Below are 114,502 nucleotides of genomic sequence, written 5' to 3' on the forward strand. Positions count from 1 at the left end.
GTATGAAGAATAGACACCAGATTTCTTGGCTATCCCACCGGACACAGCTTGTGCGTTACCGATCTGAGCTACATAAGTAATTCCGTCAGGCTTAAACTCTTTCGCAGCAGCAAGGAGAGTGGACGATATAAACTTTATTACCTCGTCAGAATCCGTCTGAGTGTGCTTGTCGAGATAGAATGTCCAAACAGTATCGACATTATCTCGTTTGCTCCAGTTCTTGGTGTCGAGATACTTGTAGAAGTCATTGCGTGATTCTTCAGCATTTGCAAAATCAAGGGACAACATCACATGTAGCATCTGGCAATTCCTTTTGTGCTGATCTGCGGGATGCAGCTTCAGACCCCGAATATCATGTCACTATGCCTTCATCCGCGACAACCGACGAAGGTCGTAGGAAAATTCGACAGCCGCCACTGGCTGGATTATGGCTGGATGTATCAGGACGTTCACCTAAAGGCGTAATCAGGCTCATAGCTCCGCTATGGAATGTAACGTTTTAACCGGGCGTCCATGGGCGGAAAGCCACGTAGAATAAGGCTTGTAGCGTGGTTGCAACTGGTGGGTGCCCTACTCAAAGAGTATAGCAGTGGCCTTGTTACCTTCTTCGTCACGAAGAAAAGCCCCCACCATCGCTGGCAGGGGCTTGATCATCATCACCATGGAACAGGGTCATAGCTGGCTTCGGGTTGCACGTTGAACAAGACAGGAACGATGTTGGCTTGTTGGCCGTCCAGCGTTTCAGCAAACGAAACTGCGAACGCAGGTGACTCGATTCTGGCGAGTAGCACAGGGAACCGAATCGGCTTGTACGCTGGAATGCGTTCCGGCGGTGCAGGCTGCACGAAAGGCTCGCCCGTGACTGGGCAGATACCCTCGTACATGATCACCGTTGTGTGACGTTGTACATAGTCGTCGATTACATGTTGTACATCGTCCAGCGCTTTACCGTGCAACAGGTCGAATAGCGCTTGTTCGAGCGCTTGGCTCTCCGGCTTGTCAACGCTGTAGCGAAGGTGGCGAATGTCTTCGAGTGCTTGTAACAGTTCTGGACGGTACTGTGCGTGGCGTTCCAATTCCATCACCAGAATAGAGACACGTGAATACCGTACCGTCTTCGGTGACCATCCTTTAGCTTCCTTGCCCTTGAGTTCCGATTGCAGCGTGCTTAGAGCTACGGTGGTCTTCGCTGCTAGGTCTTTCAAGTGACGGGCATGCACTGGGTCTGCTTGGTTCAGAAACTCACGGAGCCAGCGTAGAAGCTCGTTACGGCGTGTAGGCTTGATCTTGCCCAGCTTTACCACTTCGTCAATCAGGGGCTTGCCAAGGTAGTCAATCAGGCGTTCCAGCACATCGCTATCGCGTTCGTTCTCATGCACGGCATTACGAGGGTGACAGTCTGCACGTGCAATTCGGCGTCCGCCGCCGTAGTAGCTGGTGCCATGGGCCTTGTTTGGCTTCTGGGGACTGAGCACCAGATTATCGGCGTAGTACATACCGATGTGGGTTTGACCCTCTACCGGGGCGATGTGAGAAAGCTCGAACAGGCGAGCCGTTCCGTATTGGTTGCACTTGGAGGCCATAGCTTGAAGCTGGATCACATCGAGTAGTGATTGTGCGGTGTGGCCCTTGAGCACTTCCAGAGTTCTGGCACGTTTACACTCCTGTACAAGGCGATAGAACGGTGCTGAGCGGCGAGCCCTTTCGATGCGGTCAACCTTGGGACGTTTGCCGTTGGCAGTTTTACGAGAGCATTGCACAGAACAATACTTCTTGGTGGCAGTAGGCGTTGTGAACACTTTGGAGCATTTGGTACATCTGCGACTGTGGCGCTTCTTGGCTGGCTTCTTAGCCTTGGTTGTAACTGGTGTTGCTTGTTTCATTGATTGCTCCAATCAGGATAGCGGGAATGGGGTAGATAGTCATGAATGCCTGACGGCATGAATTGCTACAGAATGGGCGAATACGCTTTGAGGCGTAAACGTGACCACACTTCTTGCATGTGCAAACTTTCATGCTGCGAACCTCTCGAAGGGAATAGCGGGATTACCGCCATGGTGTGCTACGACCCAACGGCGAAGACCGTTAATGCTGAGCACTTCTTTGACGACAAAGCGTTTACGTGTTGAGCCGATGAGAGTCATGGCGGCAGACATCGCCGCCCCTTGTGATGTGAATTCGTATGGCGTAGCCATGGTGGTATCTCCTGTATGAGTAAGGTGATGTTGTATGCCGGGCATACGTTTGTAACGCGTAAATGGTTTGAAAGCCTTATGTAGCAAGGGTTACAGCGTAATGGCACCATTATCAAAGATAATAGCAGTGGTGTTGCCAGCTTCCTTTAAAGTGGCTCTAACCCATACATGCCGAGAATCATTTCCTGTGTCTGGGCTTCGGTGTATCCGTACAAGACGCCGACATGGATTTCCCTTTGGGCAATTGGGATGGCATGTGCGACATCATCACCATATCTGGCGGCGAGATAATCGGCACATGCCTGTTCGAGTTCAGGTTGTAGGGCGATTTGATCGTATGCCACGCCGTGGGCACTGTTTCCGATGAATATCAATTCGTTCCACCGAACGAGTGTTTCACAAAGGGCGATGTATACTGCTGCAGCAGCTTTTCCGCTTCAATCTTGAACTTGAGCGTACTGACGCCCTCGAATACCACTTCGCCGCTTTCAAACAACTTACGCTGTTTACCCTTGGCCATGAACGCAAACACGTAAGCTGTTACAGCGGGTGTGCCAGATACCAGGACGGTGACAAAGTTGTCGCACCGAAACCACGCCAGCTTGTAAACAGCTCTATCGCCCATCCTTTTGATGTCTGCACGAAAAGCACTGAAGATACGCTGAGGATTTAGATTGTCGGCGGATACGGTGAAGATGGCGTGACGTTGAAACTCTTTACTTGTTACATCGGCAATACGAGTTGCCAATTGAATCGGGATTACCGTTTGTGTCATTTGGTCTCTTTTGCCATGTTAACTTGAAGTTGTCGAGTGAGGATATCTATAACGATCTGTGGATAGCCTTGAGACTTCATTACAGCGATTCTCTGTGCGAGGGTTAGCGTAGATGCCTGTTTGTTTATCTCGACGCTCACAGGCGCCTGTAGGGGCGCTTGTGCTGGCTCGATTAATAGAAGGCTGTCGGGCTGATATTTCAGCAGCAATGCACGTGTCAGGGCGTCGATCATTTGACCCCCAGCGCATCGCGCACTTCCTGCGTAATACGATCACGGCGAGCTTGCTCGGCGTCGGCTTGTTGTTTCTGCTCAAGACGAATCTCGCGCTCTACTTGCGAATCGATTTCTCGCTGGATGATGGCAGCGTTATAACTGTTAATCTCCACACGGTATGCTTGTTCTACTTGCCGGAACACTTCAATCAGGTCTTTCTGAATTTCAGCTTCTGGGCGAAGCATGAAAAACTCAAACGCAAGAGGCCCAACAGCGGCGATTTCAAGCGATTCGTGCAGTGTATATCCTTGAGATTGCTTTTCTACGAAGGTGGGCAAGACGGCGTAGATGCTATTGCAAAGGATGGGTTCAATCGCTCCTTTCACCACCAGTGCCCCAGTGTTGTACCTACTGATTTCTTGAGCCGAAGCGGCACTGACGCCGTTGATACGTGTTCTGAAGGAAAGCTCTTCTGCTTTCTGGCGGGCGGTTAGCTCTTTCTTGTCGAACTCTTTAAGTACGGTCATTTTTTTCTCCGTTTGATGTTGGGCTGTTAGATTGGTAGTGATACCAAAGCTGCTGAAGTATTTCGTCGATAGCTTTATCCTTGGCATTGCCGACGACGGGAATGATAACTTGTGGCGTAATACCGTCCCATTCTGTCGGGCGGACCATGTCCAATTTTTGGAGCATATCTTGTATTTGTTGCTCGATATTCATTGCTGTTCCTCTGGTTGCGTTAGTTTTTTGATGCGTTGGCGGTAAAGGATTGTGTAGCACTTCAACCCACATGTGGGAGTTGAGGTTGTTCGTTGTGTAGCGACAGACTTGCCGCATACGGCACAAGGTCTGTATTTAATGATGGTTCGTTTCGCAGGCAAGGGATTACCTCCTTCTGAGTAGGTATTTGAATGACTGGGTATTGCAAGATTAAGGATGAAGCACAAAAAAGAACAGGCAGATGCCTGTTCAAAGAGTGTGGAGAGGAACGCCAACACTTCAGGAAATTTTTAGTCTCTTGGCCGATGATAAGGCGGCTTGCGACGGAGACTGACGCCGCGACAGGAGTACCAATCCTATCTACAGTAACGACCAACTCAACTGCTGGTGAGCGAACGCGTCTTGGAACGCTGGTCATCAACTGCCGCACACAATTACTCGAAGGATAGCGCGGGTGGTGCGGAAGTTAAATTTTGGGAAGCTGGGGTGTTGCGAGGGAGGCGAAAATTTTGCGTTTTGTTTCTATATCTTTGTACAAATTATCTCACGGAAAGTGCATTTTGTCAATATGTCAAGCACAATTTCGACATAAATAACAAGCTATTTATTTTTTGTCTGCTCACACTAAACCCAGCCCTGTTACATATCCGGGTATCATCGCCGAAAACGACGAAAGTTGTCAGTCCAGCAACTTCGACAGGGTGATCAATCGAACGTGAAGTGCAGTTTCTGAATGGCTTCCAACTTCTGCTTAGGGCTGGCCCCTTCGTCGTAAACGTCGAATGTAACCAACCCCGTTTCGTGTCCGACGATGTTTGCGACAGTTGGGCCTGGCACGCCTGCACGTAGTAGTAGCGTGACAACCATAGACCGTACGCTATGGAACACGTGCTGTCTGCCGAATCCTTGTGCGGTCTTCAGCCGCCCAAACGCTTTACTCAAAGAGTCGGAACGAATCCCGTACTTGTTGCCCGCTGAACTTGGAAGCAGGTATCCATCTGTACTGTCTGCAATCAAACGATCTACGGTAGTCGTCAGGGCAGGGTGGATGGGCATCTCCCGAATGCCTGCGGCGGTTTTGCTGTCGTCGATCTTGAAGCTCAGGAAACCTTCAACTTTTACCACCGATTCCTTCCGAAGCTGAGCAAGTTCCTCGATGCGACAACCGGTGTGGGCGCCCAGTTTGATCAAGTCACATAGCGTTTGATTTCCAGCAGCCGATGCTACTGCAAACAGGCTTTCGATTTGCTCAGCCGTGAACGCTTTACGTGCTGACTCGACCTTGGCCTTACCTCGGACCTTGGGTAGAAACTGACCTCGGAACGGATTGTCTTTCCCGGCGAAGTCCTCCCTCCATCGGCTGTCATGCTTCATAGCCCACACCCAGAAGGTTGAGCCCGCCAACAGGTATTGAGCCTTGGTCTTGCTCGACAGTGACAGCGACTCAAGCCATGCCGCCACAAGGTCAGCATCCAGCGGCTTGCCCTGATCACCAAGGTACTTTGAGAGATTTTTCAGCTTGCTTTCTTGCTGGTCGATTGTCTTGGCCGCAATGCCTGACTTCTCTCGGGACACCCGGAACGCTGAAAGACGAGAGGGTGTTATCGGCGATACCGGTTTGTAAGCCGACGGGGTGCGCAGGATGTCGCGGGCTTCGATGACCTCAGACGGTGACAGTCCGTGGCTGCGCTCCGCCAGTTGTAACACGGCATCCTCCATAATCGCCGCTTCCTGCTTAACTCGCTCCACTGGCAACGCTGGGTCCATGGCAAAAGCAGTACGTAGGCGGTCGGTGAACCCAATCGCTCCCTGTTTCTCCACCATTCGCAACATGCCCAGCAATAAATCCTGCTCTCGACCGGGCCTTACTGCGTCACCTGCAATCTCTCTGAATATACCTGTGTTTGGATGCGAAGGATGCTTGACTGCCTTGAGCAGACTCTCGTCGAGCATTTGCTCCAGCCGCATTCCTCCTTCTGCAAGAGCAGGTCGCCATAGGTCACGGCCTGCTGCTTTCGCATCTTTCGCTTCCTGAACCTGCTGCTTCCATAGTGCGAGGATCGGCAGGCGTCTATCCATGGCTTCGGACTTGTTGCTTGTGCCCGTTGTTTTAACCAACTTGGTCAAGCCGCCGAATGCACTTCGCACCTCGACGGGAACCGTCATGCGAACATACCAAGTGCTTTCATTCGGTTTCTGGAATAGGTGGGTGGTCATCAATTTTTTCCTGTGGTTTGCCCACTCACTTTGCCCACTATTGGGTGTGAAAGGCAATAGCCACGGGGGATAAAGGGCGCGAGGGCGCTGATATGAGAGTCCCTATCTCTCCGCCATTATTTATCCAAAAAGCCCCGCAATGCGGGGCTTTTTGGTTTCCGGGATTTGATGATCCTCAGCCCAGCCCCTCACTTCTATCCTGAAAGGCTACTTTTACCGTGAGACCAGCCGAGCCACCGCTCGAACGCTGTGCCTCACCAGTAGCGTGATTGGAAGGGCGTGTGCGCACCCGGTTGTTTCAGTGCACCACGCGTCGGTTGTCGCTCACCGAGGCGGGGGAAACCTTCTACCGTACCTGCACGACGGTCGTTTCAGATCTGCAGGAAGTCGAGATTGCGCTGACTTCAACCCAGACCGAGCCACAGGGCAAGGCGCGTATTGATTGGCCAGCGGCATCTGAATAGCGGCAGGCTGGTGGCGGTGCTACTGGATCTTGCTACCGAAGGCCTGCCGATGAGTTTTGTCTGGCTGCGAAGTCGCGAGGCGCTGCCAAAAGTCAGCGCGTTAAGTGCCTGCCTGGGAGCCAACCTCACGCCTGCCGGGCATGTTGGGAGGTGATGGAAAACTCGGGGAGAATGTGCTCCTGAAGTTCATCGATTACCTCCAGAGAGGGACGCCGCGTCGGCTTGAGGTTCAATGCGACATGATTGATCCCGGCTTCGCGTTGCCGGGAGAAGAAGTCCTTCAGCGCCTTTCGACCACCCCGTAGCATCCGCCCCGTTTGTAGCGGCGCGTCAGGATTGGCGTCGAGGTCGAACATCGCGCCGTAGCCGAAAGGGATGAATCCCCTGGAAGCGGTTGCCTCACGCCAATGCGGTACAGCCTCCGGCATGCGCAGCGCATCGCCATGCCAGATCCAGGCATCGACATTGGCCGCAAGCCACTCCAGGCTCTGTCCAGCACGACCGATGGCGATGACAGGGACCGGTTGAGCAGCGGGTTTGGGTACCAGATCGATGTCGCCCCGCAACTGGCCGAAATGCTGTGTCTTCAGCCGCGGAAACGACTCTGAAAGCAGCGTTTTGATCAGCGTTACCGCTTCCCGATAGCGTTCAGCCCGGCTGGCAAAGTCGACTCCGAAAGCCGGATATTCTGTTGCCCGGTCACCCGAAGCCATGCCCGCGAGAAAGCGGCCTCCGAGGAGTTGGTCCGCCGTCGCAATCTGCTTGGCGGTGATAACCGGCTCCCGCAACGGGCTGACGATGCCTGCGGTGCCGATGGCGATTCTGCTCGTAAGCGCTGCCAGCCAGCCCGCGTACACCATCGGATCAAGGACCTGGCCGGTATCACCAAATGACGGATCGTAAAACGGCACATCGCGCAGCCACAGCGCCGCAGCATCGCTCTGATCAAGGCGCTGCACGATCTCGGCCTGGTCCTCCAGGCTGGGAAAAGGGCTGTCAGGATAGCCTCGCGCGGGCGAGATGAACCCGATGGTCAACTGATCACGCTGGAATGTACCGCTGAACGCCGTATGGTTCTCCAGGCCGAGCGATTGATTGTTCTGAGTCATCGTTTTACTCCGTTTCGGAAATCGATCATTTGATTCTATAGATGACCTTCAGGCTGATCTCAGACCTTTTGGATCAGTCATGGTGAAAAAAATCACGAATAGTCGGTCTGCAGCACTTAATTGAACCACTGGCATCCCGTGCAGGGTAGAAACACTGTCACCATCCACCTGCGAAATCGCCTGGTCTCACTCGTCCCATTCGGCTATTCGCAAACTAATCCTGCCTCCCGGTTTCGCTTTCGCCCTTTCTGATCTATACCTTGGGTTCAACGTTTTGTGAGGCGAGGAGCTTTCAGATGTCAGACGTAGATCAGGTACAAAAGTCGCAACCTTCTCCCAGCCAGAGCCACGATGACGTGATTGCCCAGTTCAAATGGCAGGGCAAGCAGATCGACTGGTTGCTGCAATGGCTGGTCAAGTTTGTTGCCAACACCAAGGTTGAGATGGGCGTGACGCTGTCGGTGGGTGGAAATCTGGTTTCCGGGCATCTGATTTCTCACGATGCGTATTTCGAGCAGTTGGCCGACGATATCTCGGCACCGTTCAGCTCGTTCGCCAACGGCACTGACGCGACCATGAAAGAGATGATCCTGTCCTTCAAGCCCGGTGAGTCATCTGAAGACACCCCGGCCTTCCATTTCATTCACTTGAAGGACTGCCGCACCTATTCCACTGACGGCAACCCGATTTGTGATGCCGGTGTGCTGTGGCGGGGCCGAATCTCGGCCGTCGATGGGTTCACCATCGGGCTTATCGCCGAAAAGCCTGACGCAGCCTGACCCCATGGAGCCTCGACGTCCGTCGGGGCTTTTTCAACCCGAGACCATGATGGCTTCCAGCGTGCAGAATGCACTGGTTGATCACGGAATGCTGCACCTGCAGTAGCGTCACTTAGCCACTCTTTGCGCGACAAAATGTCGCAAGCCGCTGTCAGGCGAGTAATATGTTCGCCCTGACCTTATCTGCCGAATGGTTTTCGGCATGGCCTGATAGAGAGCTGGCGACAAGAAAAAACAACAAGAACTGAGCCAGGCTGCCCGCCCCGGTCGACGTAAAGAATTAATGAGTAGACGAAAAAGGCGATTAGAGAAAATGACCAAAACTTCGCGACCTTTGTACATTTCCTACGCAGGACCTTCACTGCTGGAAATGCCCCTGCTGAACAAAGGCAGTGCCTTTACCCCGCAAGAGCGGGTCGAATTCAATCTGATCGGGCTCCTGCCGCAGAACGTGGAGACGATCGAAGAGCAAGTCACCCGGGTCTACAGCCAGTACAAACAGTGTGCGAGCGACCTGGACAAGCATATCTACCTGCGCTCGATCCAGGACAACAACGAAACCCTGTTTTTCCGTCTGCTCGACTCCCACCTGGACGAGATGCTGCCGATCATCTACACGCCGACGGTGGGGCAGGCCTGTCAGGAGTTTTCCAAGATCTACCGCACGCATCGCGGCCTGTTCATTTCCTACCCTGAGCGCGACCGCATCGATGATATTTTGCGCAGCGCGACCAAGGACCGGATCAAAATCATCGTCGTGACCGACAGCGAGCGAATTCTCGGTCTGGGTGATCAAGGCATCGGCGGCATGGGCATTCCGATCGGCAAACTGTCGCTGTACACCGCTTGTGGCGGGATCAGCCCGGCGTACACGCTGCCGATCGTGCTGGATGTCGGCACCAACAACCGTGAGCTGCTGGACGACCCGATGTACATGGGCTGGCGTCACGAGCGGGTATCGGGCAAGGAATACGAAGACTTCATCGCGCTGTTCATCGACGCGGTGCAGCGTCGCTGGCCGGACGTGCTGTTGCAGTTCGAAGATTTCGCCCAGTCCAACGCCATGCCGCTGCTCGAAAAGTATCGGGACGAGTTGTGCTGCTTCAACGATGACATCCAGGGCACCGCGTCGGTTGCCGTGGGTACGTTGCTGGCGGCCTGCAAGGCCAAGAATGAAACCCTCGGCCAGCAGAAGGTGGTGTTTGTCGGTGCCGGTTCGGCAGGCTGCGGGATCGCCGAGCACATCATCGCAGCGATGCGCATCGAAGGCCTGAGCGAAAGCGAGGCGCGCAAACGTATCTTCATGGTCGATCGTTTCGGCCTGTTGACCGAAGGCATGGATAACCTGCTCGACTTCCAGAAGCGACTGGCGCAAAAGACTGCCGACGTATCTGGCTGGACTGCCGGCTCCGAAGCCTTCCCGCAGTTGCTCGACGTGGTCACCCACGCCGGGGCCACCGTAATGATCGGTGTGTCCGGGCAACGGGGTCTGTTCACCGAGCAGGTGATTCGCGAATTACACAAGCATTGCGCCAAACCCTTGGTAATGCCGCTGTCCAATCCGACTTCCAAGGTAGAAGCCACTCCGGAAGAAATCCTGCGCTGGACCGACGGTAATGCGCTGGTGGCCACCGGCAGTCCGTTTGCGCCAGTGGAGATCAACGGCCGCACGGTACACATCGCGCAGTGCAACAACTCCTACATCTTTCCGGGCATCGGCCTCGGCGTGGTGGCCTGCAAGGCATCGCGCATCACCGACCGGATGCTCATGGCGGCGTCCAATGCGCTGGCCGAGTGCTCGCCGATGGTGACAGGGAAGGGCGATGCGGTGTTGCCGCCGCTCAAGGAAATCCAGCAGGTCAGCCGCAAGATCGCCCTGGCTGTGGCCAAGGAAGCGCAAGCCGAAGGGCTGGCGCTGGAAACCACCGAAGAGGCGCTGCTTGAGGCCATCGAGCGTAATTTCTGGTTGCCGGGCTACCGGGCCTATCGCCGCCGCTCGGTCTGATCGGGCGTATCTGCGAGGATGACGTCTCCGCAAGCTTGCTTGCGGAGACACGCTGCTCTGCAAATGCAGTAACGCTGCAATGAGTTTCTTTACAGTGAAATAAGCTTCATTCAACCCAATCCTCTCACCTTTTTCACATAAAATTGATGATGCGCTGCCTACAGTGCGCGCCATCGGAGTGTTCACTGGCTCCTGAATGCCCGATGCATATTAATTCGATAAGCAGACCACGATGCCGACACCCAGAACTGTTCGTCCAGAGGTTGTAACCCTACTTGCCAGTGCGTTTCTGTTACTGGGTTTCAATATCAATCTTTGGCAGCATCTTTTCTCGATTACCAGCGCCGATAGCAAAGGGTTGGCCATGCGCTTTGCGTTTGGCTTGATGATTTTCTGCGTGTTCAATATCGTGTTGACGCTGTTGGCATTTCGTCGTGTGCTTAAACCGGTGTTGATCAGTCTGTTTATGATCAGCGCGGGGGTGGTTTATTTCATGACCGAATACGGGGTCATGATCGACGCGGGCATGTTTCGAAACTTCGCCGAAACCAACGTCACGGAAGTGCAGGGGCTGCTGTCTTTAAAACTGGCTTTGTATATCCTTCTGCTGGGCATAGTGCCTTCGCTGATACTCTGGAAACTGCCGATCAGCTACCGTCGCTGGCACCTCGAATTGTTCAGCAAACTGTTGGTGACGGTGGCGTGCTGCGTGGCAATCGGCGCCATTGCACTGGCCAATTACCAGGGCTTGTCGTCGTTGTTCCGCAACCACCATGAATTGCGCCTGATGGTAGTGCCAAGCAATTACATTGGTGCGTCGCTGGGCTACCTGAGTGAGCAGGTGATCTCCGCCAGGCGTCCCTTCGTCAAGATCGGCGAGGACGCCAAGCGTTCTGCGGACTGGGCCACGCACGCCCGCAAATCATTGACCGTGCTGGTGGTCGGCGAAAGTGCCCGGGCCGAGAACTTCGGAATCCTTGGCTACGGTCGTAACACCACGCCCAACCTGAACAAGGAAAGCGGACTGGTGGCGTTTACCGATGTGTATTCCTGCGGTACCGAAACCGCAGTATCGGTGCCTTGCATGTTTTCCAATATGGGACGCAAGAACTACAACGCTACCCAGGCGCGTAATCAGGAAGGCTTGCTGGACGTACTGAAGCGCGCGGGTATAGACGTGATATGGCGTGACAATCAAGCGGGCTGCAAGGGCACCTGTGATCGAGTGACCTTCCAGGACGTGAGCAATCTCAAGGACCCGCTGTTGTGCAACAACCATGAATGCCGGGACGAGATACTCTTGCAAAACCTGCAGGCCTTTATCGACGGCCTCGACAAGGACACGGTGCTTGTTCTGCATCAGATGGGCAGCCACGGTCCTGAATACTACAAACGTTACCCGAAAGACTTTGAAACGTTTACCCCGGTGTGTGAAAGCAATGCGCTGAACAATTGCAGCCGGGACAGCATCGTCAATGGGTACGACAATACGTTGCTGTACACCGACCATGTATTGTCCACGCTGATTGATCTTCTGCGCACCAATCAAAACAAGGTCGATACCGCCATGGTGTACCTGTCGGATCATGGCGAATCTCTGGGCGAATATAATCTGTTCCTGCATGGCACGCCTTATGTGCTGGCGCCTGATCAGCAAAAGCATGTGCCGATGATGGTCTGGTTGTCCGATACCTATCAGAAGTCCTTTGCCGTTACGCCGGAGTGTCTGGCCAAACAGCGCAATGCACCGTTGAGCCAGGACAATCTTTTCCATTCCATGCTCGGTCTGCTGAAAGTCGATACCAAGGTCTATGACCCCAGTCTCGATATGTTTGCCGCATGCCGCAGCGAGTTGGCGACCACCGACAAGTAACGACATGCGCGGCGTGCCGGGTATTGATCGTCCTCTCAAGCCGTGGGGGCGATCATTGGCAGCGTGTCTGTGAGGCAATAGCTCCTCCTGTCCTTCATTTGCATGAAGATGCGCCAGACCCGGACGACAGACGCGCGATAATCTCCCATGACGATATATACTGCGCGCCATTGTTGAAGGGAGAGCCGTGTGGCCATCGATATTCACTGGATTCGCGACGACGACAGCCTCGCCCGGCATTGCGCACAATGGCAGTCACTGCCTTTCGTGGCGCTCGACACCGAGTTCATGCGGGTCGACACTTTTTATCCGATCGCTGCGCTGCTGCAGATCGGCGACGGGCAGAGCGCCTGGCTGATTGATCCATTGCTGATCAACGACTGGCGGCCGCTGTCTGCGTTGCTCGAAAACCCCGACGTCATCAAAGTGGTGCATGCGTGCAGCGAAGACCTCGAGGTATTGCTGCGCCTGACCGGCAGCCTGCCGGTTCCGCTGTTCGATACCCAATTGGCAGCTGCCTACCTGAACCTCGGTTTTTCCATGGGCTACTCGCGTCTGGTGCAGGAGGTCCTCGACATCGACCTGCCCAAGGGCGAAACCCGCTCCGACTGGCTGCAGCGTCCGCTGTCGGAAACGCAGATCAGCTACGCGGCCGAAGATGCCGTGCACCTGGCCGAGCTGTTCACCATCCTGCGCCCGCGCTTGTCCGACGACAAATACGCCTGGCTGCTGGACGACGGCGCTGAACTGGTCGCCAACCTGCGCCGTGAGGTGGACCCGTACGAGGTGTATCGCGACGCCAAGCTGGCCTGGAAGTTGTCCCGTGCCCAGCTGGCGGTGCTGCGCGAGCTGTGTGCCTGGCGTGAGCGCGAGGCGCGTGCCCGCAACCTGCCGCGCAACCGTATCGTGCGCGAACACTCGCTCTGGCCATTGGCCAAGACCCAGCCGGACAACCTCGGCGCGCTGGCGCGGATCGAAGACATGCACCCGCGTACGGTCCGCCATGACGGCGAGTTTCTGCTCGAGCTGATCAAGACCGCGAGCGTGCTGCCTCCAGAAGAGTGGCCACCTGCGTTGCCCGAGCCATTGCCCATCGATGCCGCCGGGTCGATCAAGCGTCTGCGTGCAATCGGTCAGCAGTATGCCGAGCAACTGGACATGGCCCCGGAACTGATGCTGCGCAAGAAGACCCTCGAAGCCCTGCTCAAGAGCGGCTACCCCGACGGTCCTTACCAATTACCCGACTCGCTGCGTGGCTGGCGTCGCGAGTTGATGGGTCAGGCGCTGCTGGACAGCCTGGCCACCCCCGGAGAACCGTCTTGAAGCGCATCTGCTCGATTTATCGCAGCCCGAAAAGAAACGAGATGTACCTTTACGTCCTGAAGAGCGACGTTCTCAAGCGTGTGCCTCCAGAGCTGATGGTGGCGTTCGGCAAGCCGGTTCATGCATTCGATCTGGTGCTGAGCCCCGAGCGGGCGCTGTCGCGTGAAGATATCAATGTGGTGCTTGAGAACCTTGACAGCCAGGGCTATCACTTGCAGATGCCGCCGGCTGAAGACGATTACATCGAGCACCTGCCCGAAGAGCTGCTGCGCCGCAACGATCCCATGTAATCGTTGCCTACGTTGTAAAGCAGCCCACATCGACGTGGGTTGCCTGTCCTGTTTTTAAGGTTTTTGAAACATGCGCGTTCTGATTGCCGAGCACGATTACCACGTTTACACCCAATTGTTGCGCAAGGCTGCGCCTGATCTGGAAGTTTTCAGCACTGGCGATTCTGCCGAGCTGTCGCGCATGGCCAGCGACTGCCCGGTCTGGCTGGGACAGCCGGACCTGATGGCCAACCTGTTGCGGCAGGGGCACAAGCCGCAGTGGCTGCAATCCACCTGGGCGGGCATCACACCGCTGCTGGCTGACAGCCTGTCGCGGGAATATCGCCTGACCCGTGCAGTCGGGATTTTCGGTCAGGTCATGGCCGAATTCGTTTTGACCTACATGCTTGGCCATGAGCGCGAGGTGCTGGCGCGCCTGATGAGCCAGGTCGAACGCAAGTGGGACAACCGGACCGGGCAGAGTCTGTCGGGCCGCAAGGCATTGATCGTCGGTGCCGGTGATATCGGTCAGCGGGTTGCCGAGTTCCTCTTGCCGTTCGGTGTGCAGGTGTACGGTGTGGCTTCCAGTGCGCGCGCACAGGAACCGTTCATCGAAGTGACGGCGTTGTCAGACATGACGCGTCTGCTCGGCGAGATGGATTACGTCATCAACCTGCTGCCCAACACGCCCGAGACGCACGACCTGTACGATGCCAAGCTGTTCGCCAGCTTCAAGCCCACGGCGCTGTTCATCAACGTCGGGCGCGGCGTGGCGGTTGTCGATGCGGATCTGGTCGAGGCGTTGAAGGAAGGGCATCTGGCTGGCGCGGTGATTGACGTCTGCCGTCAGGAGCCTTTGCCGCAGCGGCATCCGTTCTGGACTGCCTACGGTCTGCTGTTGACCGGTCACAGCTCGGCGCCTACCTCGCCCGTGGCCATGACCGAGCTTTTCGTCCATAACCTGCAAGCTTTCCAGGCAGGAGAGGCGCTGCGCGGCGAGGTCGATTTTTTGCGAGGTTACTGACGCCCTTGCCAACGAGCCGACGTTTCAGGCGCCGGCTCGCAGGCATCGATTACTGCAACCAGTCAGTTACAGCGAAAAATCACCTTCGGCGGCCAGTTCTGCCAGCGGCTTGCGCGGGCTTGGCACTTCGCGGCCTTGCAGGTAGTCCGGCAGGGTCGACTTGTCACCCAGCTTGCCGATCGCGATGGCCGCGTGCACAGCGTAGCCCTCGGGAATATTCAGTTCCTTGCGGGTCAGATCCTGATCGAAACCGGCCATGCCGTGGGTGTGCCAGCCGCTCAGGCTGGCCTGCAGTGCCAGGTAACCCCATGCGGAACCCGTGTCGAAGGTGTGCCATAGCGCCGGGCTCTCTTCGCTTGCGCCGGGGGCGACGAAGGTGGTCTTGGAAATGACGATCACCAAGGCCGCCGCGTGTTGCGCCCAGCTGCGGTTGAACTCGTTCAGCAGGCCCAGATAACGCTCCCAGTTTGGCGTATCGCGACGTGCATAGAGAAAGCGCCAGGGCTGCGAGTTATACGCCGAGGGTGCCCAGCGTGCGGCTTCGAAAAAGCTCAGCAGGGTTTCCTGGTCGATGCTTTCGCCACTGAAGGCACGTGGCGACCAGCGCTCGGTGAATTGCGGGTCGATAGGGTGATCGGCGATGCGAGGGTTCGTGCTCATGAAAGTCCTTGATAGCGAAGGTTGAAAACGAGCGTGGCTTGATGGGCCGTGGTCGGCAGGCATCGCTTGAACGCACTGAAAACCCGTTAACGCTACTGTTTTGCCCCGTCGCTGACAAGTCCCGGCTACCGGCAGTCGCAAGTGCTTGGCCCGCACCCCGTGTACCTCTAGACTGGCGGCCTTTTCATTATCGATACCGTTGTCCGAACCATGGCCGCTAAAGTTGAACCCTTCTGGATTCGCAAGACCCTTGACCAGCTCGATACCCAGGAGTGGGAGTCGTTGTGCGATGGCTGTGGCCTGTGCTGCCTGCAGAAGCTTGAGGACGAGGAAGACAACGCGGTTTATTACACGCGAATTGCCTGCAAGCTGCTCGATCTGAAAACCTGCCAGTGCTCCGACTACGCAAACCGTCGTGCCTCGGTCCCTGATTGCATTCAGCTGACGCCTGGTCAGGCAGATGAGTTCAAGTGGCTGCCGCCGACCTGCGGCTATCGTCTGGTCAGCGAGGGCAAGGATTTGCCGCTCTGGCACCATCTGGTGTGTGGTGATCGCACGGCCGTGCATCACGAACGCATCTCCCAGTCAGGCCGCATGCTCAGCGAGAACAATGTGGCCGAAGACGACTGGGAGGATTACCTGATTTTTCGCGCAGGTTGAATGCTTAAATGACCGGCTTTGGCTCGGTCAACGCTTCCACGCCTTTGACAGCCGCCGTCTTCACGGCATTTTCAGCGTCGTCCTTGAGGGTGTTCAGTTCTGCGCCTGCACGTTCGATGGTCGAGCGTGCGCTTTGCAGATCGCTGCGGCCTTTTTCCATCAGGCTTTTCGCCGAGCAGTGACCACTGATACCGCGAGCCAGTGCCGCGCCGCCGATGGCCAGTTGAATCAGGCCCAGAAAGCCGCCACGACGGACGCCTTTACCCATCAGCAGTACGCCGCCAGCCAGTGAGCCGATGCGCTCCCAGCCCTGTACATTCTGCTCGGGGTTGCGTTGAAGCAGTTCAGGTGTGTCGATGCGTTCGATGATCGGGGTGTCGCGCATGATGGCTCTCCATGAGGTAGTAGGTCGGATTTGGCAAATTGGAAGCAGTTGCTCGATTCAGAGAAACTGACTGCCCGCGCGCGACACAGGTTCAATGCTTTTCCGTCAGCGGTCACTGGCCGGATCAATTTTCTCGCGACCGAACTGCGGGCCCGAACGGGTATTGATACCTTTGGCCATGCGGTCGTAGAGGACGACGTTGACGGTCGCCGCCAGATTCATGCAGCCCTCGGTCGGGATATAGACCACGTCTTCACACCAGTCGCGAATCTCCTGATCCAGCGAGCCATCTTCCGGGCCGAAGATATACAGAGCGCGATCAGGGTGCGTGTATTCGGGCAGTGCGCGGGCGCCTTCGACCAATTCGACGGCCACCGGGATGCAACCCAGCGGCAGAATGCTTTTGAGGTCTTCGATGCCGATCAGCGGGATGTCCTGATGGATTTTCTTGGTGTCGGTGATGAAGTCCCGCGCGCGCTCATAGCGTTTACCGGTATAGAACACCGACGCCACGCCGTAACAGCCGGCCGCACGCATCACGGAGCCGACGTTTTCCGGGGACTTGGGGTTGTAAAGACCGATGCAGGCGTACCGTTTGTTGGCCACGGGGAGGGTGCTCTGAAGAAAACCGGGGATTATACGGCAGCCTCAGAGCAATGCCATTGACTGTGTTCAGAACCACATGCGCACGCCGACCACCAGTCGCGCGTCCTGGGTGTCTTCGTCGTCCTCGCGCGCGTAATCGGCCGTCTTGCCGTAGGAGCGGTCCCAGCTCACGCCGACATAAGGAGCGAATTGCGGGGTGATCTCGTAGCGCAGCCTGAGGCCGAACTCACTGGTCGACAGGCCCGAACCGTTGCCGCGTTGCGGGTCGTTCTTGCCATAGAAGTTCAGCTCCGCGGTGGGCTGCAGCACCAGATTGTTGGTCAGCTGGAGGTCGTAGTCGGCCTCCAGGCGAGCGGCGGTCTGTCCGGCTTCACCGATGAACGCAGTGGCCTCGATGTCCAGATCCGAAATGGCTTGGCCCTGCAGGCCGAAGGCGGCCCAGGTTTGCGGCGCGCCCGGTTTGAAATCCTGACGTGCACCGGCGACCACGTCCCACCATGGGCTGATCGAGTGGCCCCACAACGCCTGGATTTCCGCTTCTTCGGTCTTGCCGTTGGTTCGCTCGCCTTCGGAGCGCAACAGCAGGCGGTCGATATCACCGCCGATCCAGCCGGACAGGTCCCAGGCCAGCGCGCTGCCGTCATTGGCGTCCTGCCATTCCAGCTTGTCGGCCAGAAAGTAACTGTTAATGGCGCTGTCATGGACCTGATGGCCGGCGTGGCTGGTGTACACCGCAGCCCGGTCCGCATCGGTGATCGGCGGGATCGGGGTTCGGCTCTGGGCGGGCGCAGACTGCGTCGAGGACGCGTCCTCGCTGTCGCTGGCATCCATATGCATCGCATGGCTGCCGTGGTCCATGCCTTCCATCCCCGCGGCCATGCTCAAGGTCCACGGTGCAGCGGTCAGCCCGGCAGCCAGCAACAGCATCGGCAGGCGGGGCGAATTCAGCGTTCTGCTCAACATCAAGGTCCTCATTCTTCAACCCGCACTTCGCGGAACATGCCCATTTCCATGTGGTACAGCATGTGACAGTGATAAGCCCAACGGCCCAGCGCATCGGCGGTCACCCGATAGCTGCGGCGTGATCCCGGTGGCATGTCGATGGTGTGTTTACGCACCATGAACCGGCCGTTTTCGTCTTCGAGGTCGCTCCACATGCCATGCAGATGGATGGGGTGGGTCATCATCGTGTCGTTGACCAGCACGACACGCACCCGCTCACCGTATTTGAGCATCAGCGGTTTGGCGTCCGAGAACTTCACACCGTCGAACGACCAGGCGTATTTTTCCATATGCCCGGTCAGGTGCAGCTCGATCGTGCGGCTTGGCTCACGACCGTCCGGGTCTTCGAAGGTGCTGTGCAGATCAGCGTAGGTCAGGACTCTACGGCCATTGCCCCTCAGGCCGATGCCCGGATCGTCGAGCTTGGGCGAGGTGCTCATGGCTTGCATGTCGACCAGCGGGTTATTGTTTTCGCTCGCGGGGTGCGATTGCGGGCCCGGCGTTTTCGAGGCCGGCATCTGCGTGTGGTCCATTGCGGGCATCGCGTCGTGCCCCATCTTGCTGTGGTCCATGCCTGACATGTCGTGCGTTGTCGGGGCTGCGGCGTGGTTCATGCTGCCATGATCCATGCCCGCCATGCCCATATCATCCATGCTCAACAGCGGGCGTGGATCGAGGGGCGGAACGACAGCCTGCAGGCCGGGCCTGCTGGCCAGGGTGCCGCGGGCATAACCGGTGCGGTCCATCGACTGGGCGAACAGGGTATAGGCACCTTCCGCCGGCTCGACAATCACGTCGAAGGTTTCCGCCACTGCGATGCGCAACTCATCGACGGTCACCGGCTTGACGTGCTGGCCGTCGCTGGCCACCACGGTCATCTTCAGGCCCGGAATACGCACGTCGAAGTACGTCATTGCCGAGCCATTGATCAGCCGCAGTCGAATCCGCTCGCCAGGCTTGAACAGCCCGGTCCAGTTCATGTTCGGCGCCTGACCGTTCATCAGGTAGGTGTAGGTTGCGCCGCTGACATCCGCGAGATCGGTCGGGTCCATTCTCATCTTCGCCCACATCCAGCGATCCCTGGTGGTCTCGCTCCAGCCCTTTTCACCCACGTCGTTGATGAAGTCGCCGACGGTGCGCTGGTTATTGTTGTAGTAATCGGACTGTTTCTTGAGCGTTTTCATCAGCTGGACCGGCTTTTCGTCGGTCCAGTCGCTGAGCATGATCACGTGTTCGCGGTCATATTCGAACGGCTCCGGCTCTTTCGCATCGATCACCAGTGGCCCGTAGACCCCCGACTGTTCCTGAAAGCCGGAGTGGCTGTGATACCAGTAGGTGCCGTGCTGCCTGACCTTGAAGCGGTAGACATACAGGCCATCCGGCGCGATGCCGTCAAAGCTCAACCCTGGCACGCCGTCCATGTTGGCCGGCAGGATAATGCCGTGCCAATGGATGGATGTGGCTTCGTCGAGCCGGTTCTTGACCCTCAGGGTCACGGTGTCGCCTTCGCGCCAGCGCAGCAGCGGGCCAGGAATGCCGCCGTTGATGGTCTGCGCGGTCCTGGCGCTGCCGGTGATGTTGACCTGGGTTTCGCCGATATACAGATCGAACTCAGTGCCGGACAACCCGTTGGGCTGACCCGGATTGGTCACCGCCCACGCCGGACTGCGCCATAGCCCGAGGCCGCCGAGCAGGCCACTGGCGGCCAGCCCTTTTACAAAGGTTCGTCTTGAGGTTCGGGTGGGCATGGCGAAATATCCGGTCGGTCGGGTGGCCGCAGGCCAGGAGAAGTGCGGGTAGGGCGGGGGAGCGTGGGGCGTTGAAGGTACCGAGGTCACTCGTCCTTTTTCATCAGCCCGGCCAGTGCAGCGAACGGGTTGTGGGTCGCCTTGGCGGTTTTCGGACTGCCCAGGGAGCCATCGGCGAAGTACTGCTGATCGGTGTAGCGCGAGTGCTCGTTGTCGTGGCAATACAGGCACAGCAGCTCCCAGTTGGAGCCGTCCTGCGGGTTATTGTCATGGTTGTGGTCGCGGTGGTGTACGGTCAGTTCGCTGAGGCGTTTACCTGCGAACTCGCGCGCGCAGCGGCCGCAAACGTGCGGGTACATGCGCAGCGCCTTGTCGCGGTAGCCCATCTCGCGGTCGCGCTGGGCGTCGGCCAGGATGCGGTCCAGCTTGGCAGTATGGGAAGGAGGATTGGCCGTGCTCATGGTGTCACCTGTGCGTGTGCGCATTGAAAGCGGAATGTCGGTAAGTTTAGCGCCAGATGGGCAAACTCACACCTGCTGGGAGAGTAATTGACCATCGACCATGCGCAGGCGCTTGGACAACGAGATGGCCAGGGCGCGAATGATCTTGGCGGCGATTTTCGGCGCGTCCTCGAGCATCTTGTCCAGCGAATCACGGCCCAGGTTCAATAGCTGGCAACTGGTGGCTGCGATACAACTGGCGGAGCGGCGCTCGCCATCCAGCACCGCCATTTCTCCGAAGGCGCGTCCGCGCCGCAGAACGGCGATTTCCACCTGTTGACCGTCTGCAGCAAGCTTCTGCACAGACACGGTGCCCTGATGGATGATGCACATGAAGGTTCCGGCATCGCCCTCGGCGAAGATGGTCTCGCCTTTATCGATATCGGTAATGCTGAAATAGCCCGCTACGGTAAAGAAATCGCCCGGCAGCAGCGTGTCGAACAGGCCGCAATCCAGCAGCATGTCGCGTATGGCGTTGTTCAGGTTGGACAGTGGTTCTGACATGTGAGGTCTGGTAATCCTGACAAAGGGGCAACTCCGCTGCCCCCGATCCTAGTAAGACAGGTGTTTCACACCAAGTTCATTCAGCGATCTGCAATACCTTGAAGATAAACGCGTATTCCAGCGCCACGTCACGCAAGCCCTGATAGCGACCGCTCATGCCTCCGTGTCCGGCACCCAGTTCGGTCTTGAGCAGCACCGGATTGTCGTCGGTCTTGGTGGCGCGCAACTTCGCGACCCATTTGGCGGCTTCCCAATACTGCACGCGGCTGTCGTTATAACCGGCGATGACCAGCATGGCCGGGTATGCCTGGGCCGTGACGTTTTCGTAGGGCGCGTAAGCCTTGATACGCGCGTAGACCTCGGGCTCCTGCGGGTTGCCCCATTCGTCGTATTCGGTGACGGTCAGCGGCAGGTCCGGGTCGAGCATGGTGTTCAGCACATCGACGAACGGCACTTCGGCAATCGCTGCCTTGAACAGCTCTGGCCGCTGGTTGAGCACCGCACCGATCAGCAGGCCACCGGCGCTGCCACCGCTGATCACCAATTGTTCGGCGCTGGTCAGCCCCTGGGCAACAAGGTGTTCGGCGCAGGCAATGAAATCACCGAAGGTGTTCTGTTTGTGTTCCTGCTTGCCGTTGCGATACCAGGCTTCGCCCAGCTCGCCGCCGCCGCGCACATGAGCAATGGCGAACGCCACGCCACGGTCGAGCAGGCTCAGACGGGCGTGGGAAAACCACGGGTCGAGGCTCTCGCCATAGGCGCCGTAGCCGTACAGATACAGCGGGGTGGACTGTCCGGCCAGTTCGCGCTTGACCACCAGGCTGATCGGCACCTGGGTGCCATCGCTGGCCGTGGCCCACAAACGCTGGCTGACGTAGGCATCGGCGTCGAAGGTGCCCAGTACCGGGGTTTCCTTGAGCACTGCCTGCTCGCCGCTGGCCAGGGTCAATTGGCGGACCTGGGCCGGACGGTTCAGCGACTGGTAGCGCAAGCGAATCTTGTCGCTGTCGAATTCCAGCGTGTCCTGCACGTACAGGCTGTACGCGGCGTCAGGCAGCTGCACGCGATAAGTCGGCAGGGCCTGCGGACGCACTTCGATGATCGGCAGGCCGCCCTCGCGCAGGCTCAGACTGATGCCTTTGGCGTTGAGGCTGACGCCTTCGAGCATGACCTGGTCGTCGTGCGCGACCAGTGTCTGCCAGTCCTCGCGCCCCGGTACATCACTGGCTTGTTGCGCAGCGTGATACAGCGCGAAGTTGATGCCGCTCTGATTGCTGCGGATGAACCAGGTCCAGACGCCATTGAGCAGCCCGTGGTCCGGATAGTATTCGTGGCCTTCGCTGCGTGGCGCGAGGCAGGTGAAGGCCTGTTGCGGATGATCGGCGTCCAGCACCCAGGCTTCGCTGGTGGTTTTGCTGTTGAGCAGAATGATCAGTTGGCGCTCTGAGCTGCTGCGGAAGCAATGCAGGAAGAATCTGCCGTCCGGCTCGTCGAACACCAGCTCGGCTGATGACGTGCCCAGGGTATGGCGATGCAGCTTGCCCGGACGATGGGTTTCGTCCAGCTCGCCGAAAAACAGGGTCTGACTGTCGTTGGCCCAAGTCATGCTGCCGTCGCAGTTTTCGAAAGGCAGGCTGCTGATCTGACCGGTGCTCAGCTCTTTGACGTACAGCTCGTATATCTCGTCGCCACTGGTGTCCAGGCTGTAGGCCAGACGCTGGTGATCCGGGCTGATGCTGAACGCGCCCAGTGAGAAAAAGCCGCCATCGGCCATCTCGTTGGGGTCGAGCAACAGCTCCTCAGCGTTTTCATCCACCGTGTTGCTGTCGTCGGCCGGGCGCGGGCAGCGGTAGTGCCGGGCGTATTCGTCGCCTTGTGTGGTGCGGGTGTAATAAAGGTACGGCCCCCAGGGGGAGGGCAGCGACAGGTCGGTTTCGAGGATACGGCCCTTGATCTCTTCAAACAGGCTATCGCGCAGTCCGGCCTGCTCTGCCAGTTGCTGCTCCTGCCAGGCGTTTTCGGCCTTGAGGTAGTCGAGCACTTCGTCAGTGTCGCGGTTCTGCAGCCAGGCGTAGGGGTCGGAACCGTCGGCCTTGCGAGCGCTCGGGGCGCTGGAGGTTGCATTCGAGAAGGACATGCTGGGCTCTCTGTTAAGGCATCAATCAGGAAAATATCGGTACACGCTGAACCGAATACTGCAGCGAGGCAAGCCGCGTCAGGCAAAAGCCGTTATCATAAGCGCCTCTTTACCTGGCTTACCACGGACGTCATGACCGAAAACGACTATCTGATCGCCTGGAGCGTCTACGCCTTCGCCGCGTTGGGTTGCCTGCTGGTATGGTTTCTGATGACCCGCTGGATGTGGCGGTATCTCAAGGAGCCGTTGCTGGTGGCGGTCGCGGTGCTGCTGTTTACGCCGACCATGGTCGACCCTGCCAAGGACGCGATGGCACCAGCCGTGGCGATCACCGCGCTCGACCTGATGTTCAAGGTCGGCAGCAATGTCTGGACCGCCGTGTCGGACCTTGCCATGTACGGCATGTTCGCCTTCGCCGCGTACCTGCTGTTCGTGCTGATCCGCTGGCCGATCGAGCGCAGCCGCAAGGCTCGCCAACCCAAGGCTGCGGCCCAGCCTGTGGACACCGACCCTGCTGACGAACCGTTTGCCGAAGACGATCACTACGCTCGCAGAAACGCTGCGCCCCTTCCGCCGACCAGGGCTGCACGGGTCGAGCCGCGGCTGTAGCTCCCGCTTCGTTGGCAAGCGCCGTTAGCAGCGGCGCGTGACCTGCTGCAAAACGTCTTGAAGCGAGAACCTGAGCATGTGTGAACTACTGGGCATGAGCGCCAATGTCCCGACCGACATAGTCTTCAGCTTTACCGGGCTGATGCAGCGGGGCGGCCGCACCGGTCCGCATCGCGATGGCTGGGGCATTGCCTTCTACGAGGGCCGCGGTCTGCGCCTGTTTCAGGACCCGGCAGCCAGCAGCGAATCGGAAGTCGCACAACTGGTGCAGCGCTATCCCATCAAAAGCGAAGTCGTGATTGGCCATATTCGTCAGGCCAACGTCGGCAAGGTCTGCCTGTCCAATACCCATCCTTTCGTGCGTGAACTCTGGGGCCGTAACTGGTGCTTTGCCCATAATGGTCAGTTGGCGGATTTCACCCCGGGCGTTACCTTTTATCGGCCGGTGGGCGATACCGACAGCGAAGCGGCATTCTGCGACCTGCTCAATCGCGTCCGCGAAGCCTTTCCCGAACCGGTCGAAGTCGAGGAATTGCTGCCTTCTCTGATCCAGGCGTGTGCCGAATATCGCAGCAAAGGCGTGTTCAACTGTCTGTTGAGCGACGGTGACTGGCTGTTTTGCTTTTGCAGTACCAAACTGGTTCAGATCACCCGCCGTGCCCCATTCGGTCCGGCGAGGTTGAAAGATGTCGACGTGATTGTCGATTTTCAGGCTGAAACGACGCCGCACGACGTGGTCACGGTCATCGCGACCGAACCCTTGACCGAGAACGAAAACTGGAACCGCTATGAGCCGGGCCAGTGGAGCCTGTGGCGCAAGGGCGAGTGCGTGGCGCAGGGCTCGGTCGACACCGTCACTGAAACGACCAGGCCCTGAGACACCGGCCCATCGGCTTACTGGATAAAAAAGAAGAGGGATATTGATGCTGCGAAGTTATCTGCGATTGGTCCTGTTCACCATGGGCCTGCTGTTCGGGGTACAGATTCCCGGTTTCATCAGTGACTACAGCAAGCGTGTCGAAGCGCATCTGATCGAGGCGCAGCAATCCGTCAAGGGCTATACCGCCACTGCGCAGCAGTTCTTCAAGGGCGATATTCAGGCGCTGATCCAGCATTATCGCAGCAGTGAGGACCCGGTTTTTCGCAGCGATGCGGACACTATCGACACCCTGATGAACCGCACCCACATCCTTGAGCGTCAGTGGCTCGGGCTTCAGGGGCCTTGGTATTCCAAAGCCTTGTTCGTGGCCACTTCTTCCGATCCGGATATCCGTCGCGAAACCTTCAACGGTTATACGTGGCAGGTTCTGCTGGCCCCCGAGGTCATTGCCTGGGGCATTATCAGTGCATTGCTGCTGGCGCTGGTGATCGAAAGCTTCGTGCTGTTGCTCGGCTGGGTGATCCACGGCGGACGACGCAAGCCGCAGTTCGAACGCCACAGGAGTTGACTGCAGGCCGTTGTGACAAGCAGAGCGGGCGTCGCTATGGTCGCGCGCCCGCCGCCTTCACTTCGCCAGGTAGCGCATGCCTTCTTCCAGACCGCTAAGGGTCAGCGGATACATCTGACCCTCGATCAAATCACGCACAACATGCGTCGAGGTGGTGTAGTCCCAGGCATCTTTCGGATAGGGATTGATCCAGATGATCTTCTTGAATTTGGCCATGAAGCGCTGCATCCACACATAGCCTGGCTCTTCATTCCAGTGTTCGACGCTGCCGCCGGGCTGGGTGATTTCATAGGGCGCCATCGAGGCGTCGCCGATGAAAATCACTTTGTAGTCCTCGCCATACTTGTGCAGCAGGTCCTGGGTGGCGGTCCGCTCCGAGTTTCTGCGCTGGTTGTTCTTCCACACCGATTCGTAAATGAAGTTATGGAAGTAGAAATACTCCATGTGCTTGAACTCGGTCTTGCATGCGGAGAACAGCTCTTCACAGACCTTGATGTGTGAATCCATCGAGCCGCCGATGTCGAACAGCAGCAATAACTTGATGGTGTTGCGCCGCTCCGGACGCATCTGAATGTTCAGCAGGCCCGCATCGCGTGCGGTGTGATCGATGGTGCTGTCGATGTCCAGTTCATCCGCAGCGCCCTGACGAGCGAACTTGCGCAGGCGGCGCAGGGCCACCTTGATATTGCGCGTCCCCAGCTCAACCTGATCGTCCAGGTTTTTATATTCGCGCTGGTCCCAGACTTTGACGGCCTTGCCTTTGCGCTCGCCTGCATCGCCGACGCGGATGCCTTCCGGGTTGTAGCCGCCCGAGCCGAACGGGCTGGTGCCACCGGTGCCGATCCATTTGTTGCCACCGGCATGGCGTTCCTTCTGTTCTTCCAGGCGTTTCTTGAACTCTTCGATCAGCTTGTCGAGGCCGCCCAGCGACTGGATCTGCGCGCGTTCCTCCTCCGTTAGCGAACGCTCGAACTCTTTGCGCAGCCAGTCTTCCGGGATCAGCGCCTGCAAATGCTCGTCGAGGTTTTCCAAGCCGTTGAAATACGCACCGAAGGCCCGGTCGAACTTGTCGAAATGGCGCTCGTCCTTGACCAGAATCGTGCGCGCCAGGAAGTAGAACTCATCGATGTCGGCGAACACGACCCGCTGTTTAAGCGCATTGATCAGGTCCAGCAGTTCACGCAGAGACACCGGCACCTTGGCCGCGCGCATTTCGTTGAACAGGTTGAGCAGCATGGCTGTCGCCCTTTTACATGGCAGGTTGGATAGACACGATCAGCGATTGCCGCGACGGCTCATGAACGCCAGACGTTCCAACAGGTGCACGTCCTGCTCGTTCTTGACCAGCGCGCCGGCCAATGGCGGAATCGCCTTGGTCGGGTCGCGTTCGCGCAGCACGGCTTCACCGATGTTGTCGGCCATCAGCAGCTTCAGCCAGTCGACCAGCTCGGAGGTGGAGGGCTTCTTCTTCAGCCCCGGCACCTTGCGCACGTCAAAGAATACGTCCAGCGCTTCGCTCACCAGGTCTTTCTTGATGTCCGGGTAATGCACATCGACGATGCGTTGCAGCGTGGCCCGATCCGGGAAGGCGATGTAGTGGAAGAAGCAGCGACGCAGAAAGGCATCCGGCAGCTCCTTCTCGTTGTTGGAGGTAATGATGATGATCGGTCGATGCCTGGCTTTGATGGTTTCATTCGTCTCGTAAACGTAGAACTCCATCTTGTCGAGCTCCTGCAACAGGTCGTTGGGGAATTCGATATCGGCCTTGTCGATCTCGTCGATCAGCAAAATCGCCCGTTCGTCAGACTCGAAGGCCTCCCAGAGCTTGCCCTTCTTCAGGTAATTGCGTACGTCGTGGACCTTGTCGACGCCCAGTTGCGAATCGCGCAGACGGCTCACCGCATCGTACTCGTACAGGCCTTGATGGGCCTTGGTCGTGGACTTGATATGCCAGGTAATCAGTTTCGCGCCGAAGGACTCGGCCAGTTGTTCGGCGAGCATGGTCTTGCCGGTGCCGGGCTCGCCCTTGACCAACAATGGACGCTCCAGCGTGATGGCCGCGTTGACCGCCAGCTTGAGATCGTCAGTGGCAACGTAGGCCGGCGTACCTTCGAACTTCATTGATCCATCCTTTTCGCGTGGGTGCGCGTAACCGGTCGGCACGCGCGCCGTAATAGGGCAAGCAATGCCCTGACTATAACGTGGCGGCCCGATGGCTGTGAACGAAGACGCCTCATTCAGTTCTTGAATGGGGCGTCACGCAGTGACCGGGTCGAAATTGTAACGCTGCTTTAAGGATGTTCAAGTATTGGCCGGCCACCGGCTGGCGTTGACGTTGATAGATGATCAGCAACACACCTTCGACATGAGCTCCGATGTGCAGACCTTCCCCGACCTGCGTCCACTGATAGCCGATGACGCGTTCGCCCAGGCACAGTTGGGCGACCATGGCTGGAGCGTCGAATGGCCTGAACTAGACATCCAGACAGGCGCGGATACTTTGTTTTCCGACAGTTAAGTCAACGCTGCCCCTGATGAAAACGTACGATTTTTCATCGTTGGCGCGCTTGAAAAAACCGCTAAGACCCCTTGCTGCTCTCATAACGCGCATTGAATGCCTGCACGAAAGCATTGCGCAGGATCTGCAGAAACGCCTGGAAGCCGCTGATGTCCTGCTGATGAACGCTGCCGCTGAGGTCGACGCGTGTGGCGAACTGGTTTTCCCGCTGGTTTTTCAACACGGTTTCGCTGGTTCCGACCAGCGCTTCCCAGATCGAGCGGAAAACACCCTTGTCCTTGTTTTCGACATCCTGCTGCCAGTTGAACACGTCCACGTTGCGCAGCAGCGGCTTTATGTAGCCCTTGAGCTGGCCTTTGTCGGCCTGCGCTTCAATCACCACATCGCCATCGCCGGCGTTGAAATCGAACTTGCCGTAGGCCGACGAGAAATCGTTGAGTTTCTTGAGCTGGATGCCGGTGGCGCGCAGTTTGAAGTCGAAGTCTTCAAAGTTGCTGAACGGATCGAATCTGGCTGAGCTCTCCAGATCGGCATGGCCCAGCAGACGTGCCTTGCCCTTGAACTCGGCATCGCGATTGCCTTCCACGTCGACCACGTTGGTCAGGTTATAGATGCTGGCATTGACCTGATCCGCCTCGATTTTTACTTTGGGCGTGGAGTTGAAGTTATTGAAGGTGATACGCCCGTTATCGATGCGCAATTCGTTGAGGGTGATGGGCAGCAGCTTGTCCATCTGGGTACGCCAGTCGGTGCCCTGACCGGTCTGCGAGTCCTGCTTGCTGCCGCCGTCCACGAAGTTGATCTGCGGGCCGGTGAAGAGGGCTTTCGCGACCACTGCATGGTCATACCAGAGCGAATGCCAGCTGACAGCCAGTTCGATCATCGGTGCGTCGAAAAAGGGCACCGGGACCTTGCCGTCGGTCTTGACGATCTTCAGCCCCTTGATCCGGTACGCCCCTCGCCACAGTGCCAGGTCCACATCGGTGATCTCGCCCCGGTAGTCACCCATGTCGGCCAGTTTGTCGTTCAGATAGTCACGCACCAGATACGGCAGGGCGATATTGACAGCGATCAGCAGGACTACCAGAGCGGCCAGGGTCCATAGCGGCCAGCTGTAGCGACGTTTCATGACATGAGTCTCCTGTTTCAATGAAGGATTGACTGCTCGCGCCGTCATCCGTTCGGTCAGACTGGACGCCCCACAGTTGGCGGCATAGGCTTTGGGTCTTTAACCGATGTGCACAAGGACACCCTCATGAGCCGTATCTACGCTGATAACGCCCATTCCATCGGTAATACGCCGTTGGTGCAGATCAACCGTATCGCGCCGCGCGGTGTCACCATTCTGGCCAAGATCGAAGGGCGTAATCCGGGTTATTCCGTTAAATGCCGTATCGGCGCCAATATGATCTGGGACGCCGAAAGCAGCGGCAGGCTCAAGCCGGGCATGACCATCGTCGAACCGACCTCGGGCAACACCGGCATAGGTCTGGCCTTCGTTGCCGCTGCCCGTGGCTACAAACTGATGCTCACCATGCCCGCTTCCATGAGCATAGAACGTCGCAAGGTACTCAAGGCACTGGGCGCAGAACTGGTGCTGACCGAAGCGGCCAAGGGGATGAAAGGTGCGATTGCCAAGGCCGAAGAACTGCTGGCAGACAACCCCGAGAAATATTTCATGCCGGCGCAATTCGAGAACCCGGCCAACCCGGCCATCCATGAAAAAACCACCGGCCCGGAAATCTGGGCAGACACCGACGGTGCCATCGACGTCTTGGTAGCAGGCGTAGGGACTGGCGGGACTATCACCGGTATCTCCCGGTATATCAAGCACACCGAAGGCAAACCGATCCTGTCGGTCGCAGTCGAGCCGGACGGTTCGCCGATCATCACCCAGGCGATGGCCGGTGAAACGATCACCCCCAGCTCACATAAGATTCAGGGCATTGGCGCCGGCTTCATCCCGAAAAACCTCGACCTGTCGATTGTCGACCGGGTAGAGCGTGTCACCGATGAAGAGTCCAAGGCCATGGCCCGGCGTCTGATGCAGGAGGAGGGCATCCTCTGTGGTATTTCCTGCGGCGCGGCGATGGCGGCGGCCGTTCGTCTGGCTGAAAAGCCGGAGATGCAGGGCAAGACGATCGTGGTGGTCCTGCCGGACTCCGGCGAACGTTACCTGTCGAGCATGCTGTTCAGCGATCTGTTTACCGATCAGGAGCTTTCCCAGTAACACATCTTCGCAAGTGCGTACTTCATGCGGGCAACGCAAGGGTTTATGATGGCCAGCTTACGACTCGCCGGACGATCAGCGCTGTCGGCCCGGCGCTCCAGTCATTATTCAGAATCATGCATCAGCACTGCCCGCGTGACGTTTGGCGTTATCTGCCCGCTTCAAGGAGAGCTTCATGACCCTTTCATTTGTTGCCAAGGCATCGATCCTGATGCTGTTTCTGGGCAGCACGCTGTACGTTCATTTGCGCGGTCGGGCCCGACTGCCTTTGTTGCGGCAGTTCGTCAACCATTCGGCATTGTTCGCACCGTACAACGCACTGATGTACCTGTTTTCCCGCGTCCCGTCCGAGCCCTATCTGGACCGCAGCAAATTCCCTGAGCTGGACATCCTCAAGGACAACTGGGAAACCATTCGCGACGAAGCCATGCACCTGTTCGACGAAGGCTATATTCGTGCAGCGGAGAAAAACAACGACGCCGGTTTTGGCTCGTTCTTCAAGAAGGGCTGGAAGCGCTTTTACCTGAAGTGGTACGACAAGGCCCTGCCGTCTGCCGAGGCGCTGTGCCCGAAAACCGTTGAACTGGTCAACAGCATTCCCAACGTCAAGGGCGCGATGTTCGCGCTGCTGCCGGGTGGCAGTCACCTCAATCCGCACCGCGATCCGTTCGCCGGCTCGCTGCGTTATCACCTGGGCCTGTCGACACCCAACTCCGATGACTGCCGGATCTTCGTCGATGGCAAGGAATACGCCTGGCGTGACGGTCAGGACGTCATGTTCGATGAGACCTACGTTCACTGGGTCAAGAACGAGACCGACCAGACCCGTGTAATTCTGTTCTGTGATGTCGAGCGTCCGTTGACCAACCGCTTCATGACCCGTGTGAACCGCAGCGTCAGCGCGTTTCTGGGCCGCGCCACCGCTCCGCAGAACCTTGACGACGAGCGCGTCGGCGGAATCAATCAGGCGTATGCATTCAGCAAGCGTTTCAGCGATGGTTTCAGTGGCAAGGTCAAGCAGTTCAAGCGCGCCAACCCCAAGGCTTACCGCGTACTGCGCCCTGTTCTGGCAGTCGTGGTACTGACGCTGCTGGGCTACTGGTTGTTCGGTTAAGCGACAGTCTTTCCGGTTATTCCCCCTCTGATCCGGTTGTTCGCAGCCTCTGCGAACAACCGGCATTCCGTTACCCGTCCAGACTCACATGCCGGCTCAACAGCGCGCGCAGCGCTGCAGGCTTGACCGGCTTGGGCAGGTAATCGAGCCCCGCCGCGTGCACCTGAGCGATCAACTCCGCACGCCCATCGGCACTGATAAGCACGCCCGGTACCGGTTGACCCAGTCGGGTGCGCAGCCAGGCCATGAGTTCAGTACCGGTTTCGCCCTCATCCAGGTGGTAATCCACCAGAGCAATCTGCGGCCGGATGCCATTGTTCAACAGCGCTTCGCATTCCTGGCGATTGCGCGCGGTCCAGACCTGACAGCCCCAGCGTGACAGCAGACTGTGCATACCGATCAGGATGCTGTCCTCGTTGTCGACACACAGCACCTGTGTGCCGTTCAGCGCGGGGCGGCTGACATCGGGCAGTGTTGCGGGGACTGCCGCCTGAGGCGCGGCCAGCGGCACCCGCACGCTGAACACGCTGCCTTTGCCGGTCCATGAGCGCACTTGCAAAGGATGCTCGAGAATGCGGCACAAACCATCGGCAATCGCCAGCCCCAGACCCAGCCCCTTGGCCGCGTGAGTCTTGTGGCTGTCGAGGCGTTTGAATTCTTCGAAGATTACCTTGCGTTTGTCTTCGGGAATGCCCGGCCCCCGGTCCCAGACTTCCAGGCTCAGGCTGTCACCGTAGCGCCTGACACCCAGCAGAATAGGGCCTTTGGCATAGCGGAAAGCGTTGGTCAAAAAGTTCTGCAGCACTCGGCGCAACAGTTTGATATCACTGTCGACGCGCAGTGAACTGCCCCTTACACGAAAGCTCAGACCCTTTTCCTGGGCCAGCGCCTTGAATTCGGCACCCAGGGTGTCAAACAGCGCGCTTAGCGGAAACGGCTGACGATCCGGGGTGATCTTGCCGTTTTCGATTCGGGAAATATCCAGCAGGTCGCTGATCAGGTCTTCGGCAGAGCGCAACGAGCTGTCCAGGTGCCGAACCAATTGCTGGGCTTCGCTGGAAATCCCCTCCTGCTGATGTGACAGCGCAGCGGAGAACAGCCGTGCAGCGTTCAACGGCTGCATCAGGTCATGACTCACCGCGGCCAGGAAGCGGGTTTTCGATTCGTTGGCGGCTTCAGCGGTGCCCTTGGCGTCGGTCAGCGCCTGGTTGAGCTGGGACAATTCGTGGGTACGTGCGGCTACCCGCTGCTCAAGGCTTTCATTGACGCCTTTGAGGGCGTGTTCGGCGGCGCGGAACTCGGTGATGTCGGTGAAACTCATGACGAATCCGCCGCCCGGCATCGGGTTGCCAATCAGTTCGATCACCTGGCCATTGGGAAACAACCGCTCCGAGGTATGAGCGCGGCCCTGGCGCATCCAGTGCAGACGCCGCGCAACGTGAACCTCTGCCTCGCCCGGCCCGCAGAGTCCGCGCTCAGCGTTGTAACGGATGATGTCGGCAATCGGCCGGCCAACGCCGATCAGGCCTTCGGGGTAGTTGAACAGCTCAAGGTAACGACGATTCCAGGCCACCAGCCGCAAGGACTGGTCCACCACGCTGATGCCCTGGGTAATGTTTTCGATGGCACCCTGCAGCAGCGCGCGGTTGAACTGCAGAACTTCGGAGGCTTCGTCGGCGATGCGTACAACGTCTTCCAACTGCATGTCGCGACCTTCGATAGCGGCCTTGACCACGGCGCGGGTCGAAGAGGTGCCGAGCACGCCGGCCAGCAGCCGCTCGGTATGCGCGATCCATTCACCATCGGCATTCAGGCCGGGGTTGAAACCCTTGCCCTGCCTGTGGGCGAAGCGGATGAAACTCTGTCGCGCGCGGTCCTCACCAACGAAGCGTGCCGACAGGCTCAGCAGGTCCTCGATCTGCACCGCGAGCAGGGGGCGGCTGAAGTCGCGTCCCTGGGTTTCCTGGCCGATGAAACGACCCGCCTGCCAGTGCTCGGCTACTCGCGTGCGCGACAACATCGACACCCAGGCGAACAACGTACAGTTGCCGGCCATCGACAGCACCACGCCCTGGGTCATCGGCGAGATAGGCAGGTCGAACGGGTTGCTGTGCAGCCAGGAAAGCAGCGGGAAAGTGCTCAGCGACCAGCCCATGCCATGCGCCGCTACCGGTAGCACAAGGGTGTAGAACCAGATGAAGATGCCCGCCGCCAGGCCTGCAAATACGCCACGCCGATTGGCCTGCTTCCAGTACAAGGCACCGAACATGGCGGGAGCCAGCTGGGTGATCGCGGCAAAGGCGATCTGGCCGATGGTTGCCAGACTGGCCGTCGACCCCAGCATCCGGTAGCTGACGTAGGCCAGCAGGAGAATCATCACGATGCTGATGCGTCTGACAGAAAGCATCCAGTGACGAAACGCCTCGAACGGCCGTTCGGTGTTTTTGCGTCTCAACAGCCACGGCAGCAGCATGTCGTTGGAAATCATCGTCGACAGCGCCACGCAGGCGACGATCACCATGCCGGTTGCTGCCGATGCTCCGCCGATGAAGGCCAGCAGCGCCAGCGACGGGTGAGCGTGCGCCAGCGGCAGGCTGATCACGAACGAGTCGGGCAGCATGGAGCCGGGGAGGAGCATTTGTCCGGCCAGCGCAATCGGCACCACGAACAGCGCAGCCAGCGCCAGATAGGCCGGGAACACCCATTTGGCGAGATTCAGGTCCTGAGGCTCGATGTTCTCGACCACCGTCACGTGGAACTGACGGGGCAGGCAGACAATCGCCATCATCGCCACGCCGGTCTGCACGAACATCGACGGCCAGTTGATCGTGTCTTTCCAGTATTCCTCGAGACGTGGCGCCAGTTTGGCCTGATTGAACAGGTCGTCGAATCCGTCGTACAGGCCGAACGTGACGAACACACCGACTGCCATGAAGGCGAACAGCTTGACCAGCGCCTCGAAAGCAATGGCCAGCACCATGCCGCGATGATGTTCGGTGACATCCAGATTGCGCGCACCGAAGACGATGGTGAACAGCGCGAGAATCAGCGACACCACCAGCGCGGTGTCCTGAGCACGAATACCGGTGGAATCGGCCACGGCACCGATCAGGATATTCACCCCCAGCACGATGCCTTTGAGCTGCAGCGCGATGTACGGCAGCATGCCGATCAGGCAGATCAGCGCCACCATGACTGCTAGGGATTGGGATTTGCCATAGCGCGCCGCGATGAAGTCGGCGATCGAGGTGATGTTTTCCTGTTTGCTGATCAGCACCATTTTTTGCAGCACCCAGGGTGCCAGTACCATCAGCACGATGGGCCCCAGGTAGATCGGCAGGAACGACCACAACTGCTCGGCGGCCTGACCCACTGCGCCGAAAAACGTCCAGCTGGTGCAGTAGACCGCCAGCGACAGGCTGTAGACCCAGGCGCGCATGGTCGGGCGCAGCGACGCGCTGTAGCGGTCGCCGTAAAAGGCGATAGCAAACATGATGGCCATATAGGACAAGGCAACGGCCGCAATCAGCCCGCTGGACAGCGACATATCAAATTCCACACCGTATCGATAACGCGCAGTCTCGCACGATGGCTGCGCTTCGTCTTTGTCGACCAAGGTCGAGCGTGGCGCGGTGTCGCAGCTGCCCCGACCAAGCCCGAAGTGATAAAAATAGCGACACAGGTTTTGTAAAAAGAAATGTCCTATCGACATTCGTCAGCGTTACGTCTTCAATGTGCCTCGGATTGGCCGCTGCGTCAGTTCACCCCAGCCTCTCAGGACCACGGACGATGAGCCAACAGTCACAATTCAGCCTGCTCGGGAAACGCCGTTTCCTGCCGTTTTTCATTACGCAGTCCCTTGGGGCGTTCAATGACAATATCTTCAAGCAGTCATTGATCCTTGCCATCCTTTACAAGTTGAGCATCGACGGGGATCGTTCGATCTACGTCAATCTGTGCGCTTTGCTGTTCATCCTGCCGTTCTTTCTGTTCTCGGCGCTGGCCGGGCAGTTCGGTGAGAAGTACCCCAAGGACAAGTTGATCCGGATCATCAAGTTCGGAGAGATCGTCATCATGGCGGTCGGTGCCGCAGGTTTTCTGTTCAATCATCTGGAGTTGATGCTCGCCGCGCTGTTCGCCATGGGCACGCATTCGGCGCTGTTCGGACCGGTCAAGTATTCGATCCTGCCCCAGCACCTGCGCGAGAGCGAACTGGTCGGCGGCAACGCGCTGGTCGAGATGGGCACCTTTCTGGCGATTCTGGCCGGCACCATCAGCGCGGGTGTGATGATGTCTTCTTCGCACTATGCCTGGGTGGTGGCGGCTGCCATCGTGCTGGTCGCCTGCCTGGGGTTCCTGGCCAGCTTCGGTATCCCGCGCGCCGATGCCGCCTCGCCGGAGATGAAGCTCAACTGGAACATCTTCACCCAGTCATGGGCGACCTTGCGCATGGGGCTGGGGCAAACGCCTGCGGTTTCGCGCTCGATTGTCGGCAACTCGTGGTTCTGGTTCGTGGGGGCGATCTACCTGACGCAGATCCCGGCCTATGCCAAGGAATGGATGTACGGCGACGAAACGGTCGTTACCCTGATTCTGACCGTGTTCTCCATCGGCATCGCGCTGGGCTCGCTGCTCTGCGAGCGCTTGTCCGGGCATAAGGTCGAGATCGGGCTGGTGCCGTTCGGCTCGATGGGCCTGACGATTTTCGGCCTGCTGCTGTGGTGGCATTCGGGCGGTTTCCCGCAGAACGTGCAGGCCAACGACTGGCTGGCGGTGCTGTCTTCCGGGCAGGGCTGGCTGGTGCTGTTCGACATTCTCGGTATCGGCATCTTCGGCGGCTTTTATATCGTGCCGCTGTACGCCTTGATCCAGTCGCGCACGCCGGTAAAAGAGCGCTCGCGCGTCATCGCCGCCAACAACATCCTCAACGCGCTGTTCATGGTGGTCTCGGCGATTGTCTCGATCCTGCTGCTGAGCGTTGCCAAACTGTCGATCCCGCAGCTGTTTCTGGCCGTATCGGTGATGAACATCGCGGTCAATATCTACATCTTCAAGATCGTCCCCGAGTTCACCATGCGCTTCATGATCTGGCTGCTTGGCCATTCCATGTACCGCGTCGAACACCGCAATCTGGACCGTATCCCGGACGAAGGCGCGGCACTGCTGGTCTGCAACCATGTGTCCTTTGTCGATGCATTGCTGATTGCCGGCGCAGTGAGGCGCCCGATCCGCTTTGTCATGTACTACAAAATCTACCAACTGCCCGTGCTTAACTTCATCTTTCGCACTGCAGGGACCATCCCCATTGCCGGGCGTAACGAAGACATGGACATCTACGAGAAATCGTTCAAACGCATCGCCCAGTACCTCGCAGAAGGCGAACTGGTGTGCATCTTCCCGGAAGGCAAACTGACCACCGACGGCGAAATCAACGGCTTCAAGAACGGCATGAGCCGCATCATTCAGGAAACCCCGGTACCGGTCATTCCACTGGCACTGCAAGGCCTGTGGGGCAGCTTCTTCAGCCGCGACCCGAGCAAGACCCTGTTTCGCCGCCTGTGGTCTCGCGTCGTGCTGGTTGCCGGCTCGCCCATTGCAGCAGACGTGGCAACCCCCGTGGACGTGCGCGAAGAAGTGAAAGCACTGAGAGGGAAAGTGCAGTAGCGTCGGCGCTCCGTACGACTGACGTGCCAATCACTTCGCGTTGGCACGATAGCCAAAGGTGACCTGAGCCGGAACCCACATCCACCTGATGTCACAGAACCGCTGTGTGACGCGGAGCATCACGAACGGCATTCCCACGCGGAGCGTGGGAGCGATAGTCGAGCCTGAACCCCAATCCGCCTGATGTCACAGAACAGCTGTATGAAGCAAAGCGTCACTGCGGCCTGGACGTATTATCTTCCTCCGGCATCTTCCTGAAATACGTCGACAGCAACGCCCCGGAAATATTGTGCCAGACACTGAACAGCGCACTTGGCACCGCCGCCAGCGGCGAGAAATGAGCACTCGCCAGCGCAGCGCCCAGCCCCGAGTTCTGCATACCGACCTCCAACGCCAGCGACTTGCGTTGCGCCAATGGCAGCTTGAAAACCTTGCCAGTGAAATAACCCAACAGAAAACCGAACGTGTTGTGCAAAATCACCACTGCCATGATCAGCAGGCCGGATTCAGCGATTTTTGCCTGACTGGCGGCGACTACAGCGCAGACGATCATCACAATACTGACCACCGAGACCAGCGGCAGCACGTCCACGGCATAGCTGACCCGCGCACCCAACAGGCGCTGTGCAACCACACCGAGCACAATCGGCAGCATGACCAGTTGCAGGATCGACCAGAACATATCGAGGAAAGACACCGGCAGCCACGCCGAAGCGAGGAACCAGATCAGGGTCGGGGTCAGCAGCGGGGCGAGCAGGGTAGTGACCGCAGCGATTGCCACCGCCAGCGCCAGATCACCCTTTGCCAGCCAGGCCATGACGTTGGATGAAGTGCCGCTCGGGCAGCAACCGACCAGAATCACGCCCACGGCGATCTCCGGCGGCAGTTGAAACACCTGGCACAGCAACCAGGCTACACCGGGCATGATTACAAAGTGCGCGATCACACCCAGCGCCACTCGCCACGGGTTACGCGCCACTTCGGAGAAGTCGTCAAGTTTCAGGGTCAGGCCCATGCCGAACATGACCAGCCCCAGCAGCGGCACGATCCAGCTTTTCAGGCCGATGAAAACCTGCGGAAACAGAAATGCCAGAATGGCGAACAACAAAACCCAGTAGGCAAACGTGTTGCCGACAAAACGACTCAAGGCTGCCAACGCACGCATGGCCTGCTCCTTCTTGTTGAATAACCGGGATGAAATGAATGCGCCGTCTGACGAGACGGCGCGGTGTTTCGAGCGGCAATGTTGCAAAAGCGCGTATCAGATGCCTTGCGGAATCTCTTCGCCGCCCAGTGCCTCGAACAGCTCCGGCAGGAACTCGCCGAAGGTCAGCATCATCAGCGTGAAGCTGGCGTCCAGTTGCCCCAACGCTTCGTCACCACCGTCCTGTTCGGCCTGATCCTGCAGCAGGTCCTCGAACTTCAGACGCTTGACCACCAGTTTATCGTCCAGCACGAACGACAATTTGTCCTGCCAGGCCAGCGACAGCTGGGTCACGACCTTGCCTGTGCTCAGGTGCAGCTGGATTTCGTCGCCGGTCAGGTCCTGACGCTTGCAGCGCACGATACCGCCATCTTCATGGGTGTCGCGCAGCTCGCACTCGTCCAGCACGAAGAAGTTGTCGGCTGCTTTCTGGGTCTTGACCCAGTCGGTCATGGTCGCACTCGGTGAAACCTTGACCGTCAGCGGACGTACCGGCAGCGAGCCGATGACTTCGCGCAGAGTGGACAACAGGTCTTCGGCGCGTTTCGGGCTGGAGGCATTGACCAGGATCAGGCCCTGTTTCGGCGCGATGGCGGCGAAGGTGGCGGAGCGGCGGATAAAGGCGCGCGGCAGGAAAGCCTGGATGATTTCATCCTTGAGCTGATCACGTTCCTTCTTGTAGACCTTGCGCATCTGCTCGGCTTCGATCTCGTCGACCTTTTCCTTGAGCGCGTCACGCACGACGCTGCCCGGCAGAATGCGTTCTTCCTTGCGTGCGGCGATCAGCATGAAGTCCTGACTGATGTGTACCAATGGAGCGTCTTCGCCCTTGCCGAAAGGAGCGACGAAACCATAGGTGGCTACCTCCTGGCTGGCGCAGGCGCGCGCCGGCTTGGTCGCCAGTGCTGTCTCCAGCGCTTCGGCATCAAAAGGCACGTCCTGGGTCAGGCGATAGACAAGCAGGTTTTTGAACCACATGAGGTGAATCTCTCTTTCTATACAAAGGCGGGCATTATTCGCTCCTCAGCCGCTGGGGCCAACCCTGTACAGAGCGTTTGTAAGCCTTTGGAAGGATTATAAAAATTATTTGAAAAAGTGCTTGCCAGAGTACAGGTCGCTCCGTAGAATGCGCGCCACACCGAGAGTGAAGGGTGATTAGCTCAGCTGGGAGAGCAGCTGCCTTACAAGCAGCGGGTCGGCGGTTCGATCCCGTCATCACCCACCAAACTCGCTTTTAGTGTTACGCGCAGCGGTAGTTCAGTCGGTTAGAATACCGGCCTGTCACGCCGGGGGTCGCGGGTTCGAGTCCCGTCCGCTGCGCCATATTCCGCTTCAAGGCCCTTGAACTCCTTGAAGCAAACAGAAAGCCCGCCTAGTGCGGGCTTTTTGCTTTCTGTCGTCTGGAAATCCCAACCCTCCTCGTGCAATGCCCCTGCGGCAGTTCTATTGAAGTTCTGTAAGAATTACTCTTCGCGAATGTAAGTAATTTCCTTAAATATTGAAGTTAAAACCAGGCTTGTTAGTTAGCTCCGGTGAACGCTTGATTTATCCTCTTTGCTGGTATTAGCTGCATGGGTTGATCGGGTATTCAGGCATCAGGAGTGCTCTTGATTACCCAGAATAATTAATCCAAGCCGACCGCCGAATCGAGGCGGTCTGATACGGTAGTGAGTTAAGGGATAACTATGAAAAATCGTTTTAAACTGCTTGCAGGCACCACAGCCTTGATCCTCTCTGCGGGCGCGCTGGCCACGCCAGCACTGCACACCGCAACCATCGACCAGCACGGCAATGTCGTTGCTCAGTCGTCGCCGTGGATCAAGTCTGTAAGTTACAGCAGTCAGAAAGACTACTTCGCGACTTATAAAGTGCTCTTCAAGGAAGGGCAATTTGAAAAGTCTCCAGGTTTTTGCTCGGTATCTTCCATCGATACCAGTGATCATGAGCGGCTGTTCTACGGGCACGCCAAGTTGGGCGGCGCTGCAACAACAGAGCAGGTCAATGTATTGGGGCTTATGGTCGGCAAACGGGGAGCCTCGGGTGATGCCTCGATGAGTTTCCAGTTGGCCTGCAGTAATTGATTCAATGAACCCCGCCTGGTGCGGGGTTTTTTACGGCGGTCCGATCTGGCAGCGCACCGTCCGGCTTTCCATCCAGCGCATTTGCGCAGATCATTCCTCCACCTCCCAACAAGAAAGGACGTGTCATGAGCCTGCCTCTTCAGGGCATCAAGGTGGTGGAGCTGGGTCAGCTCATTGCCGGGCCGTTCGCGGCGAAGATTCTCGCCGAGTTCGGTGCCGAGGTCATCAAGGTCGAGCCGCCGCTGACCGGGGACCCCCTGCGCAAATGGCGTTTGCTGCATAACGGCACGTCCGTCTGGTGGGCGGTGCAGTCCCGCAACAAACAGTCCGTGACCCTCGATCTGCGCCAGCCTCAGGCGCAGGAAATGGTACGGCGGCTGATCCGGGATGCCGATGTACTGGTCGAGAACTTCCGCCCCGGCACACTTGAGGGCTGGGGGTTGAGCTGGGAAGCGCTGCACGCCCTCAATCCGAAACTGATCATGCTGCGTGTCTCTGGCTACGGGCAGACCGGCCCGTATCGCGACCGGCCGGGTTTTGGCGTGATCGGCGAGGCGATGGGCGGTTTGCGTCATCTGTCCGGTGAGGCAGGGCGCACACCAGTACGTGTCGGCGTATCGATTGGCGATTCGCTGTCTGCGCTGCACGGTGTGATCGGCGTTCTGCTGGCGCTTCGTCACCGCGAGCAGAACGGTGGCGAGGGGCAGCAGATAGATGTCGCGTTGTACGAGTCAGTGTTCAACATGATGGAAAGTCTGATTCCCGAGTATTCGGTATTCGATACTGTCCGCGAGCCGGCTGGCAGCAGTCTGCCTGGCATCGCTCCGAGCAATGCCTACCGCTGCAATGACGGCAAGTACGCGCTGATCGCGGGTAATGGCGACAGCATCTTCCGGCGCCTGATGGAAAAGATCGGCCGCATGGACCTGGCCAGCGACCCCGAACTTCAGCATAACGACGGGCGGGTCAGGCACGTTGCGCGCATCGATGCGGCCATTTCGACCTGGACCGCCGAACGCTCGATGGACGAAGTCCTTGCGGCGCTCAACGAAGCACGCATTCCGGCAGGCAAGATCTACGACGCTGCCGACATTGCCAGTGACCCGCATTATCAGGCGCGGGACATGCTGTTGCAGGGCACGCTGGACGACGGAACACCCGTCACCCTTCCGGGGATTGTGCCTAAACTTCAAGCCACGCCGGGTCAGGTAACATCGTCTGCGCCAACACTCGGTCAACACACCGATGCCGTGCTTGAAGCGCATGGTATAGATGCTGCCACACGTGCCGAATGGCGTCGGCTCGGCATTATCTGATCCGAAACGTGGCCGTTGTCGTAAAAAAGAACTCTATTTCAAACGGAGCTGATCCCGTGATTGATCATCTGGACCACCTGGTACTGACCACTGCCGATATCGACGCCTGCAAGGACTTTTACGTACGCGTTCTGGGGATGACCCCTGAACGCTTTCGTCAGGGGCGTCTGGCATTCCGCTTCGGCAATCAGAAAATCAACGTTCATGAACGCGGCAAGGAGTTCGAGCCCAAGGCTCATTTGCCAGTACCGGGTGCGCTGGATCTGTGTTTCATCGCCACCATCCCGCTGGAGCAGGTGATTGTGCACCTGCAGGAGCAGGACTGGCCGATCGTCGAAGGCCCGGTCGAGCGCACCGGTGCTACCGGGCCGATCTGGTCGGTGTATGTGCGTGATCCGGATCTGAACCTGATCGAAATTTCCGAGCCAGCGGCGGATGTGTCGATTTAATCGCACTCTATGAGGGCGGCTGCATCACTGCATCAGCAGCCCTTCGCAGGCGCTCCGTCTTTCGGCACGAACGCGCCTTTGTCACCTGGCTTGGTGATGATGTACGCGCGTCGCCACGGCTGGTCGTCGATCAGTTTCCAGCGATGGCCAGGGCCGGTGGTGTCCTGCGCCAGCAACACTTCTCCGGGGTGCAGGACAAAGTTCTCGCCGCCGGTGGTGGAAAATTCCAGAGTGCCGGACAGGGTGATCACGTACTGCTCTTCGGGTGCCGGATGCCAGTCATAGGTGGAGTGCGCCGGGGTTTCCTTGAAGTGCAGGGTGCTGACATCGGTCATGGCTTTTTGATCGATCGAACCCACGATAACGTGTGACAGATTGTCGGGGCCTGTGCACAGGCGGTAGGCCTTGATGCCCTCAGTGACAACCAACGGCGGCTTCTTGGCGGCATAGGCTGCGCTGACCGGCAACAGGGCTGCTGTGGCGATCAAGGCCAGGCTTGCCAATTGGCGAGCTGTCGAGCGCGTTGAGCGAAAACGAGTGGTCGGTTGCATAAAAATGTTCCTGAGCACGACAAACTGCGTAAGCCCTGGTCGCCAGTCGCGATGGTCGACGCAGGGTCTGGGCCGATTCGCCCACGCCGCGGATCGAAGCACATCCCGGAACGCTTAAAAATTATCTTTAATTTCATGTTGTTCGGCGCTGGCTGATCTACATAACGTCATATTCATCTATGTCACTCGCTGTCTCGGGTTTCCTTACGCTCATGGCTCAATCAGTCAGGCTTTCAAGGAACCGTGCATGCACCCCAGAAAAAGACTCTTCAAGCGATCCATCGATCACCACCCCGATATGCCGACGCTCAGCGCGCCGTTCGATCATCCTGATGATGCGGCGCGTTATGCTCATGAGCGGATCGGCGACCGGCGTGATCGCGAATACGGCGGTTTCATTCTGGTTCGCAGGGATGGCAAATACATCGCGACCGAACCCATGAACGGCAGCCAGTTCAGCTTCGATCCCAATGAAGTCTTCCCGCGCAACGAGCAGGAAGGTTATGTGCTCTACCCGCATGGGCATGACGACTATGCGGTCTACCATTCTCACCCGTCACTGCAGGCCGGGCTCGACGAGTGGCCGGAGAGTGAAAAGGTCACTTACCCGAACAGCCTTTCAGTCGGCGACATTTACGCAGTGATCGATGATCAGAAGGTGTGTTCGGCGACCTATCTTTCCGGGCCTGACGGTTCCCTGATCAAATACACACTGTCTCGCTCTGCCGCCGAAGACGCCTTGTTTGCGCGCGTCTCCGGTCCGCCGAGCATGCCGCACCTGTGTGAACTCAGCCAGATCCACCAGGCGTTGCAGAACCTCAGCATGATGCCCAGTGATGTGGTTCGTCTGCTGGCCGGTGCCGGGGATCTGCGCGTGATAGTGCCCAGCCTACTGTGGGGACGGGTGGGCAAAGTGCTGGCCGACTGGCACCCGTATCCTGACGCAACCGCTGCTCGCGCGGCGCCGGTCAAATCGCCCGCAAGCTGCGACGTGCAATGGCCGCCCCGATCTTTGAGCCTCAGCGCGCCGTTCGACAGCGCCGACGAGGCTGCACGCTACGCACATGGCCGTATCGGCAGTCGTATTCATTCACAGATCATCGGTTTTCTTCTGTTCAATCCGGTCACCCGAGCCTATCGGATTGCCGAGCCGACGCTCGATGACGGCATGCCAGTGTATGCGCCGTGTTCGGCGTTCCATCCCGATGCGTATTACCGGCCTGCATTGCCTGACGGCTATCGTGTGGACGGTATGTATTTTTGTTCAGCCAATCTGGCCGTCGAGGGTGGGCGTGAAGTGATGAACGATTTCTTCGAGCCGGATGACCTGCATCGGATGTTCAGCTATCGGCACAAACCGGCCCAGCGCCGCAAAGGCATGCCGATTCGCTATGGTTTCGAAATGTCCGCCGTTTATTTCTCGGCAGCCGACGGCGCACTGCTTTGTTACACACCCAGCCAGTCCGACGAGGAGTTTCAACTGTTGCAAAGCGTATCGCGTGTCTATTCGGGGGGCGGGTCCATTCAGGCGCAACTCGCGGCCGGTACCCTCAGCGTGCAGGATTTCGTCCTTCGGGTGGCGCGGGCCGGGCATCTGCGCGTGCTGCAGACCAGTGAGCGCTGGCCCGATGCCGGTGTGATCAGTCCCGTGGGCTGAGCCCTGTGCAGCGTGCCGGCGCCTTGCCGTCGCGAATCACAAACTGAACTGCAACTGAACAATGCGGTACAGATCCGGGAAAACCTTTGGATACCTGAACTTATCGGCGTTTTCTCCCTCTCATGCCGGTAGCCATTGATCGCGGCGGCCTGATAAGCTCGCGGCTTTACTCGTTTGCCCTTTTGGCGCATGAACAAGGAATTAGCATGAAACAGCATCGGTTGGCAGCGGCGATTGCCCTGGTCGGTCTGGTACTCGCAGGTTGTGACAAGCAAGCCAGCACCGTTGAGCTGAAAACCCCAGCACAAAAAGCGTCTTATGGCATCGGTCTGAACATGGGCAAAAGCCTGGCTCAGGAAGGTATGGATGATCTGGATTCCAAGGCTGTAGCCCTGGGTATCGAAGACGCTGTCGGCAAGAAAGATCAGAAACTCAAGGACGAAGAGCTGGTTGAAGCCTTCTCCGCGCTGCAAAAGCGTTCCGAAGAGCGTCTGGCGAAGATGAGCGAAGAGGCTTCTGCCGCTGGCAAGAAATTCCTCGAAGAGAACGGTAAGAAGGACGGCGTGGTCACCACCGCTTCCGGCCTGCAGTATCAGATCATCAAGAAAGCCGATGGCCCTCAGCCCAAGCCTACCGATGTTGTGACTGTTCACTACGAAGGCAAGCTGATCGACGGCAAGGTCTTCGACAGTTCCGTTGAGCGCGGCAGCCCGATCGACCTGCCTGTTGGCGGTGTGATTCCGGGTTGGGTCGAAGGCCTGCAACTGATGCACGTCGGCGAGAAGATCAAACTCTTCATCCCGAGTGATCTGGCTTACGGCGCACAGAGCCCGAGCCCGGCGATCCCGGCCAACTCGGTACTGGTGTTCGATCTCGAACTGCTGGGTATCAAAGACCCTGCAGCGGCACCGACTGCAGGTGCTGATGCCGACGAAGAAGAAGAGGCAGCCCCTGCCGCTTCGGCTCCGGCCAAGAAGTAACGCTCTACCTGGCTACAGAAAACGCCCTGTCTCGACAGGGCGTTTTTGTGTCCGGCTTATTTCCCGAACGCTTGGCCATTCGGGCAGTCCCACTACCATGGATGCATGCAAAAGCATTGTCCGACAGTCCGGCAGGATCAAGGCACTCGTCTCATAGAGGGTATCGGGTTCACACGTTTGTAGTTTTTTTGTGAGTAAAAAACGCCCGATTTGACTGTGGCCCCCCGAAAACGGGGGGTTGAGGCTGGAAAAAAGCCACTGTTCACAAGGTTATCCACAATTATTGTGGATAACCTTGTGGCTTTGGCCAGGCAGGTCCAGCGGACCTGCTTTTATCGAACGACATTTTGCTGAGCGGGAGTGGGTATGAAAGCACCGTGGAATTTTATCCGTTATCTGCCCGGAGCCCGGCGTCTGCTGGCAGCCGGGCGATTGCCAGGGCTATTGTTCGCTGTCGCGCGCAAGGGCAACAGTGAAGGTAATCGTCTCGGCAAGCTCAAGGAAGACCTGCGTTTGCTGCAGGCCTTGTGCCTGGCTTACTGGCGGGGCGAATACCGCAGCATCAGCCCCAAAGCGATTCTGTCCATCGTCGCCGGTCTGATGTACTTCCTCAGCCCGCTGGATGCGATCCCCGACTGGATACCCGGCCTCGGCATGCTCGATGACATCGCCGTGCTTGCATGGGTTACCAAGCACTTGAGCAATGAACTGGATGCCTTTCGTGCATGGCGGGCGCAGCAATCGCCCGAGAAACTCATCGTGGTCGAGCAACTGCCGAAGACTCAGGCACTGCTGGAGCAAGAGCGGGGTAAGGTGTAAGTCTCACGGATTGAGCACAAGCCCTGGCGTTCCGCTGTTAAGATGCCTGCCTATGGATCAGGCCTGATCAGTATGCGGTCGTGTAGTACAAGGTGACTCTATGGATCTTCAAGTGATATCCCGTGACGGGGAGCCTGAATATGCAGTGCTGCCCTGGGCGCAGTATCAAGCGCTGCTCAAGGCTGCCGGACTGGCCGGCAAACCGTCCAGCGAGCCAGCTGTATCGACTTCCGGCACTACCGCCGGTGAGCTTCCAGGGTTCGATGAGTTGCGTGCACTGCGCGAGGCCAAGGGCCTTGAAGCGGCGAGCCTGGCGCGTACCGTCGGGATCAGCCCGTCCTATCTGGAATTGATCGAGAACGGTACTCGTGAGCCGGACGGCGCGATCAAGCGCAGCCTGGCGTGGGAGCTTGGGGTGCCGGGCTGGCGAGGTGAGTCGTGAGCGTGCGCATCAGTCGTCAGCATTGGGACGGGCTGCTCAATGAGCTCGATCTGGCCCGTCGCCAACGGCATTTGCTGACCTATCGCGCGCTGGTGGAACGCTTGCAACTGCCCAGTCCGGCGATGCAGACCCTGACGGCGGCTCTTGAGCACCTCGCCGCCATGGATGCCCGCGCTGAACAGCCCTTGCGCAGTTCGCTGGTCATCAGCCAGGGCGCAAGCCGCCTGCCGCGTCCTGGTTTTTTCGAGTGTGCCGAACGCCTGGGCCGTTTCTCCGGACCTTCGGACGGCGTCGCGGCAGCCTCATGGCACGCCTCGGAAGTGGTTCGGGTGTTCGAATACAGTTATCCGGAAGTTGAAGCGCAGTAGGGGAATGGCACCGGCCCTCACGCCTGCATCAACAAATCCAGCCGCGTCGAGTCTATGACGTGAATGCTTGCGCCGGCGACATCCTTGGCGAAGTGCTTGGCCTGTGAAGCGAGGTCGGCCAGTTGGCTGGCATCGACCAACGTGCAGCTTTCTTCATGCAGGTGCACCACCCCAATCGACAGCGACAGCAGGGGGAATTCCTGGCGTTGGCCCTGCCGGTTGAGGGCGATGAAGCACCCGGCTTCCAGGTGTTCTGCGCGGTAGAAACGACGGCATTGATTCTGAAAATCATCCAGCAGGCTTTTCAGGCGTCGTTCCCAGTCATCAAAGCCCAGCACCATCAGAAAATCATCTCCGCCGATGTGCCCGACAAAGTCCCTGGCCGGATCGATGCGGTCGTTGAGGCATTGCGCCAGACACAGCAGCACCTCGTCGCCACGGGCATAACCGTAGATGTCGTTGAAGGGCTTGAAACTGTCGATGTCCACGTAGCAGATCATCGATGCGCGGCCTTGCTGCAGCAGTCGAGTCAGGCACTGCTGAATCGGGACGTTGCCGGGCAGCAGGGTCAGCGGGTTGGCGTAACGTGCCTGCTGGATCTTCATTTCGGTAATCAGCTTGAGCACGTCGATCACCCGGCCCAGCCCAAGATAGGTACCGTTCGAGGTGATGATGAAATCCTCCTCGATGCGTTGCCGGGCACGGCTGGTCAACAGCCGGCTGACCTGTTGCAGCGACTGGCTGACTTCCACGGCCAGAAAGTCACTGCTCATCAGACGGCTGATCGGTTTGCGGGCAAACAGCTCGGTGCCGAAGGGCTTGAGCAGGGCCTCGGACAATGAGTGCCGGTGGACGATGCCACACGGTCGGGCGTCGTCATCCAGCACCGCCAAAGAGTTGAGGTTGGCCTGCCTGCGAAACGCTTCCAGCACTTCAGCAGTGGGAGTTGACTGGCTGACCGATGGCTGCGGGTTGAGCAGGGCAGACAGGTCGGCCGCTTCTTCGTTGAGCGGCGTCACTGCGATCTCTGTCCTGGGCAGCATGGCGCGAGTGTCGCGCGGCGGGCGCTCCTGAGGGCGCGCTAGCAGATAGCCTTGAACCAGGTTCACGCCCATGTCTTTCAGCGTCGCCAGCTCTTCGGGCAATTCGATGCCTTCGGCAATCACCGTCGCTCTGGAAGCCTTGGCCATCTGCAGCATGGAGCCGACGAACTCGCGCTTCACCGCATCCTGATGAATGCCGTCGATGAAGTGCCGATCGATTTTCACATAGTCCGGGCGCAGCTCCGACCACAGTCGCAAGCTCGAATAACCGGCACCGAGATCGTCCAGCGCAATGGAGAAGCCCATGTCGCGATAGTGATGCAAGGCGTTGTACAGCAGGTCGAAATCGTCGGTAGGCATCTGCTCGGTCAGTTCGATGACCACGTCCTTCGGCGCGATGAGGTATCGGCGCAGCATTTCCAGCGTCCGACCCGGAGGATGAGAGCTTTCGAGCAGCGATTCGGGAGAGACGTTGAGAAACAGCTTGCCCGGCAACTTCTGCTGACTGAAACGTCGGCAGGCGCTGTCTCGGCAACTTAACTCCAGCTCGCTCAAACGCCCGGCCTGGCGGGCGATGGCGAACAGATTCAGGGGCGAGTGCAGGGCGCTGTTGGACGGGCCGCGGGTCAAGGCTTCATAGCCCAGAATCCGGTGCTCCGACAGCGAGACGATGGGTTGGAACAAGCTGTGCAAATCACCACGAGCCAGAATGGAACTCAGTGCGCTCAGCTGCTCTGTTATGGTCATGGTCGTCTCGGAGAGAATGAAAAAGGGCTGAGCGCTTTCGCGTTCAGCCCCGTATTTCACGACAGCTTCATGACTGTTTGATGACGTTGCGGCTAACTGGCCATCAATGAGCCTGCGTTACTTTTTCGCGACAGCCGCACTCAGACCCAGATAGTCGATGAGAATGCGCCCGGTCTCTGCCAGGTAGGCATCGTCCTCGGGTTTGGTTTTCTCGTCTTCTACCGGCAGCGCGTCTTCATCTTCCTTCTTCAGCTCTTTGAGCGGCTCTTCACCCTTGGCCTTGCGGCGGGTGTTTTCCAGCGCAAGTTGCTTGCTTTCGATAGACGCATGCTCGGCACGACGGTCGGCTTCATTGAGGCTGACGGTCTTCTCGTTCATCAGCTTCTTGGCCAGCGCCAGGCGATCCTCGATGAACACGAACTCGGCGTCTTTTGCCGAACGTGCTTCATGACGCGCCTGCAATTGGGCCAGGAACGGCTTGAACGGGTCGATTGCCGGCTTGATCGCCGGTTTGATGCTGTCCCACGGCATGGCTTCGGGCAGCGCGCTCTCGCCGATTTCCTTGGTGTCGATCAGCGATGGGTACGTGATGTCCGGTACCACGCCCTGATGCTGGGTGCTCTGACCGGAAACCCGATAGAACTTGGCCAGTGTCAGTTTCAGTTCGCCGTGATTGAGCGGCTGAATGGTCTGCACGGTGCCTTTACCGAAGGTCTGGCCACCGATCACCAGCGCGCGGTGATAATCCTGCATCGCCCCGGCGAAAATCTCCGACGCCGACGCAGACAGACGGTTGACCAGCAATGCCATCGGGCCTTTGTAGAACGCGCCCTTGGCTTCGTCTTCCAGGACGTCGACCTTGCCGTCGGCATTACGCACCAGCACGGTCGGGCCCTTGTCGATGAACAGGCTGGTCAGCTCGGTGGCTTCCTGCAACGAACCACCACCGTTGTTGCGCAGATCCAGTACCACACCGTCGACCTTCTCGGCCTGCAATTCGGTGAGCAGTTTCTTCACGTCACGGGTAGTGCTCTTGTATTCAGGATCGCCAGCCCGGTAGGCCTTGAAGTCCAGATAGAAGGCTGGAATGTCGATGACCCCGAGCTTGTAATCCTTGCCGTCCTGCTTGAGGTGCAGGATCGACTTCTTGGCCGCCTGTTCTTCAAGCTTCACCGCTTCACGGGTAATGGCAACGATCTTGCTGGTCTGGTCGTTCGGTGCATTGCTGGCCGGGATGATCTCCAGGCGTACCACCGAGCCTTTCGGACCGCGAATCAGCTTGACCACTTCATCGAGGCGCCAGCCGATCACGTCGACCATTTCCTTGTCGCCCTGGGCAACGGCCACGATCTTGTCGGCCGGAGCGACCTGTTTGGTCTTGGCCGCCGGACCTGCCGGGACCAGACGCACGATCTTCACGTTGTCGTTGTCGCTTTGCAACACGGCGCCGATGCCTTCCAGCGACAGGCTCATGTTGATGTCGAAGTTCTCCGCGCTGTCAGGTGACAGGTAGTTGGTGTGCGGGTCGTAGGACATGGCGAACGTGTTGATGTAGGCCTGGAAGATATCTTCGGCACGGGTCTGGTTCAGACGCGCCTGCTGATTCTTGTAGCGCTTGGTCAGGGTTTCCTGAATCTTCGCCGGGTCCTTGCCTGCAATCTTCAGACGCAGGACTTCATCCTTGATGCGCTTGCGCCACAGTTCGTCGAGCTCGGCAGTATCCTTGGGCCATGCGGCGTCCTTGCGGTCGACCAGCAGGGTTTCCTTGGTATTGAAGTCGAGCTTGTCGACGCCCTTGCCCAACTCGGCCAGCGCAAAATTCAGACGCGCATTGACGCGGTCCAGATAGCGCTTGTAGATGGTGAAGCCGGCGTTCAGGTCGCCGCTTTTCAGGAAGTCGTCGAACTGGAACTGCCATTTGTCGAAATCGGCAATGTCGCTGGCCATGAAATAGCTGCGCGAGGGGTCCAGTTGCTTGATGTAGCTCTGGTAAATAATCGCCGAACGCTTGTCGTCCAGGGGCGGCTTGCTGTAGTGATGTCGTTTGAGCAGCTCAACCACGTTGAGGCTGGCAATCACTTCGTCGCGGTCCGGCTGAAGATTATCCCAGCTGTTGGCGGCAAAGGTACTGGCTGACATCGGCAAAACGCTAAGGCCGACAAACAGTGCGAGGGCAGTGCTGGGGAATAATTGCTTCATGCTGATTCGACGCGAGGACAATTGATAACGCATATTAGGCCGTCTTTGAGGTCGCCGGTTCCTTTGGACCCGGCCGCATAATGCAAAAGCCCGGGCAAAACAGCCACGGGCTCAGTCTGGACTCACTATGGAGGCACCGTGAAGGCATTGCAAGGCGTTGAAGGACATGTGGAATGGGTCGAGGAGCCGAGTCCGGCCCTCGATGTGGGGCAGGTACGTATCAAAGTGGCTGCGGCAGGTTTGAATCGTGCCGATCTGTTACAGCGCGAAGGCAAGTATCCGCCGCCGCCCGGCGTCACTCAGACGCTGGGTCTGGAGTGCTCCGGCGTGATCGCCGAAGTCGGTCCGGGTACCTCCTGGGTCGTCGGAGACCGCGTCTGCGCGCTGTTGGCGGGCGGGGCGATGGCCGAAGAAGTGGTGGTCGATGGGCGACACGTGCTGCCGGTACCGGAAGGTCTGTCGCTGCACGAGGCGGCCGCCATTCCCGAGGTCTATGCCACTGCGTGGTTGAACCTGTTCGAGCTCGCCGGGCTCAAGCCTGGCGAGAAGGTTTTGCTGCACGCTGGCGCAAGTGGGGTTGGTTCAGCCGGGATTCAGCTTTGCAAGGCATTTGGCAACCCGGTCTGGGTCAGTGTCGGCTCGACCGAACGTCTGGCCTATTGCGTCGAACTGGGTGCTCAGGGCGGTGTGGTACGCAGCGAAAGCCTTGAAGGCCTGAACGACTTTGCACCGTTCAACGTCATCCTCGACCCGGTGGGGGCGAGCTACGCCGAGCTCAACGTCAAACTGCTGGCCCTGGACGGTCGCTGGGTGCTGATCGGCGTCATGAGCGGCCGCGAGGCGCAGGTGGATCTGGCTCACGTACTGGGCAAGCGTATCCGGCTGATGGGTTCGACCTTGCGCAGTCGCGACGACACGTTCAAGGCCGACCTGCTCAGCGACCTGGGCCAGCACGTCTGGCCGCTGTTCACTGAGGGCCGCCTCAAGCCGCAACTGGCGAAATCCTTTGCGATCAAGGATGCCGAGGCGGCGTTCGAAGAGCTGGCGACCAACACGGTGTCCGGCAAGATCGTGCTGGTCATCGACGAAAGCCTGGTCTGATCAGGCGGTGCCTCTGGACTCAGCTCCAGTCGTGCACCGGCCAGCCCGCTTTCTGCGCGTGTTCCAGTAACACGGCATCGGGGTTGACCACGTTAGGGTGGTCAACCTTGAGCAGCAGCGGCAGGTCATTGCGCGAATCCGAATAGAAACTCGCACCCTCGAGATTTTCCCCCTCGGCATCCAGCCATTCCATCAGGCGCGTGATCTTGCCTTCCCGATAGGTCAGCACGCCGACGGTTGCACCGCTGTAGACGCCGTGCTGCACGTCCAGTTCGATACCCAGCACTTCGTCGATCCCGAGGCGTTCGGCGATCGGCTTGACCAAGTGCACGCCCGACGCCGAGATCACCAGAATGCGGTCACCCTTGGCGCGGTGCTTTGCAATGCATGTGCAGGCGTCGCTGTAGATGATCGGCTCGATGACGTCCTCGACCCAAGGGCCGACCAGATGGTCGATTTCTTCAGGGGTACGGCCAGCCATGGGTTCCAGGCTGAAGGCCATGTAGTCTTCCATCGCGAGCTTGCCCTCGCTGTAGGCGGCCATCAGTTCGTCGTTGCGTTGCATGAACGACGTCGAGTCAACCCAGCCCAGGCGACCCATCTGCTCGCTCCAGAGCGTGGCGCAGTCACCACCGATCAGGGTCTCGTCCAGGTCGAAAATTGCCAGGGGCATGTGCGTTTCTCCTAAAAGTCTGTTGAGTCGGCTGTCAGCTTCACGCATGGCGTCTTGATCGGCAAGCGCGTGGCGTTATGCGTGCAGAACGAATTCAGTTCACGGCGCGTTCAGTTCAAGGCAACGCTCAGTTCAAGGCGCAGAGTGCCGACGGTTCAATGTTCAGTGTTACACGCCTTCCGTCCGGGTGCAGGTCGTCGGCGCTGCGGTTCAGTACGTCGACCACAAGGTCTACGCCACGCGCCTGGACCCGGTAGCGGATGACGTTGCCGAGCAGACTGTGACTGCGTACTTCGCCTTCCAGTTCGCCCGTCAGGCTCAATTGGATCGACTCAGGGCGGATCGCCACACGGCTGTTGATCGGGCGCTGCATCAGGCGAGTGGCATCGTCGGCTTCCAGCAGGTTGTAGTTGCCGATGAAGCCTGCGGCGAAAACGTCCACCGGCGCGGTGTACAGTGTCTCGGCGTCACCGCTCTGCACGATCCGGCCCTGGTTCATCAGGAAGATACGGTCTGACAGGGTCAGTGCCTCTTCCTGGTCGTGGGTCACGAAAATAGTGGTCAGGCTCAGCTCGCGCTGAATGGCGCGTATCTGTTCACGCAGGTTCTTGCGAATCCGCGCGTCCAGCGCCGACAGCGGCTCATCGAGCAACAGCAGACGCGGGCGAGTGACCAGCGAGCGCGCCAGCGCCACACGCTGGCATTGCCCGCCGGACAGTTGATGCGGGTAGCGCGTGGCAAAATCGTGCAGCTCGACCATGCGCAGAATCTCGGCAACACGCCTTGAGCTCTCGTCGGCACCGACTTTCTGAATGCGCAGCCCGAAGGCAACGTTTTGCTCGACGGTCATGTTGGGAAACAGCGCATAGCTCTGGAACACCATGCCGATGTTGCGCTTTTGCGGCGTGAGCGGCACCAGGTCGCTGCCATCGAGCAGAATGCGCCCGCTGTTGACCGGGGTCAGCCCGGCAATGCAGCGCAATAACGTGGATTTGCCGCAGCCCGACGGGCCCAGCAAGGTAACGAATTCGCCCTTCGCGATGCTGCAGTTGATATCGCTGAACACTGACGTGCTGGCGTAGCTTTTCTGCAGGTTTTCAATACTGACAAAACTCATCTCAGTCTTTGTCCTTGTTCAGTCGATTGGCGGCCCAGGTCAGCACCAGCACGAAGAGGAAATAGGAAATCACCAGCGCGCTGTTGAAGTGACCACTGCTGTTGCGCATGTTGTTGAGGTAGACCTGCAGGGTTTCATAGCGCGTGCCGACCAGCAGGTTGGCGAACACGAATTCGCCGAACAGGAACGAGAACGACAGCAGCAGGGCAATCATCAGGCCCTTGCGCAGGTTGGGCAGCACGACCATGAACGCCGCCTGCCAGGTGCTGGCGCCGAGCAACTGGGCGGCGTCCATCAGGTCTGTCAGGTTGATGGCCTGCAGGTTGTTGGTGATGGCGCGGTACATGAAGGGCAGGGCGACCGTGAAGTAACAACCAATCAGAATCCACGGTGTACCGACCATCGCCATGGGGCCTGAGCCATACAGCTGCAGCAGGCCGACCGAGGAGACCACGGGCGGCACGGCGAACGGCAGCAGGATGAGGATGTTCATCAGCCCGTCGAGGCGCGGAAAGTAGTAATGCACGACGAACAGCAGGGGCAGAATCAGCACCACCGAAAGGACCAGTGCGCCGACGCAGACCAGCAACGATTGGCCGAACGCCGTCAGAAAGCGTGGGTCGCTCCACAGCGCCACGTACCATTTGAAGGTCAGGCCGCTGGGCAGAATGGTCGCCGACCAACTGGTCGCGACCGAGTACAGGAAGGTGCCGGCCAGTGGCAGCAACAGGATCAGGAACAGCAGGTAGACCACCGTCTTGTGATAAATGCTCGCAGGCCCTCGTTCAACGCGTGACATGGTAGCTCCTTCTCAACAACCACTGATGGACCACGGTGACCAGGGTCATGAGCCCGACCAGAATCATCGCCAGCGCGCTGGCCATGTTCGGATCCAGCGTGATATCCCCCGCGACCATCGCCGCGATACGGATCGGCAATACGTTGAAATTGCCGGTGGTCAGCGCGTAGACCGTGGCATAGGCGCCCAGCGCATTGGCCAGCAGAATGACAAACGTGCCGAGCAGCGCCGGGGTCAGCACCGGCAGGCCGATGTAGCGCCAGAACTGATAGCTGCTGGCTCCCAGCAATGCTGCCGACTCGTTCCAGTCTTCGCGCACGGCATCGAATGCGGGGTAGAGCAGCAGCACGCCGAGTGGGATCTGGAAGTAGGTATAAAGGATGATCAGTCCGGTCTTGGAATACAGGTTGAAGTCATCGATGATCCCGGTCTGCTTGAGGATCAGGGTCAGCGCGCCGTTGAACCCCAGCAGGATGATGAACGCGAACGCCAGTGGAACGCCGGCAAAATTGCTGGTCATGTTGGCGAACGAGTTGACGAAATCGCGCAGCCGCGAATCCACCTTGCGCAGCGAATAGGCACCCAGGATCGAGATGATGATGCCGAACAGGCTCGACCAGAAGCTGATCTCCAGGCTGTACTGAATGGCTTGCCGGTAGAACTTCGAGCTGAACGCCCGGATGAAGTTTTCCCAGCCCCAGCCGGCATCGCTTTGCAGGCTGTGGATCGCGACCCACAGCAGCGGTGCGATCTGAAACACGATGAAAAATACGGCGAAGGGCAGCAGGCACAACAGCCCCAGCCACTTGCCTCGGGAAAAGGTTGTCAATTGAGAATCTCCCGGCAGACCGGTTTGTCGTGCGGCACGCCAAGCAGCTCGCAGACGGTGCCGCACAGATCGATCTGGCGCGGCGCGGCGTCGACATTCAGGCTGAAGGCATCACCGATGACGAACAGCGGCACCTCACGCTCTTCCGGCAACAGCCCGTTGTGCGAGCGGTCATTGTTCATGCCGTGGTCGGCCGTCACCAGCACTTGATAACCCGCATCCAGCCAGCGTTGCAGGTAGTCAGCCAGAATGATGTCTGCGCTGCGGGCGCTGTTGCGGTACTGCGCAGTGTCGAGGCCGTGCTTGTGCCCGGCGTCGTCGATGTTCATGGGGTGGATCAGCAGAAAGTTCGGGGCGTGCCCGAGGCGCAGGCTTTCGGCGTCGGCGAACAGGTGCGAATCAGGGTAGTGATCGGCCCAGTAGAACAGTCCGTGCTGAATCGGCAGATCCGTGGCTTCCGTATGGCGATCGCGTGCCGGGTCGAACGGGGTGCTGTTGTACAGCTCGCTGACCCAGTGATAGGCCGCTGCTGCAGTGCTCAGCCCGGCGTCGCGAGCATAGTGAAAGATGCTGCGCTGATTCGACAGGCGCGAGACGTTGTTATGCACGATGCCGCTGTCGATGGGCGCGACACCGGTCAGTATGCATTCGTAAAGGGGGCGTGAGAGGGCGGGCAGTTCGCATTCCATCTTGTAGAGCGCGGCCCGGCCCGCATCATGCCAGGCTTGCAGGTGCCCCATCGCATGGCGTGCGACTTCGTAATTGAGGCCGTCCAGCACGATCAGGATGACGTTGTGTTTCATGGGCGACTCGCTTTGAAAGAACGGGCGAGACTGGCTCGCCCGGAGTACACGACTTCATCCCTGAGCCGCAGGAGAGGATCAGTTCATCTCGATGATGACCTGCTCGTTCCACATCTGCGGCAGCGCTTTGGAAGTTTTCTCCCACGCCTCTGCGTTCTCGATTGGCTTGGCGTTTTTGTACTGGTCTTGCGGCAGCAGTTTGGCTTGAACATCTTCAGGCAGTTTGATGTGCTCTACGCGAATCGGGCGTGCATTGCCCTTGGCCAGATTGATCTGACCCGCGTCGCTGAAGGTGTATTCACGCGCCAGCTTGGCGGCGTTCGGATGTTTGGCATACTTGTTGATGATGGTGGTGTAGCCGGAAATCACCGAGCCGTCCGAAGGGATCAGCACGACGTAATCATCGGGTTTGGTCATCTTGGCTTTGTAGCTCAGGCCGTTGAAGTCCCAGACCACACCGACTTCGATTTCGCCTTTCTCGATGGTCTGAATGGTCGGGTTGGCCAGCGACAGACGCTTCTGTTTGGCCAGATCGGTGAACAGTGCCAGGCCCGGTGCGATGTTGGTTTCGTCACCTTTCATGGCGATGGCCGCTGCCAGTACACCGTTGGCAGCCTGAGCCGCAGTGCTCACGTCGCCGATGGACACCTTGTATTTGCCGGTTTTCAGGTCAGCCCAGCTTTTCGGGATTTCAGAGCCGTGCAGCAGGTTTTTGTTGACGATGAAGGCGATGGTGCCGGTGTAGGCCAGCGCCCAGTGGCCGTCCTTGTCCTTGGCCCAGGTCGGGATCTGATCCCAGGTAGTTGGCTTGTAAGGCTGGGTAACGCCTTTTGCTGTGGCGATAGGGCCGAACGCTGCGCCTACGTCGCCAATGTCACCGCTGGCGTTGTCTTTCTCCGCCTCGAACTTGGCGATCTCCTGGGCCGAACTCATGTCGGTGTCCATGTGCTTGAGGCCATATTTGGCTTCCAGGTCTTTCCAGATGCCGCCCCAGTTTGCCCAGTCATCCGGCATGCCGAGGCTGTTGACCGCGCCTTCAGCCTTGGCCGCAGCCTCCAGCGTTTTAAGATCCGTGTCCGCAGCCATGACCAGCGAACTCATTGCCATGGCTGAACCGAGGAGTGATGCCAACAAAAGATGTTTCATTCGGAGCTCCTAGTGCACTTCTTGAGAAAAGTGTTCGTTGCGGATTATTTGGTCTAGATCAGCAATACCTGAGCCAAGTTAGGCTTTTTGCATGACATTTTCGTGTCGTGTTGCACGGACAAAAGCGTTTTTCACGGGCCCCGGCAGTGCCTGGCGCTAAGCGTAGACCATCGCAATGGGCCTGTTGGGCAGGGGGTTATAGGCTCTTTTCGGCGCAGTTGGCATGCAACGTGATTTGTCCTGTAACAGTACAGTCATGTCCCCGGCCTAGGCTCACGGCAAGGGAGTCAACGGCGTTGGCTGCACTGATGTATGCCTCGTAACAGGGCTGGTCTAGTCCAGACGGATACCGGAATGCGCGAAGATGTGCCACGGGCTGTAACAACCATTTGCCATGCGCTGCAGGAGCAGATCGAACATGGTTTGTTGCCGCATGGCAGCAAGTTGCCTGCAGAGCGCAAGCTCAGCGAGGTATTCGCCACCACCCGCATCACCTTGCGTGAAGCGCTGTTGCAGCTTGAGGCGCAGGGGTTGATCTATCGGGAAGAGCGGCGTGGCTGGTTCATCTCGCCGCCGCGACTGGCCTATGACCTGATCAGGCGTAGCCATTTCCACGCAATGGTCTGTGCCCAGGGAAGGGTGCCGCACACCCGGCTTCTGTCTGCACGCCTGCAACCTGCTTCAGCGATGATCTGCGAAATGCTGGAACTGCCGGCGCTGTCGAGCGTGATCCAGATCTGTCGCGCGCGACGGATCGATCAGCGTCTGGTGCTGTATGTCGAGCACTACCTGAGACCGGAGTTGTTCCCCGGCATTCTCGAACACGACCTGAACGAATCGCTCAGTGAACTCTACGCCCGCCGCTATGACATTCATTACGGTCGGGTGCGCTTCGACATGGTCCCCACGGCGCTGCACAGCGAAGCAGCCGCTGCACTGAAGGTTTCACTGGGTAGCCCGGGCCTGCGCATTGCACGTGTCAATTATGATCGGAAAGATCGGTTGATCGACTGTGACCTCGAATACTGGCGTCATGATGCTATTCATGTGCGCGCAGAGGTGAACGGCGACTGAATGCCGGTGTGGCAAACCCACTTCCCAAGCGCGGTCTGTGCCACCGTTAGTTCGCTGTTTTCTATAAATAAATACTCATTTCGTTGATAAGAATGTGTGCAATGTACAGCCTGTTTAATAGGTTTTGTATAATGCATACATTTGATTAACAAAAAAAATTAATGAGTATTATTCTATTGTTGCTGGCGAGGTGGCGTTAAATTAGTTGGTTTTTTTGATGAAATTTCCCAGAGTAATTATTCTAGTTTTCAGCGGATTTAAGAAAAATCTTAATATTAATTAATGTTTGTTAGTGGGGTGTGGTAGGTTTTTGGTGTGGAAGGATAGGCGCTGTTTAGTTGGTATTATTTGCACGATCGTTCCATGTTTGGATTAAGGCTGACATGGCAGTTGTCCTATAAAGCAATGCTTGATAAGTGCGGCTGCTTTTATTTAAAGGATCTATGAGGATGCTGTAATGACTCTCGACAAGGCGTTGGTGCTGCGTACCTGTGCAAATAACATGGCCGATCACTGCGGCCTTATATGGCCCGCGTCCGGCACGGTGGAATCCAGATACTGGCAGTCAACCAGGCGGCATGAGAATGGTCTGGTCGGTTTACTGTGGGGCGCTGGAACCAGCGCTTTTCTAAGCGTGCATGCCGATGCTCGATGGATTGTCTGTGAAGTTGCCGTTGCAGACATCATCAGTCTGGAAGAGCCGGGAATGGTCAAGTTTCCGCGGGCCGAGGTGGTTCATGTCGGCGACAGGATCAGCGCGTCACACTTCATTTCGGCACGTCAGGCCGACCCTGCGTCAACGTCAACGTCAACGTCAACGTTAACGCCAATGCCTACGGCCATACCCACGCCCATGCCTGCGGTAGCAAGTGTCACGTTACCGGTGGCCGAACAGGCCCGTCATGAAGTGTTCGATGTCGCGTCGGTCAGCGCGGCTGCCGCCCCAGTAAACACCCTGCCGGTGACGACGCCGCAGAATGTGCAGACCGCCACTTACGGCAGCACGTTGAGTGGCGACAATCACAGTCGTCTGATTGCCGGTTATGGCAGTAACGAGACCGCTGGCAACCACAGTGATCTAATTGCCGGTTATGGAAGTACAGGCACCGCCGGCTCCGACAGCTCGCTGGTCGCTGGCTATGGAAGCACCCAGACCGCCGGTGGGGACAGCGCGCTGACAGCGGGTTACGGCAGCACCCAGACCGCCTGCGAAGGCAGCAACCTGACGGCAGGGTACGGCAGCACCGGCACGGCAGGCTCGGACAGCTCGCTGATCGCCGGTTACGGCAGTACTCAGACTTCTGGCGGGGACAGCTCACTCACAGCGGGTTACGGCAGCACGCAAACGGCTCAGGAAGGCAGCAATCTCACCGCTGGGTATGGCAGCACCGGCACGGCAGGTTCGGACAGCAGAAGACAGCTCGCTCACAGCGGGTTACGGCAGCACGCAAACGGCTCAGGAAGGCAGCAATCTCACCGCTGGGTATGGCAGCACCGGCACCGCAGGCTCGGACAGCTCGTTGATCGCCGGTTATGGCAGTACACAAACCTCGGGAGGCGACAGTTCGCTGACCGCGGGCTACGGCAGTACTCAGACGGCCCAGGAGGGCAGCAATCTGACGGCGGGGTACGGCAGCACGGGTACAGCAGGGGTCGACAGCTCTCTGATCGCGGGATACGGCAGCACGCAGACCTCGGGAAGTGACAGCGCCCTGACCGCAGGTTACGGCAGCACGCAGACGGCTCAGGAAGGCAGCAATCTCACTGCTGGGTATGGCAGCACCGGCACGGCAGGTTCCGACAGCTCGCTGATCGCCGGTTACGGCAGCACGCAAACCTCGGGCAGTGACAGCTCGCTCACGGCGGGGTACGGCAGTACGCAGACGGCCCAGGAGGGCAGCAACCTGACAGCTGGCTGATCGCGGGATACGGCAGCACGCAGACCTCGGGAAGTGACAGTGCGCTGACAGCGGGTTACGGCAGTACGCAAACGGCTCAGGAAGGCAGCAACCTGACGGCGGGCTACGGCAGCACTGGCACGGCAGGTGCCGACAGTTCGTTGATCGCCGGATATGGCAGCACGCAGACGTCAGGCAGCGAAAGTTCGCTTACCGCAGGCTATGGCAGTACCCAGACTGCCCGTGAGGGCAGCACCCTGACGGCCGGATATGGCAGTACCGGAACAGCTGGCGCTGACAGCTCGCTGATCGCCGGTTACGGCAGCACGCAAACCTCGGGCAGTGAAAGCTCGCTCACGGCAGGTTATGGCAGTACCCAGACCGCACAGCAGGGCAGCGTACTCACATCAGGCTATGGCAGTACGCAAACGGCCGGGGCTGCCAGTAACCTCACCACCGGTTACGGAAGTACAGGTACCGCAGGTCACGAGAGTTTCATCATTGCGGGTTATGGAAGTACACAGACAGCGGGCCACAAAAGTATCCTGACCGCTGGTTATGGCAGTACTCAGACGGCCAGGGACGGTAGCGACCTGATTGCGGGCTATGGCAGTACGGGAACCGCAGGCTCGGGCAGTTCGCTGATCGCAGGTTATGGCAGCACCCAGACCGCGAGTTACAGAAGCATGCTGACCGCCGGTTATGGCAGTACCCAGACCGCCAGAGAACACAGCGACCTTGTCACAGGCTATGGCAGCACTTCAACGGCAGGGTCAAACAGTTCGCTGATCGCCGGCTATGGAAGCACTCAGACGGCGGGCTTCAAAAGCATACTGACCGCCGGTTACGGCAGTACCCAGACGGCACAGGAGCGCAGCGACCTGGTCGCAGGCTACGGAAGCACGTCGACTGCGGGCTATTCCAGTTCCTTGATCGCCGGCTATGGCAGCACGCAGACGGCAGGCTACGAAAGCACGTTGACCGCCGGTTACGGCAGTACGCAAACCGCTCAGGAAAACAGCTCGCTCACCACAGGTTACGGAAGTACTTCTACTGCGGGCTATTCCAGCTCGCTCATCGCGGGTTACGGCAGTATGCAAACGGCAGGCTACGAGAGCACGTTGACCGCCGGTTACGGTAGTACGCAAACCGCGCAGGAGCGCAGTGATCTGGTGACAGGTTATGGAAGTACCTCCACCGCCGGCTATGCGAGCTCGCTGATTGCGGGTTATGGCAGCACGCAGACTGCGGGTTATGAGAGCACGTTGACCGCCGGTTACGGCAGCACGCAAACCGCACAGGAAAACAGCTCGCTCACCACCGGGTACGGAAGTACCTCCACAGCCGGCTTTGCCAGCTCGCTGATCGCCGGTTATGGCAGTACGCAGACAGCCGGCTATAAAAGTACCCTCACGGCCGGTTACGGCAGTACTCAGACCGCAGAGTATGGAAGCTCACTCACTGCGGGCTACGGCAGCACTGCAACGGCCGGGCAGGACAGTTCATTGATAGCCGGTTATGGCAGCTCCCTGACCAGCGGAATCAGAAGTTTTCTGACGGCAGGCTATGGCAGTACGCTGATCGCCGGACTTCGCAGCGTTTTGATCGCCGGTTATGGCAGTAGTCTTACATCGGGCATTCGCAGCACGTTGACTGCGGGTTATGGCAGTAACCAGATTGCAAGTTACGGCAGCTCGTTGATTGCAGGCCATGAAAGCATTCAGGTCGCCGGAAATAAAAGCATGCTGATCGCCGGCAAGGGCAGCTCGCAGACAGCAGGTTTTCGCAGCACGCTGATTGCCGGTGCGGGCAGTGTACAACTGGCGGGTGATCGCAGCCGGTTGATTGCCGGTGCAGACAGTAATCAGACCGCGGGTGACCGCAGCAAACTGCTGGCCGGTAATAACAGTTATCTGACTGCCGGCGATAGAAGCAAACTGACCGGCGGGCATGACTGCACTCTGATGGCGGGAGACCAAAGCAGATTGACCGCTGGTAAGAACAGTGTCTTGACGGCAGGCGCTCGTAGCAAACTTATTGGCAGTGAAGGCTCGACGCTCTCGGCTGGAGAAGACTCCACACTTATTTTCAGGCTCTGGGACGGGAAGAGGTACAGGCAACTGGTCGCCAGAACGGGTGAGAACGGTGTTGAGGCCGACATACCGTATTACGTGAACGAAGATGACGATATTGTCGATAAACCCGACGAGGACGATGACTGGATAGAGGTAAAGTAGCCCGCGTTATTCAAGCACTCCACGACTGAATCATCGACAGGGCGCGTCGATGGAATTCGGGACATGAAGTCCCTTTATAAACAAATGACCTGTTGTCCGGTACGAGGTGGTTCAAAATGGCGCAGGCAAAAGTATCTTTTTTATCGTTATGATGAGAGACATTTTATTTCTTTCAATGGGCACTCTAGCGAGCGTCAACACCGAAACGCGGGAGCAACAGGTCACCCCCGCGTTATCGATTATCGCCTCAGCCGTTATGGCAGCTCGTGGCTTGCATAGAACGCGCTCAATACCTTGACCAGATGCGCCAGGTCATGGCTACCGGCCAGTTCGCGAATCGAGTGCATGGCGAACGTCGGCAAGCCGATGTCTACCGTGCGAATACCCAGATGGCTGGCAGTGATTGGTCCGATGGTCGAGCCGCAACCCATGTCGCTGCGTACCACAAAGCTCTGTACCGGGACCTCTTCGGCCATGCACAGATGGCGGAAGAAACCGGCGGTTTCGCTGTTGGTGGCGTAACGCTGGTTGCTGTTGACCTTGATCACCGGCCCTGCGTTGAGCTTGGGACCATGATTGGCGTCGTGCTTGTCAGCGTAGTTGGGATGAATGCCGTGGGCGTTGTCGGCTGATATCAGCAGCGACTTCTGAATCGTGCGCACGTAGTCTTCGCTGCTTGGCAACAGACGCTGGACGATCTGCTCGAGCATCGCACCGTCTGCGCCACAAGCGGAAGACGAGCCGACTTCTTCGTGATCGGTGCACACCAGCAGGGCGGTTTCGTCGCTCTCGGTGTTGAGCAGTGCCTGCATCCCGGCGAAACACGACAACAGGTTGTCCAGGCGTGCGCCTGCCAGGAAGTCCCCATTGAGGCCGACCACAGCGGCGCCCTGGGTGTCGTAGAAACTCAGCTCGTAATCGAGCACCACATCGGCATTGAGGCCGTGCTCGCGGGCCAGTTGGTCGGTCAGTAATGCCCGGAAGTCGGCGCGCTCGTCACCGGCGACCTGCGCCAGGATGGGAGGCAGTTCGTTTTGCGCATTGATTGCCCAGCCTTCGTTGGCAGTGCGGTTCAGGTGAATCGCCAGATTGGGGATCACGGCGATCGGCAGTTTGAAGTCGATCAACTGACTTTCAACCCTGCCGTCGCGGCGGAAAGTGACACGGCCGGCCAGCGACAGATCACGGTCAAACCAGGGGGCCAGCAAGGCGCCGCCGTAGACTTCGACGCCCAGTTGCCAAAAACCCTGACGTTGCAGTTCCGGTTGCGGCTTGACCCGCAGGCACGGGCTGTCGGTGTGTGCGCCGACCATGCGAATGCCGCCCGTGAGTGGCGACTGACGACCCATCCGGAAAGCGACGATGGAAGAGTCATTACGGGTGACGAAATAACGGCCCCCGGTTTCTACTGCCCACGTGTCACGTTCGTCCAGCCGCTGAAAGCCTGCGGCTTCGAAGTGTTGCACGAGGGTGGCGGTGGCGTGGAACGGGGTGGGAGAAGCCTTCAGAAAATCGATGAGGCCTTTGTTCAACTCTGCGCGCATAAATAGCTCCAGACAGCAATGGCGCGAGTTTACCGCATTGGCTCAGTCGTTGCCGCTGCCACAGAAACGCTTTTCGACCGCGAAGGGCCTGACGAAGTTGAGCCGGAAACCGGAGCCAAGGGCCTTGCTCGCTTTGGTCCCTCAAAGTGAGTCGCTGAGGGGTGAAAAGGTAACTTGAGCCGAACGCCAATCCACCTGATATCGCAAACCGCTGGGTGACGCGGAGCGTAACGAACTGCATGCCTACGCGGAGCGCAGGCACGATAGTCTAAGCTGACGCACAGCGCCGAGAGTAAAAGCGCTTTTCAACCGCGGTGGCACTGACGACGCAGAGTGCGACGTTAGTGACGGCTGAGTCCTGGCGCTGATCCGGGGGTAGCCTGGCAGGACGCCAGGCTAGCCGCACCGGGCCATGGATGGCCCGTTGCGGCGACCCCCGGATCAGTGACAGGGCGAAGGAACCCGACGAAGTCGGGCCGGAAACAGGAGCGGGGGGCTTTGGTTACTTTGGCCCGATCAAAGTAACTCGCCGAGGGGCGAAAAGGTGACCTGAGTCGACCCTAAATCCACCTGAAGTCGCAGAACCGCTGTGTGACGCGGAGCGTCACGAACGGCATTATCACGCGGAACATGGGAACGATAGTCAGAGCAGCTGTATGACGCGGAGCATCTGCACGATATTCAGCGTGTCATTCAGATCAGAACGGCGCGGTGCACTCGAAGGTCAATCGCTCGCCGGTCCCCGGATGGGTAAAGCTCAGCATGCTGGCATGCAGACACAGACGCGGATACGCCGCCAGCGCTTCCGGATGCGCGTACAGACCATCACCCAATAACGGATGCCCGATCGACAGCATGTGCACACGCAACTGATGCGAGCGGCCAGTGATCGGCGTGAGCTCGACGCGACAGTAAGTGTCATGCCGCTCGACAACCTTCCAGAACGTCAGCGCGTGTTTGCCACCCTCGTGGTCCACCACATGCCGGGGCTTGGTGGGCGGGTCATAGCGCAATGGCAGATCGATACTGCCGCTGTCCAGGGACGGTTGGCCCCAACACAGTGCGGTGTAGGCTTTCTCGGTTTCGCGGTCATGAAACTGACGCGACAGCTCTCGATGCGTATCGGCATCACGGGCCAGCAGAATGATGCCCGAGGTTTCCCAGTCCAGGCGATGGACGATACGCGCTTCGGGGTAACCGTTTTCCTGCAGGCGGGTAATCAGGCAATCCTTGTTATCGTCGGCACGGCCGGGAACGGAAAGCAGCAGGGTAGGCTTATCGATCACCAGAACGGCGGCGTCCTGATGAATGATGCGGATGTTCGACAACGGCATGCAACGGCCTCGAAACGCTATAAACGCCAACGGCGGCAAGGGCGCAGCTTCCGCAGAAGTGCGCCGATACCGCCGCGAGCGACTGCCTGATCAGCGATCGGGCAGGGTGATATTGAGTTCCAGAATCGAACAGCTGCCCTGGCTTTCCAGAGCGACCTGTACCTGGTCAGACTCGATATTGACGTATTTACGGATCACTTCCACCAGCTCTTTCTGCAGCGCAGGAAGGTAGTCCGGGGTACTGCGTTGGCCGCGTTCGTGAGCAACGATGATCTGTAGACGCTCTTTCGCGACCGAGGCCGTGCTTCCTTTTTTGCGGTCACGAAAGAAGTCAAAAATATTCATTAATTACCCCCGAACAGGCGTTCAAAGAATCCTTTCTTATGCACATCCAGAAACCGGTGCTCAAGTGTTTTGCCCAGCAGGCGGTCAACCGCATCGCTGTAGGCCTGACCCGCATCGCTCTGGTCATCGAGAATGACCGGCACGCCCTGGTTGGAGGCTTTCAGTACAGCCTGGGATTCGGGGATCACGCCGAGCAGGGTAACGGCAAGGATTTCCTTGACGTCTTCCACGCCGAGCATTTCGCCCTTGCTGACGCGCTCAGGGTTGTAGCGGGTCAGCAGCAAGTGTTCCTTGATCGGGTCTTCGCCACGTTCGGCGCGACGCGATTTGCTGGCCAGCAGGCCCAGCATGCGGTCGGAGTCACGTACCGACGAGACTTCAGGGTTGGTCACGACGATGGCTTCGTCGGCGAAGTACATGGCCAGGTGAGCACCGGTTTCGATACCGGCCGGCGAATCGCAGACGATGTATTCGAAGGATTCCTTCAGCTCCATGAGGACTTTTTCAACGCCCTCCTTGGTCAGTGCTTCCTTGTCACGGGTCTGGCTGGCGGCCAGCACAAACAGGCCTTCGATCTTCTTGTCCTTGATCAGCGCCTGTTGCAGGTTGGCTTCGCCATTGACCACGTTGACGAAGTCATACACGACACGACGTTCGCAACCCATGATCAGGTCGAGGTTACGCAGGCCGACGTCGAAGTCGACGATGACTGTCTTGTGGCCGCGCAGTGCGAGACCGGTACCGATGGCGGCGCTGGTGGTGGTCTTGCCCACACCACCCTTGCCGGATGTAACAACGAGAATCTTGGCCAAGGTGTATCACCCCTAGAGGAAAAGGACATTGAGTCCCTGAAAGGCATCTCCTGGCGCCGCGCCCGCCGAAGCATTCTGGAAATCCTGGGGTCTGATTCCGGAAAGCTAGCACTAAGCTATTACTTTCGACTCATATACCCGCTGAAAAGCAGTGCTTTTCAGAACTTCCTGCCGCCTTCACGACAATTTCGCGACGAATCAGAGATGCTTTGAAAATTGCGGCAGTATCCGTTAAAGACGAATGATGTTCAACACATCACCTGACAAGCTGATCTGGACCGGCGAGCCCCATAACGGGTCCCTGCGCAAGTCCTCGGACACCTTGTATTGCCCGGCAATCGAAATCAGCTCGGCACTCAACTGCTGACAGAAGATCCGTGCCTTGGTATCGCCCTTTATTCCCGCCAGTGCCCTGCCACGCATCGGGCCGTAGACATGGATGTTTCCATCGGCGAGAAGTTCCGCACCGGGACTGACCGGCGCGACTACCACCAGGTCGCCGCCCTGAGCGTAGATCTGCTGACCGCCGCGTACCGGAGCGGTTATCACGCGGGTCGGCTTGATCAGTGGCTCTGGCGGTTTTTCCGGGATTTTTTTCGGTGCTTCGGCCTCGACCGGGTCGATCACGCGCTCACGTGCGCCGGACGGCGGCAGCACCGGGAGGTCGACGGCAATCGCTGCGGCAATGTCTTCGATGCGGTTGGCGCGGATCGCCAGGGTGCGCAGGCCATGCTGGCGACAGATACGCACCAGACCCGGTAGATCCACCGGGCCTTCGTTCGGTGCGAGTTTGTCCAGAGCCAGGATCAGCGGCGTATTGCTGAAGAAGTTGGGGGCTTGTGCCACCTTGGCCGCCAACTGCCTGTCGAGCGCTTCAAGGTTGGTTCGGGCCAGCTCCATCACGGTGATGGCGAGCATGCTGCCCTTGAGCTGAAATACAGGTTCCGGGTTTTGCGATTCAATCTGGCTCATGGTTGATATACACAACAGCTTGTCGCTAAAAGTGCCGAGACTTATAGCGAGAACGCCCGCGAGCCGCAAGCGGCCAGAACCGTTGTAGAATGCGCGGCCTTTGTTCTGACGGAAGCCCAAATGGATCGCCCGCGTCTTAAAGCCAGTTTCCTTCACCCCCGTTTCTGGCCGCTATGGCTGGGGCTGGGGCTCTTGTGGCTGATTGTTCAATTGCCATTTCGCGTTCTGCTGGTCATAGGTCGGGCACTGGGCGCCATCATGTACCGTGTGGCCACTGATCGAAAAAAAATCGCGTCACGCAATCTGGAGCTGTGCTTCCCACATTTGTCCGCGGCCGAGCGCAAGCGTCTGCTCAAGGAAAACTTCGCCTCCACCGGGATTGCCTTCTTCGAGATGGCCATGAGCTGGTGGTGGTCGAAAAAACGTCTGGCCAGGCTTGCCCACGTCGAAGGGCTCGAGCATTTGCAGAGTGCCCAGGAAAAAGGCGAGGGCGTGATTCTGATGGCGCTGCATTTCACCACGCTGGAAATCGGCGCGGCACTGCTGGGCCAGCAGCACACCATTGACGGCATGTATCGCGAACACAAGAGCCCGTTGTTCGACTTCGTCCAGCGTCGCGGACGCGAGCGCCATAACCTTGATTCACTGGCTGTCGAGCGCGATGACGTACGCGGCATGCTCAAGTTGCTGCGCGCCGGTCGGGCGATCTGGTACGCGCCGGATCAGGACTATGGCGCCAAACAGAGCATTTTTGTGCCGCTGTTCGGCATCCAGGCCGCGACCGTGACCGCCACCAGCAAATTCGCCCGCCTGGGCCGTGCGCAGGTTGTGCCCTTCACTCAACGGCGTCTGGCAGACGGTAGCGGTTACCGGCTGGTGATTCATCCGCCGCTGGACAACTTTCCGGGTGAGAGCGACGAAGCCGATTGCCTGCGCATCAATCAATGGGTGGAAAAAGCCGTCACTGAATGCCCGGAACAATATCTTTGGGCCCATCGACGCTTTAAAAGTCGACCAGCCGGTGAACAGAAGCTATATGAGAAGCATAGATAAAAAGCGTCGTTGATCACCGAGGTCAGTCGTAGATGCAGGATCGCGCAGTAACGAGCAGTGCAGTAAGTGGTGTCGAGCCTGTAACCGGGCTGATTTTATCGGGTGGCGGGGCGCGTGCGGCCTATCAGGTCGGCGTACTGGCAGGCATTGCCGACCTGCTGCCGCCCGGTTCGCCCAATCCCTTTCCGGTCATCGTCGGTACGTCGGCTGGCGCGATCAATGCCGTCAAGCTGGCCAGTGGCGCGCTGCATTTTCGGATTGCCATTCATCAATTGACCGAATTCTGGCAGTCATTTCGCAGCCATCAGGTGCTGCGCAGCGACTGGTCCGGGGTGATTCATCAGGCCAGCCGTTTTTTCGGTCGCAGTCTGCTGGGGTTTGGACGAAACATCCCGGTTGCCTTGCTCAACAGTTCGCCCCTGCGTGATCTGCTCAATGAGCGGTTGGACCTGTCCGGAATCGAAGCCGCCATCGACGCTCATCATTTGCGTGCAGTGGCGGTGACTGCCTTCGGTTACGAATCGGGTCAGGCGGTCACGTTTTATCAGGGCCGCGGTACGATCGAACCCTGGCTGCGCCATCGCCGTATCGGCCGTCCGACGCAATTGACCGTGGATCACTTGCTCGCCAGTTCAGCCATTCCCTTGCTGTTCGCCCCCGTGATGCTCGACGAGGAATACTTTGGCGACGGGGCCGTGCGTCAGTCGGCACCGATCAGCCCGGCGCTGCACCTGGGCGCCAATCGTGTTCTGGTGGTCGGCGTGAGCGGCAACCCGCGCGGCCTTAAAGCCGAAAGACCGGCACCCCGCGCGCCACGCGGCGCTCAGCCAAGCCTGGCGCAGATCAGCGGCCACATGCTCAACAGCACGTTCATCGACAACCTGGAAAGCGATATCGAGCTGCTCGAACGCTTGAACACCGCCAGTGCGTTGCTGCCCGAGGATCAGGTCAGGCAGCCGGGCATGGAGCCGGTGGAAGTGCTGGTGATTTCGCCGAGCCGTCCGCTGGATGAGATTGCGGCCCGCCACCGCCGCGAATTGCCCCCCGCACTGCGCACGTTCCTGCGCGGGCCGGGTGCGACCAAGAGCAGCGGCGCCAGTGTGCTGAGCTATCTGCTGTTCGAGTCAGGTTATTGCAGCGAATTGATCGAACTGGGGCGTCACGACGCGATTGCTCAGGGTGCCGAACTGAAGCGCTTTCTGCGTCTGGAATAACTCGGCGAGACAGAGGCGGGGCCTCTGTCTCTTGATCAGCGTGCGCAGGGCTCAGTGAGCGAAGTTGTCACGCCGTCAGACGATCTTCCCGGAAGTCACGAATCGCCTGCTCGATCTCTTCCTTGGTGTTCATCACAAAGGGGCCGTACTGCACGATCGGTTCACGCAGGGGCTTGCCTGCAATCAGCAACAGCCGCGCACCAGCGGCGCTGCTGATCTGCACCTCACCGATGTCGGACAGGCGTGCCATTTGGCGTTTACCGATCGGCTGGGTGCTGCCTTCCAGCTCGACACTGCCTTCATAGACGTACAGCAGCACAAGGTGCCCTTCGGGTACGTGCGGGCTGATACGGCTGCCGGCAGGCATATCAAAGTCAAAGTACAACGGCTCGGTGTCCGGACGCTGTACTGCCCCGGCCTGGCGAACCTGGCCATCGTCGAAATGCCCGGCCAATACCACCACTTGTACACCGGCCTGGGTGGTGACACTCGGAACGTTTTCCGGCTGGATGTCCTGGTAGCTGGCATCGCTCAGCTTGTTCTTGCCCGGCAGGTTCAGCCAGAGCTGAAAGCCGCGCATGGTGCCTTCTTCCTGTTCAGGCATTTCGCTGTGAATGATCCCGCGTGCCGCCGTCATCCACTGCACACCGCCGCTCTGCAGAAGGCCGACATTGCCCATATGGTCTTCATGACGCATACGGCCTTCAAGCATGTAGGTCACCGTTTCGAAGCCACGGTGCGGGTGAGGTGGAAAACCGGCGATGTAGTCATCCGGCTTGTCTGACCCGAACTCGTCCAGCATTAGAAACGGATCGAACTGCTCCACGCCACGTCCGCCGAAGACGCGCGTCAGCTTGACGCCCGCGCCATCGGACGCTGGTTGACCCGCTTGAATGGACAGGACTTTACGAAATTGAGTCATGGGAGACAGAGCACTCCTTATCAGGTGATACGAAGTGTCATGGTATGCCTGTCTATTCGATAAATTTATTCGAATGCCGGGACAGAATGATCGTATTGGTCGATAGGTTGCGCTGCATGATGCAGTGGCGCGGAGTGACAGGCAGCCTGCCCGGAATGATCTCCGGGGCAGGCTTGAAGCCAGAGGATGCTCAGTGCTTGCTGCCCTGTGTCGACATGCTCAGCAGCTGTTTCTCCTGATTCCAGTCGAACGGTTCCTCGTTCTGCTCCGCTTCGTAGCGGCGTTCTTCCAGCGCCTGATACAGCTCGATTTCATCATCCGGCATGAAGTGCAGGCAGTCACCGGCGAAGAACCACAGCAGGTCGCGCGGTACCAGATGCGCGATTTGCGGGTAGCGCTGGATGACCTGGCAGAGGATGTCCTGACCCAGGTACTGGCTTTCGATGGGGTCCTGCGGCAACAGCTCGACCAGTTCGTCGAAACGCTCCATGAACAGCGCGTGGCTTTCTTCCGGAACCTGCTCGGCCTCGCCCAGCGCGACCAGAATGCTGCGCAGGTGTGCCAGCAGGCCAAGTTGGTGATCGAGAGTGGCGTCGGCCATTGGGTAATCCTCAAATGCAAAAAACAGGCGCGAGAGTATAAAGCTCTACGCGCCTGCTGTGTGGTGCGACCTGACTATCAGCGAATCTTGCCGGCTGCCAGAGTCAGTTCTTCCTTGTCGAAATCATCCACATCAATCACCTTGCGGCGGGCTGCCTCGGCGGTACGCAGGGTTTGCGCTTCGTCGGCCTGCAACACACCGATGCGCAGCGCGGCGTCGATGACAGGCTCGCCAGCGTCCGGCTTGACCTGACCACTCTTGATTGCCACTTGCAGCTTCTTGTGCAGCGGATACGCAGCGCTGAGCAGGTCGATGGCTTGTTGCAGCGCGCCGACCGGATCGTCTGCCGATTGCGGGCGATAGCAGCCTGCCAGCAACTCTTCCAGCGTCGGATCGCCCTTGGCGCGGCCCAGCACCTGGGCAACTTCCGCATCAAGCTTGTCCGATGGCCCCTTGTGCCGACGACCGAACGGGAACACTACGGCACGCAGCACCCCACCCAGTATGCGGTTGGGGAAGTTGCTGAGGATCTCGTCCATCGCACGTTCCGAATGCCCCAGGCTTTCTTCCATGGCCCAGCGGAACAACGGGCTCATATGGTCCGGCGAACCGAGGTCGTGATAACGCTTGAGCGCTGCCGAGGCCAGGTACATATGGCTGAGCACGTCACCCAGGCGGGCCGAAAGGCGTTCGCGGCGTTTCAATTCGCCCCCCAGCAGCATCATGCTCAAGTCGGCGAGCATCGCGAACGCTGCTGCCTGACGGTTGAGCGCGCGGAAATAGCCCTGGCTCAAGCCGTTACCCGGCGCTCTTTCGAAATGACCGAAGCCCAGGTTGAGGATGAAGGTGCTGGCGGCATTGCTCACCGCAAAACCGATGTGTTTGAGCAGCAGGCTGTCAAACTCGATCAGCGCCTGCTGCTTGTCTTCGCGCCCGGCGAGGGCCATTTCCTTGAGCACGAAGGGATGGCAGCGAATCGCGCCCTGGCCGAAAATCATCAGGTTGCGCGAGAGGATGTTGGCGCCCTCGACCGTGATGAATATCGGTGCACCTTGCCAGTTGCGACCCAGATAGTTGTTCGGGCCCATGATGATGCCCTTGCCGCCATGCACGTCCATGGCGTGACCGATACACTCGCGACCGCGCTCGGTCAGGTGATACTTGAGGATTGCAGAGAGCACCGAAGGCTTCTCGCCCAGGTCGACCGCATTGGCGGTCAGCATGCGCGCGCTGTCCATCAGCCAGGCATTGCCACCGATACGCGCCAGCGCTTCCTGGATGCCTTCGAACGCCGAGATAGGCACGTTGAATTGCTCACGCACCTTCGCGTACTGGCCAGTGACCAGGCTGGTGTACTTGGCTGCGCCGGTGCCGACTGCCGGCAGCGAGATCGAACGACCCACCGACAGGCAGTTCATCAGCATCATCCAGCCTTTGCCCAGCATCGGCTGACCACCGATCAGGTAGCTCAGCGGGATGAACACGTCCTTGCCCGAGTTGGGGCCGTTCATGAACGCTGCGCCCAATGGCAGGTGACGGCGGCCGATTTCCACGCCGGGCGTGTCGGTCGGAATCAGCGCCAGGCTGATGCCCAGATCGTCTTTTTCGCCGAGCAGGTGCTCAGGGTCGTGGGCCTTGAAGGCCAGACCCAGCAGGGTGGCGACCGGGCCGAGGGTGATGTAGCGTTTTTCCCAGGTCAGGCGCAGACCGATGACTTCTTCGCCCTGCCACTGACCCTTGCAGATGATCCCGGTGTCGGTCATCGCGCCTGCATCGGAACCGGCCAGCGGACCGGTCAGCGCGAAGCAGGGGATGTCTTCACCGCGTGCCAGACGTGGCAGGTAATGATTGCGTTGCTCGTCGGTGCCGTAATGCAGCAGCAATTCGGCCGGGCCGAGAGAGTTGGGCACCATCACCGTGGACGCCAGGTCGCCGCTGCGGGTGGCCAGCTTCATGGCTACCTGGGAGTGGGCGTAGGCGGAGAAGCCCTTGCCACCGAATTCCTTGGGAATGATCAGCGCGAAAAAACCGTGCGCTTTCATGTGCGCCCAGGCTTCAGGCGGCAGGTCCATGGCCTGGCCGATTTCCCAGTCGCTGACCATCGCGCAGAGTTCTTCGGTCGGCCCATCGATAAAGGCCTGTTCCTCTTCGGTCAGTTGGACTTTCGGGTAGGCCAGCAGCTTGTCCCAGTCCGGGCGCCCGCTAAACAGCTCGCCATCCCACCAGACCGTGCCGGCATCGATCGCATCACGCTCGGTTTGCGACATCGGCGGCAGGACTTTTTGAAACCAGCTGAACATAGGCGCAGTGAAATGCTTGCGGCGAAGATCGGGCAGCATTACCGGTATGAATACTGCCAGCCAGAGCAACCAGAACACCGTCAGCAGCCATCCTGGCGCGTGACTGAAAATGCCCATGGCCAGCAGGTAGACAGCTACCACGCCAAGCGCCGGGAGCGGGGCGGTTCGCCGATGAGCCAGCCAGGCAATGCCGACGACCAGCACAACAATCCACAACAACAGCATAAATATTCCTCCGTGATGACCGCCACTGTGGCGGCGATCAAACTGGTCGCCGGGCAGTGGTGAGGCGACATCGATAGTGACCCCTGGTTGACGAGGAAGTTGCCGCCGCTTCGGGGTAGACTGTGAGCCTTTATTTATCAGCGACTGCGAGGGGAACGCAATGCTCAAGATCTGGGGGCGGAAGAATTCCAGCAATGTGCGCAAGGCACTCTGGATTGCCGAGGAAGTGGGCGTACCCTACGAGACGCAGGACGCCGGTGGTGCATTCGGCCTGGTCAACGAAGCGGCCTATCGCGCGAAAAACCCCAACGGCCGGATTCCGATGATCGAAGACGGCGACTTCGTGATGTGGGAGTCCAACGCCATCGTGCGCTATCTGGCCGCCCGCCATGCCCCCGATTCTGATTTATACCCCGCAGATCTGCAGGCCCGTGCCAACGCAGACAAGTGGATGGACTGGACCACCTCGACCATCGCCGCGCCGTTCAGCCCGGTGTTCTGGGGGGTAATACGCACGCCCGCCGATAAACAGGACTGGCCGGCCATCGAGCAAGGCATCAAGACGCTGCACAGCCTGCTGCTGGTGGCCGACGAGGCGCTGTCGCGACAGCCCTATCTGTCTGGCGATGCGTTCGGCATGGGTGATATTCCCTTGGGATGCTTCGCCTACGGCTGGTTTGAAATGCCGATTGAACGTCCGCCGCTGCCTCACCTCCAAGCCTGGTATGAGCGTCTCAAGACTCGCCCGGCTTATCGCAAGGCGGTCATGACCCCTTTAACCTGAGCATGTGATGTGAACAGGTGATAGGGCTGATCGGGCGCATGTCCGGCGCTCGATATTTACTATTAACAGATGTGTCTGTACTTGAACGGCGCAGCCAAGCACCATTGCGCGGCTGGGTCGTCACGGCAGGCGGCTGGTGACAGTCATCTTCAATTCCTTTTTCTGATGAGTACCTTTCCCGATATGTCTTCCGCTCTGTCCATTCGGCAGCTAACCAAAACCTACGGCAACGGTTTCCAGGCCTTGAATGGCATCGATCTGGACGTCGCCGAAGGTGATTTCTTCGCCTTGCTGGGCCCCAACGGCGCTGGCAAATCCACCACCATCGGCATCATCTCGACGCTGGTCAACAAGACCAGCGGTACGGTGAATATCTTTGGCCACGACCTGGATCGCGAGCCCGCTGCGCTCAAGCGTTGCATCGGTGTCGTGCCGCAGGAGTTCAACTTCAACCAGTTCGAGAAGACCCTGGACATCGTCGTCACTCAGGCGGGCTACTACGGCATCCCGGCGAAAATCGCCAAAGAGCGCGCCGAGCAGTACCTGACGCAGCTGGGGCTTTGGGAAAAGCGCGATGTGCCTTCTCGTTCGCTGTCCGGCGGCATGAAGCGGCGTCTGATGATCGCCCGTGCGCTGATTCACGAGCCGCGCCTGCTGATACTCGACGAACCCACTGCAGGCGTGGACATCGAGTTGCGCCGTTCGATGTGGACCTTTCTGACCGAGCTGAACAGCAAAGGCATCACCATCATCCTCACCACGCACTACCTGGAAGAGGCTGAACAGCTGTGCCGCAACATCGGCATCATCGACCACGGGGTGATCGTGCAGAACACCGGCATGAAGCAGCTGCTCAGCACGTTGACCGTCGAGACGTTCGTGCTCGATCTCAAGGCCTCCTGGCAGACCGCGCCACAACTGCCCGGTTTCCCTTGCCGCCTGCTCGACAGCCACACCCTGGAAGTGCAGGTCGACAAGAACGTCGGCATCACTGCGCTGTTCAGCCAGTTGGCCTTCCAGAACATCGAAGTCTTGAGCCTGCGTAATAAATCCAATCGCCTTGAGGAGTTGTTTGTGTCCCTGGTGGAAAAAAACCTCGCGAAGGTGGCGGTATGACCGTAGCCAACGGCGAGTTGCGCCCCAACCTGATTGCCCTGAAAACCATCGTCTACCGTGAAGTGCACCGCTTCATGCGGATCTGGCCGCAGACCCTGCTGCCGCCAGCCATTACCATGGTTCTGTACTTCGTCATCTTCGGTAACCTCATCGGTCGCCAGATCGGCGACATGGGCGGCTTTACCTACATGCAGTACATCGTGCCGGGGCTGATCATGATGTCGGTGATCACCAACTCCTACGGCAACGTGGTCTCGAGCTTCTTCGGTGCCAAGTTTCAGCACTCCATCGAAGAACTGATGGTCTCGCCGGTCTCGCCGCACACCATTCTGGTCGGTTACACCCTGGGCGGTGTGTTGCGTGGTCTGATGGTCGGTTTCATCGTCACCATGCTGTCGATGTTTTTCACCGACCTGCAAGTGCACCACTTGGGCGTGACCATTCTGGTGGTGGTGTTGACCGCCACGATTTTCTCTCTGCTGGGCTTCATCAACGCAGTGTTTGCACGCAACTTCGATGACATCTCGATCATTCCGACCTTCGTCCTGACCCCGCTGACCTATCTGGGTGGCGTGTTCTACTCGATCAACCTGTTGCCGCCGTTCTGGCAGACCGTGTCGCTGGCCAACCCGGTCCTGCACATGGTCAATGCCTTCCGCTACGGCATTCTGGGCGTCTCCGACATCAAGATCAGCATCGCTCTGGCGTTCATGATCGTGGCGACCTTCGTGCTGTATATCGGCTGCGCCAGGTTGCTGGTGAGCGGTCGCGGTATGCGTCAGTAACACATTGGCTTCGACCCGCCAGGCTGGCGGGTCGAGCGCTGGCCGGGAGCGGCCGTTCAGATTCTGCAACACACCACCTCTTCCGACATTTCCCCGGTGCGCTGATCCTTGAGGCTTTCCGCTGCAAGGAACCGTCATGCGCACAGGGATGATCGCGCTCGCGCTCGGGCTGCTTGCCCTGCGTTTTCTACCGGCGTTGCCGCCGACCTGGCTATTGCTGTTGATGCCGATACTGGCGTTGATGCTGCTGCCGTTCCGTACCTATCCACTGGCGTTGTTCCTGCTCGGTTTCACTTGGGCCTGCGTGTCGGCGCAGTGGGCGTTGAGTGACCGGTTGGCGCCGCGTCTCGATGGTCAGACGCTGTGGGTGCAGGGCAAGGTGGTCGGTTTACCGAGTGTCGCCGAAGGCGTGGTGCGTTTCGAGCTGGAAGGTGCCACGTCACGACGCGCCAGGCTGCCCGCGCGAATCAGGGTGGCCTGGTACGGCGGCCAGCCGGTGAGCAGCGGCGAGCGCTGGCGTATGGCGGTCAAACTCAAGCGACCGGCCGGGCTGGTCAATCCGGATGCTTTCGACTATGAAGCCTGGCTGCTGGCGCAGCGCATCGGTGCGACCGGCACGGTAGTGGATGGTCAGCTATTGGCACCCGCGCGTGCCGCCTGGCGCGATGCCATTCGTCAGCGCCTGCTGGCGGTCGATGCGCAGGGCCGGGAGGGTGGTCTGGCAGCGCTGGTGCTGGGCGATGGCTCAGGGCTATCGAGCACCGACTGGCAGGTGTTGCAGGATACCGGCACTGTGCATCTGCTGGTCATTTCCGGTCAGCACATCGGGTTGCTGGCCGGGGTGATTTACGCCTTGGTCGCAGGCCTGGCGCGCTGGGGGCTGTGGCCGCGCTTTTTGCCCTGGCTGCCGTGGGCGTGTGCACTGGCGTTCAGCGCTGCACTGGGCTACGGACTGCTGGCCGGTTTCGAGGTGCCGGTCCGGCGCGCTTGTGTGATGGTCGCGATGGTGCTGCTGTGGCGCTTGCGTTTTCGCCATCTGGGCGTGGTCTGGCCCTTGTTGCTGTCCTTCAACACGGTGCTGATCTTCGAGCCGCTGGTGACGCTGCAGCCGGGTTTCTGGCTGTCCTTCGCAGCGGTCGGCATTCTGATCCTGATTTTCAGCGGACGTCTCGGCGCCTGGCGCTGGTGGCAAAGCTGGACACGGGCGCAATGGCTGATCGCCGTTGGCTTGTTGCCGATCCTGCTGGCGCTGAACCTGCCGATCAGCCTCAGTGGGCCGTTTGCCAACTTGCTTGCCGTCCCTTGGGTCAGCGTGATCGTCCTGCCTCTGGCATTGCTCGGAACGCTGTTGCTGCCGATCCCTGTGGTCGGGGAAGGTCTGCTCTGGCTGGCGGGCGGGGCGCTGCAGTGGCTGTTCGTGTTCCTCGACGCGGTGGCTGCCGCATTGCCGGCCTGGTTGCCCAGTGCGGTGCCAATCTGGGCATGGTGGTTGAGCCTGCTCGGGGCCTTGCTCTTGTTGCTGCCCAAGGGCATGCCCGTGCGGCCGCTGGGCTGGCCGTTGCTGTTGCTGTGCGTTTTTCCGCCACTCGAATCAGTGCCTGAAGGCCAGGTAGACGTGTTGCAACTGGATGTGGGGCAGGGACTGGCGATTCTCCTGCGCACCCGCAACCACACACTCCTGTATGACGCAGGTCCACGTTTCGGTGAGTTCGATATCGGTCAGCGCGTGGTCGTGCCCGCCATGCGCAAGGCAGGTGTCCGCCATCTCGACCTGATGTTGATCAGCCATTCCGACGCAGACCATGCCGGAGGTGCGGCGGCGGTTCATCAGGCCTTTCCGGTGAGCCGGGTGCTGGGTGGCGAGCTGGCCAGACTCGCGCCGCAACTCGATGCCCGATTGTGCGAGAGCGGTGCACGCTGGGGGTGGGATGGCGTGGTGTTTTCCACGTGGCGCTGGGAGCTGGGGCCTAATGGCAATCCAGCCTCCTGCATCCTCAGCGTCGACGCCGGGGGCGAGCGTCTGCTGCTGGCCGGCGATATCGATGTGAACGCCGAGCGCGCGGCAATCGACAGCGGGTTCGACCTTCGTGCTCACTGGTTGCAGTCGCCACATCACGGCAGCCGAACCTCGTCGTCCAAAGCGTTTCTGCGCGCCGTGGCACCGGTAGGCGTGCTGATTTCCCGTGGTCGCAACAACGCGTTCGGTCACCCGCATCCGTTGGTCATGGCGCGCTATCGAGGCCTGGGCATCGCCAGTTACGACAGTGCCGAGCTGGGCGCGGTCCGCCTGCAACTGGGGACGTTCGGAACGCCACAGGCCGAGCGCGCGCAACGGCGCTTCTGGCGTGATTGAGTGAATGGATATCGATCTCGGCGTTCGGCACTTGGCGACCCTATGGTAGAGTGGCGCCAATTTTTCGAGGGAGTGATCACTGTGTGGGAACTGGTCAAATCTGGCGGCTGGATGATGCTGCCGATTATTCTGAGCTCCATCGCCGCCGCCGGCATCATCATCGAGCGCCTGTGGACGTTGCGTGCCAGCCGTATCACGCCACCGCACCTGCTCGGGCAGGTCTGGCAGTGGATTCAGGAAAAGAAGCTGGACAGCGAAAAGCTCAAGCAGCTGCGCGCGGACTCGCCGCTGGGTGAAATCCTGGCCGCAGGTCTGGCCAATTCCAGGCATGGTCGCGAGATCATGAAGGAATGCATCGAAGAAGCCGCTGCGCGGGTCATTCATGAGCTGGAGCGCTACCTCAGCGCACTGGGCTCGATCGCTGCCATGGCGCCGCTGCTTGGTTTGCTGGGCACCGTGCTGGGCATGATCGATATCTTCGGCTCGTTCAACAGCTCCGGGGCCACCGCCAACGCCGGCGTGCTGGCAGGTGGTATTTCCAAGGCGCTGATCTGTACGGCGTCGGGTCTTATCGTCGCGATCCCGGCAATCTTCTTTCATCGCTTTCTGCAGAGCCGCGTCGATGAGTTGGTGGTCGGCATGGAGCAACAGGCCATTCGTCTGGTTGAAGTGGTGCAGGGCGACCGCGATGTCGATCTGATCGACGCCAAGATCGACCTCAAGTCGCTGGCCAGAGCGGGCGGGGGCAAGAAGAAGTGAAATTTCGCCGTCGCAGACCCCGGGAAAACATCGACATCAATCTGGTCTCTCTGATTGATGTGGTGTTCATCCTGCTGCTGTTCTTCATTGTGACGACCACCTTCACTCGCGAAACCCAGTTGCGGGTGGATCTGCCACAGGCCGTTACCGGAACGCCGGACGTAGACGCCAGCGCCAAACAGCTGGACATCGCCATCAACGCCGACGGGATTTTCTCGCTGAACAATCAGTTGTTGCCGAAAAACGACCTGGCAACGCTGATCGAAGCGCTGCAGCGCGAGTCGGGGGGCGATACCAGTCTGCCGCTGTCGATCAGTGCCGATGGCAAGACCCCGCACCAGTCGGTCATCACGGCCATGGATGCGGCGGGCAAGCTGGGCTTCAGTCACTTGCGCATGACCACTGTCGAGGCCACACCGGCTAACTGATGGCATTCACTGACCGTTTGCTCGACGCCTGGTACAAGGGCCACCCTGCGCTGGCGCTGTTGCGCCCGCTCGAAGGCCTTTACCGGCGTGTCGTAGAGCGCAAACGGGCGCGGTTTCTGGCGGGCGAGGGTGATATCTATCGCGCGCCGGTGCCGGTTATCGTGGTGGGTAATATCACCGTCGGTGGCACTGGCAAGACGCCGTTGATTCTCTGGATGATCGAGCACTGCCGCCGTCGCGGCCTGCGTGTCGGTGTGGTCAGCCGCGGTTACGGCGCCACGCCGCCAAGCCTGCCGTGGCGCGTCCTGCCTGAACAAAGTGCCAGCGAGGCAGGGGACGAGCCCCTGCTCATCGTTCAGCGCTGCGGCGTGCCACTGATGATCGATCCGGATCGCAGTCGTGCCGTACAGGCCTTGCTCGCTGCCGAACCACTGGATGTGATTCTTTCCGACGACGGCTTGCAGCATTACCGTCTGGCCCGCGACCTGGAACTGGTGCTGATCGATGCCGCCCGTGGTCTGGGCAATCGCCGTTGTCTGCCTGCCGGGCCGTTGCGCGAACCGATCGAGCGGCTGAGCAGTGTCGACGCCTTGCTTTATAACGGCGCGACGGCTGACAGGAACGACGGCTACGCCTTCAGGCTCAAGCCTTCGGCGCTGATCAATCTGCGCAGTGGCGAACGTCAGCCGGTGGATTATTTCCCGGCCGGTCAGGCGCTGCATGCGGTCGCCGGAATCGGCAATCCCCAACGTTTCTTCAATACCCTCGAAGGATTACACTGGCAACCGGTGACTCACGCGTTCGCCGACCATGCTGTCTACAGCGCCGAGGCGCTGACATTTGCACCTGCGTTGCCCTTGGTCATGACCGAGAAGGATGCGGTGAAATGCCGTGCCTTTGCCGCTGATGACTGGTGGTATCTGGCAGTGGATGCACTACCTTCCGATGCCTTTGTCGGTTGGTTCGACCAGCAACTGCTACGTCTTTCTCCATGATTGCTTCAGGATCTCCTATGGACACCAAACTACTCGATATCCTCGCTTGCCCTGTCTGCAAGGGACCATTGAAGCTCAGCGCCGACAAGACCGAGCTGATCAGCAAGGGCGCAGGTCTTGCCTATCCGGTGCGCGACGGCATCCCGGTGATGCTCGAAAGCGAAGCTCGTACCCTGAGCACCGACGAGCGGCTGGAAAAATGACCGCAGCGTTTACCGTTGTCATTCCGGCGCGCTACGGCTCCAGTCGCTTTCCGGGCAAGCCGCTGAAAACCATTGCCGGCAAACCCATGGTTCAGCTGGTCTGGGAGCAGGCGTGCAAGAGCAGCGCCGAACGTGTGGTGATTGCCACCGACGATGCGCGCATTGTCGAAGCCTGTCAGGCTTTTGGTGCCGAAGTGCTGCTGACGCGCGACGATCACAACTCCGGCACCGATCGTCTGGCTGAGGTGGCCGCGCAATTGGGCCTGGCGGCTGACGCGATTGTCGTCAATGTGCAGGGCGACGAGCCGATGATCCCGCCTGCGGTGATCGATCAGGTGGCGTCCAATCTGGCCGCCCATCCCGAAGCTGGCATGTCTACGCTGGCCGAACCTATCGACGACGTAGCGGCGTTGTTCAACCCCAACATCGTCAAGGTTGCTACGGACATCAACGGCCTGGCGCTGACGTTCAGCCGGGCTCCCTTGCCATGGGCGCGCGATGCGCTCGCAGCAAATCGTGACCAATTGCCTGCCGGTGTGCCTTATCGTCGGCATATCGGTATCTATGCCTACCGTGCGGGCTTCCTGCATGACTTCGTCAGTTGGGGGCCGTGCTGGCTGGAAAACACTGAAAGCCTGGAACAATTGCGTGCGCTGTGGAATGGCGTGCGGATTCACGTTGCCGACGCGCTTGAAGCGCCACCCGGTGGCGTTGATACGCCTGAAGACCTGGAGCGCGTAAGGCGCTTGCTGGAGGGTTGATGCGCTGCGTCCATTGGTTCGGGAAGGCGAGGGTATGACCTTGCAGGTGCAATCCGCGATTTCCCTCAAACCGTTCAATACGTTCGGTGTGGATGTTCAAGCCCGGCTATTTGCCGAAGCGCACAGCGATGACGATGTTCGCCAGGCGCTGGCCTATTCGGCCGAGCACGATGTGCCACTGCTGGTGATTGGCGGTGGCAGCAACCTGCTGCTCAGCGCTGACGTGCAGTCACTGGTCGTACGCATGGTCAGCCGCGGCATTCGCATCGTGCATGAGGACTGTCTCGAGTCGATTGTCGAGGCAGAGGCTGGCGAGCCTTGGCATCCGTTCGTGCAGTCCTGTCTTGAGCTGGGGCTGGCGGGGCTGGAAAACCTCAGTCTGATTCCAGGCACCGTTGGTGCGGCACCCATGCAGAACATCGGTGCCTATGGCGTCGAGATCAAGGATGTCTTCCATAGCCTGACTGCGCTGGATCGTGAAACGGGCGAATTGCGCGAGTTTTCTCTGCAGGACTGTGCGTTCGGCTACCGCGACAGCGTGTTCAAGCATCAGGTCGCGCGCTGGTTGATCCTGCGTGTGCGTTTCAAGCTCAGCCGCGTAGCTCGCCTGCACCTCGAATATGGCCCGGTTCGTCAGCGTCTCGACGAGCTGGGTATTGATCGGCCGACGCCGTTCGATGTCAGCCGTGCGATCTGCGCCATTCGCAGTGAAAAGCTGCCTGACCCCGCGGTGCTGGGCAATGCCGGCAGTTTCTTCAAAAACCCGATTATCCCTGCCGAACTGTACGCAACGATCAAACAGCAGCACCCAGGTGTCGTCGGCTACCCGCTGGACGATGGCCGCGTGAAACTGGCGGCTGGATGGCTGATCGAGCAGGCGGGCTGGAAGGGTTATCGCGATGGTGATGCTGGCGTGCACAAGCTTCAGTCGCTGGTGCTGGTCAACTATGGGCAGGCCAGTGGCTTGCAGCTGCTGAGTCTGGCGCGCCGTATCCAGACCGACATCGCCGAACGTTTCGGTGTCGAGCTGGAGATGGAGCCGAACCTCTACTGATAGCCTGAAGATGGTCTCTTGTGGGAGCGAGCCTGCTCGCGAAGGGATCAGCTCAAGCGCTGTGTATTGAAGATGAACGCAGTGCAGCCCTCAATCAACGGGCATGAAAAAGCCCCGCCTGTTTGCACAGGCGGGGCTTTTTCATGGGCCGGGATTAGGCGAGGGGTTTAGGCTCGTTTTCTTTCTCGGCTTCATGTTGCGGTTTGACTGCTGGTTGCTCAGTGGCCGCTTCTTCGGTCTTTTCCCCGGCTGCCGGTGAAGGCTGGGCCGATTCTGCTTCAGCGGCAGCAGGCGCTGCCTCGACGACTGGAGCGCTGGCAGCAGCGGCTTCCTGTTGACGACGTGCTTCTTCTTCACGCTTGCGGCGACGAACTTCACGAGGATCGTTCGGTGCGCGGCCCGTGCTGCTGACCACTGGTGCAGGCGCTGCTTCTTCAGCCGCAGGTGCCTGCTCTAGTGGGGCAGGTGCCTGTTCTTCAACGACCGGCTGAGGCGCGACGTAAGGAGCAGGCTCTTCTTTCACGGCTACCGGCTCGACGGCAGCAGGTGCAGGCGTTGGCAGTTCGGATGATTCGGTGGCTGGCACTTCCTCATGAGCCGCCGCTTCGACCGGCGCCTGTGGTGCTGGCTCTGGCGTCGGCTTGAACGGCACTACGCGTTCTGCGTGAGGTGCTTCGAACAGTTCGGACTGCGCAGCAATGGCCGGGGCTTCGACCGCTGCCGGCTGAACTTCAACCTCTGGAGCAGGCTGTGCTACAGGAGCATCGTCCGCTACAGGGGCTTCAACGGCAGGTGCCTCGACAGTCGGTTCGGCAACGGTCGGTGCTTTTTCGGCAGCCGGTGCTTCGGTGGCTGGCGTTTCAGCTACTGGCGTTTCAGTCACAGGCGCTTCGGTCGCAGATGCTTTGGCAGCAGCTGCCTGATGCGCTGGCTCGGCGTCTGCAGCGGCGGCGTTGCTGTTGGCACGTTCGGCCTGCTGATGCGCGTCGGCTTCGGCAGGCGCGCTGATCACGCTGCTGGCAGCGGAAGCTGCGGCGGTGAAGCCCAGACCCGCCGACAGGTCGGTGGCGCTGCCTTCTTCTTCGTTGCCGTTCTCTTCGGAGCCTTCGATCACGTTGCCATTGGCATCGCGCTGACGCTCACGACGATTGCTGCGACGACGCTGGCCACGCGAGCGGCGGCGAGGGCGGTCGCCTTCGCTACCGTCGTTGCCTTCCTGGTTCTCGTCATTGATCTGCTCTTCGTTGAGCAGCACTTCCTCTTCGCTAACGGCAGCCGCGGCCTGTTCGGCGCGTGGTTGACGTTCTTCACGAGGTGCGCGCGGCTGGCGCTCTTCGCGTGGTGCGCGTTCAGGACGCTCCTCGCGAGCGAGGTTCACCGCAGGGGCTGCATCCAGAGGCTCGCGCAGTTCGCGAACCGGGCGATCTTCGCGCGCTTCACGCGGCTTGCGCTCGCGGGTGGTACGGGCTGGACGCTCTTCGCGCGGTGCCGACTCCTCGCGGGCTTCACGCGGTTCGCGAACGGTGCGCTCTTCACGAGGTGCACGTTCTTCACGCGGAGCACGCTCTTCACGAGGAGCACGCTCTTCACGAGGTGCGCGCTCTGCACGCTCTTCGCGGGGGGCGCGTTCTTCACGAGGCTTGCGCTCTTCGTCGCGGCGATTGTTGCGGCCACGGCTCTGCTGGCGGCCGTTGCGGCGTTCCTCGTTGCGGGCTGGACGCTGTTCTGCAACAGGCTTCTCAACCACAACCGGAGCGACAGGCTCTTCCTTGGTCGCGAACAGGCTGACCAGGGATTTCACCAGACCCTTGAACAGGCTTGGCTCGTGAGCGGCAGGTGCCGGTGCAGGCGTTGCCGCAGGGGCAGCGGCTTCTACCGGGACCGGCGCATTGGCGCGAGCCGGAGCAGTCTTGACGGCCGCTTCCTGACGAACCAGGGTGCGGGTTGCGGCGGCCAGTGGTGCAATTTCTTCCACTTCGGCAGCGGCAGCAGCGATTTCATAGCTGGTCTGGCTGCTGTGCGCTTCAGGGCTGTCATCACGCAGACGCTGAACTTCGAAGTGCGGCGTTTCCAGCTGATCGTTCGGCAGAATGATGATGCGCGCACGGGTGCGCAGTTCGATCTTGGTGATCGAGTTGCGTTTTTCGTTGAGCAGGAAAGCCGCGACCGGAATCGGCACCTGGGCGCGCACTTCGGCAGTGCGGTCTTTCAGGGCTTCTTCTTCGATCAGGCGCAGGATGGCCAGCGACAGCGATTCAACATCACGGATGATGCCGGTGCCGTTGCAGCGAGGGCAGACGATGCCGCTGCTTTCGCCCAGCGATGGACGCAGGCGCTGACGGGACATTTCCAGCAGACCGAAGCGCGAAATGCGACCGATCTGCACGCGGGCACGGTCGGCTTCCAGGCTTTCGCGGACTTTCTCTTCCACGGCGCGCTGGTTCTTGGCCGGCGTCATGTCGATGAAGTCGATGACGATCAGGCCGCCGATGTCACGCAGACGCAGTTGACGGGCGATTTCCTCAGCCGCTTCAAGGTTGGTCTGCAGGGCGGTTTCTTCGATGTCGCTGCCTTTGGTGGCGCGCGCCGAGTTGATGTCGATAGACACCAGGGCTTCGGTCGGATCGATGACGATGGAGCCACCGGAAGGCAGTTCGACTACGCGCTGGAAGGCGGTTTCGATCTGGCTTTCGATCTGGAAGCGGTTGAACAGCGGAACGCTGTCTTCATACAGCTTGATCTTGCTGGCGTACTGCGGCATCACCTGACGGATGAACGTCAGCGCTTCTTCCTGGGCTTCGATGCTGTCGATCAGGACTTCACCGATATCCTGACGCAGGTAGTCACGGATGGCGCGGATGATGACGTTGCTTTCCTGATAGATCAGGAAAGGGGCGGAGCGATCGAGGGACGCTTCCTTGATGGCGGTCCACAGTTGCAGCAGGTAATCGAGGTCCCACTGCATTTCTTCGCTGCTGCGGCCCAGGCCGGCAGTACGAACGATCAGGCCCATGTCGGCTGGCGCGATCAGGCCGTTGAGGGCTTCACGCAGTTCGTTGCGCTCTTCGCCTTCGATACGGCGCGAGATACCGCCGGCACGAGGGTTGTTCGGCATCAGAACCAGATAGCGGCCTGCGAGGCTGATGAAGGTGGTCAGGGCTGCGCCCTTGTTGCCACGCTCTTCTTTCTCGACCTGAACGATGACTTCCTGGCCTTCGCTCAGGACGTCCTTGATGTTGACGCGGCCTTCAGGGGCTTTCTTGAAGTACTCGCGGGAGATTTCCTTGAGGGGCAGGAAGCCGTGGCGCTCAGAGCCGAAATCGACAAAGGCAGCCTCGAGGCTGGGTTCGATGCGAGTGATTCGGCCTTTATAGATGTTGGCCTTCTTCTGCTCGCGTGCACCTGACTCGATGTCCAGGTCGTAGAGGCGCTGGCCGTCTACCAGTGCAACACGCAACTCTTCGGGTTGAGTTGCGTTAATCAGCATTCTTTTCATGTAGTACCGTCGGTTTCCGGGCTGCCGGAAACGGCGTTCGGCACACACGACTTCTCACGGTCGGTGTCAGGGCACGTCAGGAGTGGTTGGACACTCCAGTGTCTAGCGAGGTCCTCGCCCAGAGGGGGCGGAGGGTCGCGACGACGTTTCCTGCTTGCTGTGGTGGCATAAGACACCCCTTTCAGCAAAAGCTTTGTCAGGAGGAGGAATCGACCATCGGTAGCGGACGAGATGAAGCGTCTAGAACAAGCCTTGTGCTACACAGTCCGATGGTTGTGCGTCTCCACCCTACACGTATCCCTGATAATTCGGGTGCTGCCGCGCGCAGAATCCGCAGCGGGTTGGCATTTACCGCGACCTTCGATAGGGAAGGTCGCGCATCATGGCTTGAGGCGTTGTTCCCGAAGCATTCGCTCGTAGCGTCTGAAAGCGACTGCACTTTGTGAACTGGCCATGAACTGTCCGCACTGGCCGCGAGCTGTCTGCTCTGCGGTCAGGCGTGTTTCCGGCCTCATGTCACCTGCGCTCGTTACGTTTTCAGCGTGCTCCGTTGTCACCGAACACTGCGTAGGACGGCCTCCCGTCCTTGTGAATTGCGTTGGTCAGGGCCGGTTGTCAACCGTTGGTCCGCTGTCCGGCCGCTTTTGGCGGCGTTCGCGACTATAGCAGCAATCATTAAGTGCTTCAAATCCATAAAAAATTGTTATCATTTGCGGCATGACGAATATTGCCCCCCCAACCCCCGGCGTCCAGCTGGTTGAGGTTGCCCCGGAACTTGCCGGTCAACGCATCGATAATTTTCTGATCACTTATCTCAAGGGTGTACCCAAAACCTTGATTTACCGCATTTTGCGCAAAGGCGAAGTGCGTGTGAACAAGGGGCGGATCAAGCCGGAGTACAAGTTGCAGGCAGGCGATATCGTGCGCATTCCTCCTGTGCGCGTGCCTGAGCGCGACGAGCCTGTGCCGGTCGCGCAGGCACTGTTGCAGCGTCTCGAAGCTGCGATCGTTTACGAAGACAAGGCGCTTATCGTGCTCAACAAGCCCGCAGGTATCGCCGTGCATGGCGGCAGCGGCCTGAGTTTTGGTGTGATCGAAGCGTTTCGCCAGTTGCGCCCGGATGCCAAGGAGCTCGAACTGGTGCACCGTCTCGATCGCGACACGTCCGGTCTGCTGATGATTGCCAAGAAACGCAGCATGCTGCGTCATCTGCACGAAGCCCTGCGCGGCGACGGCGTCGACAAGCGCTACATGGCGTTGGTCCGCGGTAACTGGGCAACGGCCCTGAAGCAGGTGCGTGCGCCGCTGATGAAAAGCAACCTGCGCTCCGGCGAGCGCATGGTCGAAGTGAATGAAGAGGGCAAGGAGGCTCTGACGATTTTCAAGGTGCTGCGTCGTTTTGGCGACTTTGCCACCATGGTCGAAGCCAAGCCGGTCACCGGACGTACCCACCAGATCCGCGTGCACACCTTGCACGCGGGTCATGCGATTGCAGGTGACACCAAGTATGGTGACGAGAATTTCAGTCGCGAAATTCGCGATCTGGGCGGCAAGCGTCTGTTTCTGCACGCCTACATGCTGACGGTGCCGATGCCCGATGGCAGCAAGCTTAATGTGCAGGCGCCTGTCGATGACATGTGGGCCAAAACAGTGGAGCGTTTGAGTGCGCCGTGATTACGATCTGTTGATTTTCGACTGGGACGGCACACTGGCCGACTCGGTCGGGCGCATCGTCCTGTCCATGCGCACGGCGGCCATCGAGACCGACCTTGAAGTTCGTGACGATACGGCGATCAAGGGGATTATTGGCCTGGGGCTGCCCGAGGCGATTCGAACCCTGTATCCGCAGATCAGCGGTAATCAGCTGATCGATTTTCGGCAGCACTACGCGGACAGTTACATGGCGATGGATAACGTGCCGTCGCCGCTGTTCGACGGTGTGGTGGAGTCGATGCAGGCGTTTCGCGAGGACGGCTATCGTCTGGCGGTCGCTACCGGCAAGGCGCGTCGTGGGCTTGATCGTGTGCTGAAGGCCAATGGCTGGCAGGATTACTTCGATGTCACCCGGGCAGCCGACGAGACCGCCAGCAAGCCTGATCCGCTGATGTTGAACGAGATCATGGCGCACTGTGAGGTTACGCCGCAGCGTTCGCTGATGATCGGCGATGCTTCGTTCGATCTGTTGATGGCTCGCAACGCCGGTATGGATTCGGTTGCGGTGGGCTATGGCGCTCAGCCGCTGGAGTCGCTGCGTCAGTTCGAGCCGCGGCTGGCTATCGAGCATTTTTCCGAGCTGCGCACCTGGTTGAACGGGCGCAGCGTCTAGTTTTCGGGTTGGAGTGATTGGAACATGTCTGACGAATGGAAGGCACCCGTTTCGCAAGGCGCGGACGAGGGCATCAATGGCAGGGAAGAGGCGAAGAGCTGGAAGCTTCTTGAAAAGACGCTGCTGGCCAGTGTTCAGGAGCAGCGCCGCGCGCGTCGCTGGGGGATCTTTTTCAAGCTGCTGACGTTCGCGTTCCTGTTTGTTGCAGTGATCGTCCCGATGCTGGATTTCGAGGGCGGCACTTCTCGTCGTTCCAGCCACACTGCGCTGATCGATGTGCAGGGCGTGATTGCCGACAAGGAGGCGGCCAGTGCCGAGAACATTGTCACTGCGCTGCAGAAGGCCTTCGAGGATGAAAAGACCAAGGGTGTGATTCTGCGAATCAACAGCCCGGGTGGCAGTCCTGTGCAGTCGGGCTATGTCTACGACGAAATCCGTCGTCTGCGCGCGGCGAAGCCGGACATCAAGGTGTATGCGGTCATTACCGATCTCGGTGCTTCGGGGGCTTATTACATCGCCAGTGCCGCTGACCAGATTTACGCCGACAAGGCCAGTCTGGTGGGGTCGATCGGTGTGACGGCAGCAGGTTTCGGCTTTGTCGGTGCCATGGATAAGCTCGGCGTTGACCGCCGTACCTATACTTCCGGCGAGCACAAGGCATTCCTTGATCCGTTCCAGCCGCAGAAGGCTGATGAAACGCAGTTCTGGCAGGGTGTGCTGGACACGACTCATCGCCAGTTCATCGCCAGTGTCAAACAGGGTCGTGGCGACCGGCTGAAGGACAAGGATCACCCGGAGCTGTTCTCCGGGCTGATCTGGACCGGCGAGCAGGCTGTTGCGCTGGGTCTGGTGGATGGGCTGGGCAGTGCAAGTTATGTTGCGCGTGACGTAATCAAGGAAAAGGACATCGTCGAGTACACCGTCGAAGAGTCGCCTTTTGATCGCTTTTCGAAAAAACTCGGCACCAGTATCGCTGAGCGAATTGCCATGCTGGTCGGTTTCAACGGCCCAAGCCTGCGTTGATGGTTTGATGCAGAAATAAAGAACCCGGCCAATGGCCGGGTTCTTTGTCTGAGTCTCAGGGTACGCTGAGGCCTTCCTTTATTAGCATGTCCACCAGGCGTATCAGCGGCAGGCCGATCAGGCTGGTCGCATCGCTGCCTTCGGTGCTGCGAAACAGGCTGACGCCAAGGCCTTCTGCCTTGAAGCTGCCTGCGCAGTCATAGGGCTGTTCAGCATGCAGGTAGCGTTCGATGCTGGCCCGGTCGAGTTCGCGCATGTGTACTGTAAAAGGCACGCAGTCGACCTGGCACTCGCCGGTCGAGCTGTTGAGCAGGGCCAGACCGGTCAGGAAGGTCACGCTTTTGCCGCTCGCTGCCGTCAGCTGTTCCAGTGCGCGTTCGAAGCTGTGCGGTTTGCCCAGGACCTGTTCGTCAAGAACGGCGACCTGGTCGGAGCCGATGATCAGGTAGTGTGGATGTTCCGCGGCCAGCGCCTGGGCCTTCTCCCCGGCAAGGCGTTGTACGAGGTCGAATGCGGCCTCGTTCGGTCGCCGGCTTTCATCGATATCCGGAGACCTGCAGGTGAATGGCAGGCGCAGGCGGGCGAGCAGTTCGCGGCGGTATGAGGAGCTGGAAGCGAGGAGCAGGGATGGCATGCGGTTCTCCGTAGGCTGAGCGTTGATTCTAAAGAGTGGCCGGAGTGACGAACAGGCCTGAATTTCCTTTGACATGCCCGGGGGGCATCCCTAGAATGCTGCGCCTATGTTGAATGACCCGATTCCATCTCACGTTGACCCGCGCAAATTGTCCGATCGCGGCACTACCCTTCAGGGTGAAGTGCTGCTGGGCGATCTGAAGAGACTCTGCGACCCGCTGGCCGACACTGTCGGTACGGTGCAGGCGAAATTCGTTTTTGAGCGTGACGAACGCCGTTCTGTGGTTATCCACAGTTCGATAGACGTCCCGGTCAAGATGGTTTGCCAGCGTTGTCTTGAGCTGGTGACCCTGCCGATCCACAGCGAATGCAGTTACGCCGTGGTGAAGGAGGGTGCGAATACCCAGTCGTTACCGAAAGGTTATGACGTGCTGGAACTGGGCGAAGATCCTTTGGATCTGCTGGCATTGATCGAGGAGGAGCTATTGCTCGCCTTGCCCATTGTGCCTGCTCATCATCCTGAAGAATGCCAGCAACCGGCGGGTCTCGATGAGCCCGAACCGAGCGTGGACGAGGTAACGCGGTCCAACCCGTTCAGTGTATTGGCGCAGTTAAAGCGTGACCCAAACGTTTAGGAGTTAATCAATTATGGCTGTTCAGCAGAACAAAAAATCCCGCTCTGCCCGTGACATGCGTCGTTCGCACGACGCTCTTGAGGCAAGCACTCTGTCGGTAGAAAAGACCACTGGTGAAGTTCACCTGCGTCACCACGTATCGCCAGAAGGCGTATACCGTGGTCGTAAAGTGATCGACAAGGGCGCTGACGAGTAATTTCTTGTCCGCTCCGATCATCGCGATCGACGCAATGGGCGGGGACTTCGGTCCCCGCAACATTGTTCAGGCAAGCCTCGCGTGCCTGACAGCTACTCCCTCGCTTCACCTGGCCCTTGTCGGCCAAGCTCCCCTTATTGAAGAACTCGTCTCTGCTCATGAAGCCGTGGACCGTTCGCGCCTGCGTGTCATTCATGCCAGTGAAACGATTGCGATGGACGAGCGTCCGTCTCAGGCGTTGCGTGGCAAACCTGACTCCTCCATGCGCGTTGCTCTCGAGCTGGTGGCCAGCGGTCAGGCCCAGGCCTGTGTCAGTGCCGGCAATACCGGTGCGCTGATGGCGCTTTCCCGGTTCGTGCTCAAGACCTTGCCAGGGATCGACCGCCCGGCAATGATCGCAGCCATTCCCACTTGCTCGGGTCATTGCCAACTGCTGGACCTGGGGGCGAACGTCGATTGCAGTGCCGAGGCGCTCTATCAGTTTGCAGTGATGGGTTCGGTGCTTGCCGAGATCCTCGGTGTCGCAACGCCCAGAGTGGCCTTGCTCAACGTGGGCACGGAAGACATCAAGGGCAATCAGCAGGTCAAACGTGCTGCCGGTCTTTTGCAGTCTGCGTCGGGGCTTAACTACATTGGTTATGTAGAAGGCGACGGGTTGTACAGGGGAGAGGCTGACGTGGTGGTGTGTGATGGCTTCGTCGGCAACGTATTGCTCAAGTCGAGTGAGGGGCTGGCGACCATGATTGCAGCCAGAATCGAGGCGCTGTTCCAGCATAATCTGCTCAGCAGGGCGGTCGGCGCGCTGGCGTTGCCCTTGCTGAAGCGCTTGCAGACCGATCTGGCACCCGCCCGTCATAATGGTGCGAGCCTGCTCGGGTTGCAGGGGGTCGTGGTGAAAAGCCACGGTTCTGCCAGTGTTTCAGGTTTTCAGAGTGCGATTCAGCGAGCGGTCGTCGAGTCCCGTGAAAACCTGCCAGAGCGTTTGAAGGGGCGGCTTGAAGCGATGTTTCAGGACGGCCGAACCTGAAAATGTGACGCATCAGACTGGTCAGTCATCCAACCGATCAGTCATGTAAATTAGAATTCCCGCGTTCGGCCTGTCCGGACGCCCATTTTGGCGACAATAAATTCAGAGGCTTGTCAAATGTCTGCATCCCTCGCATTCGTCTTTCCGGGTCAAGGATCGCAATCGCTCGGTATGCTCGCCGAGCAAGGCGCGCAGCATCCGCTGATCCTCGACACTTTCGAGCAGGCTTCCGAAGCCCTTGGCTACGACCTGTGGGCATTGACTCAGAACGGTCCTGCCGAGCTGCTCAATCAGACCGACAAGACCCAGCCGGCCATTCTCACCGCTTCCGTTGCCTTGTGGCATGTGTGGCTGGCCGAGGGCGGTGCGGTTCCTGCGTTCGTCGCCGGTCACAGCCTGGGTGAATACAGCGCACTGGTGGCCGCGCAAAGCCTGAGCCTGGCCGACGCCGTGAAGCTTGTCGAGCGTCGCGGCCAGTTGATGCAGGAAGCGGTGCCAGCGGGTCAGGGCGGCATGGCCGCCATTCTGGGTCTGGATGATGCCGACGTTATCGCAGCCTGCGCCGAAGCGGCGCAGGGCGAAGTCGTCAGTGCCGTGAATTTCAACTCGCCGGGTCAGGTGGTGATTGCCGGTTCCGCCGAGGCCGTCAAGCGTGCCATGGAGTTGTGCAAGGCCCGTGGTGCCAAGCGCGCCTTGCCGTTGCCGGTCAGCGTGCCATCGCACTGCGAACTGATGCGCCCGGCTGCCGAACGTTTCGCCGAGGCTGTTGAGGCCATCGAATGGCAGGCGCCGGAAATCGCGCTGGTACAAAACGTCAGTGCCAGTGCTGTCAGTGATCTGGCGACGCTCAAGCGTGATTTGCTGGAGCAGTTGTACAAGCCGGTACGCTGGGTCGAATCCATTCAATGTCTGGCGAGTCGCGGTGCGACCCAGCTTGTGGAGTGCGGTCCGGGCAAAGTGCTGGCCGGTCTGAACAAGCGTTGCGCCGACGGCGTGATTACCTACAACCTTGATACCCCGGACGCCTTTGCCGCCGCGCGCGCGGCACTGGCCTGATTAGGAGAAGCCTGCATGAGCCTTCAAGGTAAAGTGGCACTGGTAACCGGTGCAAGTCGCGGCATTGGTCAAGCCATTGCTCTGGAATTGGGACGCAACGGTGCTGTTGTCGTGGGCACCGCGACGTCAGAGTCCGGCGCCGAGCGCATCAGTGCGACGTTCAAGGAAAACGGCATCGAAGGCTTTGGCCTGATGCTGGATGTCTGTGATGCCGAGTCTGTGAATTCGGTCCTGTCCACCATTCAGGAGCGCGTTGGCGCACCGTTGATTCTGGTCAATAATGCCGGTATCACCCGTGATAACCTGATGATGCGCATGAAAGATGACGAATGGTATGACGTCGTCAACACCAATCTGAACAGCCTTTTCCGTCTTTCCAAGGGCGTTTTGCGTGGCATGACCAAGGCGCGTTGGGGACGTATTATCAGCATTGGTTCGGTTGTGGGTGCCATGGGCAACGCCGGTCAAGTAAACTATGCTTCCGCGAAGGCCGGTCTGGAAGGCTTCAGCAGGGCTCTGGCCCGTGAAGTGGGCTCGCGGGCGGTCACCGTGAATTCGGTGGCACCGGGTTTCATCGACACCGACATGACGCGTGAGCTGCCTGAGGCTCAGCGTGAGTCACTGATTACCCAGATACCCCTGGGCCGTTTGGGGCAAGCCGAAGAGATTGCGCACGTAGTCGCTTTTCTTGCGTCCGAAGGCGCAGGCTACGTTACCGGGGCCACAATCCCTGTTAACGGCGGCATGTACATGAGCTAATGTGACGACCTGTTTCAAAAAAATGTCATACGAGCTGTCTAAAATCCGTTATAAAGCTGCAATCTATGAATGGGCGAAGGTACGGTTGGGCATAAGGGGAGAGCGTTAAGCTTGAAATTCGCAAAACCTCTTCTATACACTTACCCACTGGCCAGATGCCTGAACATTTCCACTAGGAGTTAAAACTAGGTATGAGCACCATCGAAGAGCGCGTCAAGAAAATCGTTGCAGAGCAACTTGGCGTCAAACCAGAAGAGGTTGTCAACACTGCTTCTTTCGTTGAGGACCTGGGCGCTGACTCCCTGGACACCGTCGAGCTGGTAATGGCTCTGGAAGAGGAATTCGAGACCGAAATCCCGGACGAAGAAGCGGAAAAGATCACTACCGTTCAAGCAGCAATCGACTACGTCACTAACCATCAGGCTTAAGATTTGTAGTCGCTGACTGCTGTCACGGGAAAACCGCACTGCTTTAATCGGCGTGCGGTTTTTTCTTTAAAAAACGCTGTGATTGTTCCGTAAACAAGAGAGAAGGAGAGTCCTGTGTCGCGTAGACGCGTCGTGGTCACCGGGATGGGCATGCTTTCGCCACTGGGCAATGACGTGCCCAGCAGTTGGCAAGGCATTCTGGCGGGCCGCAGTGGCATTGGCCTTATCGAGCACACGGACTTGTCAGCCTTCACCACCCGCTTCGGCGGCTCGGTCAAGGGTTTCAACGTCGAAGAATACCTCGCGCCCAAAGAAGCGCGCCGCCTCGATCTCTTTATTCAGTATGGCCTCGCGGCCAGCTTCCAGGCAGTGCGTAATGCCGGCCTTGAAGTCACTGATGCAAACCGTGAGCGCATCGGCGTTGCCATGGGTTCGGGCATCGGTGGTCTGACCAATATCGAAAACAGCAGTCGTCTGCTGCACGAGCAGGGTCCGGGACGGATTTCACCGTTCTTCGTTCCTGGCTCGATCATCAACATGATTTCCGGTTTCCTGTCGATCCATCTGGGCGCACAGGGACCCAATTACTCCATCGCGACGGCTTGCACCACTGCAACCCACTGCATCGGCATGGCCGCGCGCAACATCGCCTATGACGAAGCGGACGTGATGATCGCTGGCGGCGCCGAAATGGCCGCCTGCGGCCTCGGTCTGGGCGGCTTCGGTGCAGCGCGTGCGCTGTCGACCCGCAACGACGACCCCACCCGCGCCAGTCGTCCCTGGGACAAAGGCCGCGATGGCTTCGTCCTGTCAGATGGTGCCGGTGCCATGGTGCTCGAAGAGCTTGAGCACGCCAAGGCGCGTGGCGCGACCATCTATGCAGAGCTGGTCGGGTTCGGCATGAGCGGTGACGCCTATCACATGACCTCGCCACCTGATGACGGCGCCGGTGCCGCGCGCTGCATCGTCAATGCGTTGCGTGATGCCAGGGTCAATCCCGATCAGGTGCAGTACATCAACGCACACGGTACGTCGACGCCTGCAGGCGATCTGGCCGAAGCTTCTGCGATCAAATCGGTATTCGGTGATCACGCCTACAAGCTGGCAGTCAGTTCGACCAAGTCGATGACCGGCCACCTGCTGGGCGCCGCCGGTGCTGTCGAAGCGATCTTCAGTGTGCTGGCAATGGTTGATCAGGTGGCTCCGCCGACCATCAACCTGGATGAGCCAAGCGAAGGCTGCGATCTGGACTTCGTGCCCCACGAAGCGCGCCGCATGCCGATCGACGTCGTTCTGTCGAACTCCTTCGGCTTCGGTGGCACCAACGGCTCGCTGGTATTCCGTCGGTTCGCCGAGTAATGCCCGCCTGGGTCGATGGCTGCCCCGCAGACGCCTTGTCCCTCAAGGACCGGGGGCTGGCCTACGGCGATGGACTGTTTGAAACCATCGTCGTCAAGGCCGGGCAGCCATTGCTCCTGAAGCGCCATCTGCAGCGTCTCGAAAACGGATGCGCGCGCTTGTCGATCGCAACCGATCATGCGCTTATCCGTGCAGAAATGACCCGCTTCGCTGCAGAGCTTGGCGATGGGGTCATGAAGCTGATCCTTACCCGCGGCGACAGCCAGCGCGGTTACGCTCCAGCCCCTAATGCCCAATCGCGTCGAATCCTGCAGGGCGGCCCTGCGCCAGCCTATCCGGGTGTGCATGCCGAGCAGGGCGTGCGCCTGTTTGCCTGCCAGACGCGTCTGGCGGAACAGCCGCTTCTGGCTGGACTCAAGCACCTCAATCGTCTGGAGCAGGTACTGGCTCGCTCCGAGTGGAGTGACAGCCAGCACGCCGAGGGCTTGATGCGTGACACGTCCGGGCGACTGATAGAGGGTGTCTACAGCAACCTGTTTCTGGTCAGTCAGGGGCGTCTGCTGACTGCCGATCTCAGCCGCTGCGGGGTCGCCGGTGTGATGCGTGCCGAGTTGCTGGATCAGGCACCAAAGCTGGGGCTGGCTGTCGATATCCGTGACCTGCACATGTCTGACCTTGAATCGGCGGACGAAGTGTTTCTATGCAATAGCGTGTACGGCGTCTGGCCGGTTTGCAGCTTTGCAGCGTTGAACTGGCCGGTCGGGCCGCTCACCCGTAAACTGCAAGGTATTGCCCGCACCCTTCTGGATATCTGATTTTGATCCGAAAAATATTGGTGTTGCTGGAAACAGCGGTTGTCCTGGCAGGTTTGCTGCTCGGCTTTGCGTTCTGGCAGCAGTATCAGGCGCTGAACCAGCCACTTGAGGTGGCTCAGGAACAACTGCTGGACGTTCCTGCTGGTTCAACGCCGACCGGCGTACTCAATCGATTGCAGGCCGATGGCGTGATCAAGGACGCTTTCTGGCTGCGTCTCTACTGGCGTTTCAACCTGTCCGGGCAGGCGCTGCACAGCGGTGAATACCGCATGGTGCCGGGCATGAACGTCAAGGGCCTGTTCGACGTCTGGAAGCGCAAGGAGGTCGTGCAATACAGCCTGACACTGGTCGAAGGCTGGAATTTCCGCCAGGTGCGTGCTGCGCTGGCCAAGCAGGCCAAGCTCGATCAAACGCTGACAGGTCTGTCCGACAGCGAGCTGATGGCGAAAATCGGCCATCCCGATGTGTTTCCAGAAGGCCGCTTCTTTCCCGACACCTACCGCTACGTGCGCGGCATGACCGATGCCGAATTGCTCAAGCAGGCTTATAGCCGCCTGGAAGAAGTACTCGACGAGGAATGGAATGCGCGGTCGTCAGAGGCTCCCTATTCAAACCCTTACCAGGCGCTGATCATGGCGTCGCTGGTCGAGAAGGAGACCGGCGTACCTCAGGAGCGCGGCCAGATAGCCGGTGTGTTCGTGCGTCGCCTGAAGCTGGGCATGCAGTTGCAGACCGACCCGACCGTCATCTACGGCATGGGCGAGCGCTACAACGGCAAACTGACCCGCGCCAACCTCAAGGAAGCAACACCCTACAACACCTACATGATCGCCGGCCTGCCGCCGACGCCCATTTCGCTGGTGGGGCGCGAAGCGATTCATGCTGCGCTCAATCCGGTGGACGGCAGCAGCCTGTATTTCGTGGCCAAGGGTGACGGCAGCCATGTGTTCTCGGACGACCTGGATGCCCATAATGCGGCCGTGCGTGACTATCAGCTCAAGCGCCGCGCGGATTATCGCTCCAGCCCGGCACCTGCAGCACCGGCTACACCGGCACCGGCAACTGACTCGCCCTCTTCGGAAACCGTGCCTGCGGATGCTCCGGATGCGCCGCGGTCCGAGCCGAGTGCGCAATGATGACGATTAAGGATGACCTGTGACTGGCTTGTTTATCACTCTTGAAGGCCCGGAAGGTGCAGGCAAAAGCACCAACCGCGACTACTTGGCGGCGCAATTGCGTGCGCAGGGTATTCAGGTACTGCTGACCCGCGAACCGGGCGGCACTCCGCTGGCCGAGCGTATTCGCGAGCTGTTGCTGGCGCCCAGCGACGAGTGCATGAGCGCCGACACCGAACTGCTGCTGGTGTTTGCCGCGCGTGCACAGCATTTGGCCGAAGTCATTCGTCCAGCGCTGGCGCGTGGCGAGGTGGTGCTCTGTGATCGGTTTACCGATGCGACCTACGCCTATCAGGGCGGCGGTCGCGGCCTGTCCCATGAGCGTATTGCAGCGCTGGAGCAATTCGTTCAAGGCGACCTGCGACCTGACCTGACGCTGGTGTTCGACCTGCCCGTTGAGATCGGCCTTTCACGTGCCGCTGCACGCGGTCGGCTGGATCGGTTCGAGCAGGAAGGCCGGGCGTTCTTCGACGCCGTGCGCAGCACCTATCTGGAGCGCGCCAAGGCTGAACCTGCGCGCTATCGTCTGGTAGACGCCGCACAGACCCTGGCCGATGTTCAGGCTTCCCTCGATACCTTGCTGCCTCAGTTGCTGGAGCTGCAACGTGGCTGAAGCCTACCCCTGGCAGGCTTCGCTCTGGCAGCAGATGGCCGGTCGCGCCCAGCATGCTCACGCCTATCTGCTGCACGGGCCGGCGGGTATCGGCAAGCGCGCCCTGGCTGAACGGCTGATGGCCAGCCTGTTGTGCAAGACGCCCGAAGGGCTTGATGCCTGCGGGCACTGCAAGTCCTGCCTGCTGCTGGCGGCTGGCAGCCATCCTGACAATTACGTGCTTGAACCGGAAGAGGCGGACAAACCGATCAAGGTCGATCAGGTGCGTGATCTGGTCAGTTTCGTGGTGCAGACCGCCCAGATGGGCGGGCGCAAGGTGGTGCTCGTCGAGCCGGTGGAAGCGATGAATACCAACGCCGCCAATGCCTTGCTGAAAAGTCTGGAAGAGCCGTCAGGCAATACCGTTCTGTTGCTGGTCAGCCATCAACCGAGTCGTTTGCTGCCAACGGTGAAGAGCCGCTGCGTGCAGCAGGCCTGCCCATTGCCTGGCGAGCAGATGAGCCTCGACTGGCTGAGCGGGGCCTTGCCCGATTGCACCCAGGACGAGCGCTTCGAGTTGCTGACGCTGGCCGCCGGGTCGCCGCTGGCTGCGGTGGCGCTGCATACGCAGGGCGTTCGCGAACAGCGCGCGCTGGTGGTCGACGGCGTCAAGAAGCTGCTCAAGCAACAACAGTCGGCTACCCAGCTGGCCGAGGGCTGGAAGGATATTCCGCTGTTACTGTTGTTCGACTGGTTCTGTGACTGGTCGCATCTGATCCTGCGCTATCAGATGACGCAGGACGAGGAAGGCCTTGGCCTGGGTGACATGCGCAAGGTGATTCAGTACCTGGCGCAGAAGTCTTCTCGCGCCAAAGTGCTGGAGATTCAGGACTGGATTCTGGCGCAGCGTCAGAAAGTCATGTCCAAGGCCAACCTCAATAGGGTCTTGCTGCTTGAAGCGTTGTTGGTGCAGTGGGCAGGCCTGCCGGGACAGGCGTAGACTCTGCGTTATCCGGAACCGTTGAGGTGTTGTCATGAGTTTGCCGCCGAGCACAGGTCCACGTAATGGCATTTTGTCCCTGACCATCAAGGACAAATCCGTTCTCTACGCTGCGTACATGCCGTTCATCAGAAACGGCGGGCTGTTCATTCCGACCAGCAAAAGCTACAAGCTGGGCGATGAGGTGTTCATGCTGCTCAATCTGATGGACGAACCGGAAAAGGTTCCGGTAGCCGGCCGTGTTGCCTGGATCACGCCAAAAGGCGCCCAAGGCAATCGCACCGCTGGCGTGGGCGTGCAGTTCAATGACGGCGACAACACCGCCCGCAATCTGATCGAAACTTACCTGGTCGGCGCTCTCAAGTCCGATCGTCCAACCCATACGATGTAGTTGTGTTTTAACCCATGCTTGTAGATTCCCATTGTCACCTCGATCGCCTTGACCTTGCCCAGCACGACGGCTCTCTGGATGCAGCCCTCAATGCTGCTCGTGGCAGAGGGGTCGGGCATTTTCTCTGCATCGGTGTCAGCGCCGACAATGCGAGTGCGGTCAAGGCACTCGCCGAACGCTACGCGGATGTCGATTGCTCGGTGGGCATTCATCCGCTGGACGTGAAGCCCGGCGAAATGCCGCCCCTGGACTGGTTGCTCAAGGAACTGGATCACCCGCGGGTGGTAGCGATTGGCGAGACCGGTCTGGACTATCACTACGAACCTGAAGCGGCCGAGCTGCAACAGGCGTCTTTCCGGGTTCATCTCGAGGCAGCCAGAATCACTGAAAAACCAGTGGTCATCCACACTCGGGGCGCACGTACCGATACCCTCAGCCTGTTGCGCGAAGCCGCCTTGCCCCACGCCGGTGTCCTGCACTGTTTCACCGAAGACTGGGAGATGGCCAAGGCCGCGCTGGACCTGGGTTACTACATTTCGCTGTCCGGTATCGTGACGTTTCGCAATGCCGATGCCCTGCGCGACGTTGCCAGGCAGGTGCCCGCCGATCGTTTGCTGGTCGAGACCGACTCCCCGTACCTTGCACCGATCCCGTACCGGGGCAAGCCGAATCTGCCCCAGTACGTACGTGAGGTTGCCGAGTTTCTGGCCATGCTGCGAGGCGAGTCCTATGAGCGCTTTGCCGAGCAGACCACAGCCAATTTCGCTCGCCTGTTTCCGCTGGCGCACGTTCAGCGCTGACGGATACGGACGTCGACGGGCAGGCAAATCGCAGGCAAAAAAAACCCGGATTCTGGGGGGTGAAGCCGGGTTAAGACCATTAGGAGTAAAACAAAGGCGCGCTCTTCCTTTGGCACCTCTACTGCCGAGTCATTTGGGGAATGATAACGCGTCAGCAGCTTAAGTATTGTTCAGGACGGCGTAGCGTCCAGTGTCTTTTGGTCGTTTTTTAAACAGTTTTGGAATACTAAAGCGATCCTTGAGTGCTCGATGAACACTCTCATCGGGCGAAATACCAAGGTGTCGCCGTAATGGAGTGGTGGGGTGGAGTTTTCCAATGGTTTTCTGCTGAGTCTTTCCTTGTGCCTGGACATCGGTCTGGCAAACATCGCCATGATTACGCTGTCCATGCAGCGCGGTTTTTCCAGAGGCCTGTGGCTGGGCCTGGGAACCTGCGTTGGGGATCTGGCCTACGCAATCCTGGCCATGCTCGGCATGGCCGTGCTGCTGCAATATGAAGCCGTGCGCTACGTGCTCTGGATTGGCGGCACTGCGGTGCTGGCCTGGTTCTGCTTCAGGATGGTCATGAGTGCCACCGCCGTCAGCACCGGTCTCGGCGGCCAGGACGTTGCATCGGAAAAATCCAGCCTGGCGCTGTTCCTGCGCGGGATCTTTCTGGCGATGTCCTCTCCCAGCGCCATCCTCTGGTTTGCCGCAGTCGGCGGAGCGCTGATTGCCCGGCAAGGCTCTGATCTTGCCAGCGCTTCGACCTTTCTTGCCGGGTTCGTCGCCGCAGGCGTGGTCTGGTCGATCTCGCTGTGTGCGCTGGCTCACCAGGGAGGGCGTTTCATGGGCGAGCGAATGTTGCGCTGGTCTTACATAGCCTCGGCGCTGATCTTTGCCTACTTCACGTTGTATGTGGTAATCACGGGTTATCTGGAATTTGTCGTCGCTGCCCCCGCGTTGCCAGCGCACTAGATTTCCAGCGCAGCGGAATGCTAGCGGGCGCGCGATGACCGGTGCGGATTTCCCGTGCGAATCGTTCATGCAGGTCGACAAGTATGGATGAACCGTGCAATTTAGCGCCGATTGGGCATAATACCCCGCTTCGATTTCGATCCTGACAGACCTCTCTATGCAGAAAGAACCTCGTAAGGTCCGTGAATTTCGCCGCCGTGAGCAGGAAATTCTCGACACCGCGCTAAAGCTGTTTCTCGAGCAAGGCGAAGACAGCGTCACTGTCGAGATGATCGCGGACGCCGTCGGCATTGGCAAAGGCACCATCTACAAGCACTTCAAGTCCAAGGCGGAAATCTACCTGCGCCTGATGCTCGACTACGAGCGGGACCTGAACGAGCTGCTGCATTCGGCCGATGTCGACAAGGACAAGGAATCGCTGTCGCGCGCCTACTTCGAATTCCGCATGCGTGACCCGCAGCGCTATCGTCTGTTCGACCGCCTGGAAGAGAAGGTGGTCAAGGGCAATCAGGTGCCTGAGCTGGTCGAAGAGCTGCACAAGATCCGCGCTTCCAACTTCGAACACCTGACGCTGCTGATCAAAGGCCGCATCAGTGAAGGCAAGCTCGAAGATGTCCCGCCTTACTACCATTACTGTGCTGCCTGGGCGCTGGTGCATGGCGCCGTTGCGCTGTATCACTCGCCGTTCTGGAGTAACGTGCTGGAAGACCAGGAAGGCTTCTTCCACTTCCTCATGGATATCGGCGTACGCATGGGCAATAAGCGCAAGCGCGACGGCGACGTCAGCGCTGAGCCCACGCCGGATCCCGCCGCCGAATAACCCGCCAGCCCGGTCTTGAGCGCCAGCTTCAAGGCTTTGATGGCGGCTGTGCCAGATATGGCGCGGAAGCTGCATCCGACGACCATTCGCCGGTTTTCCGTCACCGGTATTTGGGAGGGGATAATGCGTAGCCTGGTTATGCTGCTCGCGCTTCTGGCGTTGAGTGGCTGCATGAAAGTCAGTGACATGGGCGAAGGTGTTCGCGAGCAATTCAGCGACGCAGGTCTGCTCGACCATAGCGAAACCCGTCGTACTGCCAACTGGCGCGTGCAGCCTGACTCGTTCATTTACATCGCTCAGGGCGCCTTCGTGCCGCCAGGCAATGCCTATCCGCGCCCCAACGTGGTGGCTGAAGAAGCCTTCAAGGGCTTTATCGAGTACTTCCCGATGGTCCGTCGTGCCCGAGGCCCATTGGGGCTGGATGAAGCCATGGTCGAGGCGCGCGCTGCGGGCGCACATTATTTGCTCTATGCGCGTTTCGCCAAGGCTGACGACCGAATCGGCAATGGCGATCAATGGGCCGATCAGGAAGCGGTGGATCGTCTGGGCGTCGACAGCGGCGTCATTCAGCTGATGCTGATCGAGACCGGCACCCGCTACCTCATCGACAGCGCACGCATTCGCAGCCGTGGCGGATTGCTGACGCTTTACGACAAAAGCCCCGAGGATTTGCTGGGGCCGCCTCTTGAGGACTACGCTCGTACCTTATTGGGTGTCGAACGCTAGAGCCTAAAGCTCGCATCAGGAGAGTGGAGTGACCGATTCAAACAAGGCGGGTGATCTGTTTGCACAGATCCCCAAAACCAAGGGGTTGCCGCCTGTTCATTTGTGGAATCCGGATTTCTGCGGCGATATCGACATGCGTATCGCTCGCGACGGTACCTGGTATTACCTGGGTACGCCGATTGGCCGCAAACCGATGGTCCGGTTGTTCTCGACCATCATGCGCCGCGACGGCGACGACTATTTCCTGATCACTCCTGTGGAGAAGGTCGGCATCACGGTTGATGATGCGCCTTTTGTCGCCGTCAGCCTTGAGGTGCTGGGGGAGGGTGAGGGCCAGGTGTTGCGCTTTCTGACCAATATAGAGGATCAGGCCGAGGCGGGACCGGAACACCCTTTACGCGTTGTAACCGACCCTGATACCCAGGAACCGGCGCCCTACATTCACGTGCGGAGCAATCTGGAGGCGCTGATTCACCGCAATGTTTTCTATCAGTTGGTCGAGCTGGCCGTTTCCCGCGATATAGATGAACAGCGCTGGCTGGGCGTCTGGAGCCATGGCGTGTTCTTCCCGATAGGGCTCGAGCCTTGAAATACACACCTGATTGCCGGCTTGAATTGCCTGTCGGCAATGCGGCGGTTAAAGTGCCGCTCCCTGATTTTCCTGAGGTTTTTGCATGAGCCAGTCCTTTGATATCGCCGTAGTCGGCGCAACCGGTACTGTCGGCGAAACCGTTGTGCAGGTTCTGGAGGAGCGCAATTTCCCGGTCGGCAATCTGTACCTGCTGGCCAGCATCGAATCCGCAGGCCACTCGGTGCCGTTTCGAGGCAAGAATGTGCGCGTACGTGAAGTCGACGAGTTCGATTTCAGCACGGTGCGCATGGCGTTTTTCGCTGCAGGACCTGCGGTCAGTCGCAGTCACGCCGAAAAGGCGGTAGCGGCGGGGTGCACGGTCATCGACCTGTCGGGCGCATTTACCGCAGTCCAGGCACCTAATGTCGTGCCGGAAATAAATGCTACGCTTTTGCACAACCGTGGCGTCGCTCCTTGTCTGGTTGCCAGTCCCAGTGCTTCTGCCACTGCGGTTGCCCTGGCTTTGGCGCCGTTGCTCGGCCTGATCGATATACAGTCGGTGGCGGTAACGGCGTGTCTGGCGGTATCGGCACTGGGGCGTGAAGGCGTCAGTGAGCTGGCTCGTCAGACCACCGAGCTATTGAATGTTCGCCCGCTGGAAGCGCGGTTTTTTGATCGTCAGATGGCGTTCAACCTGCTGGCGCAAGTAGGGACACCAGACGCGTCGGGGCACCTGCCGCTGGAAAGGCGTCTGGTCGAAGAATTGCGCGAACTGCTGGCGCTGCCATCGCTCAAAGTGTCTGCGACCTGCATTCAGGTACCGGTGTTCTTTGGTGACAGCTTCACGGTAGCGTTGCGCACGGCCGGGGCGGTCGACGTGGCGGCGGTCAATGCAGCACTCGAGTCTGCAGACGGAATCGAACTGGTCGATGCGGGGGATTACCCTACGCCGGTGGGCGATGCGGTGGGCCAGGACGTGGTTTATGTGGGACGCGTCAGGGCGGGAACCGACGATTCCGAGCAGCTCAATCTGTGGCTGACCTCGGATAATGTGCGCAAAGGCGCTGCGCTCAACGCTGTGCAGGTTGGCGAATTGTTGATAAAAGACTATGTGTAAAAGATACTTGGCAACAATTTGAATAATTGTTTTAGCGGCGATACGCCTTACACCCAAATGCAGGACTACCTCCCCGGATCTCGGGGAATCTTTAAACAAGGGATGGGCTATGGTTCAGGTTCGTAAACTGGTATTAGCAATCGCTGCGGCATCAGCGCTGTCATCGGGTATGGCGCAGGCGCTGGGGCTCGGGGAATTGTCGGTCAAGTCGACCCTGAATCAGCCATTGGTAGCGGAAATCGAGTTGACCGAGGCTCAGGGGCTCAACGCAACGCAAGTTGTGCCCAGCCTGGCCACCACGGCCGACTTCGCGCAGGCGGGTGTGACCCGTCAGGCATTTCTCAACGATCTCACCTTTACCCCGGTTATCAATGCCAGCGGTAAAAGTGTTCTGCGCATTACTTCCAGCAAGCCGGTGCGCGAGCCTTATGTGAAGTTTCTGGTTCAGGTGCTCTGGCCCAATGGCCGGTTGCTGCGTGAGTACAGCCTTCTGCTCGATCCGCCGAAATTCTCTCCCGAGGCAGCCGCTGCGGCTGCTGCCCCGGCCCCCGCTGCAGCGCCCGCGGCGCCTGCGCAACTGGCAACGGTAGCCCCGTCGGCTGAAGCGCCGGCAGCCGAAGCGCCAGCACCGGCAGCCAACACATCCACATTGCCGGCGCCAGCCGCCGACAAGCAGTCACAGTACGTCACCGCCAATAACGACACCTTGTGGGAAATTGCTGCGAAGGTGCGCAATGGCGGGACTGTCCAGCAAACCATGCTGGCGATTCAGGCTTTGAATCCGGATGCGTTCATTGGTGGCAACATCAACCGCCTGAAGAAAGGGCAGGTGCTGCGCCTTCCGACGCCGCAGCAGACCACCGCGCTGCCGCAATCACAGGCAGTGGCAGAAGTTTCCCGGCAATACAGCGCCTGGCGTGAAGGTCGCCGTCTGCCGGCCGGTACACGTCAGGTCGATGCTACCCGTCGTGACCGCGCGGGTGCGGCGCCTTCCAAAGTGGATACCTCCGATAACCTCAGTCTGGTTTCGGCAAGCGGCAAGCCGGCGGCAAAAGGTGCGGCGGGCGACAGCGATCTGGGCAACAAGCTGGCCGTGGCTCAGGAAGCGCTGGATACCACACGTCGTGATAATGCCGAGCTGAAAAGCCGCATGAACGACCTGCAAAGCCAGCTCGACAAGCTGCAGCGTCTGATCGAGTTGAAAAACGGTCAGTTGGCCAAGATGCAGGCCGCTGGCGCAGTCGTGCCTCCACCTGCCGCTACCCCGGAAGCTGCAACGCCGGCCAACGCGGCGGTGCCTGCCTCGCTGGTCGACGCCAACGGTGCTCCGGTCAAACCGGCTGGCGAGATTGCGCCTGAAGATGCATTGCCTGCCGGTGCTGCCGAAGTTGCGACGCCGGCGCCAGAGCAGCCGCTGGCGGTGGAGCCGGTTGCTGCAGCAGACGAAGACCAGGACGCGCTGCAGAAAATCATCAACAACCCTGTACTGCTTGGCCTGATCGGCGGGGCGGTACTGCTGATTCTGGCCTTGCTGTTGTTGTTCCTGGCGCGTCGTCGCGCGGCGAAGGCCGAAGCCGAGAAGCACAAGCGCATGGCGCGTGCGCTGGCCGAGGAGTCGGATTTCGTCTCGGACATGGACATGAATGCACCGCCCGCCAGCTTCGACGGGCTTGATGTGCCGCCGCCCAACGTGCGCATGGGAGGCGCCGCAGCAGCCGTTGCCGGTCGTGAACGTCCTGCCGATCCGCTGGTTCAGGCCGAGATCCATATCGCTTACGGTCGTATGAATCAGGCGATCGAGCTGCTGGAAGAAGCCGTCAACGAAGACCCCAAGCGCGACGATATCCGTCTGAAACTGATGGAAATCTACGCCGAGCAGGGTAACAACAAAGCCTATGCCGCCCACGAACGTAAACTGGTGGCTGCGGGAAAGCTTGAAGCTGAGGTCGAGCAGCGGGAAGAACTTAACTCGACCCTGAAGCCGGTGGCACCTGTTGCTGCGCCGCTGGCTTCTGAAACCTCTACTGCATCGGCTGCTCCTGCCGTCGCTGCAGCCGCCGCGGCGGCTACAACGGCCGCACTGGTTGCAGAGCTCGATGCCAAATATCTTGAAGAGCTGCTGGCCGATGATTCGGCAGAGCAGGAGCCTGAGCCTGAAATTGTTGCAACGCCTGAGCCTGAGCCGGAAGTCACCGCTCCGCTGGCCGCAGAGCCTGTCGAAGAGGCAGACCCGTTTGATAACGATTTTGACTTGAGCCTGGACGAGTTCGAAGAACCGTCTGTGCCTGAAGTCTCTACCGTTAACGATCTCGATGACCTGATGCTCGACGAGCCCAAGGTCTCGGCGGTAGCGGATGACGAAGAGCTGAGCTTCGAGTCTGTCATGCAGCAGCAGGAAGAGGCCCGTGCAGCGGCAACGCCGCAGGACCTCGCCGACTTCGATCTGGACTTGTCCGAGGAAGACCCGGCCCTCAAGAGCGAAGATGATTTCCTGCTCGGCCTTGGCGAAGATCCGCTGGATTTGGGTGAAACCTCGCCTACACCACCGGTCACTGATGACCTCGAGCTTCCAGAGGATTTCGACCTGTCGCTGGCGGACGAGATTGAAACCGATCAGGCAAGCCAGGCATTCGCGACTGAAATCGACGACGTCAACGCCGAGCTTGAGCGTCTTTCGCAGAATCTCGAACATCCGCCGCTCGATGAGCCAAGATTCACCGCCGAGGATGCGGCAGCGCTGGATGACGAGCCGGACTTCGACTTCATGGCTGGTACTGACGAGGCGGCGACCAAGCTTGATCTGGCGCGTGCCTACATCGACATGGGCGATGCGGACGGCGCTCGGGATATTCTTGATGAGGTCGTCACCGAGGGCGATGACGGTCAGAAAAGCGAAGCGCGGGAGATGCTTTCGCGGCTGGCCTGATTCAACCCCGGCAACCTGCACACGGCCGCTTATGCGGCCGTTTGCATTTCAGATGTCCGGCTTGAGTAGCGTGTTTTTTTTGCGGCCGTATAATGGCCGACTTTTCGCGAACCGACAGGCTGTACCACTTTGGCGAACATAGATAACCCGGCCGCCGAGATGGCGGCCGAGGGCTTTTCCCGAATCGCGCTGGGCGTCGAGTACAAGGGCTCGCGCTATTGCGGCTGGCAGCGTCAGGCGTCCGGCGTGCTGACCGTGCAGGAAACCCTTGAAGACGCTTTGTCAAAAGTGGCCGCGTCACCGGTGTCACTGATGTGTGCCGGTCGCACGGACGCGGGGGTGCATGCCTGTGGTCAGGTGGTGCACTTCGACACCCAGGCCGAGCGCACCATGAAGGCCTGGGTCATGGGCGCCAATATCAATCTGCCCCATGATGTCAGCGTCACTTGGGCCAGAGTCATGCCGGCCACCTTTCACGCGCGCTTCAAGGCCATCGCCCGGCGTTATCGGTATGTGATCTACAACGATCAGATCCGCCCGGCGCACCTGAATCAGGAAATTACCTGGAACCACCGCCCGCTGGATGTCGAGCGCATGGCGCAGGCTGCCGAATACCTGGTGGGTACTCACGATTTCAGTGCCTTTCGCGCCGGTCAGTGTCAGGCCAAGTCGCCGGTCAAGCAGTTGCACCATCTGCGCGTGACCCGTCACGGCAAGATGATCGTGATCGATGTGCGCGCCAATGCCTTTCTTCATCATATGGTGCGCAATATCGCCGGAGTGCTGATGACCATCGGCACCGGCGAGCGTCCGGTCGAGTGGGCGCGGGAGGTGCTGGAAAGCCGGATTCGGCGTACCGGTGGTGTCACGGCCCATCCTTACGGGCTGTACCTGGTCGGGGTCGAGTACCGTGATGAGTTCCCGTTGCCCGAGCGCTATATCGGTCCTCATTTTCTTACGGGCTTTGCGGAATTGGACGGCTGACGATCCCGGCAGCATTTGCTAACATCCGGGACTTTCCGAAAGGCTTGAGGTTACTCACGACATGTCAGCCGTTCGCAGCAAGATCTGCGGGATTACCCGCATAGAGGATGCACTGGCTGCCGCCGAGGCAGGTGCCGACGCTATCGGTCTGGTGTTCTATCCGAAAAGCCCGCGTGCGGTGACGGTATTGCAGGCGCGTGCCATCATTGCCGCGTTGCCGCCGTTCATCACCACCGTTGGCCTGTTCGTCAACGCCAGTCGCTGTGAGCTCAACGAGACGCTGGATGCCGTCGCGCTGGACATGCTGCAGTTTCATGGCGATGAAACACCCGATGAGTGCGATGGGTATCATCGCCCGTACATCAAGGCGCTGCGGGTCAAGGCCGGTGATGACATTGCCGGGGTCTGCCGGACCTATCGCAATGCACGCGGCGTGCTACTCGATACCTACGTTGAAGGGGTGCCCGGCGGTACCGGAGAAACCTTCGACTGGGCATTGATTCCGGACGACCTGGACAAGCCGGTCATCCTGGCGGGCGGGCTGACGTCCGCCAATGTGGCGCAGGCCATCGCTCAAGTCCGGCCCTATGCAGTGGATGTCAGCGGCGGCGTTGAAAAGAGCAAGGGCATCAAGGATCGGGAGAAGATCCTGGCGTTCATGAGTGCGGTGCACGGCACCTGATGTGACGGCTATTGATCGGCCGCCGTCCATAAGCCTGTTCCCGCCACGAGGCACGCGGGTCGAATCGAGTAAGCGGTGGTGCCACTGAGCAACGCCGTCGTTGTGAAAAATCGGGGTGAGGGGCGCGCAGGTCCGGCCATGAGTCGATCGCTATCCTTTCATCGTCGTCCATATACGAATTTATCCGAGGGCATGCGACTGGCGTTTGATTTGTCAGTCGTTCGAGCCACACCGGTACTGGAGATATAAAGCATGAGCAACTGGTTGGTAGACAAACTGATCCCATCGATCATGCGTTCCGAGGTCAAGAAGAGCTCGGTTCCCGAAGGCCTCTGGCACAAATGCCCGTCCTGTGAGGCGGTGCTGTATCGCCCTGAGCTGGAAAAGACCCTGGACGTCTGCCCCAAGTGCAACCACCACATGCGTATCGGCGCACGTGCACGTCTGAACATTTTTCTGGACGTCGAAGGGCGCGAAGAGCTGGGTGCCGATCTCGAGCCGGTCGACCGTCTGAAATTCCGCGACGGCAAGAAGTACAAGGATCGCCTGACCGCTGCGCAGAAGCAGACCGGTGAAAAGGACGCGCTGATTTCCATGAGCGGCACCTTGCTGGGCATGCCGGTGGTGGCTTCGGCATTCGAATTCTCGTTCATGGGTGGTTCGATGGGTGCCATTGTCGGCGAGCGTTTCGTACGTGCCGCCAACTATGCGCTGGAAAATCGCTGCCCGTTCGTCTGCTTCGCCGCTTCCGGCGGTGCGCGCATGCAGGAAGCGCTGATCTCGCTGATGCAGATGGCCAAGACCTCGGCTGTTCTGGCGCGTCTTCGCGAAGAAGGGCTGCCGTTCATCTCGGTGCTGACCGACCCGGTCTACGGTGGCGTTTCCGCCAGCCTGGCCATGCTGGGTGACGTCATCGTCGCCGAGCCCAAGGCGCTGATCGGTTTTGCCGGTCCACGGGTCATCGAGCAAACGGTTCGCGAGAAGCTGCCTGAAGGCTTCCAGCGCAGTGAATTCCTGCTGGATCACGGTGCCATCGACATGATCGTCTCGCGCAGTGAGCATCGTCCGCGCCTGGGTAACCTGCTGGCACAGATGATGAATCTGCCGACCCCTCGCTTTGTCGCACCCGTCATCGAGCCAATCGTCGTCCCGCCGGCACCCGCGACGATATGACCCCTACGTCCCTGAGCGACTGGCTCGCCTATCTGGAGCAACTGCATCCGTCGGCCATCGACATGGGCCTGGACCGGTCTCGACAGGTGGCGCTGCAATTGGGTCTTACACGCCCGGCGCGCCAGGTGATCACGGTGACGGGCACCAACGGCAAGGGCTCGACCTGCGCCTTTGTCGCTGCCTTGTTGCAGGCTCAGGGCTTGAAGGTTGGTGTCTACAGTTCCCCGCATTTGATTCGCTATAACGAACGGGTGAAAGTGCAGGGCGTCGAGGTAACCGATCTGGAACTATGCGACGCCTTCGCTGCGGTCGAAGCGGCGCGCGGCGATGTCACCCTGACTTATTTCGAAATGGGCACGCTGGCGGCGTTCTGGCTGTTCGAGCAGGCCCGGCTCGATGCAGTGGTGCTGGAAGTCGGTCTGGGCGGTCGTCTGGACGCGGTCAATCTAGTGGATGCGGATCTGGCGCTGGTCACCAGTATCGGGGTCGATCATGCCGAGTATCTGGGCGACACCCGTGAGTCGGTCGCTTTCGAGAAAGCCGGGATCTTTCGCGCCGGTTGTCCAGCGCTGTGCGGTGACCCGGCGCCCCCCGAGCCGCTGCTGGCCAAAGCCCGCGAGCTGGGCTGTCCGTTGTTGCTGCGTGGCCGGGATTTCGATCTTTCCATAGGTGAAGACAGCTGGGACTGGCGTGGTGTCGCTCAGGGCGAGCAGATCGAGCTGCGCGGTCTGCCGCTGCTCGATCTGCCCATGCAGAATGCCGCGCTGGCGCTTCAGGCCTTCGCCCTGCTGGGGTATCCATTGCAAGCGGATGCGACAGGCAAGGTGCTTGCCGAGACCCGGCTCGCCGGTCGTCTCGATCGCAGGGTCGTCAGGTGGCACGGCAAGTCGCTCAACCTGCTTCTGGATGTAGGCCATAACCCCCACGCGGCCCGGTTTCTGGGCCAACGCCTCGCGCGGCAGCCAGTTGGCGGCAAACGTCGAGCGGTGTTTGGTCTGCTCAGCGACAAGGATCTCGACGGCGTGGTCGCGCACCTGGCACCGGTCATTGAAGAGTGGGCTGTTGCGCCGCTTCCGACCTCGCGCAGTCGGCCAGCAGAAGAGTTGCAGACGGCCTTGCAGAACCTTGGCGCCCGCGTGACGTCCTATCAGAGTATCGCGTTGGCGCTGGAAGCTCAGTGCGCGCATGCCACGCCCGATGACGAGATTCTGCTGTTCGGTTCATTTTACTGTGTTGCCGAGGCCCTTGAATGGTTGGCCCGGTACACCGATGAGGACGCTGCAAATGGCTTTGCTGGATAACGTATTCAAGCAGCGAATGGTTGGAGCACTGGTGCTGATCGCCGTGGCGGTCATTTTCCTGCCCATGCTTTTCACGCGTGAAGATGAAACACGTCAGGTGCAGGTCGAGGCGCCAGCCGCGCCTCAGGCGCCTGCAGCTGCGCAGGTGCGGGTCGATCCGGTGCCTGTTCCGGAGCCTCAGGTTCTGCCTCAGGAGCCTGTGCCGGGTGATGATGACATGAGCAGCAACCAGCCGCCTGCCATGCCGATCGCGCCTGCGCCGACTGTTCAGGCTGCACCTGCAGCGCCTGCTGCTCCGGTCTCCAAACCTGCTGCCAAACCGGCACCCGCTCCGGCGCCAGCGACGGCTGCTGCACCAGCAGCGACACCGGCTCCTGCCAAACCTGCAGCACCTGCTGGCGTCGATGCCAATGGTCTGTCGATCAGTTGGTCGGTGCAATTGGCAAGCATGTCCAATCGGGCCAATGCCGACAATCTGCAAAAGACGCTGCGTACCCAGGGCTACAACGCCTACATTCGCACCGCTGATGGCGTGAACCGGGTGTTTGTCGGCCCGCTCATCGAGCGCTCCGAGGCCGATCGCCTGCGCGATCAGCTCGATAAACAGCAAAAGCTCAAGGGTATTGTGGTGCGCTTTCAGCCCGAGCGCGGCTGACCGTTCGGCACCTGGTGCCCCTGGCACAAAGGAAAATGCCTCGCGCCGGTAATCGCTGCTTACCGGCAGGCGGACGCTCTGCTAAAATGCGCCGCCTTATCCGTCTGCAGGCTGCAACGTGCCATTTACTCCGGTTGACTGGGCAATTCTCGGAATTGTCGCCATCTCCGCCCTGATCAGTCTGAAGCGCGGCTTCGTAAAAGAAGCACTGTCGTTGACGACGTGGATCATTGCAGGTGTTGTGGCCTGGATGTTTGGCGCAGGGCTGTCGCAGTATCTGGTCAATTACATAGAAACACCTTCGGCCCGCGTGATCGCGAGCTGTACCATTCTTTTTGTCGCCACCCTGCTGGTAGGCGCCATGGTCAATTTTCTGATAGGCGAGCTGATTCGCGTCACCGGGCTTTCCGGGACCGATCGTTTTCTCGGTATGGTCTTCGGCGCAGCGCGCGGAGGCCTGCTTGTCGTTGTGGCGGTAGGGCTGTTGAGCCTGGGGCCGGTGCAACAGGATCAATGGTGGCAGCAGTCGAGGCTGGTGCCGCAATTTCTCATGGTCGCTGACTGGTCGAAAAACCTGATTCTCGGGATGTCCAGCAAGTGGCTCGCCAGCGGCATCAGCGTACCCGCTGACATGCCGTTCAAGGAACAGATCCTGCCGTCTACAATGCCGCAGGATGTGCTCGGTAAATCCAGTTCCACTAAGTAGGGGTTGTGTCGCATGTGTGGCATCGTCGGTATCGTCGGCAAGTCGAACGTCAATCAGGCGCTGTATGACGCGCTTACCGTCCTCCAGCACCGCGGCCAGGACGCTGCCGGTATCGTAACCAGCCATGATGGCCGGTTATTCCTGCGCAAGGACAACGGATTGGTGCGCGATGTGTTTCATCAACGTCATATGCAGCGTCTGGTCGGGCATATGGGCATCGGTCACGTGCGTTACCCCACCGCGGGCAGCTCGACGTCGGCCGAGGCTCAGCCGTTCTACGTCAACTCGCCTTACGGCATCACGCTGGCGCATAACGGCAACCTCACCAACGTCGAGCAGTTGGCCAAGGAAATTTACGAATCCGACCTGCGCCATGTGAACACCAATTCCGATTCGGAAGTGCTGCTCAACGTATTCGCCCATGAGCTGGCCGTGCGTGGCAAGTTGCAGCCGACCGAAGAGGATATCTTCGCGGCAGTGACCGATGTGCATAATCGCTGCCGTGGTGGTTACGCGGTCGTGGCCATGATCACTGGCTACGGTATCGTCGGCTTCCGTGACCCGGACGCCATTCGTCCTATCGTGTTCGGCCAGCGTCATACCGACGAAGGCGTCGAGTACATGATCGCGTCGGAAAGCGTATCGCTGGACGTACTGGGCTTTACCCTGATTCGCGACCTGGCGCCGGGCGAAGCGGTCTACATCACCGAAGACGGCAAGTTGCACACCCGTCAGTGCGCGGCCAACCCCAAGTACGCACCGTGCATCTTCGAGCACGTCTATCTGGCGCGCCCGGATTCGATCATCGACGGCATCTCGGTCTACAAGGCGCGCCTGCGCATGGGCGAGAAGCTGGCCGACAAGATCCTGCGCGAGCGTCCGGATCACGATATCGATGTGGTCATCCCGATTCCGGACACCAGCCGGACCGCCGCTTTGGAGCTGGCCAACCATCTGGGCGTCAAGTTCCGCGAAGGCTTCGTCAAGAACCGTTACATCGGCCGGACCTTCATCATGCCGGGCCAGGCTGCGCGCAAGAAATCCGTACGCCAGAAGCTCAACGCCATTGAGCTGGAGTTCCGTGGCAAGAACGTGATGCTGGTGGATGACTCCATCGTACGTGGCACCACTTGCAAGCAGATCATCCAGATGGCCCGCGAAGCCGGTGCCAAGAATGTCTACTTCTGTTCTGCAGCCCCGGCTGTGCGCTACCCCAACGTCTACGGCATCGACATGCCGAGTGCTCACGAGCTGATTGCCCACAACCGCACCACTCAGGACGTGGCCGACCTCATCGGTGCCGACTGGCTGGTCTATCAGGATCTGA

At 59.2% G+C, this 114,502-nt stretch carries 106 protein-coding genes, 2 tRNA genes and 3 pseudogenes (2 of these 111 cut by a window edge); 69 read left to right on the forward strand and 42 right to left on the reverse strand.

Annotated features, from left to right (window positions below):
• From PI739_RS02905 to PI739_RS02940, 8 genes are all read right to left on the reverse strand, one after another.
• Positions 1-300, reverse strand: partial view of a hypothetical protein gene (locus PI739_RS02905; protein WP_271351467.1) — the 5' portion only. It extends 12 nt beyond the left edge of the window; 300 of the gene's 312 nt are visible here — the first part of the coding sequence; its start codon is at positions 298-300; its stop codon lies beyond the left edge, outside the window.
• A 356-nt stretch (positions 301-656) separates the two neighbouring features.
• Positions 657-1,883 carry a hypothetical protein gene (locus PI739_RS02910; protein WP_271351468.1) on the reverse strand — a complete coding sequence of 409 codons (1,227 nt, stop codon included), beginning with the start codon at positions 1,881-1,883 and terminating at the stop codon, positions 657-659.
• Positions 1,884-2,012: 129 nt separating this feature from the next.
• Positions 2,013-2,195: a hypothetical protein gene (locus PI739_RS02915; protein WP_271351469.1), complete on the reverse strand. Its 183-nt coding sequence runs from the start codon at positions 2,193-2,195 to the stop codon at positions 2,013-2,015.
• 370 nt (positions 2,196-2,565) lie between these two features.
• Positions 2,566-2,970 carry a hypothetical protein gene (locus PI739_RS02920; RefSeq protein ID WP_271351470.1) on the reverse strand — a complete coding sequence of 135 codons (405 nt, stop codon included), beginning with the start codon at positions 2,968-2,970 and terminating at the stop codon, positions 2,566-2,568.
• On the reverse strand, positions 2,967-3,203 hold the full coding sequence (locus tag PI739_RS02925; RefSeq protein WP_271351471.1) for a hypothetical protein: 237 nt from the start codon (positions 3,201-3,203) through the stop codon (positions 2,967-2,969). Before PI739_RS02925 ends, PI739_RS02920 begins: the two co-directional genes overlap by 4 nt.
• Positions 3,200-3,712, reverse strand: a complete 513-nt coding sequence (locus PI739_RS02930) for a hypothetical protein (protein ID WP_271351472.1) — start codon at positions 3,710-3,712, stop codon at positions 3,200-3,202. The genes PI739_RS02925 and PI739_RS02930 overlap by 4 nt, the downstream gene beginning before the upstream one ends.
• A complete protein-coding gene (locus tag PI739_RS02935; RefSeq protein WP_271351473.1) occupies positions 3,699-3,905 on the reverse strand; it encodes a hypothetical protein in 207 nt (68 codons plus the stop codon). The genes PI739_RS02930 and PI739_RS02935 overlap by 14 nt, the downstream gene beginning before the upstream one ends.
• 705 nt (positions 3,906-4,610) lie before the next feature.
• Positions 4,611-6,122 (reverse strand): tyrosine-type recombinase/integrase, encoded by a 1,512-nt coding sequence (locus tag PI739_RS02940; RefSeq protein ID WP_271351474.1) that lies wholly within the window; start codon positions 6,120-6,122, stop codon positions 4,611-4,613.
• 269 nt (positions 6,123-6,391) lie between these two features.
• On the opposite strand from PI739_RS02940, the pseudogene PI739_RS25065 reads away from it, so the two are divergent.
• A pseudogene (locus tag PI739_RS25065) lies at positions 6,392-6,577 on the forward strand (LysR family transcriptional regulator); the annotation flags it as partial.
• Positions 6,578-6,711: 134 nt separating this feature from the next.
• Here the strand turns inward: PI739_RS25065 and PI739_RS02945 are convergent.
• On the reverse strand, positions 6,712-7,695 hold the full coding sequence (locus tag PI739_RS02945; RefSeq protein ID WP_054080783.1) for an LLM class oxidoreductase: 984 nt from the start codon (positions 7,693-7,695) through the stop codon (positions 6,712-6,714).
• A gap of 296 nt (positions 7,696-7,991) precedes the next feature.
• Here PI739_RS02945 and gvpU point away from each other — a divergent pair, with 296 nt between their 5' ends.
• The 6 genes from gvpU to PI739_RS02975 all read left to right on the forward strand — a co-directional run bounded on the left by gvpU (position 7,992) and on the right by PI739_RS02975 (position 14,968).
• A complete protein-coding gene (gene gvpU, locus PI739_RS02950) occupies positions 7,992-8,474 on the forward strand; it encodes a gas vesicle accessory protein GvpU (RefSeq protein ID WP_003409447.1) in 483 nt (160 codons plus the stop codon).
• Positions 8,475-8,787: 313 nt separating this feature from the next.
• Positions 8,788-10,479 carry an NAD-dependent malic enzyme gene (locus tag PI739_RS02955; RefSeq protein WP_003345569.1) on the forward strand — a complete coding sequence of 564 codons (1,692 nt, stop codon included), beginning with the start codon at positions 8,788-8,790 and terminating at the stop codon, positions 10,477-10,479.
• Between the two features lie 232 nt (positions 10,480-10,711).
• Positions 10,712-12,352 (forward strand): phosphoethanolamine transferase, encoded by a 1,641-nt coding sequence (locus tag PI739_RS02960; protein WP_003430856.1) that lies wholly within the window; start codon positions 10,712-10,714, stop codon positions 12,350-12,352.
• A 189-nt stretch (positions 12,353-12,541) separates the two neighbouring features.
• Complete coding sequence (gene rnd / locus PI739_RS02965) at positions 12,542-13,675, forward strand: ribonuclease D (RefSeq protein ID WP_010432132.1); 1,134 nt, start codon at positions 12,542-12,544, stop codon at positions 13,673-13,675.
• Positions 13,672-13,965 (forward strand): YcgL domain-containing protein, encoded by a 294-nt coding sequence (locus PI739_RS02970; RefSeq protein WP_003317401.1) that lies wholly within the window; start codon positions 13,672-13,674, stop codon positions 13,963-13,965. Before rnd ends, PI739_RS02970 begins: the two co-directional genes overlap by 4 nt.
• A gap of 70 nt (positions 13,966-14,035) precedes the next feature.
• The gene (locus tag PI739_RS02975) at positions 14,036-14,968 is read left to right on the forward strand and encodes a D-2-hydroxyacid dehydrogenase (protein WP_054080784.1); all 933 of its coding nucleotides are present in this window, start codon (positions 14,036-14,038) and stop codon (positions 14,966-14,968) included.
• A gap of 66 nt (positions 14,969-15,034) precedes the next feature.
• On the opposite strand, the gene PI739_RS02980 is transcribed toward PI739_RS02975, so the two are convergent.
• Positions 15,035-15,628 carry a nitroreductase family protein gene (locus PI739_RS02980; protein ID WP_003317403.1) on the reverse strand — a complete coding sequence of 198 codons (594 nt, stop codon included), beginning with the start codon at positions 15,626-15,628 and terminating at the stop codon, positions 15,035-15,037.
• Positions 15,629-15,838: 210 nt separating this feature from the next.
• On the opposite strand from PI739_RS02980, the gene PI739_RS02985 reads away from it, so the two are divergent.
• A complete protein-coding gene (locus PI739_RS02985) occupies positions 15,839-16,288 on the forward strand; it encodes a YcgN family cysteine cluster protein (RefSeq protein WP_003368281.1) in 450 nt (149 codons plus the stop codon).
• 4 nt (positions 16,289-16,292) lie between these two features.
• On the opposite strand, the gene PI739_RS02990 is transcribed toward PI739_RS02985, so the two are convergent.
• The 7 genes from PI739_RS02990 to PI739_RS03020 all read right to left on the reverse strand — a co-directional run bounded on the left by PI739_RS02990 (position 16,293) and on the right by PI739_RS03020 (position 23,170).
• Complete coding sequence (locus PI739_RS02990) at positions 16,293-16,673, reverse strand: YgaP family membrane protein (protein ID WP_003368282.1); 381 nt, start codon at positions 16,671-16,673, stop codon at positions 16,293-16,295.
• A 105-nt stretch (positions 16,674-16,778) separates the two neighbouring features.
• Positions 16,779-17,279 (reverse strand): RNA methyltransferase, encoded by a 501-nt coding sequence (locus PI739_RS02995; protein ID WP_003368283.1) that lies wholly within the window; start codon positions 17,277-17,279, stop codon positions 16,779-16,781.
• 66 nt (positions 17,280-17,345) lie between these two features.
• Complete coding sequence (locus tag PI739_RS03000) at positions 17,346-18,242, reverse strand: copper resistance protein B (RefSeq protein ID WP_003368284.1); 897 nt, start codon at positions 18,240-18,242, stop codon at positions 17,346-17,348.
• Positions 18,243-18,250: 8 nt separating this feature from the next.
• Complete coding sequence (locus PI739_RS03005; RefSeq protein WP_054080785.1) at positions 18,251-20,029, reverse strand: copper resistance system multicopper oxidase; 1,779 nt, start codon at positions 20,027-20,029, stop codon at positions 18,251-18,253.
• Positions 20,030-20,115: 86 nt separating this feature from the next.
• Positions 20,116-20,490, reverse strand: a complete 375-nt coding sequence (locus tag PI739_RS03010) for a YajD family HNH nuclease (RefSeq protein ID WP_003317410.1) — start codon at positions 20,488-20,490, stop codon at positions 20,116-20,118.
• A 66-nt stretch (positions 20,491-20,556) separates the two neighbouring features.
• Positions 20,557-21,033 (reverse strand): cyclic nucleotide-binding domain-containing protein, encoded by a 477-nt coding sequence (locus PI739_RS03015; protein ID WP_003345583.1) that lies wholly within the window; start codon positions 21,031-21,033, stop codon positions 20,557-20,559.
• A gap of 76 nt (positions 21,034-21,109) precedes the next feature.
• A complete protein-coding gene (locus PI739_RS03020) occupies positions 21,110-23,170 on the reverse strand; it encodes a S9 family peptidase (RefSeq protein ID WP_054080787.1) in 2,061 nt (686 codons plus the stop codon).
• 132 nt (positions 23,171-23,302) lie between these two features.
• Between PI739_RS03020 and PI739_RS03025 the strand changes: the two genes are divergently transcribed.
• The 3 genes from PI739_RS03025 (at position 23,303) to PI739_RS03035 (ending at position 25,227) form a co-directional block, all read left to right on the forward strand.
• Positions 23,303-23,779 carry a hypothetical protein gene (locus tag PI739_RS03025; protein WP_003368300.1) on the forward strand — a complete coding sequence of 159 codons (477 nt, stop codon included), beginning with the start codon at positions 23,303-23,305 and terminating at the stop codon, positions 23,777-23,779.
• 76 nt (positions 23,780-23,855) lie between these two features.
• Positions 23,856-24,656, forward strand: a complete 801-nt coding sequence (locus PI739_RS03030) for a class II glutamine amidotransferase (protein ID WP_003368302.1) — start codon at positions 23,856-23,858, stop codon at positions 24,654-24,656.
• A gap of 46 nt (positions 24,657-24,702) precedes the next feature.
• Entirely contained in the window at positions 24,703-25,227 is a 525-nt protein-coding gene (locus PI739_RS03035) for a DUF2937 family protein (protein WP_003368303.1), read from the forward strand.
• A gap of 57 nt (positions 25,228-25,284) precedes the next feature.
• Here the strand turns inward: PI739_RS03035 and PI739_RS03040 are convergent, their stop codons facing one another.
• Both PI739_RS03040 and PI739_RS03045 read right to left on the reverse strand, forming a co-directional pair.
• The gene (locus PI739_RS03040) at positions 25,285-26,463 is read right to left on the reverse strand and encodes a vWA domain-containing protein (RefSeq protein ID WP_003430888.1); all 1,179 of its coding nucleotides are present in this window, start codon (positions 26,461-26,463) and stop codon (positions 25,285-25,287) included.
• Between the two features lie 39 nt (positions 26,464-26,502).
• The gene (locus PI739_RS03045; protein WP_003368308.1) at positions 26,503-27,348 is read right to left on the reverse strand and encodes an AAA family ATPase; all 846 of its coding nucleotides are present in this window, start codon (positions 27,346-27,348) and stop codon (positions 26,503-26,505) included.
• Positions 27,349-27,520: 172 nt separating this feature from the next.
• Here PI739_RS03045 and PI739_RS03050 point away from each other — a divergent pair.
• A pseudogene (locus PI739_RS03050) lies at positions 27,521-27,742 on the forward strand (DUF2442 domain-containing protein); the annotation flags it as partial.
• A gap of 64 nt (positions 27,743-27,806) precedes the next feature.
• On the opposite strand, the gene PI739_RS03055 reads toward PI739_RS03050, so the two are convergent.
• Positions 27,807-28,874, reverse strand: a complete 1,068-nt coding sequence (locus tag PI739_RS03055) for a DUF748 domain-containing protein (protein ID WP_054080788.1) — start codon at positions 28,872-28,874, stop codon at positions 27,807-27,809.
• Positions 28,875-29,000: 126 nt separating this feature from the next.
• On the opposite strand from PI739_RS03055, the gene cysK reads away from it, so the two are divergent.
• Both cysK and PI739_RS03065 read left to right on the forward strand, forming a co-directional pair.
• Positions 29,001-29,975, forward strand: a complete 975-nt coding sequence (cysK, locus tag PI739_RS03060; RefSeq protein ID WP_054080789.1) for a cysteine synthase A — start codon at positions 29,001-29,003, stop codon at positions 29,973-29,975.
• A gap of 175 nt (positions 29,976-30,150) precedes the next feature.
• Positions 30,151-31,089 carry an aspartyl/asparaginyl beta-hydroxylase domain-containing protein gene (locus PI739_RS03065; RefSeq protein WP_054080790.1) on the forward strand — a complete coding sequence of 313 codons (939 nt, stop codon included), beginning with the start codon at positions 30,151-30,153 and terminating at the stop codon, positions 31,087-31,089.
• Between the two features lie 70 nt (positions 31,090-31,159).
• Here PI739_RS03065 and PI739_RS03070 read toward each other — a convergent pair whose 3' ends face one another.
• Positions 31,160-34,636 (reverse strand): hybrid sensor histidine kinase/response regulator, encoded by a 3,477-nt coding sequence (locus PI739_RS03070; RefSeq protein WP_054080791.1) that lies wholly within the window; start codon positions 34,634-34,636, stop codon positions 31,160-31,162.
• 242 nt (positions 34,637-34,878) lie between these two features.
• On the opposite strand from PI739_RS03070, the gene PI739_RS03075 reads away from it, so the two are divergent.
• The gene (locus PI739_RS03075; RefSeq protein WP_054080792.1) at positions 34,879-36,753 is read left to right on the forward strand and encodes an MFS transporter; all 1,875 of its coding nucleotides are present in this window, start codon (positions 34,879-34,881) and stop codon (positions 36,751-36,753) included.
• Positions 36,754-36,967: 214 nt separating this feature from the next.
• Here PI739_RS03075 and PI739_RS03080 read toward each other — a convergent pair whose 3' ends face one another.
• Together PI739_RS03080 and rdgC are read right to left on the reverse strand one after the other, a co-directional pair.
• Positions 36,968-37,918 (reverse strand): bile acid:sodium symporter family protein, encoded by a 951-nt coding sequence (locus tag PI739_RS03080; RefSeq protein ID WP_054080793.1) that lies wholly within the window; start codon positions 37,916-37,918, stop codon positions 36,968-36,970.
• A gap of 96 nt (positions 37,919-38,014) precedes the next feature.
• Positions 38,015-38,935, reverse strand: a complete 921-nt coding sequence (rdgC, locus tag PI739_RS03085; protein ID WP_003317427.1) for a recombination-associated protein RdgC — start codon at positions 38,933-38,935, stop codon at positions 38,015-38,017.
• A gap of 171 nt (positions 38,936-39,106) precedes the next feature.
• Between rdgC and PI739_RS03090 the strand changes: the two genes are divergently transcribed.
• The 5 genes from PI739_RS03090 to PI739_RS03110 all read left to right on the forward strand — a co-directional run bounded on the left by PI739_RS03090 (position 39,107) and on the right by PI739_RS03110 (position 41,803).
• Positions 39,107-39,182: transfer RNA gene (locus PI739_RS03090), tRNA-Val, on the forward strand.
• A 21-nt stretch (positions 39,183-39,203) separates the two neighbouring features.
• Positions 39,204-39,280 (forward strand) — tRNA-Asp (locus PI739_RS03095).
• Between the two features lie 362 nt (positions 39,281-39,642).
• A complete protein-coding gene (locus PI739_RS03100) occupies positions 39,643-40,038 on the forward strand; it encodes a hypothetical protein (protein WP_003368325.1) in 396 nt (131 codons plus the stop codon).
• A gap of 125 nt (positions 40,039-40,163) precedes the next feature.
• A complete protein-coding gene (locus PI739_RS03105; protein ID WP_003368326.1) occupies positions 40,164-41,354 on the forward strand; it encodes a CaiB/BaiF CoA transferase family protein in 1,191 nt (396 codons plus the stop codon).
• A gap of 56 nt (positions 41,355-41,410) precedes the next feature.
• A complete protein-coding gene (locus PI739_RS03110; RefSeq protein ID WP_003368327.1) occupies positions 41,411-41,803 on the forward strand; it encodes a VOC family protein in 393 nt (130 codons plus the stop codon).
• A gap of 32 nt (positions 41,804-41,835) precedes the next feature.
• Here the strand turns inward: PI739_RS03110 and PI739_RS03115 are convergent, their stop codons facing one another.
• Positions 41,836-42,354: a cupin domain-containing protein gene (locus tag PI739_RS03115; protein WP_054080794.1), complete on the reverse strand. Its 519-nt coding sequence runs from the start codon at positions 42,352-42,354 to the stop codon at positions 41,836-41,838.
• Positions 42,355-42,601: 247 nt separating this feature from the next.
• Between PI739_RS03115 and PI739_RS03120 the strand changes: the two genes are divergently transcribed.
• From PI739_RS03120 to PI739_RS03140, 5 genes are all read left to right on the forward strand, one after another.
• Entirely contained in the window at positions 42,602-44,011 is a 1,410-nt protein-coding gene (locus PI739_RS03120; protein WP_054080795.1) for a DUF4329 domain-containing protein, read from the forward strand.
• Positions 44,012-44,217: 206 nt separating this feature from the next.
• Complete coding sequence (locus PI739_RS03125) at positions 44,218-44,991, forward strand: BamJ family beta-barrel-assembly machinery protein (protein WP_003368330.1); 774 nt, start codon at positions 44,218-44,220, stop codon at positions 44,989-44,991.
• 366 nt (positions 44,992-45,357) lie between these two features.
• Positions 45,358-45,810, forward strand: a complete 453-nt coding sequence (locus PI739_RS03130) for a YkvA family protein (protein ID WP_003430931.1) — start codon at positions 45,358-45,360, stop codon at positions 45,808-45,810.
• Between the two features lie 100 nt (positions 45,811-45,910).
• Entirely contained in the window at positions 45,911-46,252 is a 342-nt protein-coding gene (locus tag PI739_RS03135; RefSeq protein ID WP_003368334.1) for a helix-turn-helix domain-containing protein, read from the forward strand.
• Complete coding sequence (locus PI739_RS03140) at positions 46,249-46,620, forward strand: hypothetical protein (RefSeq protein WP_003430937.1); 372 nt, start codon at positions 46,249-46,251, stop codon at positions 46,618-46,620. The genes PI739_RS03135 and PI739_RS03140 overlap by 4 nt, the downstream gene beginning before the upstream one ends.
• 17 nt (positions 46,621-46,637) lie before the next feature.
• On the opposite strand, the gene PI739_RS03145 is transcribed toward PI739_RS03140, so the two are convergent.
• Entirely contained in the window at positions 46,638-48,410 is a 1,773-nt protein-coding gene (locus tag PI739_RS03145) for a GGDEF domain-containing protein (RefSeq protein WP_032609117.1), read from the reverse strand.
• 117 nt (positions 48,411-48,527) lie between these two features.
• A complete protein-coding gene (locus PI739_RS03150; RefSeq protein ID WP_003430942.1) occupies positions 48,528-50,609 on the reverse strand; it encodes a carboxy terminal-processing peptidase in 2,082 nt (693 codons plus the stop codon).
• 138 nt (positions 50,610-50,747) lie between these two features.
• Here PI739_RS03150 and PI739_RS03155 point away from each other — a divergent pair, with 138 nt between their 5' ends.
• On the forward strand, positions 50,748-51,710 hold the full coding sequence (locus tag PI739_RS03155) for an NAD(P)H-quinone oxidoreductase (protein WP_044309986.1): 963 nt from the start codon (positions 50,748-50,750) through the stop codon (positions 51,708-51,710).
• A gap of 19 nt (positions 51,711-51,729) precedes the next feature.
• On the opposite strand, the gene PI739_RS03160 is transcribed toward PI739_RS03155, so the two are convergent.
• From PI739_RS03160 to PI739_RS03185, 6 genes are all read right to left on the reverse strand, one after another.
• Positions 51,730-52,383 (reverse strand): HAD family hydrolase, encoded by a 654-nt coding sequence (locus PI739_RS03160; protein ID WP_003368346.1) that lies wholly within the window; start codon positions 52,381-52,383, stop codon positions 51,730-51,732.
• A gap of 127 nt (positions 52,384-52,510) precedes the next feature.
• A complete protein-coding gene (locus PI739_RS03165; protein WP_003430947.1) occupies positions 52,511-53,500 on the reverse strand; it encodes an ABC transporter ATP-binding protein in 990 nt (329 codons plus the stop codon).
• A 1-nt stretch (position 53,501) separates the two neighbouring features.
• Positions 53,502-54,299, reverse strand: coding sequence for an ABC transporter permease (locus PI739_RS03170; RefSeq protein ID WP_054080796.1), 798 nt, complete (start codon positions 54,297-54,299; stop codon positions 53,502-53,504).
• Positions 54,286-55,128 (reverse strand): ABC transporter permease, encoded by an 843-nt coding sequence (locus PI739_RS03175; protein ID WP_003430949.1) that lies wholly within the window; start codon positions 55,126-55,128, stop codon positions 54,286-54,288. Before PI739_RS03175 ends, PI739_RS03170 begins: the two co-directional genes overlap by 14 nt.
• Positions 55,125-55,931 carry an alkaline phosphatase family protein gene (locus tag PI739_RS03180; RefSeq protein ID WP_054080797.1) on the reverse strand — a complete coding sequence of 269 codons (807 nt, stop codon included), beginning with the start codon at positions 55,929-55,931 and terminating at the stop codon, positions 55,125-55,127. The genes PI739_RS03175 and PI739_RS03180 overlap by 4 nt, the downstream gene beginning before the upstream one ends.
• A gap of 78 nt (positions 55,932-56,009) precedes the next feature.
• Positions 56,010-57,077, reverse strand: a complete 1,068-nt coding sequence (locus PI739_RS03185; protein ID WP_003368360.1) for an ABC transporter substrate-binding protein — start codon at positions 57,075-57,077, stop codon at positions 56,010-56,012.
• A 354-nt stretch (positions 57,078-57,431) separates the two neighbouring features.
• Here PI739_RS03185 and PI739_RS03190 point away from each other — a divergent pair, with 354 nt between their 5' ends.
• Positions 57,432-58,151 carry a UTRA domain-containing protein gene (locus tag PI739_RS03190; protein WP_003368362.1) on the forward strand — a complete coding sequence of 240 codons (720 nt, stop codon included), beginning with the start codon at positions 57,432-57,434 and terminating at the stop codon, positions 58,149-58,151.
• Between the two features lie 853 nt (positions 58,152-59,004).
• Positions 59,005-62,286 (forward strand): annotated as a pseudogene (locus PI739_RS03195) (Ice nucleation protein).
• A gap of 254 nt (positions 62,287-62,540) precedes the next feature.
• Here PI739_RS03195 and PI739_RS03200 read toward each other — a convergent pair.
• The 5 genes from PI739_RS03200 to minC form a co-directional block, all read right to left on the reverse strand.
• The gene (locus PI739_RS03200) at positions 62,541-63,830 is read right to left on the reverse strand and encodes a M18 family aminopeptidase (protein ID WP_054080799.1); all 1,290 of its coding nucleotides are present in this window, start codon (positions 63,828-63,830) and stop codon (positions 62,541-62,543) included.
• 698 nt (positions 63,831-64,528) lie between these two features.
• Entirely contained in the window at positions 64,529-65,164 is a 636-nt protein-coding gene (locus PI739_RS03205) for an RluA family pseudouridine synthase (RefSeq protein WP_003368367.1), read from the reverse strand.
• 90 nt (positions 65,165-65,254) lie between these two features.
• Positions 65,255-65,509, reverse strand: a complete 255-nt coding sequence (gene minE, locus PI739_RS03210; RefSeq protein ID WP_003317453.1) for a cell division topological specificity factor MinE — start codon at positions 65,507-65,509, stop codon at positions 65,255-65,257.
• Positions 65,509-66,321, reverse strand: a complete 813-nt coding sequence (minD, locus tag PI739_RS03215) for a septum site-determining protein MinD (RefSeq protein ID WP_003317454.1) — start codon at positions 66,319-66,321, stop codon at positions 65,509-65,511. The genes minE and minD overlap by 1 nt, the downstream gene beginning before the upstream one ends.
• Before the next feature lie 231 nt (positions 66,322-66,552).
• Positions 66,553-67,293: a septum site-determining protein MinC gene (gene minC, locus PI739_RS03220; protein WP_003368369.1), complete on the reverse strand. Its 741-nt coding sequence runs from the start codon at positions 67,291-67,293 to the stop codon at positions 66,553-66,555.
• Positions 67,294-67,413: 120 nt separating this feature from the next.
• Here minC and PI739_RS03225 point away from each other — a divergent pair, with 120 nt between their 5' ends.
• Both PI739_RS03225 and PI739_RS03230 read left to right on the forward strand, forming a co-directional pair.
• Positions 67,414-68,346, forward strand: coding sequence for a lipid A biosynthesis lauroyl acyltransferase (locus tag PI739_RS03225; protein ID WP_003430968.1), 933 nt, complete (start codon positions 67,414-67,416; stop codon positions 68,344-68,346).
• A 32-nt stretch (positions 68,347-68,378) separates the two neighbouring features.
• Positions 68,379-69,560, forward strand: a complete 1,182-nt coding sequence (locus PI739_RS03230; protein WP_054080800.1) for a patatin-like phospholipase family protein — start codon at positions 68,379-68,381, stop codon at positions 69,558-69,560.
• 67 nt (positions 69,561-69,627) lie between these two features.
• On the opposite strand, the gene PI739_RS03235 is transcribed toward PI739_RS03230, so the two are convergent.
• The 3 genes from PI739_RS03235 to PI739_RS03245 all read right to left on the reverse strand — a co-directional run bounded on the left by PI739_RS03235 (position 69,628) and on the right by PI739_RS03245 (position 73,608).
• Positions 69,628-70,482 carry a pirin family protein gene (locus PI739_RS03235; protein ID WP_003368372.1) on the reverse strand — a complete coding sequence of 285 codons (855 nt, stop codon included), beginning with the start codon at positions 70,480-70,482 and terminating at the stop codon, positions 69,628-69,630.
• Between the two features lie 190 nt (positions 70,483-70,672).
• Positions 70,673-71,083 carry a PA2817 family protein gene (locus tag PI739_RS03240; RefSeq protein WP_003317460.1) on the reverse strand — a complete coding sequence of 137 codons (411 nt, stop codon included), beginning with the start codon at positions 71,081-71,083 and terminating at the stop codon, positions 70,673-70,675.
• Positions 71,084-71,160: 77 nt separating this feature from the next.
• Positions 71,161-73,608 carry an acyl-CoA dehydrogenase gene (locus PI739_RS03245; protein WP_054080801.1) on the reverse strand — a complete coding sequence of 816 codons (2,448 nt, stop codon included), beginning with the start codon at positions 73,606-73,608 and terminating at the stop codon, positions 71,161-71,163.
• A 160-nt stretch (positions 73,609-73,768) separates the two neighbouring features.
• On the opposite strand from PI739_RS03245, the gene PI739_RS03250 reads away from it, so the two are divergent.
• The 10 genes from PI739_RS03250 (at position 73,769) to murB (ending at position 82,846) form a co-directional block, all read left to right on the forward strand.
• Positions 73,769-74,392: a glutathione S-transferase gene (locus tag PI739_RS03250; RefSeq protein WP_003368376.1), complete on the forward strand. Its 624-nt coding sequence runs from the start codon at positions 73,769-73,771 to the stop codon at positions 74,390-74,392.
• A 183-nt stretch (positions 74,393-74,575) separates the two neighbouring features.
• Positions 74,576-75,508 carry an ABC transporter ATP-binding protein gene (locus PI739_RS03255; protein WP_003317464.1) on the forward strand — a complete coding sequence of 311 codons (933 nt, stop codon included), beginning with the start codon at positions 74,576-74,578 and terminating at the stop codon, positions 75,506-75,508.
• On the forward strand, positions 75,505-76,293 hold the full coding sequence (locus PI739_RS03260; RefSeq protein ID WP_003368378.1) for an ABC transporter permease: 789 nt from the start codon (positions 75,505-75,507) through the stop codon (positions 76,291-76,293). Before PI739_RS03255 ends, PI739_RS03260 begins: the two co-directional genes overlap by 4 nt.
• A 136-nt stretch (positions 76,294-76,429) precedes the next feature.
• Complete coding sequence (locus PI739_RS03265) at positions 76,430-78,646, forward strand: DNA internalization-related competence protein ComEC/Rec2 (protein ID WP_054080802.1); 2,217 nt, start codon at positions 76,430-76,432, stop codon at positions 78,644-78,646.
• A gap of 81 nt (positions 78,647-78,727) precedes the next feature.
• On the forward strand, positions 78,728-79,405 hold the full coding sequence (locus tag PI739_RS03270) for a flagellar polar localization protein PocA (protein ID WP_003430973.1): 678 nt from the start codon (positions 78,728-78,730) through the stop codon (positions 79,403-79,405).
• The gene (locus PI739_RS03275; RefSeq protein WP_003317468.1) at positions 79,402-79,833 is read left to right on the forward strand and encodes a flagellar polar localization protein PocB; all 432 of its coding nucleotides are present in this window, start codon (positions 79,402-79,404) and stop codon (positions 79,831-79,833) included. Before PI739_RS03270 ends, PI739_RS03275 begins: the two co-directional genes overlap by 4 nt.
• On the forward strand, positions 79,833-80,828 hold the full coding sequence (gene lpxK / locus PI739_RS03280; RefSeq protein WP_054080803.1) for a tetraacyldisaccharide 4'-kinase: 996 nt from the start codon (positions 79,833-79,835) through the stop codon (positions 80,826-80,828). Before PI739_RS03275 ends, lpxK begins: the two co-directional genes overlap by 1 nt.
• A 17-nt stretch (positions 80,829-80,845) precedes the next feature.
• Positions 80,846-81,031 (forward strand): Trm112 family protein, encoded by a 186-nt coding sequence (locus PI739_RS03285; RefSeq protein WP_002552679.1) that lies wholly within the window; start codon positions 80,846-80,848, stop codon positions 81,029-81,031.
• A complete protein-coding gene (gene kdsB / locus PI739_RS03290) occupies positions 81,028-81,792 on the forward strand; it encodes a 3-deoxy-manno-octulosonate cytidylyltransferase (protein WP_003317470.1) in 765 nt (254 codons plus the stop codon). Before PI739_RS03285 ends, kdsB begins: the two co-directional genes overlap by 4 nt.
• A gap of 34 nt (positions 81,793-81,826) precedes the next feature.
• The gene (murB, locus tag PI739_RS03295) at positions 81,827-82,846 is read left to right on the forward strand and encodes a UDP-N-acetylmuramate dehydrogenase (RefSeq protein ID WP_003430975.1); all 1,020 of its coding nucleotides are present in this window, start codon (positions 81,827-81,829) and stop codon (positions 82,844-82,846) included.
• A gap of 154 nt (positions 82,847-83,000) precedes the next feature.
• Here the strand turns inward: murB and rne are convergent, their stop codons facing one another.
• Complete coding sequence (rne, locus tag PI739_RS03300) at positions 83,001-86,333, reverse strand: ribonuclease E (RefSeq protein ID WP_271351475.1); 3,333 nt, start codon at positions 86,331-86,333, stop codon at positions 83,001-83,003.
• A gap of 726 nt (positions 86,334-87,059) precedes the next feature.
• On the opposite strand from rne, the gene rluC reads away from it, so the two are divergent.
• From rluC to sppA, 3 genes are read left to right on the forward strand one after another with little or no spacing between them, the layout of a single operon-like run.
• Positions 87,060-88,016 carry a 23S rRNA pseudouridine(955/2504/2580) synthase RluC gene (gene rluC, locus PI739_RS03305; RefSeq protein ID WP_003317474.1) on the forward strand — a complete coding sequence of 319 codons (957 nt, stop codon included), beginning with the start codon at positions 87,060-87,062 and terminating at the stop codon, positions 88,014-88,016.
• Positions 88,006-88,668, forward strand: a complete 663-nt coding sequence (locus tag PI739_RS03310) for an HAD-IA family hydrolase (protein ID WP_003430979.1) — start codon at positions 88,006-88,008, stop codon at positions 88,666-88,668. Before rluC ends, PI739_RS03310 begins: the two co-directional genes overlap by 11 nt.
• 24 nt (positions 88,669-88,692) lie before the next feature.
• On the forward strand, positions 88,693-89,691 hold the full coding sequence (gene sppA, locus PI739_RS03315; RefSeq protein ID WP_003368394.1) for a signal peptide peptidase SppA: 999 nt from the start codon (positions 88,693-88,695) through the stop codon (positions 89,689-89,691).
• A gap of 55 nt (positions 89,692-89,746) precedes the next feature.
• Here the strand turns inward: sppA and PI739_RS03320 are convergent, their stop codons facing one another.
• Positions 89,747-90,325 (reverse strand): Maf family protein, encoded by a 579-nt coding sequence (locus PI739_RS03320; RefSeq protein ID WP_054080805.1) that lies wholly within the window; start codon positions 90,323-90,325, stop codon positions 89,747-89,749.
• 106 nt (positions 90,326-90,431) lie between these two features.
• On the opposite strand from PI739_RS03320, the gene PI739_RS03325 reads away from it, so the two are divergent.
• The 26 genes from PI739_RS03325 to purF all read left to right on the forward strand — a co-directional run.
• A complete protein-coding gene (locus tag PI739_RS03325; RefSeq protein ID WP_002552687.1) occupies positions 90,432-90,959 on the forward strand; it encodes a YceD family protein in 528 nt (175 codons plus the stop codon).
• A gap of 13 nt (positions 90,960-90,972) precedes the next feature.
• A complete protein-coding gene (gene rpmF, locus PI739_RS03330) occupies positions 90,973-91,155 on the forward strand; it encodes a 50S ribosomal protein L32 (protein WP_003179396.1) in 183 nt (60 codons plus the stop codon).
• A 4-nt stretch (positions 91,156-91,159) separates the two neighbouring features.
• Positions 91,160-92,182, forward strand: a complete 1,023-nt coding sequence (gene plsX / locus PI739_RS03335; protein WP_054080806.1) for a phosphate acyltransferase PlsX — start codon at positions 91,160-91,162, stop codon at positions 92,180-92,182.
• Between the two features lie 117 nt (positions 92,183-92,299).
• A complete protein-coding gene (fabD, locus tag PI739_RS03340) occupies positions 92,300-93,238 on the forward strand; it encodes an ACP S-malonyltransferase (protein ID WP_025990978.1) in 939 nt (312 codons plus the stop codon).
• Positions 93,239-93,253: 15 nt separating this feature from the next.
• The gene (gene fabG, locus PI739_RS03345; protein ID WP_003318510.1) at positions 93,254-93,997 is read left to right on the forward strand and encodes a 3-oxoacyl-ACP reductase FabG; all 744 of its coding nucleotides are present in this window, start codon (positions 93,254-93,256) and stop codon (positions 93,995-93,997) included.
• Between the two features lie 191 nt (positions 93,998-94,188).
• Entirely contained in the window at positions 94,189-94,425 is a 237-nt protein-coding gene (gene acpP / locus PI739_RS03350) for an acyl carrier protein (RefSeq protein ID WP_003368401.1), read from the forward strand.
• A gap of 114 nt (positions 94,426-94,539) precedes the next feature.
• Positions 94,540-95,784 (forward strand): beta-ketoacyl-ACP synthase II, encoded by a 1,245-nt coding sequence (gene fabF, locus PI739_RS03355; RefSeq protein ID WP_004408311.1) that lies wholly within the window; start codon positions 94,540-94,542, stop codon positions 95,782-95,784.
• Positions 95,784-96,599 (forward strand): aminodeoxychorismate lyase, encoded by an 816-nt coding sequence (gene pabC, locus PI739_RS03360; RefSeq protein ID WP_054080807.1) that lies wholly within the window; start codon positions 95,784-95,786, stop codon positions 96,597-96,599. Before fabF ends, pabC begins: the two co-directional genes overlap by 1 nt.
• A 2-nt stretch (positions 96,600-96,601) precedes the next feature.
• The gene (gene mltG / locus PI739_RS03365) at positions 96,602-97,735 is read left to right on the forward strand and encodes an endolytic transglycosylase MltG (RefSeq protein ID WP_054080808.1); all 1,134 of its coding nucleotides are present in this window, start codon (positions 96,602-96,604) and stop codon (positions 97,733-97,735) included.
• A gap of 19 nt (positions 97,736-97,754) precedes the next feature.
• On the forward strand, positions 97,755-98,387 hold the full coding sequence (gene tmk, locus PI739_RS03370) for a dTMP kinase (RefSeq protein WP_054080809.1): 633 nt from the start codon (positions 97,755-97,757) through the stop codon (positions 98,385-98,387).
• A complete protein-coding gene (locus PI739_RS03375; protein WP_011267154.1) occupies positions 98,380-99,366 on the forward strand; it encodes a DNA polymerase III subunit delta' in 987 nt (328 codons plus the stop codon). Before tmk ends, PI739_RS03375 begins: the two co-directional genes overlap by 8 nt.
• Before the next feature lie 34 nt (positions 99,367-99,400).
• Positions 99,401-99,757: a PilZ domain-containing protein gene (locus PI739_RS03380; protein WP_003368414.1), complete on the forward strand. Its 357-nt coding sequence runs from the start codon at positions 99,401-99,403 to the stop codon at positions 99,755-99,757.
• A 14-nt stretch (positions 99,758-99,771) separates the two neighbouring features.
• Positions 99,772-100,557 carry a TatD family hydrolase gene (locus tag PI739_RS03385; RefSeq protein WP_054080810.1) on the forward strand — a complete coding sequence of 262 codons (786 nt, stop codon included), beginning with the start codon at positions 99,772-99,774 and terminating at the stop codon, positions 100,555-100,557.
• 303 nt (positions 100,558-100,860) lie between these two features.
• Positions 100,861-101,514 carry a LysE family translocator gene (locus tag PI739_RS03390; protein WP_054080811.1) on the forward strand — a complete coding sequence of 218 codons (654 nt, stop codon included), beginning with the start codon at positions 100,861-100,863 and terminating at the stop codon, positions 101,512-101,514.
• A gap of 157 nt (positions 101,515-101,671) precedes the next feature.
• A complete protein-coding gene (locus PI739_RS03395; RefSeq protein ID WP_003368424.1) occupies positions 101,672-102,334 on the forward strand; it encodes a TetR/AcrR family transcriptional regulator in 663 nt (220 codons plus the stop codon).
• 123 nt (positions 102,335-102,457) lie between these two features.
• The gene (locus PI739_RS03400; RefSeq protein ID WP_003318496.1) at positions 102,458-103,060 is read left to right on the forward strand and encodes a DUF4823 domain-containing protein; all 603 of its coding nucleotides are present in this window, start codon (positions 102,458-102,460) and stop codon (positions 103,058-103,060) included.
• A gap of 28 nt (positions 103,061-103,088) precedes the next feature.
• Entirely contained in the window at positions 103,089-103,649 is a 561-nt protein-coding gene (locus PI739_RS03405; protein WP_054080812.1) for a DUF1285 domain-containing protein, read from the forward strand.
• Between the two features lie 85 nt (positions 103,650-103,734).
• The gene (locus PI739_RS03410; protein WP_003431002.1) at positions 103,735-104,748 is read left to right on the forward strand and encodes an aspartate-semialdehyde dehydrogenase; all 1,014 of its coding nucleotides are present in this window, start codon (positions 103,735-103,737) and stop codon (positions 104,746-104,748) included.
• Between the two features lie 109 nt (positions 104,749-104,857).
• Positions 104,858-107,674: a FimV/HubP family polar landmark protein gene (locus tag PI739_RS03415; RefSeq protein ID WP_271351476.1), complete on the forward strand. Its 2,817-nt coding sequence runs from the start codon at positions 104,858-104,860 to the stop codon at positions 107,672-107,674.
• A 159-nt stretch (positions 107,675-107,833) separates the two neighbouring features.
• The gene (truA, locus tag PI739_RS03420) at positions 107,834-108,658 is read left to right on the forward strand and encodes a tRNA pseudouridine(38-40) synthase TruA (protein WP_003368434.1); all 825 of its coding nucleotides are present in this window, start codon (positions 107,834-107,836) and stop codon (positions 108,656-108,658) included.
• Between the two features lie 61 nt (positions 108,659-108,719).
• On the forward strand, positions 108,720-109,340 hold the full coding sequence (locus PI739_RS03425) for a phosphoribosylanthranilate isomerase (protein WP_003368435.1): 621 nt from the start codon (positions 108,720-108,722) through the stop codon (positions 109,338-109,340).
• A 252-nt stretch (positions 109,341-109,592) separates the two neighbouring features.
• Positions 109,593-110,513, forward strand: coding sequence for an acetyl-CoA carboxylase, carboxyltransferase subunit beta (accD, locus tag PI739_RS03430; RefSeq protein WP_054080814.1), 921 nt, complete (start codon positions 109,593-109,595; stop codon positions 110,511-110,513).
• On the forward strand, positions 110,510-111,814 hold the full coding sequence (gene folC, locus PI739_RS03435) for a bifunctional tetrahydrofolate synthase/dihydrofolate synthase (protein ID WP_054080815.1): 1,305 nt from the start codon (positions 110,510-110,512) through the stop codon (positions 111,812-111,814). The genes accD and folC overlap by 4 nt, the downstream gene beginning before the upstream one ends.
• Positions 111,798-112,469, forward strand: a complete 672-nt coding sequence (locus tag PI739_RS03440) for an SPOR domain-containing protein (protein ID WP_003368439.1) — start codon at positions 111,798-111,800, stop codon at positions 112,467-112,469. Before folC ends, PI739_RS03440 begins: the two co-directional genes overlap by 17 nt.
• 118 nt (positions 112,470-112,587) lie before the next feature.
• Positions 112,588-113,175 carry a CvpA family protein gene (locus PI739_RS03445; RefSeq protein WP_003318487.1) on the forward strand — a complete coding sequence of 196 codons (588 nt, stop codon included), beginning with the start codon at positions 112,588-112,590 and terminating at the stop codon, positions 113,173-113,175.
• A gap of 12 nt (positions 113,176-113,187) precedes the next feature.
• Positions 113,188-114,502 carry the 5' portion of an amidophosphoribosyltransferase gene (purF, locus tag PI739_RS03450; protein ID WP_003347797.1) on the forward strand. Its footprint extends 194 nt past the window's final position, so only the first 1,315 of its 1,509 coding nucleotides appear in the window; it begins with the start codon at positions 113,188-113,190; its stop codon lies beyond the right edge, outside the window.

Origin of the sequence: Pseudomonas cerasi (assembly GCF_027983475.1) — a bacterium.
Lineage (GTDB): Bacteria > Pseudomonadota > Gammaproteobacteria > Pseudomonadales > Pseudomonadaceae > Aquipseudomonas > Aquipseudomonas cerasi.

What these genes read in the sequence shown, in the direction of transcription:
- PI739_RS02910 (WP_271351468.1), bottom strand. Translation starts at nt 1,883, where the DNA reads ATGAAACAAGCAACACCAGTTACAACCAAGGCTAAGAAGCCAGCCAAG.
- PI739_RS02915 (WP_271351469.1), bottom strand. Translation starts at nt 2,195, where the DNA reads ATGGCTACGCCATACGAATTCACATCACAAGGGGCGGCGATGTCTGCC.
- PI739_RS02920 (WP_271351470.1), bottom strand. Translation starts at nt 2,970, where the DNA reads ATGACACAAACGGTAATCCCGATTCAATTGGCAACTCGTATTGCCGAT.
- PI739_RS02925 (WP_271351471.1), bottom strand. Translation starts at nt 3,203, where the DNA reads ATGATCGACGCCCTGACACGTGCATTGCTGCTGAAATATCAGCCCGAC.
- PI739_RS02930 (WP_271351472.1), bottom strand. Translation starts at nt 3,712, where the DNA reads ATGACCGTACTTAAAGAGTTCGACAAGAAAGAGCTAACCGCCCGCCAG.
- PI739_RS02935 (WP_271351473.1), bottom strand. Translation starts at nt 3,905, where the DNA reads ATGAATATCGAGCAACAAATACAAGATATGCTCCAAAAATTGGACATG.
- PI739_RS02940 (WP_271351474.1), bottom strand. Translation starts at nt 6,122, where the DNA reads ATGACCACCCACCTATTCCAGAAACCGAATGAAAGCACTTGGTATGTT.
- PI739_RS02945 (WP_054080783.1), bottom strand. Translation starts at nt 7,695, where the DNA reads ATGACTCAGAACAATCAATCGCTCGGCCTGGAGAACCATACGGCGTTC.
- gvpU (WP_003409447.1), top strand. Translation starts at nt 7,992, where the DNA reads ATGTCAGACGTAGATCAGGTACAAAAGTCGCAACCTTCTCCCAGCCAG.
- PI739_RS02955 (WP_003345569.1), top strand. Translation starts at nt 8,788, where the DNA reads ATGACCAAAACTTCGCGACCTTTGTACATTTCCTACGCAGGACCTTCA.
- PI739_RS02960 (WP_003430856.1), top strand. Translation starts at nt 10,712, where the DNA reads ATGCCGACACCCAGAACTGTTCGTCCAGAGGTTGTAACCCTACTTGCC.
- PI739_RS02975 (WP_054080784.1), top strand. Translation starts at nt 14,036, where the DNA reads ATGCGCGTTCTGATTGCCGAGCACGATTACCACGTTTACACCCAATTG.
- PI739_RS02980 (WP_003317403.1), bottom strand. Translation starts at nt 15,628, where the DNA reads ATGAGCACGAACCCTCGCATCGCCGATCACCCTATCGACCCGCAATTC.
- PI739_RS02985 (WP_003368281.1), top strand. Translation starts at nt 15,839, where the DNA reads ATGGCCGCTAAAGTTGAACCCTTCTGGATTCGCAAGACCCTTGACCAG.
- PI739_RS02990 (WP_003368282.1), bottom strand. Translation starts at nt 16,673, where the DNA reads ATGCGCGACACCCCGATCATCGAACGCATCGACACACCTGAACTGCTT.
- PI739_RS03000 (WP_003368284.1), bottom strand. Translation starts at nt 18,242, where the DNA reads ATGTTGAGCAGAACGCTGAATTCGCCCCGCCTGCCGATGCTGTTGCTG.
- PI739_RS03005 (WP_054080785.1), bottom strand. Translation starts at nt 20,029, where the DNA reads ATGCCCACCCGAACCTCAAGACGAACCTTTGTAAAAGGGCTGGCCGCC.
- PI739_RS03010 (WP_003317410.1), bottom strand. Translation starts at nt 20,490, where the DNA reads ATGAGCACGGCCAATCCTCCTTCCCATACTGCCAAGCTGGACCGCATC.
- PI739_RS03015 (WP_003345583.1), bottom strand. Translation starts at nt 21,033, where the DNA reads ATGTCAGAACCACTGTCCAACCTGAACAACGCCATACGCGACATGCTG.
- PI739_RS03020 (WP_054080787.1), bottom strand. Translation starts at nt 23,170, where the DNA reads ATGTCCTTCTCGAATGCAACCTCCAGCGCCCCGAGCGCTCGCAAGGCC.
- PI739_RS03025 (WP_003368300.1), top strand. Translation starts at nt 23,303, where the DNA reads ATGACCGAAAACGACTATCTGATCGCCTGGAGCGTCTACGCCTTCGCC.
- PI739_RS03030 (WP_003368302.1), top strand. Translation starts at nt 23,856, where the DNA reads ATGTGTGAACTACTGGGCATGAGCGCCAATGTCCCGACCGACATAGTC.
- PI739_RS03035 (WP_003368303.1), top strand. Translation starts at nt 24,703, where the DNA reads ATGCTGCGAAGTTATCTGCGATTGGTCCTGTTCACCATGGGCCTGCTG.
- PI739_RS03040 (WP_003430888.1), bottom strand. Translation starts at nt 26,463, where the DNA reads ATGCTGCTCAACCTGTTCAACGAAATGCGCGCGGCCAAGGTGCCGGTG.
- PI739_RS03045 (WP_003368308.1), bottom strand. Translation starts at nt 27,348, where the DNA reads ATGAAGTTCGAAGGTACGCCGGCCTACGTTGCCACTGACGATCTCAAG.
- PI739_RS03055 (WP_054080788.1), bottom strand. Translation starts at nt 28,874, where the DNA reads ATGAAACGTCGCTACAGCTGGCCGCTATGGACCCTGGCCGCTCTGGTA.
- cysK (WP_054080789.1), top strand. Translation starts at nt 29,001, where the DNA reads ATGAGCCGTATCTACGCTGATAACGCCCATTCCATCGGTAATACGCCG.
- PI739_RS03065 (WP_054080790.1), top strand. Translation starts at nt 30,151, where the DNA reads ATGACCCTTTCATTTGTTGCCAAGGCATCGATCCTGATGCTGTTTCTG.
- PI739_RS03070 (WP_054080791.1), bottom strand. Translation starts at nt 34,636, where the DNA reads ATGTCGCTGTCCAGCGGGCTGATTGCGGCCGTTGCCTTGTCCTATATG.
- PI739_RS03075 (WP_054080792.1), top strand. Translation starts at nt 34,879, where the DNA reads ATGAGCCAACAGTCACAATTCAGCCTGCTCGGGAAACGCCGTTTCCTG.
- PI739_RS03080 (WP_054080793.1), bottom strand. Translation starts at nt 37,918, where the DNA reads ATGCGTGCGTTGGCAGCCTTGAGTCGTTTTGTCGGCAACACGTTTGCC.
- rdgC (WP_003317427.1), bottom strand. Translation starts at nt 38,935, where the DNA reads ATGTGGTTCAAAAACCTGCTTGTCTATCGCCTGACCCAGGACGTGCCT.
- PI739_RS03100 (WP_003368325.1), top strand. Translation starts at nt 39,643, where the DNA reads ATGAAAAATCGTTTTAAACTGCTTGCAGGCACCACAGCCTTGATCCTC.
- PI739_RS03105 (WP_003368326.1), top strand. Translation starts at nt 40,164, where the DNA reads ATGAGCCTGCCTCTTCAGGGCATCAAGGTGGTGGAGCTGGGTCAGCTC.
- PI739_RS03115 (WP_054080794.1), bottom strand. Translation starts at nt 42,354, where the DNA reads ATGCAACCGACCACTCGTTTTCGCTCAACGCGCTCGACAGCTCGCCAA.
- PI739_RS03120 (WP_054080795.1), top strand. Translation starts at nt 42,602, where the DNA reads ATGCACCCCAGAAAAAGACTCTTCAAGCGATCCATCGATCACCACCCC.
- PI739_RS03125 (WP_003368330.1), top strand. Translation starts at nt 44,218, where the DNA reads ATGAAACAGCATCGGTTGGCAGCGGCGATTGCCCTGGTCGGTCTGGTA.
- PI739_RS03130 (WP_003430931.1), top strand. Translation starts at nt 45,358, where the DNA reads ATGAAAGCACCGTGGAATTTTATCCGTTATCTGCCCGGAGCCCGGCGT.
- PI739_RS03135 (WP_003368334.1), top strand. Translation starts at nt 45,911, where the DNA reads ATGGATCTTCAAGTGATATCCCGTGACGGGGAGCCTGAATATGCAGTG.
- PI739_RS03145 (WP_032609117.1), bottom strand. Translation starts at nt 48,410, where the DNA reads ATGACCATAACAGAGCAGCTGAGCGCACTGAGTTCCATTCTGGCTCGT.
- PI739_RS03150 (WP_003430942.1), bottom strand. Translation starts at nt 50,609, where the DNA reads ATGAAGCAATTATTCCCCAGCACTGCCCTCGCACTGTTTGTCGGCCTT.
- PI739_RS03160 (WP_003368346.1), bottom strand. Translation starts at nt 52,383, where the DNA reads ATGCCCCTGGCAATTTTCGACCTGGACGAGACCCTGATCGGTGGTGAC.
- PI739_RS03165 (WP_003430947.1), bottom strand. Translation starts at nt 53,500, where the DNA reads ATGAGTTTTGTCAGTATTGAAAACCTGCAGAAAAGCTACGCCAGCACG.
- PI739_RS03170 (WP_054080796.1), bottom strand. Translation starts at nt 54,299, where the DNA reads ATGTCACGCGTTGAACGAGGGCCTGCGAGCATTTATCACAAGACGGTG.
- PI739_RS03180 (WP_054080797.1), bottom strand. Translation starts at nt 55,931, where the DNA reads ATGAAACACAACGTCATCCTGATCGTGCTGGACGGCCTCAATTACGAA.
- PI739_RS03185 (WP_003368360.1), bottom strand. Translation starts at nt 57,077, where the DNA reads ATGAAACATCTTTTGTTGGCATCACTCCTCGGTTCAGCCATGGCAATG.
- PI739_RS03190 (WP_003368362.1), top strand. Translation starts at nt 57,432, where the DNA reads ATGCGCGAAGATGTGCCACGGGCTGTAACAACCATTTGCCATGCGCTG.
- PI739_RS03200 (WP_054080799.1), bottom strand. Translation starts at nt 63,830, where the DNA reads ATGCGCGCAGAGTTGAACAAAGGCCTCATCGATTTTCTGAAGGCTTCT.
- PI739_RS03205 (WP_003368367.1), bottom strand. Translation starts at nt 65,164, where the DNA reads ATGCCGTTGTCGAACATCCGCATCATTCATCAGGACGCCGCCGTTCTG.
- minE (WP_003317453.1), bottom strand. Translation starts at nt 65,509, where the DNA reads ATGAATATTTTTGACTTCTTTCGTGACCGCAAAAAAGGAAGCACGGCC.
- minC (WP_003368369.1), bottom strand. Translation starts at nt 67,293, where the DNA reads ATGAGCCAGATTGAATCGCAAAACCCGGAACCTGTATTTCAGCTCAAG.
- PI739_RS03225 (WP_003430968.1), top strand. Translation starts at nt 67,414, where the DNA reads ATGGATCGCCCGCGTCTTAAAGCCAGTTTCCTTCACCCCCGTTTCTGG.
- PI739_RS03230 (WP_054080800.1), top strand. Translation starts at nt 68,379, where the DNA reads ATGCAGGATCGCGCAGTAACGAGCAGTGCAGTAAGTGGTGTCGAGCCT.
- PI739_RS03235 (WP_003368372.1), bottom strand. Translation starts at nt 70,482, where the DNA reads ATGACTCAATTTCGTAAAGTCCTGTCCATTCAAGCGGGTCAACCAGCG.
- PI739_RS03240 (WP_003317460.1), bottom strand. Translation starts at nt 71,083, where the DNA reads ATGGCCGACGCCACTCTCGATCACCAACTTGGCCTGCTGGCACACCTG.
- PI739_RS03245 (WP_054080801.1), bottom strand. Translation starts at nt 73,608, where the DNA reads ATGCTGTTGTTGTGGATTGTTGTGCTGGTCGTCGGCATTGCCTGGCTG.
- PI739_RS03250 (WP_003368376.1), top strand. Translation starts at nt 73,769, where the DNA reads ATGCTCAAGATCTGGGGGCGGAAGAATTCCAGCAATGTGCGCAAGGCA.
- PI739_RS03255 (WP_003317464.1), top strand. Translation starts at nt 74,576, where the DNA reads ATGTCTTCCGCTCTGTCCATTCGGCAGCTAACCAAAACCTACGGCAAC.
- PI739_RS03260 (WP_003368378.1), top strand. Translation starts at nt 75,505, where the DNA reads ATGACCGTAGCCAACGGCGAGTTGCGCCCCAACCTGATTGCCCTGAAA.
- PI739_RS03265 (WP_054080802.1), top strand. Translation starts at nt 76,430, where the DNA reads ATGCGCACAGGGATGATCGCGCTCGCGCTCGGGCTGCTTGCCCTGCGT.
- lpxK (WP_054080803.1), top strand. Translation starts at nt 79,833, where the DNA reads ATGGCATTCACTGACCGTTTGCTCGACGCCTGGTACAAGGGCCACCCT.
- PI739_RS03285 (WP_002552679.1), top strand. Translation starts at nt 80,846, where the DNA reads ATGGACACCAAACTACTCGATATCCTCGCTTGCCCTGTCTGCAAGGGA.
- kdsB (WP_003317470.1), top strand. Translation starts at nt 81,028, where the DNA reads ATGACCGCAGCGTTTACCGTTGTCATTCCGGCGCGCTACGGCTCCAGT.
- murB (WP_003430975.1), top strand. Translation starts at nt 81,827, where the DNA reads ATGACCTTGCAGGTGCAATCCGCGATTTCCCTCAAACCGTTCAATACG.
- rne (WP_271351475.1), bottom strand. Translation starts at nt 86,333, where the DNA reads ATGCTGATTAACGCAACTCAACCCGAAGAGTTGCGTGTTGCACTGGTA.
- rluC (WP_003317474.1), top strand. Translation starts at nt 87,060, where the DNA reads ATGACGAATATTGCCCCCCCAACCCCCGGCGTCCAGCTGGTTGAGGTT.
- sppA (WP_003368394.1), top strand. Translation starts at nt 88,693, where the DNA reads ATGTCTGACGAATGGAAGGCACCCGTTTCGCAAGGCGCGGACGAGGGC.
- PI739_RS03320 (WP_054080805.1), bottom strand. Translation starts at nt 90,325, where the DNA reads ATGCCATCCCTGCTCCTCGCTTCCAGCTCCTCATACCGCCGCGAACTG.
- PI739_RS03325 (WP_002552687.1), top strand. Translation starts at nt 90,432, where the DNA reads ATGTTGAATGACCCGATTCCATCTCACGTTGACCCGCGCAAATTGTCC.
- rpmF (WP_003179396.1), top strand. Translation starts at nt 90,973, where the DNA reads ATGGCTGTTCAGCAGAACAAAAAATCCCGCTCTGCCCGTGACATGCGT.
- fabD (WP_025990978.1), top strand. Translation starts at nt 92,300, where the DNA reads ATGTCTGCATCCCTCGCATTCGTCTTTCCGGGTCAAGGATCGCAATCG.
- fabG (WP_003318510.1), top strand. Translation starts at nt 93,254, where the DNA reads ATGAGCCTTCAAGGTAAAGTGGCACTGGTAACCGGTGCAAGTCGCGGC.
- acpP (WP_003368401.1), top strand. Translation starts at nt 94,189, where the DNA reads ATGAGCACCATCGAAGAGCGCGTCAAGAAAATCGTTGCAGAGCAACTT.
- pabC (WP_054080807.1), top strand. Translation starts at nt 95,784, where the DNA reads ATGCCCGCCTGGGTCGATGGCTGCCCCGCAGACGCCTTGTCCCTCAAG.
- PI739_RS03380 (WP_003368414.1), top strand. Translation starts at nt 99,401, where the DNA reads ATGAGTTTGCCGCCGAGCACAGGTCCACGTAATGGCATTTTGTCCCTG.
- PI739_RS03385 (WP_054080810.1), top strand. Translation starts at nt 99,772, where the DNA reads ATGCTTGTAGATTCCCATTGTCACCTCGATCGCCTTGACCTTGCCCAG.
- PI739_RS03395 (WP_003368424.1), top strand. Translation starts at nt 101,672, where the DNA reads ATGCAGAAAGAACCTCGTAAGGTCCGTGAATTTCGCCGCCGTGAGCAG.
- PI739_RS03400 (WP_003318496.1), top strand. Translation starts at nt 102,458, where the DNA reads ATGCGTAGCCTGGTTATGCTGCTCGCGCTTCTGGCGTTGAGTGGCTGC.
- PI739_RS03410 (WP_003431002.1), top strand. Translation starts at nt 103,735, where the DNA reads ATGAGCCAGTCCTTTGATATCGCCGTAGTCGGCGCAACCGGTACTGTC.
- PI739_RS03415 (WP_271351476.1), top strand. Translation starts at nt 104,858, where the DNA reads ATGGTTCAGGTTCGTAAACTGGTATTAGCAATCGCTGCGGCATCAGCG.
- truA (WP_003368434.1), top strand. Translation starts at nt 107,834, where the DNA reads ATGGCGGCCGAGGGCTTTTCCCGAATCGCGCTGGGCGTCGAGTACAAG.
- PI739_RS03425 (WP_003368435.1), top strand. Translation starts at nt 108,720, where the DNA reads ATGTCAGCCGTTCGCAGCAAGATCTGCGGGATTACCCGCATAGAGGAT.
- accD (WP_054080814.1), top strand. Translation starts at nt 109,593, where the DNA reads ATGAGCAACTGGTTGGTAGACAAACTGATCCCATCGATCATGCGTTCC.
- folC (WP_054080815.1), top strand. Translation starts at nt 110,510, where the DNA reads ATGACCCCTACGTCCCTGAGCGACTGGCTCGCCTATCTGGAGCAACTG.
- PI739_RS03440 (WP_003368439.1), top strand. Translation starts at nt 111,798, where the DNA reads ATGGCTTTGCTGGATAACGTATTCAAGCAGCGAATGGTTGGAGCACTG.